This window comes from Nonomuraea sp. K271 (assembly GCF_009908215.1).
GTDB lineage: Bacteria > Actinomycetota > Actinomycetes > Streptosporangiales > Streptosporangiaceae > Nonomuraea > Nonomuraea longispora.
This window is the reverse complement of sequence record NZ_JAAAHR010000007.1, coordinates 1-105,155: the sequence shown is the minus strand read 5'-3', so window position 1 is coordinate 105,155 and position 105,155 is coordinate 1. Positions and strand designations below refer to the sequence as shown.

Below are 105,155 nucleotides of genomic sequence, written 5' to 3'. Positions count from 1 at the left end.
GAGGGCGGGTTCGGCGGGCCGGACGGGCTGGCCGACTGGCTGGCCGCCGAGCGGATCGATGCCGTGGTGGATGCGACGCATCCGTTCGCGGCGCGGATGTCGGCCTCCGCGGCCGAGGCTTCGGCGCGGAACGGCGTGCCGCTGCTCCTCCTGCGCAGGCCGGGCTGGCATGAGGGCCCGGGTGACGCCTGGCAGCGGGTCCCCTCCCTGGAAGAGGCGGCTGCCAGGCTGGCCGGCATGCCTGTGGAGCGGGTGTTCCTCACGACCGGCCGCCGGAGCCTGCCGGTCTTCACCGGGCTGTCCGGGGTGTGGCTGCTGGCCAGGTCGGTCGACCCGCCCGACGCGCCCGTCCCGGCCAACATGCACGTGCTGCTCGATCGCGGCCCGTACACGGTCGAGGGGGAGCGGGCCCTCATCCGGGAGCACCGGCTGGACGTGCTGGTCACCAAGGACAGCGGCGGTGAGATGACGGCCGCCAAGCTGGCGGCGGCGCGCGAGCTCGGGCTGCCAGTGATCATGGTGGACCGGCCGCCTCCACCCCCGGGCGTCCGGGTGGTGGACGCCGTGGCCGTGGCGGCCGCCTGGGCTCAGGGGTAGCGGCGGGGGGTGTAGACGACGCCGCGATCCGTGACACGGGTCGTCGAGGAACCGATGATCAGCAGACAGCGCATGTCGACCTGAGAGGGATCGAACTCATCGAGCGTGGTGACGGTGACGCTCTCCTGCTCGCCGCCGACGTTGCGGCCGATCACCACCGGGGTGGCGGTGTCGCGGTGCTCCAGCAGCAGGTCACGGGCCGCGCCGAGCTGCCAGGTACGGCTGCGCGAGGCCGGATTGTAGATCGCCAGCACCAGATCCGCCCGAGCCGCGGCCGACAGCCGCTCGGCCACCACCTCCCACGGCTTGAGCAGGTCCGACAGCGACAGCACGCAGTAGTCATGGCCCAGGGGAGCGCCGACCCTGCTGGCCACCGCCTGCGCGGCGGTCAGCCCGGGGACGACCCGCACCGGCACGTCGGGGAAGTCGCCCGCCGCTTCCAGGACCGCGCTCGCCATGGCGAACACGCCGGGATCGCCAGAGGACACCACGGCCACCCGCGCCCCTTCGCGGGCCAGCTCCAACGCGTGCCTGGCCCGTTCGGCCTCCACCCGGTTGTCGGTACGGTGGCGGTGCTGGCGCGGGTTCGGCGCCACCCGGTCCACGTACGGGCCGTAGCCGACCAGGTCCGTCGCCACCGCCAGCGCCTCCTGCGCCTCCGGCGTGAGCCACGCCCGCCCGGCCGGGCCGAGGCCGACCACGGTCACCTCGCCCCGTCCCTCGGTCGCCGCCGGCTCGGGTACGAAGGTCCGCTCCGCCGGGCTGGCCAGCAACGCCAGCGAAAAGTACGGCACACCGTCCGCGTCGACGTCCTTGAGCGGCGCGACCCGCTCGTCGTCCATGGTGGCGCGCTCGACGTACCAGGCGTCGTCGAGACGCCCGGCCTCGGCCAGGGCGTCGCGGACCTTCGTGAACGTCCGGCCCAGCTTGAGCACCGCGGCGGAGTCGGTGCCGCGCAGCCGCTCCGCCAGCTCCCCGGCGGGCAGCGTGCCCGGCAGCACGGTGAGCACCTCGTCGCGCTCCACCAGCGGACGGCCCAGCACGGCGGAGGCCGCGCTGACGGACGTGACCCCGGGCACCACCTCCGTCGGGTAGCGGTGGGCGAGCCGCTTGTGCATGTGCATGTAGGAGCCGTAGAACAGCGGGTCGCCCTCCGCCAGCACGACCACTGTGCGGCCGGCCTCCAGGTGCGCGGCCAGCCGTTCGGCGCAGTCGGCGTAGAAGTCGTCGAGCGCGCCCTGGTAGCCGCCGGGATGGTCGGTCGTCTCCGTGGTCAGCGGGTAGAGCAGGAGTTCCTCGATCTGCCCTTCCTTCATGTACGGCAGCGCGATCGAGCGGGCGATGCTGCGTCCGTGCCGGGCCGCGTGGTAGGCGATCACGTCCGCCTCGCCGATCAGCCTGGCGGTCTTGACCGTTACCAGCTCAGGGTCGCCGGGACCGAGGCCGACCCCGTACAGCCGTCCCGTCATCGCACTCACTCCGTCCCGCTCGCGAGGGCGTTGAGCGCCGCCGCCGTCATCGCACTGCCGCCGCGACGGCCGCGCACCACCAGGTGGTCCAGGTCGCTTTCCACCAGCGCTCGCTTGGACTCGGCCGCTCCGATGAACCCCACGGGGATGCCGAGCACCGCCGCGGGCCTGCCCGCGCCCTCGGCGACCAGTTCCAGCAGGCGGAACAGGGCGGTGGGCGCGTTGCCGATCGCCACCACCGCGCCGTCGAGACGGTCGCGCCACAGTTCGAGGGCGGCGGCGCTTCGGGTGGTGCCGAGCCGTTCGGCCAGCTCGGGCACACCGGGCTCGCCGAGCGTGCAGAGCACCTCGTTGGCGGCGGGCAGCCTGCTCCTGGTCACGCCCGAAGCGACCATCATGGCGTCGCACAGCACGGGCGCGCCACGGCGCAGCGCCTCCCTGGCCCGGACGACCACGGCGGGTGACCAGTCGAGGTCGGCGACCAGGTCGGTCATCCCGCAGGCGTGGATCATCCGCACCGCCACCTGCGCGACATCGGGCGGCATGCGAGTGAGGTCGGTCTCGGCGCGGATGGTGGCGAACGACTGCCGGTAGATCTCGGCGCCGTCGCGGATGTAGTCGCTCACTGCTGCCTTTCCTGGTAACCGTCTTCGGTGGCGATCATCTGGATGACTTGGCCGCGTGGGAGTCCGCAGCGGCGCTCGCAGCCGGCCCAGTGCACGGGCGTGGGCGGAGCGGCGTCCAGGCTGTTCACCCAGCGCCGGGCGTCGGCCTGGACGTCGGCCAGCGATTTGGCGCAGCCCGGACGGCCGGTGCAGGCGGTGACGCCGGCCCATGGCGACGCCGGGTCGACGACGAGCCCGGCCTCCTCGATCGTGCTCGCCGCGCGATCCGCTTCCCCGGGGGACAGGTCCAGCAGTACGGCGGTCCGCCAGGGAGTGAGCCGCACCGCGGTTCCGCCGTCCGCGAGAGCCACAGCCTGGGCGGGCGTCAAGCGGCCGAGCGGAACCAGGGCTTCCAGCGCGATCCGGCCGTCCCGCTGGGAGATGTGTCCGGCGCGTGAATCGCGCACGTGAACCGGTGCGGCCTGACTGGTTGCCTCGTGCAAGCCGCCGGGGTCATGAGGCGGCTCAGCTGTGAGACCGTTCAGGCGAGTGGCGACCCGCTGGGGGCCGTCCTTCAGTTCGTGGATCCGCCATGCGGGGGCCCGGCCTTCGGCCTGCGAGGCCCGCTCGTCGAGGAACGCCCCGGCCGCGGCGAGCATCAGAGGAATCGCGGAGTCCGGACGCGCGGCGAGCCCGCAGCCCGAGCCCGCCAGCAGCAATCGCCCCTCGCGCGCGCTCACGGCTGCGAACGTGACGTCCCCGCCGAGCCCGGTCACGTCTCCCGTGCCGTCGTCCAGCGCGAACAAGAACCGTCCAGGCAACTCGGCAAGGCGCGCACGTGAGCACAGCGCCTGGTCGAGGGCATCCGCCATCGGTTGCGTGTCGAGCAACCCTCCGGAGCCCCGCCCGCTCAACGGCGATCCGACGATGTTGCGGACCCGTTCGTGCGCGGCGGACGGCAGCAGGCCCGCCGCCGCGATCCGCCCGGCGAAAGCGGACGCCGAGCGCAGACCACGTACCTGCACGTTAGCGCGCGAGGTGAGCTCGATCACCCCCGAGCCGAGTTCATCCGCGCAGGCCGCGATCTCACGGAGCTGGGCAGGGGTCACGGCGCCGCCGGGCAGGCGGACGCGGGCCAGCGGGCCGTCGGCGGCCTCGTGCACCTGTAGCGCTCCCGGACAGGCGTCAGGGCGTACCCGTCCGGAAAAGTCGGCTATGGACACGAAGAGGATGGTAACGCCACTTCTGGCGAGGGTGACTCCTGTCGTAGGCTCCCGGGTAGGCGATGGCAAAGGGAGGAAGCCGGTGCGAAACCGGCGCGGTCCCGCCACTGTGACCGGGGAGCGAACCCCACCACAGGCCACTACCCGGCGACGGGTGGGAAGGCCGGGGTGAGCGCCGATCCGGGAGCCAGGAGACTCCTGCCGTCGCGACACCGGCGACCGGGGCGAGGACCCCGAGGGAGGATGCGCCGTGCCTGGCGACAGCCATACCGTTCTGCTGCTCTCGACCTCCGACACAGACCTGCTGAGCGCCCGGGCCAGCGGCACGGCCTACCGATGGGGCAACCCCGCCAGGCTGGCGGCCGACGATCTGCCGGAGCTGCTGGAAGGCGTCGATCTGGTCATCGTCCGCCTGCTGGGCGGACGCAGGGCCTGGGAAGAGGGCCTGGACGCGCTGCTGGCGCAGCCGCGCCCGGTCGTGGTCCTCGGCGGGGAGCAAGCCCCGGACGCCGAGCTGATGGAGCTGTCCACGGTCACCGGCGGCGTCTGCGCCGAAGCACACGCCTACCTGGCCCAGGGCGGGCCGGCGAACCTGGCCGAGCTGCACGCGTTCCTGTCGGACACCGTCCTGCTGACGGGGCACGGGTTCGCGCCGCCCGCACCGGCGCCCTCCTGGGGACGGCTGGAACGCGAGACCGGTTCCCGGAGTGGACCGGTGGTGGGCGTGCTGTACTACCGCGCGCACCACGTGGCCGGCAACACCGCCTTCGTCGAGACGCTCTGCGCGGCCATCGAGGCAGCGGGCGGCCAGGCGCTGCCGGTCTACTGCTCCTCGCTGCGCACGGCGGAGCCCGAGCTGCTCGCCACGCTGGACGCGGCCGACGCGCTGGTGGTGACCGTGCTCGCGGCGGGCGGCTCCCGCCCGGCCACGGCGGGCGCCGGGGGTGACGACGAAGCGTGGGACGTCGGCGCGCTCGCCGCGCTGGACGTGCCGATCCTGCAGGGTCTCTGCCTGACCGCCTCGAAGCAGGCGTGGGAGGACAACGACGACGGGCTTTCGCCGCTCGACGCGGCCTCGCAGGTGGCGATCCCGGAGTTCGACGGGCGGATCATCACGGTGCCGTTCTCGTTCAAGGAGATCGACCAGGACGGGCTCACCGTCTACGCCGCCGACGCCGAGCGGGCCGCCCGGGTGGCGGGCATCGCCGTACGGCACGGCCTGCTTCGGCACACCCCTCCCGCCGAGCGCCGTCTGGTCGTGATGCTGTCGGCGTACCCCACCAAGCACTCCCGGGTGGGCAATGCCGTGGGCCTGGACACCCCGGTCAGCACCGTGCGGCTGCTGGCCCGGCTGGCCGAGGCGGGCTACGACCTGGGCGACGGCTTTCCCGGGGTGGCCGAGCAGGACGGCGACGCGCTCGTCCACGCGCTCATCGCCGCCGGCGGCCAGGACCAGGACTGGCTGACCGAGAAGCACCTCGCGGGCAACCCGGTACGCATCTCCGCCGCCTCCTACGAGCGCTGGTACCGGACCCTGCCCGAGGAGTTGCGGGCCGGCATGGAACGGCACTGGGGGCCGCCGCCGGGCGAGTTGTTCGTGCACGAAGGCGACATCGTGCTGGCCGCGCTGCGCGCCGGGAACATGGTGGTGATGGTGCAGCCGCCGCGCGGATTCGGCGAGAACCCGATCGCCATCTACCACGACCCCGATCTGCCTCCGAGCCACCACTACCTGGCCGCCTACCGCTGGCTCTCAGCCGAGTTCGGCGCGCACGCGATGGTGCACGTGGGCAAGCACGGCAACCTGGAATGGCTGCCGGGCAAGTCGGCCGGCATGTCGGCCGCCTGCGGCACCGACGCCGCCATCGGCGACCTGCCGCTGATCTACCCGTTCCTGGTCAACGACCCGGGTGAGGGCACCCAGGCCAAGCGGCGGGCGCACGCGGTGCTGGTCGACCACATGGTGCCGCCGATGGCCCGCGCCGACACCTACGGCGACATCGCCCGGCTGGAACAGCTCCTCGACGAGCACGCCACCATCGCCGCCATGGACCCGGCCAAGCTGCCCGCCATCCGGGCGCAGATCTGGACGCTGATCCAGGCCGCCCGGCTCGACCACGACCTCGGACTGGCCGACCGGCCGCACGACAGCGAGTTCGACGACTTCATCCTGCACGTGGACGGGTGGCTGTGCGAGGTGAAGGACGCGCAGATCCGCGACGGCCTGCACGTGCTCGGGCAGGCGCCGACCGGCCAGGTCCGGGTGGATCTGGTGCTGGCCATGTTGCGCGCCCGACAGATGTGGTCGGGCCGGGAGACGCTGCCCGGCCTGCGCGAGGCGCTCGGGCTGGCCGAGGACGGCACGGCCGCGCTGGGCGGCGTGGACCGGGCCGAGGCCGTCGCCCGCGCGCTGATCGAGCAGATGGAGGAGCGGGGCTGGGCGCCGGACGCCGCGCCGGAGGTCGCCCGTGCGGTGCCGGCCAACAGGATGGAGCTGGTCACCAGCATCCTGACGTTCGCCGCCACCGAGGTGGTGCCGCGCCTAGCCCGTACCACCGACGAACTCGACCACCTCCTGCACGCTCTGGACGGCGGCTACGTGCCCGCCGGGCCGAGCGGTTCGCCGATGCGCGGCCTGATCAACGTGCTGCCGACCGGCCGCAACTTCTACTCCGTCGATCCCCGGGCGGTCCCGAGCAGGCTGGCCTGGGAGACCGGGCAGGCGATGGCGGGCTCGCTGCTGGAGCGCTATCACGCCGACACGGGGGAGTGGCCGCGCTCCGTCGGCCTGTCCGTCTGGGGCACCAGCGCCATGCGCACGGCGGGTGACGACGTGGCCGAGGTGCTGGCCCTGCTCGGCATCCGCCCCGAATGGGACGAGGCGTCGCGCCGCGTCACGAGCCTGGAGCCCATCCCGCTCGCCGAGCTCGGCCGCCCCAGGATCGACGTGACCGTCCGTATCAGCGGTTTCTTCCGCGACGCCTTCCCGCACGTGGTGGGCATGCTCGACGACGCCGTACGGCTGGCCGCCGGGTTGGACGAGCCGGACGAGGAGAACTACGTGCGCGCCCACGCCCGCCAGAGCGGCGGCGACGAGCGTCAGGCGACGATGCGCATCTTCGGCTCGGCGCCCGGCGCGTACGGGGCCGGGCTGCTACCGCTCATCGACAGCCGCAACTGGCGCGACGACGCCGACCTGGCCGAGGTGTACGCGGCGTGGGGCGGCTTCGCCTACGGTCGCGACCTCGACGGCGTCGCCGCCCGCCGGCAGATGGAGGACGCCTACCGCCGGATCGCCGTGGCCGCCAAGAACGTCGACACCCGCGAGCACGACATCGCCGACTCCGACGACTACTTCCAGTACCACGGTGGCATGATCGCCACCGTCCGCGCGCTCACCGGCAAGGCTCCCGCCGCATACGTGGGCGACAGCACCCGCCCCGACGCCGTACGCACCCGCACCCTGTCGGAGGAGACCTCACGCATCTTCCGCGCCAGGGTCGTCAACCCCCGATGGCTGGCCGCGATGCGGCGGCACGGCTACAAGGGCGCCTTCGAGCTGGCCGCGACCGTCGACTACCTGTTCGGCTACGACGCCACCGCCGGCGTGATGGCCGACTGGATGTACGACAAGCTCACCGAGACGTACGTGCTGGACCGGGAGAACCGGGCGTTCATGGCCGAGTCGAACCCGTGGGCGCTGCACGGCATCGCCGAGCGGCTGCTCGAAGCCGCCGAGCGCGGCATGTGGGAGCACCCCGACCCGGACCTCCTGCGCGGCCTGCAGGAGGTCTACCTCAAGACCGAGGGCGACCTGGAGGACGACACAAGCCGCTGAGCCAGGCCGGGGGCTCCGGCCCAGTGCAGGTGCAGGTAGGACGCGGTCACGAGGGCGTCGCCGAACCCGTCGGCGCCGCCCTTCCAGCGGAACAGCGGCTCGCCCGGGAGGCCGACGACCGTGCGGTGGAACTCGTGGCCTCGGAAGCGCTCGCCCGCCCTCGTCAGCGGCGATCGCCTAAGCGCGACCGCGTCCCGATAGCCGAGCGTCAGCCGAGGCGTCATCCGTGCCCGCCCCGGCACCCGCCCGCACATGCGCTGCCCGTCCAGCTCCTCGCACAGGTAGAGCAGCCCGGCGCACTCGGCCGCGATCGGCCCGCGGAAGGCCGCCACCTGCTCGCGCAGCGGCGCGTTGGCGGCCAGCTCGGCGGCGTACATCTCGGGGAACCCGCCGCCGACGACCAGTGCAGCGGTCCCGTCAGGCAGCTTCTCGTCACGCAACGGGTCGAACACCGCGACCTCCGCGCCGGCCGCCCGCAGCAGCTCAACATGCTCGGCGTAGCCGAAGGTGAACGCCGCTCCGCCCGCCACGGCCACCACCGGCCCGGGCCCGGCGGCACCCGGCTCAGGCTCCCATGGCGCCGCGTCCAGCGGCGGGGCCGATCGCGCCAGCCGTACCAGCGCATCGAGGTCGCACGAGCGGGCCACCTGCGCGCCCAGCCGGTCCACCGCGGCCACCGCCGCCGCTTCGCGCTCGGCCGCGGGCACCAGTCCCAGATGCCTGGACGGCGTCGAGACGGCGTCGTCACGGCGGATCGCGCCCAGCACCGGCACCCCCGCCGACGCGAGCGCGGCGCGGCACAGCACTTCGTGCCGGTCGGAGCCCACCTGATTCAGCACCACGCCGGCGACCCGCACCCGAGGGTCGAACGTGACGAATCCATGCACCACGGCCGCCACCGACCGGCTCTGCCGGGCCGCGTCCACGACCAGGACCACCGGGGCGTCCAGCAGCCTGACGACGTGCGCGGTCGAGGCGAAGTCCGTGTCACCCCTGCCGTCGAACAGCCCCATCACACCCTCGACCACAGCCACGTCGCACCCTGCCGCCCCGTGCAGGAACAGCGGCGCGACGCGTCCCTCGCCCACCAGCCACGGATCCAGGTTGCGGCCAGGACGCCCAGTGGCCAGCGCGTGATAGCCGGGATCGATGTAGTCGGGCCCCACTTTGTGCGGCGAGACCTTGAGGCCGCGGGCCCGCAGTGCCGCCATCAGCCCGGTGGCCACCGTGGTCTTGCCGCTGCCCGACGACGGCGCCGCGACGACCAGCCGAGGCACTACCACTCGATGCCCTTCTGGCCCTTCTGCCCGGCGTCCATGGGATGACGTACCTTGCCCATCTCCGTCACCAGATCGGCGACCTCGATCAGCCGGTCGGGGGCGTCCCTGCCCGTGACCACCACATGCTGGCCGCCCGGCCTGCCGGTGAGCGTCTCCAGCACGTCGTCCAGGTCCAGCCAGCCCCACTTCAGCGGGTACGTGAACTCGTCCAGCACGTAGAAGCGGTACGTCTCGACCGCGAGATCGCGCTTGATCTGCTCCCACCCCTCCCGGGCGTCGGCCGCATGATCCTCCTCCGAGCCGGGGCGCTGGATCCACGACCAGCCCTCACCCATCTTGTGCCAGGTCACCAAGCCGCCCTCGCCGCTGTCGCCGAGCACCTTGAGGGCCCGCTCCTCGCCGATGCGCCACTTGGCCGACTTCACGAACTGGAACACCCCGACCGGCCAGCCCTGGTTCCAGGCCCGCAACGCCATCCCGAAGGCGGCCGTCGACTTGCCCTTGCCGGGGCCGGTGTGGACGATCAGCAGCGGCCTGGTACGCCGCTGCCGGGTGGTCAGACCGTCGTCGGGGACGACCGAGGGCTTTCCCTGCGGCATCTCAGACCGCCTTCCTGTAGTCACGAACGAGGCCGCCGAGATCGGCCAGCGCATCGAGGGAGACGAGCCGTGCCCGCAACCGGGACGCCAGCCTGACCGCCAGACCGAGCCGGACCGGCCCGCTCTCGCAGTCCACGACCACGCAGGCCGTGCCCTCCAGCAGGGAGGCCGCCCGGTCCACGTCTCCACCCGCCGTGACGCGCCCGTCGGTCACCAGCACCAGCAGCGGACGCCTGGCCGGGTCACGCAGCCGCTCCACGCGCAACACGTCCGCCGCGCGCAGCAGTCCCGCCGCCAGCGGGGTGCGCCCGCCGGTCGGCAGCGAACGCAACCGCGCCGCGCCCGCGTCCACCGACGAGGTCGGGGGCAGCGCCACCTCCGCGCCCGCACCCCGGAACGTGATCAGGCCGACCTTGTCGCGCCGCTGATAGGCGTCCAGCAGCAGGCTCAGCACAGCAGTCTTGACCGCGCTCATCCGCTTGCGCGCCGCCATCGAGCCGCTCGCGTCCACCACGAACAGCACGAGGTTGCCCTCCCGGCCTTCGCGTACCACTTCGCGCAGATCGTCCGCACGCAGCACCAGTCCGGGGCCGGTGCGCCCGCGCCCGCGCTGGTGCGGCGCCGCGGCCAGCATCGTCGCAGTCACGTGCAGGTCGCGCAGCCGGCCGGAGGGACGGCGGGCCCCGGTGCCCCGACCGTGCCGGGTCCGTGAGCGCGACCGCCGACCGGCCGCTCCCTCGCCGATCCCCGGCACCTCCAGCAGCGGCACCCGGTGCGGAGCCCCTACGCCGGCCACCCGCACGCCGATGCCGGACGTCGTCCCTCCCGCGTCCTCGTCTCCCGGGTCCGGGAAGCTGCTGTCCTGTCGCCCCTCGCCGGCGGGTGTCTCCGGTGCCCGCCCGGCGTCCTCGGGGCTCCCCGAGAGCGGTCCCTCGTTCCCACTCGACGGCGGCGGTGGCTCGCTCCCGTCCGGCGGCGGCCCATCGCTTCCCTCCGACGGCGGGCCGTCGGTCCCGCCTGACGGCGGCCCATCGCTTCCGTCCGGCGGGGGCCCGGCGGGACCTTCGCCGTCGGGGCCGCCGTCGCCTGGCCCGGCGTCCTGCGACGTACGCTCCAGCAGCTCGTCGAGCAGAGCCTCATCCAGCCCCGGCGCGTCGAACGGGTCGCGCCGCCGCCGGTGCGGCAGCGACAGGCGGGCCGCCGCCCGCACGTCCTCGGTGGTCACCGTGTCCCGCCCCTGCCAGGCGGCGTGGGCAAGGGCGGCGTTGGCCGTGACTAGGTCGGCCCGCAGCCCGTCGACCTCGAACGCCGCGCACACCGTCGCGATCTGCCTCAGCCGGGCGTCCGGCAACCGCACGCCCGGCACCCGGGCCCGCGCGCCCGCGATCCGGTCCGCCAGCGCCGACTCCTCCTCCGCCCAGCGTGCCGCGAACGCCTCCGCGTCGGTGTCGAAAGCCAGCCGCCGGCGGATGACCTCCGCGCGTTCCTCAGGGTCGCGGGACGCCTTCACCTCGACCGTCAGCCCGAACCTGTCCAGGAGCTGCGGACGCAGCTCGCCTTCCTCCGGGTTCATGGTGCCGACCAGCAGGAACCGGGCGGCGTGCCGGACCGACACCGACTCGCGCTCCACGTAGCACCTGCCCAGGGCGGCCGCGTCGAGGAGGAGGTCGACGAGGTGGTCGTGCAGCAGGTTCACCTCGTCGACGTACAGCACGCCGCGATGCGCGGCTGCCAGCAGGCCCGGCTCGAACGCCTTCACCCCCTCCGTCAGCGCCCGTTCCACGTCGAGCGAGCCGGCCAGGCGGTCCTCCGACGCCCCTACCGGCAGCTCCACCAGCACGGCCGGGCGGCTCACGCCACCGGCGCCGGGCTCGTGGGGTCCGTCCGGGCATTCGGAGTCGGGCGCGCCCGGATCGCAGGCGAACCGGCAGCCGGGCACCACGTCCACGGCGGGCAGCTGGGCCGCCAGCGCACGCACGATCGTGGACTTCGCGGTGCCCTTCTCACCGCGTACGAGCACCCCGCCCACCCGGGGCGAGACCGCGTTGAGCACCAGCGCCAGCTTCAGGTCAGCAAGCCCGACGACGGCGCTGAACGGGTAGGTGACGATCAAAACAGAACCTTCCGGTTGACATGAGCCACCCGCCAGCCCTCCCGCGTGACGGCCAGCTCAGTGGTGGACAGAGGAGCCAGATCGAAGCGGCCGGCACTCGACGGGTCCAGCCCCAGGGCGTGCCCGAGCACGGCCCGAATGGCGCCCGCGTCGCACACGACGACCCCGCCGGGTTCCTCCCGGACGGAGTCGAGCCAGGCCGCCACCCTGACCGCGCGTGCGGCCCGGCTCTCGCCGCCGTGCGGAGCCGCGTGCGGGTCGGCGAGCCAGCTCGCCAGCTCGTCCGGCTCCTCCCGCGCGACTCGCTCGTACGGCAGGCCGCGCCATCGGCCGCAGTCCGCCTCCGCGAGCGCCGGGGCGACCCGCGCGTCCAGCCCGAGGGCGGCGGCGGTCTGCAGTGCCGCGGGGGCAGGAGCGGCCCACGCCACCACTCCGGCGACCGCCGGGCTGAGTGTGGCGGCTCTGGCCAGATCCGCCGTGTCGGCGTCCTCGTCGGCCGGAAAGCGCGCGGCGCGCATGCCGGGCGTCGTGGCGTGCCGGACGAACAGCACCCCGCTCAGCTCGGCGCGGCGGCGCTCATCGGAACGCCGTTCGTACGCTGCGCCGCCCGCTCGCTCGCCCAGCCGAACAGCACGCCGAAGGCCGCCCAGAAGACGAGCTGGGTGCCGATCGAGGCGAGCCTGAACTCCCACAACAGCGTGGCGGGGAAGCCGTCGGCCACCTCGTCGACCGTCGGCAGCAGCGCCCAGGCCCCACCCACGGGGACGAGAAAGCCGATGACCGCCGCCACCCAGCGGGCCCACGGATCCGCGGTGACCCGGCGGGCGGTGGACACGGCGATCGCCGTCGCCGCCAGCCCGACGAGGATCATCACGAGGTAGAGCACCGTACGGCTGTTGATCGTCTCGGGGTCACCCACTGCCGGCGGGTTGGCCGGATACTTCACGAAGGGCACGAGGATGACCGCGACGAAGGCCGTTCCGGCCGCGGCGAGCGCCAGCAGCCCGTCGGAGCGCGGTCCCACCCGTCCTCGCAGGCCCGTGAACACGAGCGCGAACACGCCGCCCACGGCCAGCCCGTAGAGTCCGGTGGCGAGGAAGAGCCCGGCCTTCTGCGCCGGCCTGCTGACCTCGGCCTCGTCGCCGTGGCTGTGCCCGGCTTCCTCAGCGGCGGCGGGCTCCGGCGCCTCGGCCTGGGCCGCGGCCTCCTCCAGGGCGATCGCCGCGTCGACGCGCGGCCCCCCGAAGGCGAAGGCGAATCCGCCCGCGACCAGTCCGGCCAGTAGTCCCACGAGCAGACCTCTGACCAGGAAAGTGCGTACCATCCCGACCCCTAGTGACAGGGCACGCCGAGCAGATGCCGCCCGTCGTGCATCAGCTCGTGCAGGAAGGCGCCCGTCTGGGAGACCGCGCCATTGTCCATCAGGACCAGGTAAGCGACGAGCAGCAGCACAGGCACCGCCAGCAGCCAGGGGCGCAGGCGTGGAAAGGGAATGGTGGACGGAGTGGTCAAACCACTCATACGAGCCTCCTCGGGTGACGCGTCCCATACGAGGTCACGGTTGCCAAGCGACCTGGCTCCCGGGATCCACGTCCCGGATACAGTGGCGCGTCCGCACCGGCATCTCACCGGATTTCCCTTGGACAACCGTGAAATCTACCGGAACGTATCCTTTCCTCCCGTTCGCGTCAATGCACCCCAGCAGCTACCGGGCAAGGTGCGCATATGAGTCGATGTCCGACGTAGGCGACGGCGGAACGAGGAAGCCGGTGTGAATCCGGCGCGGTCCCGCCACCGTGATCGGTGAGCGATCCGGTGCTCGGCATACCGCGCAACGAACTGCGGAGCGGCCACCACGTACGAGCGGGCTCCGCAGCGGGCGGTCACGATGAACCAGCACGTTACCGAGACCATGGCGTCAGGTCGGGCGCCCAAAGCCGGACTGGGCTCATCGGGCCGTTCTCGCGGCGCTGGCCCGGTGGTTGCCGGCGGTGCTGCGCGCTCATCGTCTGGTCACCCCGGCGACGTTGCTGGCGTGGGATCGTCGCCCATTGCGACGGGCCTGGACCTACCCGGTGCATGTTCATTCGGATGGAGCCGCCGCCGGCTCGATGTGCTCGGGGAAGAGGCTGGCGAGGTTGCGGATGCACAGTTCGCGTATCTCGTCCCGCGACAGCGGCGAGCCCTCCAGCCATTCGACGCATACGGCTCGGACGAACGCCAGCCAGCCATGCAGCGCGATCGACGTTACGTGCCTGTTGCGGCCATGGCCACCCAGCGCATCGAGAAGGCGGGCGCGGAGAGTGGCGAGTTCGTCGGAGACGATCTCCTGGACGGTCGGGTCACCGGCCAGTGCGCCGCGGTTGGCTGTGAGGATGTTGTTGCGGTGTGTGGTGAAGTAGTCCAGGTGGGCGTCGAGCCCCGCCTTCACCTGCTCTGCCATTGGCAACGCGGGATCGATCGGGCTGGAGGCCAGCAGTCGCTCGCTGTCGCGCTCGAAGATCGCTGCGAACAGGTCGCGCTTGGTGGAGAAGTAGCGGTATAGGAGCCCACGGGATACGCCGGCACGTGCCGCGATGCCCTCCATGTGCACATCCTCGTAAGAGTGACGAGCGAACATCTCGGCGCCGACGTCGAGCAGTTGGCTGCGCCGCTCGTGCGGGGTCAGCCGTCGTCTTCCCTCGCTCATGGTCGCCAGCTTACTTGACGCGTGTTCAATAACGCTTCTAATGTACACGTGTTCAGCAAGGAGGGGATGTGCGAAAGCGGTATCGAGTGCGGCGAATCCCCGCGACAGGGGCAGCCGATTATGAGGACGCCTTCGAAGTCACCATCAGCGAGACGCGATCACCCGAGCAGTGGGCCCGGGCGGTCTTACAGGACGCGCCACCGCCGGTCCGTTGGTTCCTGCTTTTCGGCGTACCTTCGCAGGGCAGGGTGGCTGGTCTGGGTGCTCGTCGCACCGGTGCACAGGCGGATGATCCCCTACCTGCTGATGCGGGCCACAGCCGACCGACTCGTGTGACCGACCTTCCGGCGACGGGCAACGTACTCGCATACCAAGCAAGACAGCTTGGTCGAGTGAGCTGGTCCGGCCCATGGTGCGCAGCGCAGGCCACAGGGTCGGTCGGCCACCTTCCTGGCCTGGCCGCTGGGGATGGCCGTGACCTCGGGCCTGGCAGTGCGGCTCGCCGCGACGGCCGGGCCGGCTGGCGGCCTTCGGCGCGTCGGCGCTGACCGCCGCCATGGTGGCGCTGATCGGCACGGTCGTCCTGGCGGGGGACGCGCTGAACGGCTGGTACCTGGTGCCGGGACTGCTGCTCGGCGGCATCGGCTTGGGGCTGGTCGCGCCGATCCTGGTCGACATCGTGCTGTCGGCCGTGCCCCATCAGGACGCCGGTGCGGCCTCGGCGTGAGCTTAACCCGGCCGTGCCGTGTGCGCTGGACGTCCACGGTGGCGCCGCGCACCTGGACGCCCAGCTGGCGCCCTCCCAGCGGGACCCGGAGGGCCGCAAGCGCGGATCGAAGAGGCGGGGGCAGGTGGTACGCGCCGTCCAGGGGAGCTCGATGGCGCCCTCAGTCATATCGCACTCCTAAAAGCGTGGTTGGGGTGTCTTGTCGTGGATCTTTTCGAGGGCCTCGCGCAGCGAGGCGGCCATCTCCGGAGTGAGCACCGGGTGGGAGTGGATGTCGAGGAGGACCAGCGCGAGTAGGTGCGCGCCCTCCGGGGTGGCCAGGTCGACGCCCAGCCCGCGGGAGACGTGCTGGTACAGTATCGGCACGACCAGACTCATCGCGGTAGCGACGGTCGCGCGGGCCTTGCGACTGGCGTACGGGGGATCAGGGCGAGACTTGTCGACCTCCGCCAGCCATTCCTCGTACACCTGGACCATTTCGTCGAACAGCGGCGCCGCCCACCCCTCGGCCAGGGCCCGCGCGAGATACCGCTGGTACGGCCCGAACGCGGCCAGCGCGGAGCCGACCGGGTTCACGTCGGCAGGTGTGGAGTCGGCGCGTGTCTCGTCGCCCAGCCGGCGCATCTCCTTGAGGAGATAGTCGTCGCACGCCTCCCGCAGCGCCTGTTTGGAGCCGAAGTGGTGGCGCACCAGCCCCGAGGAGACCCCCGCAGCGTCGGCGATGCCGCGGATCGTCGCCCTTTCGAACCCGTGCTCACCGATCTGCCGCAGCGCGGCGTCCCTGATGCGGGCGCGAGCCGTCAGATCTTCCAGGTCTGCCTCGATCCTGGCCATCATCACACTCCTACACAATCGGATATTTCACTATACACGTGTGTAGTAGCCCTCGCCACGACGGCATCGGGGTCGGCGCGCTGGCGCCGGTGCCGTGATCCGTCCCGCCGCGGCCGAGGCGCTGACCGTGCCGCACGACGTCACCCCCGAGCGGCTCCGGCGCCCTGAACGTCGCGCCGCGCCTGACCGTGGACACCGCCCTGGACTTCCACGAAACCTTGAGGGCGAAGGTCAAACAGGCCCGCCTGTTCTTCCTGCGCGACCGCTGGGTGCGGCAGGCGCAGCCGACGTGGGACCGGCTGGCGGCCGCCCTGAAGGACATCTGCGGACGAACCCGGTTCCGGTGAGCCGAGGGCGCTCTTGACAGGCGCTCCCCGCCGGCCATTATCTTGCCCATATGAATAGATCTTCAAATGAAAGTGTGTTGATCGTGGACGGCTGCACCGTCAAGGTGGTCGACGCCGACCGCGTGACCGCCGTACGCGAACGGATGCCCGCCGCCGAGGACCTGACCGACACGGCCGATGTCTTCAGCCTGCTGTCGGACCCCAGCCGGCTGCGGCTCCTGGTGGCGCTGCTGGACGGCGAGCTGTGCGTCTGCGATCTCGCAGCGGTGACGGGACAGAGCGAGTCCGCCGTCTCGCACGCCCTGCGGCTGCTACGCGCGCACCGCATCGTGGCCGCCCGCCGCTCCGGCCGGATGGCCTACTACCGGCTGGAGGACCCGCACGTACGGATGCTGCTCGACCTGGCACTCGCCCACACCGAGCACACCGACGCCATCCACCCCGAGCGCGACGGAACCCCGTAATGGGCGCCGGACACGGACACGGGCACGCGGGAAGCCGCCACCGATGGCGGCTGGCGGCCTCCTTCGCCCTGATCGGCGCCTACTTCGTCGTCGAGCTGGCCTACGGTCTCATCTCGGGTTCCCTGGCCCTGCTGTCGGACGCCGGGCACATGGCCGCCGACGTCGTCACCCTCGGCGCCGCCCTGGTCGCCACAAGGATCGCCACCCGCCCGGACACCACCGGCCGGCGCAGTTACGGCTCCTACCGGGCCGAGGTGTTCGCCTCCCTGCTGGCCGTGATCATGATGTTCGGCGTCGCGCTCTACGTCGTCATCGAGGCCATCGGCCGCATCGGCGGCGGTGCCGAGGTCTCCTCCGGCCCCATGCTCGTCGTCGGCGCCATCGGCCTGGCCGTCAACCTCGTGGCCCTGCTGCTGCTGCGCTCGGGAGCCGGCGAAAGCCTTAACATCAAGGGCGCGTACCTCGAGGTCGTGGCCGACACCGCCGGTTCGCTCGGCGTCATCGCGGCCGGCTGGCTGGTCTCCACCACCGGCCAGCCGTTCTGGGACACCTTCGTCGCGCTGGCCATCGGCGTCTTCGTCGCCGTGCGCGCCATCTCACTCGGACGGCAGGTCTTCGCTGTGCTGGGCCAGCACGTACCCGAGGGCATCGACGCCGGTGCCGTGGCCAAGGACCTGGCCGCCATCGTCGGCGTCCGCGACGTGCACGACCTGCACCTGTGGACACTGACCTCCGGTATGAACGTGGCCACCGCCCACCTGGTCACCGCGGACCTCAGCGACAACCACGCCGTCTTGGACCAGGCCCGCGACCTGCTGCGCCACCGCCACGGGGTGGCCCACGCCACGCTGCAAGTGGAGCCGGCCGACCACCGCGGCTGCGACGAACTGGACTGGTGACCCGCCGCAGGCTCCGGCGATGCATCGCTTCACATCGACGCCCCTCCCGCCTACCGGAGACGACCATGGCATCCCCTCTCACCACCCCCGCCCCCGTTCGGGCCGGGCCCGCCACACCCGGCGCCCGGCCCTTCCTGCCGCCCTTCGGGTCTACGTCCCGCACACACTGGAAGAACTGCAAGGCTTCGCCGCCTGGGCCAGCCGCCACTTCGGTCCCAGACCACCGGCACGTTCGCCGCCTACCACATCCCGCTGATGTTGCTGGTCCGGCTGTGCTCCTGGCAGGCCTCGGCATCCGGGCGGCACAGCACCTGGGTGGTGCTGGGCACCGCCTTCCAGCGGCAGTCCAGCGTCAACGTCCTGTTCCACCTGAGCACCTGGATCTTCCTGGGCGAACACTCACCCGGCGCCGTCACCGCAGCCGTCGTCTCCATCCCGTCCACCGCCTACTGCCTGGCCTGGCTCCGCCGCGAGCATCGCGCCAGCACCCGGGAGATCGCGTCGGCCATCGCGCTGGGCACCCTGATCGCCGTCCCGGCCATCGGCCTTCTTCCTGTGAGGACAGCGCCGGCGGCAGGACGTCCGTCGCCTGGAGGCTTCCAAGGCCTGGCGTCAGCCTTCGCCGTCCCCGTCCAGAACGCGATAGACCCTGGACAGGGAGGGGTGGCGGCCCTTGTTCTTACCGGTGGGGATGACCAGCTTGGCCGCGATCTGCGGCACGGGCAGCCCGCGAGCGCGCAGGCTGCGGGCATAGGCGATCATGTCGTCATCGAAAACCTTCGGGCGGCCGCCGTGCCGACCCCGCTCGCGCGCCGCGGCCTGGCCTCCTGGTGCCGCGTCAGGCGACGTTTGCCCTGTTCGACGCTGGCGCCTTCGAGCGGGTGACGGGTGCATGGTCATGCAGCGGCCGTGCACGGCGAAGCCCTGGCTGATGTAGGGTCGCGCCATGCCACGTACGGACGGAGCGTCGCGGGTGATCGCTGCGCCACCCGATCGCGTCTGGGCTGCCCTCGTCGATCGCGAGGCGCTCATGGCATGGCTCCCTCCAGCCGGTATGACTGGCAGGTTCACGCGATTCGATGCCCGGCCGGGCGGGTCGTACCGGTTGGTGCTGACCTATTCCGACGCGTCTGGTGCGCCCGGCAAGGCGACCGTGGATTCCGACGTCGTCGAGGCTCGCTTCGTCGATATCGTCCCCGGCGTGCAGGTCGTGCAGGCGGTGGACTTCGTCTCCGATGATCCTGCCTTTGCCGGCACGATGACCATGACCTGGGAGGTCACCGCGGTCGAGGAGGGGGCGCGCGTCGACATCGTTGCCGAGGACGTCCCGGACGGCATCTCCGCGGAGGACCACGCCGCGGGGCTCGCCTCTTCCCTGACGAATCTCGCCGCCTACGTGGAGCAGTAGCCCGCGCTGATGCCGCACTAGCGCATCCGCGCGCGCCTCACGCACCCACAGGCGCAGCGTCTCGGGGTCCACGCCCAGGTCGCGGCCGACCGACGCGTATGTCCGGCTCGGTCAGACAGGTACAACGCGACGGCGTCCGCCTTGAACTCCGGCGGATACGACTTCATCGCCACGTGGAGCTCCTTGCCTCCGGATGTCCATCATCCGGCACTCAAGGTGTCCACACTTCGGGGGAGGGCCCGTCACGGAGACTGGCTCGGTAGACGGCTTGACAACGCCTGGGTCGGCGAGCAGCGCAACCCGGTCCAAGGTGCCCGCCCAATTGACCAGCCGTGTCGCGCACCGTTGTCGCGATCGCGCGGATGACCAGGCGCCTCACATGGAAAAGCGCGCAGTCATGGAACCGCAAGCAAGCTTCTGCACCGCGCGCTGCCTGAGGCGACGCCCGCTCGGCCGCCGTCCACCGAGCAGTGCTGGCGAACGGCTGAGGTTCGGAGGTGTGCGGAACGCGATCTAGCTTGGGCGGACCGCGCCGCCTGCTGAGCCGGACCCGACGACGGCCGACGGCTTCTGTCGGCCGAGGCCGAGGATGAATCTGGTGAGGCCCCAGCGTCGCATGATCTCGTACGTGATCAAGCTCAGCGCGAACGATACGATCATGATCAGCACGTACGACAAGGGCCCGGCCTCGGCGTGCTGTAGAACGTAGAAGCCTGCGGCGACCAGGAACGTCTGGTGCAGGACGTACATGGGGAAGGCCGCCTCGTTGCAGTACGTCACGGCCTTGGACCCGCCGTTGAGGTGTCGCCTGCCGTACCCGAGCATGGACAGCAACGCCGTCCAGCAGGCAAGGTCGCGTACGGCCGTGGCCGTCAGGGTCTCCTGGCCGCCGAGCAGAAGAACCCCCGCAGCCCCGCACACTGCCAGGGCCAGGAACATCGGCCGCCACCGCTCGACCATGTCCATGATCGAGTCGTCGGTGGCGATAAGGAAGCCCAGCATGAAGTAGGTCGCGAAGACGAAGATGTTCTTCCCGCTCACCTCCGGCAGGTACGACAGCGCGGTCAGCAGCGCGACGGGCAACAGGGCGGGCAGGGGCCGCCGCAACCACCTCGGCGTGTATCCCCGCCTGGCCAGAGCCAACATCGGCTGAACGAGGGCGGCCGAGATGAGGAAGAGGAACAGGATGAACCACAGGTGCGCCGGTGAGACCCCGCCCTCGTACTCTGACCAGTCGGAGAAGTCGGTGAAGTACCTCCACAGAAAGGCGGCGTAGGAGTCCTCGTAGCCGCGGTGGAACCGCAGGGCGTAGTACGCCTGCGGCGGAACGATGACCAGCACGCCGAACAGCAGCGGCACCAGCAGCCTGGACGCTCGCTCGCTGACGTAGCGCCCCGCCGACCTGCGTTTGAGCGCGTAGAAGCTGGCTGAGCCGGCCAGCAGGAACAGCAGCGGCATGAACCAGTAGGACAACTGCACCAGCACGGTGGAAAAGGTGTTCACCTCGCCCTTGACGTAGAACGAGGCATCGTCGTTGAACACCCGCGCCGTGTGGTAAGGGAAAAGGAATAGGATGCCCAGGTTACGCAACCAGTCGATGTAGTTCTGGCGCCCGCCGCCTCGCCTGGACGTCGTCGTCGCTGTCGTCAAAGAGTCCTCCGCAACCGAAAGGTGATCAAGTCACGACGTACGATACCGGAAGTATTGAGTACTTTCGGTATGCTAGGTGTCGTGAACAGCGATCAGCAGAGGAACCCGAGCCGGCGCCTGCCGCGTGAGGAGGTACGCCGTCGGCTGCTGGCCGAGGCGGCGCGGGTGTTCACCGAACGCGGCTACGCCGACGCCCGCATCGAGGACATCGCAGCAGGCGCCGGCTTCACCAAGGGTGCCGTCTACTCGAACTTCGGCGGCAAGCAGGAACTGTTCGGCGCCATCCTCGGCGACGGCGCCGCGACCGAACTGGCCACCGTGCGGGAGGAGATCCGCGACCTACACGACCTGTCCGCGGTGATCGCCCGAGTGGCGTCGCTGGTCGCCCGGCACATTGTGCAAGACAGCGGCCACGGCCACCTCGGGCTCGAATTCGCTGCCCGCGCGGCCCGCGACGAGCAGATTAGGGAGGTTCTCACTCCGATGCGCCGGGCGCAGCGCGAAGGAGCCGCCCGCTCGATCGCCGAAGTCGCTGAGCGTACCGGCGTCCGCCCCGCCATCGATCTGGACCAGGCCGCGCTCATTCTGCACTGTCTGACCAACGGTTTGGTCAACGAGCACATCGCCGATCCCGAGGCGGTTGACGCCGAGACGGTCGAACGAGCGTTGACCACCGTACTGACCTGCCTGCTGCCACTTCCGCCGAGCGACGACCCTCCATACTCCTGATCGCGAACGTGACCATACCGGGCAAGAAAGCCTTTGGGATTTCCTCGGTGATCATGTTCTGAGGATCTGAGGCACCCTCTAAGACCGTGATGTTCCTCGGCCTTTGCTCAGGACGCTGCCGGCAGGGCTTCCTCAAGCCAAGGCAAAGGCCTCGGCAAGCCAAGACGGAGCCGGCGCTCTTCCTCAGCGACCGATGACGCATCCGGCGCGGCTCTCGCCCGAGGAATCCCGCCGGGTGCTCGAGGTGCTCAAGTCCGAAGGGTTCTGGGGGAAGGCGCCGGCCCAGGTGTGGGCGACGCTCTTGGACGGTCGGTCGTGTCTGAGCCTCGGCCGGTCTGCGGCAGTTCGCCCGCAAGGACAATGCCCCGATCAACGTCTGCTTCGACGGGCGCGCGCGTGGGGACCGCGTACAAAGAGATGAGCTGCAGATTCGCGGTGGCGAGTCCGCCGCGTGGCGCGCAAGCCGGTTCTTACCGGTGGTTCAGGGGGCGGCCCCCGGTCCGGGCATCCGGCCTCTTCCGGGCGTGCGGCCACCTCCCTGCGATCGCCGGGGCACCTCACATTTCCCGAAGCTGCGTTGTCGGATCAGTGAAACCAAAGACCGTCGCCGGACGAGCCGGCCAAGGTCGAATTCTTGAGCGGAAGATGCACAATGACCTCGAACGAGTCCGAGATCAGGACCCTTCTGGAGAACCGGATCGCAGCCTGCGAGAACAAGGACATCGATCGGCTGATGCCCCTCTATTCGCCCGGAATCGTCTATTACGACGCCGTTCCTCCGCTTCGGTTCCGGGGCGCCGAAGCAGTGCGCGACAATTTCTTGCGCTGGTTCGACGGTTACGAGGGCCTGATCAGCCTGGAGACGCACGAACTGACCGTGGTCACGAGCGGCGACGCCGCATTCGCTCATATGCTGCTCCTGGACACCGGAAAACGTAAGGGCGGCGAACAGCCATCGATATGGGTACGCGCGACCACGTGCCTGCGGCGATCCCACGGCAAGTGGCTGATCACCCACGAGCACGTGTCGGTTCCGTTCGACCCGGGCACCCTGCAGATCTGGCTCCCGTCGGACAAGGACCAGCCCGCCTGACCGTTCACCCCTACTTGTACCGGTACAGGGTCAGGCGGGCCGCGACTGCGACCCGGCCTGAGTATGGCAGCCGGCGACCGGGTCAAGCGCATCTGGGCGGTACGCAACCGACAAGCTCCGGCCGTGGACGGCCGAGCCACAACCCTGATCACCCACGTACCCAGAAATGGGCGGAAAGCCGATGACGCAAGCTCTGGAACTGCCGTTGCACCTGGCGCCGACGAGCCGCTCCCGAGCCGCAGGGCGACCAGAAGGCGGGCCCTGCTTTCCTTCGCCCTCCACCGGTCGGGGAGTACGGGCCGTCAGGTTGATGTCCAGGAACGGTCGGCGGCCGTGAGCTGCGGAAGTGCGCAGTCCCTTGACCACGTCGGCTCCTTCGCCGCCACCGAAAGCGTGATCGATGATTGACGCAGTGCGCACTTTCGATAGGTCGGAGCAAATGTCCTGGACACCAGCGCCCGCCGATGCTGGGCCAGACATCGCGACCGTCTCACTTGGCGAACGCCGCTTCGTTGAGGCATCGCCGATTGACAAGCCACAGGCACCACAAGCAAGTAAGGGGTGAGCGATTTGCCGTCACATGGAACCGAACGCGGCCCTGATTCCGACCCGAGCCCTCACGTTTCTTTTAGCGTTTGTCCGTCTTCCGACTTGAAAATAGTTTCTCTTCCGATCGCCACGCTATTGCCTCGTGAGGCCCTTCGCCTTCACGGGCAGGATCAGGAGCACGTGGCCGTGCTGGCCGAGACCGACGGGCCACTTCCTCCTATTCTCGTCCGACGCTCCGACCTGCGGGTCATCGACGGGATGCACCGTCTCATCGCCGCTCGAGTCCGCGGCCAGCAGAACATCGACGTCGAGTTCTTCGAGGGCACTGCCGAGGACGCTTTTCTCCGCGCCGTGCAGGCGAACGTCACCCACGGCCTGCCGCTCACACAGGCCGACCGACGTGCCGCCGCCACCCGGATCATCATCTCGCACCCACGCATGTCAGATCGTGCCATCGCGCAGGTGTCGGGTCTCGGAGCCAAGACCGTGGCCGCCCTTCGCCGACGTTCAACCGAGTCCACGCCGCGGTTGAACGCTCGCGTCGGACGTGATGGAAAGGTCCGACCGCTGAACAGTGACAGTGGTCGGCTCCGCGCTGCCGAGGTCATCGCGCGTAACCCGGACGCCTCGCTGCGGGAGGTGGCCAGGCTCGCCGGTATCTCTCCTGCCACGGCCGGTGATGTCCGCAAACGCGTGCAGGCGAACCAATCGCCGACCACGACGCGCTCCGAGTCCGCCGACGCCATCACCCGCACCTCGGCCGAAATCTTTCACAACGGTGTGCCGTCCGTACAGGCCGCAGGACATCCCAAACCGGGCGTGCCCCAGCCGTCCGAGCCGTCCGAGCCGGTGGTGATGCTGGACAAGCTGTTGCGCGACCCGTCGCTGAGGCTGAACGACGAGAGCCGCCAATTGCTGCGGGTCCTGCAGCACAACGCGATCGCCATGCAGGGCTGGCCAAAACTGATCGCAGCGGTCCCCCCACGCTGGGAAGCTCTGGTGGTCAGGCTGGCGCGCCAGTACGCCGCCACCTGGCAGCGGTTGGCACAGGACCTCGACCAGCGGCCAATGATGCCGAAGCGGAAGGCGGCCGGCCGGTAAGGCACACGCCACTCACCATCAGGTTTCTACGGACCACGAAAATGGGCATCCGGTCGGCAGAGCAAACATGTCGAGCCTGGCGCGTTCTCGCGCCTCATCCTCTTACACCTCTCCGGTACTCCAGGGACCCTGCCGGTCCCGACGACCGGGCGCTGATTGCCGTCGTGACAGGAGGCTGGACGGCGGCTCGGATGGGAACGACATCGGGGGACGATCGTTATCGGTGGATCAAGCAGCTACACAGGACGGGTGATTCAAGGTGGGAATCAGCCGCTAACACGAGCGCAACTGGGCGTTGCTTGCCCATTCACCCTGGTGAGGTCACGCTCATCCACGGCGTGACGGGCCTGGCCGGGCTGTCGGGTGGCGACAGCCCGGCCAGATCCGCGCCAACTGTGGTGGACCACTCTCCGCGCGAACTCCTCGACGGCGGACTGTCCTTGACGCCACCAGCCCTTCGAACGGCACAGCCCTTACGCTGACCGCAAGCGTAGAACCGTGACGCTAGCTGCTCTGGGTGATGTACGCCGCCGCGGCGATTTCTCCCAACGCCTGCTTGGTCACCTTGGACATCTCCCTGGCCGCCTCCGCCGACGTGGTCTGAATGCCCACGAAGGCCGCGAAGGTCAGCCGGCGCCCACTAGGCAGCTCGATGTACCCCGCCAGAGCCTGGCGGTTCATCCACTTGCCGTCCTCGTTTCCCAGGCTGGTGCCGGTCTTGGCGTAGACGTGGCCCGCTGCGGGTGAGTCGGGCTGGACGTCCTTCAGGGTCCCGTCCCGGCCGAGGATCGGCAGCGCGTCGCGGTAAGGCCGGAAGTGTGGGTGCCGGGCCATGTAGGCCAGGAATTCCACGAAATACTGCGGCGTGTAGCGGTTCTGCGCCGACCCGGGCGGTTCCGGGTCGAACCCGGCCCTCTCGAACAGCTCGCGCCGCACCTGCTGTCCCGCAGCTTTCGGGTCATCCGGGTCCTCCCCGGCGATGGCCCCGATCAGATACGGGAACACCTCCGTATGCAGGTTGCTGCTGACCTTGAGCATCGGCTTCAGCTGGTCAGGCAGGCCCGGCGAGAGATGTTCGGCGACCAGGTGCCGGGGGCCGGACACGGTCCTGACCCCCGGCCGCGAGCCGACGTCCACGCCTTCGTCGTGCAGCGCCCGCACGAAAAGCGCCTGGGCGAAGGCGGCCGGTTCCGGGACGAAGTACGCGCGGAATAGGCCGGGGCTGTCCTCAGTGATGTCTCCGGTCAAGCTCACCGTGCGGGTGCCATCGGGATGGCGTACATCGTCGGCGAACGCGAGCGGACGCGCGGAGGCCGCCTCGGAGGCGGCGATCGTCCGTACGTCGTTGACGATGCGGACGTAGTCCGATTGCGGGGAGATGCCCAGGGCGGCGGGCATCCCCGGACGGCTGCCGGGTCCGACGGTGACGTCCACGAGATTGTCGTTGACCATGACTGGGGAAATGGTGGCTGTCACGCCGTTCGCCAGGCTCTCCGTGCCTTCGCGATAGAGCGTGCCGTCCACCAGCATGCATCCCTCGACCCGTTCGATCCGGGCCGCCACTTGGGTCGCGAGCAGCCGAAGCTCCCGCAGCGGGTCGCCGCCGATGGGTCCCGCACCGGGGGTGGTGTGGTAGGTGTGGTCCGGGTCGGGCAGGGCCAGACTCCCGTCATGGTGCAGACGTCCCGACAGCAGCAGGTCGCCGCCCGCCGCGAGCACCAGGTCGCCGTGGAGCACGCCGCCGCGTACGGGCCCGGTCCGGTAGACGCGGGTGGGGAAGCGGCGGTTGTGCCCCAGTGCGAGGAACGCCGTTCCCCCGACGAACACCTTCGAGGATGACCCGGCGACGAACGGCTCGCTGGTGTTGAGCGCGTAGATCGACTGTCCGGTGTCCGGCGCGTAGAACTGCGCCCCCCAACGGGCGCCGTCGAAGGCGGGACGCGCCATGATCTCCTCGATCTTATGGGCCAATTCGGCGTCAGGAGCGGCCTGGACGGTAGGCGGGGCGGCGAGGGCGCCGGCCAGCGGAACGGCGCCCAGCAGGCCGAGGACGGATCGCCGTGACGGCTTCCAGATATGTGAATGCTTCGAATTTGTGTCCACCAGCTTCTCCTCGATCGTCGGGAAATCTCGGTGTGAAAGACCACTCGAGGTGGTTGTGCGGCATTGAAACGCGACGACTTGTTTCCCGGCTGTTTCGTTCGGCAGCCGGGGCTGGAAACGGAGAGGAAACAGCGGATCGGTCATACAGAACTCCGAAACTTCCGCACTGACGCGGAACCCTCGAGGAAGGACCTGTCGATGAAACGAAGGACGGCGATCGGAGTGGCGTGCACAATCCTGGCTCTGGGCATGGCCGCTCCGGCAACGGCCGCTGTCCAGCCGCGGATCGGTGACGTCCAGCAGGCGATGGACGCCCTGGCGAAGACCTCGGGGGTTGTAGGGGCGATCGGGGAGGCGTACTACGACGGCAGGCGCATCGATGGCGGCACGGCCGGATCGCGCCTGATCGATGGCAAGGGCGGCAGAATCCCCATCGGCGCCCGCTACCGCGCCTGGTCCCTGACCAAACAGTTCACCGCCACCGTGCTGCTGCAACTGGTCCAGGAGGGCAGGCTCGGAGTGGCGGACAGGTTGAGTGCGGTGCTGCCGGTGACGGCCGAGCAGGACCTGGTCGAGCGGGCTGACGAGATCACCGTGCGGCAGCTGCTCCAGCACACGTCCGGCATCCCCGACTACACTGGGCACCCGGATCTGAGGCCGTTCGACGACCTCACCACCAGCCACTCCCCGCTCAGCCTGGCGAAGATGTCCCGCGACCGATCCAGGGAACAGGAGCCGGGTGAACGGTTCAGCTACTCCAACACCAACTACATCCTGCTCGGGGCCATCATCGAGAGGCTGACCGGCCGTACGCTGGCTGCGGAGTTCCGGCGGCGACTGCTCGTCCCGCTCAAGATGAGCCGCACCTATCTGCCCGTCGAGCCGGGGCAGGGCATCGATGGGCCGCACGGGCACGGCTACCACCCCGGTCCTGACGGCACGCCGCGCGACGTCGACCGGATGAACTCCACTGGTCTGTGGGCGGCGGCCGGACTGGTTTCGACCTCACGCGACCTGACCACCTTCTACCGTGCGCTCGACCAGGGCCGGCTGCTGCCCGCCGGGCTCCGGGACGTGATGACGTACCCGGTGGAGGAGCAGCGCGTGTGCGGCGGCTCGGTCGGCTTGTACCGGGGTTCCGGACCCGGTGGGCTGGCCATGACCTTCATCTCCGCCGACGGCCGCCTGCAGTTCGCGGTGTCGGCGACTACCAGTGTCGCGTCCCAGGGCCAGGTGCGTCCGGCTTTGCAGAAGGCCGCTGAAGCGGTGCTCTGCCCCGGCAAGTGACCATTCAGGGAGAGTACGTGCGTACACGTTCAGGCAAAGGCGCGTTCTGGCCGCAGGTAGCGGCAGCGTGCACGCTGCTGCTGGCCGGCACCGCGGCAGTTGGCGCAGCCGACGCCACGAGCACCGAGCAGGGCCCACCGCCCTGCGTCAAGAACTCCGGCCAACTTCCATCCGGCCCAGCACAGCCTTCGACATCGGCGGCGAGGCGAACCGCGGCCCCGGCGGCCACACAGGTCAGCACCATCGGGCAGGCGTACACCTGCATCCTCGATCACTATTTCGCCCGCGACCGGCTGGACCATCGTGGCCTGCTCGCCGCCGCTTTCGGCGGGCTGACCGTCGAACTCGGCCGGCACGGCCTCGACCGGTCCGACGCCGTGATGCCGCCGCTTTCGGGCGACCGCGCCGCCGACTGGAATGCCTTCGCCGCCGCCTACGAGCGCATCGCCGCCACATTGCCCGCCGACGCAACGCGACGCCAGGCGGTGGCCGCGGCGACGATCAACGCGATGGTGGGCAACCTGCACGACAACCACGTGCGCTGGTCCCGCATCGCGCCTCCACCCGGCGAGCCCCGTGAGATGTACGGGCTCGGCATCGCCACGTCCTACACCCCGTATCATGGCGCTCACGCACCCCAAAGAGCCCAGGCCCCGTTACACATCACCGCTGTGACAGGCGGACCGGCCGCTGAACGCCGCCTGCGACCCGGCGACATCATCGAGTCGGTCAACGGCGCGCCCCCATTCGCCGGAGGGGTCCTGTCCATCGGCGCGCTCGGCATGCTTCACCCGAATTCCGCCGACGACAACCCCGTACGCCTGACCCTGCGCCGTCCTGCCAGCGGCCGTACCTGGACCGTCAGCCTGAGGCCCGAGCGGTTCACCCCGACGGCTCGTAACGTGACGCCTGTCCTGCTCGACGGCGACATCGCCGCCATCCGCATGGGCGCCTTCACCCCCGGAGTCGCCGACCAGGTGCTGGCGGCCCTCACTGACCTGGGCGAACGCGCCGACCTGCGCGGCATCGTCCTGGACCTGCGCGGCAACACCGGTGGCTCGCCGGCAGAGGTCGCGCGCCTGCTCGGCGCCTTCACCCACGGCAAGGTCACCGGCTACACCTGCGACTCCCACGGTGCCTGCACCCCGCATCGCACCGACGACACCGTGCCTCTGCTGAAGCTGCCTCTGGCCGTACTCACCGACGGCATCTGCGCCTCCGCCTGTGACCATTTCGTCGGCGCGGTCAAGCATCACCGGCTCGGGCCGGTGATCGGCACGCGTACGTCGGGGATGGTGTCGGGGGTTGCCTACCCGTACGTTCTCGACGACGGCAGCACCCTCCACCTGCCCACACACTATGGGCTCGGCCCGGCCCGAGAGATCGTCAACGGCATCGGAGTGCCACCCGACCACGTCGTCCCGCGAACCGCCAAGGACCTGTCCACCGGTCGCGACCCGGCCATGACCAAGGCACTCGCCCGGATCGGCAAGCCCTCCTGACACGAGCAGACCTCACCCGACCCCTGCAGGTGGTCCGGCCCAAGTCCTCCCGTTCCTGGTGGTTGGACCATCTGTTCGACGTGACGTCCCATCGGCTGGTGAAAACTTGGGCCTGAACGGCGCGCGTCGCCTTCATCACTGTTCTGCCCGGCACCGGCCAAAGCCGCGCCGCACCGGTTGTGGAGTCAGCACAGAGAGGGTACGTGCAGCAGCGGCAGGCCGACGAGCACCTGGCCTATGTCGGTGGGGTGGACACGCATAAGGACCACCACGTAGCTGCCGTTGTCGATCAGGTCGGCAGACTGGTGGCCACCGAGTCGTTCCGCGATGGGCCCTGCCCCCGATGTGTGGACACCTTGAGTGCCGGATGATGGACATCCGGAGGCAAGGAGTTCCACGTGGCGATGAAGTCGTATCCGCCGGAGTTCAAGGCGGACGCCGTCGCGTTGTATTTGTCCCATCCGGGCCGGACGCTGGCCTCGGTGGCCGGGGACCTGGGGATCAGCACATCTCCTTTGGGGTGCGGAAACTCAGCCGTAGTGGTTGACCTGGGGGTTCGTGACATGATGAGGGCTCGGGCATCCTGCTGACGGTGTCGTGGTCCTTGCTTCACCTCATCGTTGGGCGTGTCTTTCAGTTCCTGGTCCTGCTGGGTCGCGCGCCGGTGGACCTACCCTTCCCAACGCCCGGGCCGTCCCTCCACCCGCGCGGACATCCGGGAGGCGGTGTTGCGCCTGGCCCGGGAAAATCCCACCTGGGGCTACCAGCGCATCAGCGGCGAACTAGCCGGCGTCGGCCTTCGGGTACCGCCCAGCACCGTACGCGACATCCTTAAAAGAGCCGGGCTCGGTCCGGCTCCACGCCGCACTGGACCGAACTGGAGTCAGTTCCTCAAAGCGCAGGCGGAGGGCGTGCGATCTGTTCCACGTCGACACCGTCTTCCCCAAGCGGCTCTACGTTCTGTTCTTCATCGAGCACGCTACCCGGGCGGTCCACGTCACCGGCGTCACGGCGCATCCGACCGGAGCCTGGGTGGCTCAGCAGGCCCGCAATCTGGTCAGAACCTGGGGGATCGGGCCGAGGGCGTCAGATTTTCGCAGAGTCCTGCGAGCATACCAACGGCATTGCAACCGGTACCGTCCCCATAGCTCACGAGGCCGTCGGCCACCTCAACCACCACATGCCCTTGCTCCGCCCGAAGACCTCGATCAGATCCGCCTGCAACGCCGACAGATACTCGACGGCCTGATCAACCAGTACCAGCGGGCCGCATAGACGTAGTGGGGATAACCGCAGGTCAGAGGCCGTATCCGGGTTTCCGCACCCCACACGCGATGCCGACGCGCTCGCCGACGGGAGGGAGATGAGACCTTGCCCACAGGGAGAACATGCAAGACAAAGCTCGGATATGCAAACCTACGGCTCGACTCGCCCAGGACTCGTACACGCCCGGGCCCGTCCCAGTGGACGCCGAGCGGGTCAGCCAGGGCCCGTGGCGCTGACCGCTATCCCGTGCCGGCGAGCCAGGAGGTCTCGCCCTTGTGGAACGCGTCGAGCTCGGCCGGCCGGTCGTCGCCGAGCAGGTCCTGGCTCACCGTCACGCCGCGGGTCGACTGGATCCAGGTGAGGAACCGGTAGGACGGCCGAAGCCCAGCGAGCTGGGCCGCGTCCACCGGGAGCGCCTCACCCGCGTGGACGGGACGCAGCTCGTCGCGCTCCATCAGGACCTCGAAGCTCATCAGCCTCCACCGTCCTTCGTCCCGGACGGCACGGGAGAAGAACCGACAGTAGGCGTGGAAGTCGACCTCCACTCCCTCCACCGTGGTCCGGTTGAAGATCTTGGCCGGGCTCTCGACGGTCGCCCGGTCGCCATCGACCCGCGCGTAGGCGGGGAAGACCCAGTGCTTGCTGTTCCCCGTCCGCTCCATCCACGTCTTCGTCGCCTCGACGTAGGCCTCGCCGCCGCGTCCGTCGTACCACGTGGTCCGGACGTAGGCGTCGTCGTGGAAGCAGTCCCGCATCACGTCGAAGAGCCGCTGGTCGCGGGCGAAGCGTTCCCGCCTCACCAGGTCGAAGAGCTCCTCGCGGTCCAGGAGGGCGGCCAGCCGGTCAGCGTTCACCTGACGTCCTCTCGTAGCCGAGTACGGCCTTCACCTCGAGGTACTCCTCGAAGCCGAACCGTCCGAACTCTCGTCCGTTCCCGGACTGCTTGTAGCCGCCGAACGGGAGGCTGCGGTCGAACGGAGCGCCGTTGAGGTAGACGCGGCCCGCACGGATGCGATTGGCGACCCTGCGGGCGCGCTCGGGGTCCTTCGACTGCACGAAGCCCGCCAGCCCGAACGGCGTGTCGTTCGCTATCTCGACGGCCTCGTCGTCGGTCTCGTAGAGCAGGATCGAGAGCACGGGGCCGAAGATCTCCTCGCGCGCGATCCGCATCCGCGGCGTGACGTCGCCGAACACGGTCGGGCGGACGTAGAACCCCTTGTCGAGCCCGTCCGGGCGCCCCGGGCCGCCGGCCACGAGCGTCGCGCCCTCGTCGATCCCCGACTGCACGAGCGCGGTGATCTTCTTCAGCTGAGCCTGGCTCACCACGGGCCCCATCGTGGTCGACGGATCGAACGGGTCCCCGAGACGGACCTCCTCGACCGCCCGTCGCGCGGCGGCGTACGCCTCGTCGCGCTGCGAGCGGTGCACGAGCATCCGCGTAGGCGACTGACAGTTCTGGCCGCCGTTGGTGTAACACGAGTGCACCCCCGCGACGACCGCGGACTCCAGGTCCGCGTCGGGCAGGATGATGTTGGCCGACTTGCCGCCGAGCTCGAGCGCGACGCGCTTCACCGTGTCGGCCGCGAGCTTGGAGACCCTGATGCCGGCACCGGTCGAGCCGGTGAGCGAGACCATGTCGATGCCGGGGTGCGCCGCGATGGCCTCACCGACCGTGGGACCGTCACCGTTGACGACGTTGAACACGCCGGGCGGCAGCCCGGCGTCGTGGATGACCTCGGCGAGCACCATGGCGCTGAGCGGCGCGATCTCGCTCGGCTTGAGCACCACGGTGCATCCCGTGGCGAGGGCCGGGGCCACCTTCGACGCGACCTGGTTCAGCGGCCAGTTCCACGGCGTGATGAGACCGCACACGCCGATCGGCTCGCGCCGTACGATCCCGGCTCCCATCTCCTCCTCGAAGCGGTAGTCCGCGAGCACGCGGGCCGCCTCCTCGAAGTGGAACAGCGCCACCGTGGCCTGGCGTTCCGTCGAGAACGTGATCGGCGCCCCCATCTCGCGCGTCATCGTCCGGGCGATCTCGGGCAGCCGAGCCCGGAAGCCGGCGATGATCCGTTCGAGGTACTCCAGCCGCTGCTCCACGCTGACCTGGGAGTACGTGGCGAAGGCCGCGCGCGCCGCCGCCACCGCGCGGTCGACGTCCTCGGCCGTCCCGAGGCTGATCTCCGCGAACGTCTCCTCGGTCGCGGGGTCGAGGACGCCCAAGGTGCGTGGCGCGGCCGGATCGACCCACGCGCCCCCGATGTAGAACTGGTGCCTGGTGGACACTCTCCAACCTCCTCATGGTGTCGCCGCAGCGAGCGGGACGTCGACGCGCGAGCGGAGCTCGTCGAACGGGATCCCCCACGTCTCCCGGACGAGGACCTCGTCCCCTCCGGTGATCTCGAACGTGGCGACGTCGGTATAGACCCGGTCCACGCACCGCAGCGCGGTGAGCGGATACGTGCATTCCCTGACGAGCTTCGGCTCGCCGGTCCTGGTGAACAGCGACATCAGCACGAAGACCTGCTTGGCGCCCACGGCGAGATCCATCGCCCCGCCGACCGCCGGGATCGCGTCGGGCTCGCCGGTGTGCCAGTTGGCGAGATCCCCCGATGCCGAGACCTGGTAGGCGCCGAGGACGCACAGGTCGAGGTGGCCGCCTCGCATCATGGCGAACGAGTCGGCGTGGTGGAAGTACGAGGCGCCGGGCAGCTCGGTCACCGGGAACTTGCCGGCATTGATCAGGTCGGGATCGATCGCGTCGCCCGTCGCCGCCGGCCCCATGCCGAGCATGCCGTTCTCGGTGTGGAGGATGACCCCCGACTCCGGGGGGAGGTGGTCGCCGACGGTGGTGGGCTGACCTATGCCGAGGTTGACGTACGCCCTGCGGGGAATGTCGCGCGCGAGCGCCCGGGCGATCTCCTCCCGTCGGAGCGGGCCACGGTCGGTGTGCTCGACGATGCTCGGAGACACCATGCTCATGAGGACACCTGCACGATCCGGTCGACGTAGATGCCTGGGGTGACCACGGCCTCAGGATCCAGCACTCCCGGCTCGACGACGTGCTGCACCTGCACGACGGTAGTCGTCGCGGCCGTTGCCATGACGGGAGCGAAGTTGCGTGCCGTCTTGCGGTAGACGAGGTTCCCGAGGGTGTCCGCGGTGTGGGCGCTGATGAGCGCGACGTCGGCGGCGATGGGCAACTCGAGGACGTACGTCCGGCCGTCGATCTCGCGGGTCTCCTTTCCCTCCGCGAGGAGGGTCCCGACTCCGGTGCGGGTGTAGAACCCGCCGATCCCGGCTCCGGCGGCGCGCATGCGCTCGGCCAGGTTCCCCTGCGGCGCGACCTCGAGCTCGATCTTCCCGCTGCGGTACAGCTCGTCGAAGACCCAGGAGTCCGTCTGCCGGGGGAACGAGCACACGATCTTGCTCACCCGCCCGGCCGCGAGCAGCGCCGCGAGCCCGGTATCCGCGTTGCCCGCGTTGTTCGACACGACGGTGAGGTCTCGTGCTCCCTGCCGGATCAACGCGTCGATCAGGTCGAACGGCATGCCGGCCGTGCCGAAGCCGCCGACCAGCACCGTCGAGCGGTCGGCGATGCCGCTGACCGCCTCGTCGGCAGAGGTGCAGAGCAGCGTCATGCGACGTTCTCCAGCACGACCGCCAAGCCTTGGCCCACACCGATGCAGATGGCCGCCACGCCCCATCGTTCACCGGACTCCACGAGCCGTGCCGCGAGGGTCCCGAGAACGCGCCCGCCCGAGGCGCCCAGTGGGTGCCCGATGGCGATCGCCCCGCCCTTGGCGTTGACGACCTCGGCGTCCCGCAGCCCGAGCTCGAGCCAGGCGTCGACACAGGCGATCGACTGGACGGCGAACGCCTCGTTCAGCTCGACGGCGCCGATGTCGCCCCAGGTGATGCCCGCCCGCGCGATCGCGCCGTTGGCGGCCTCGACCGGGGCGTAGCCGAACTGCTGCGGCTCCAGCGCCGCCCAGCCCCGACCGGCGATCCGCGCGACCGGGTCACGACCGATGGTCGCGGCCGCGCTCGCCGAGCCCAGCAGGACCGCGCTCGCGCCGTCGTTCAACGGTGAGCAGTTCCCGGCGGTGATCGTCCCGTCGGGCCTGAACGCCGGCTTCAACCCTGCCAGCGTCTCGAGCGAGGTGTCGGTACGGATGCTCTCGTCCTGGACCAGGTCCGTGCCGGGGACGGGCACCACGAGGTCGGCGTAGAAGCCCTTCTTCCACGCCTCCGCCGCGAGGCGGTGCGAGCGAGCGCCGAAATCGTCCTGCCGCTCGCGCGAGATCGAGAACTTCTCCCGCAGCTGCTCGTTGCACTCGCCCAGCGAGGCCGTCCACTCGGCGGGCATCCGCTCGTTCACCAGCCGCCAGCCGAGCGTCGTGGAGACGGCGGTGACGTCGCCTGCCGGGAACCGGCGCGACGGCTTCGGCAGGACCCACGGCGCCCGCGTCATCGACTCCACGCCTCCGGCGATCGCGATCTCCGCGTCGCCGACCTCGATCATGCGTGAGGCCATCATGGCGGCGTCCAGCGACGAGCCGCAGAGCCGGTTCACCGTGGTGGCGGTCACCGAGACGGGCATGCCCGCCAGCAGCACGGCCATCCGGCCGACGTTGCGATTGTCCTCGCCGGCGCCGTTGGCGTTGCCCCAGAACACGTCGTCGACCAGGCCGGGATCCAGGCCCGGCGAGCGGTCGAGAAGTCCCTTCAGCGCGGTCGCGGCCAGATCGTCGGTCCTCGTGTCGGCCAGGGCTCCGTTGCACCGGCCGAACGGGGTCCGGACCGACGCGTACACGAATGAGCTGCTCATTCGGGTCGTCTCCACTTCCTGCCCCATCTCAGGAGGCGTCCTTCGCTTGCTTGCGGATGTCGTCGTAGGAGAAGTCGTTGATGGCGTCGAGAAGGTCGGTCGTGTAGATCTCCGTGGCCGGGAATGCCTTGTCCACGAGCCCGGCGGACGTCATGAACTCGACCATCCCGGTTGCCGCCTTGGGCTCGATCCGGCCCCAGTCGTCGTCCTCGATCCCCTGGTCGGCCAGCCGGACCTCGAGGATCTTGACCTGGGACGCCATCGCGTCCTTCTCCGGTCCGGTGCCCCTGGTCTCCGGGTGGAGCTTCCACAGGTCGCGGATCGCGGCCTCAGGGTTGGCCTGGGCGAATGCGAAGCCCTTCGCGATGGCGCGGCCGAACCGTTCCAGGACGTCCTTCCGCTCGTCGATCGTCTTCCGCGTCGCCGCGAACCCGCCGCCCCAGATGCCGGCGGTCTGGGGCACCGGCAACGGGGTGAGCTCGATCCCGGAGTCCTCGACGATCGCGTACTGGGTGTCCCAGAGGGCCAGCGCGTCGACCTGGCCGCTCTTGATGGCGTTGATCTGCTGGGCGCCGGCACCGATCGGCACCAGGCCGGCAGCGTTCTGGCTCATCCCGTTGAGCTCCATCGCGGTCCGGGCGAACGTCCCGCCCGAGCTGGCCACCGCGGTCACCCCGACCTTCTTGCCCTCCAGGTCCGCGATGCTCCTCACATCCGAGCCCTGGGGCAGCTGCAGGCTGTAGATCCAGTGCGGGTAGTACGACGCGAAGTAGACCAGGTCCAGGTTCTTGGCGTGACCGATCGCGACCGGCTCACCGGTCATCAGTCCGATGTCGGCGCCGCCGGCGGCCAGTTGCTGCGCCGACTGCGTGCCGGAGGGGAACAGCTGGACCTTGACGTCGAGCCCCTCGTCCTTGAAGTAGCCCTCGGCCTCGGGGACCGCCAAGGTGGTGTAGCCGGCGTTCCAGCTGGGCGCGCTCAGGGCGAACGTGACGGTGTCGAGGTCGCCGCCGCCCGCCGAGTCGCCTCCCTCCGAACCGCATGCGCTCAGCGTGGTCACCATGAGGATGCCCGTGAACAGGGCGGTCAAGCTCTTGAGTGGTCTCGTCATCGTCGGTCATTCCCCATCGGAGCTCGTGATCGCGTCGAAAGTCGTCGTGTCGTGCCAGTGCGGGAGGACGTGCCGCCCGACCAGGTCGAGCGTGTGGCGGGCGACCTCCGGCGGCGTGCCGTGCGGGGCGACCCGCAGCTGGACGGACGTGACCCCCGCCCGGACGTACCGGGCGATCGTCGCGTCGATCTCGTCGGGTGTGCCCACCATGGGGAGCTCGAGCTCGGCAGGGCCGTCCGCACCCATCCATGCGCCCCGCTCGGTGTAGTAGCCGGTCGCGGCCTTCAGGTGGCGCGCGGCGAGCTCGCGGGCGGTGGCGGCGTCCTCGTGGACGACGCAGAACCTGGTGGTGGCGACCGCTCCGCCCGTCCCACCGCGATATGACCAGTAGGCGGCCGACTGCTTGATCAACAGGTCGTCGCAGTAGTTCGTCGCGCCGTAGAATCCGTCGGCGAGCGTCGCGGCACGACGGGCCGAGGCAGCCACCTTGCCGCCCACCAGGATCCGCGGCCCGCCGCACTGCACCGGGGGTGGGATCGCCACCGGCGCATCGGCACTCGCGTCGGCGGACCAGGCGTCGCGCAGCAGCTTCAGCGTGGCGTCGAAGGCCGCGCCGGCCGGACCTGACGCGGGCAGCCCGACCCGTTGGGCGACCTCCGGGCTGCCGAGCCCGAGGCCGAGGGTGAGCTTCCCGCCGCACAGCTGGTCGAGCAGCGCGGCCTCGAAGGCCAGCTTCTCCGGACTGTACGCGCGCAGGAGCAGCACCGCTGATCCCAGCGCCAGGGACGTCCGTCCGGCCAGATGTCCCAGGACCATCAGGGCGGACGGAAGGTGGAACGGCTGAGCGGCCGCGTGATAGCTCTCGCCCACCCACGCGGAGTCGAAACCGTGCTGCTCCGCGTGGGCGAGCATCGTGACCGTGCGACCCACCTGTGGGCGGACCGGCTCCTGGGAGCTCAAGTCGAGCGCGATCCCCAGCCGCATTCAGCCGGCGCTCTCTGCTTGGTTGACGACGTCGTCGTAGGAGAAGTCGTTGAACGCCTTGAACATCTCGTCGGTGTAGATCTCCTTCGCGGGGAACTTCTTGATCAGTCCGGCCGAGGCCATGAAGTCGAGCGAACGGGTGAACGCCGCCTCGTCGATCCTGCCCAGGGTCTTGTCGTCGAAGCCCTGTCCGTCCAGGCGGACCTCGAGGACCTTGACCCCGTCAGCCAGCGCCTTCTCCTCCGGGTCGGACCCGCGGGTCTCCGGGTGGAGCTTCCACAGGTCGCGGATCGCGGCCTCGGGGTTGGCCTTGGAGAAGACGAACGCCTTCGCCACCGCACGACCGAACCGTTCGAGGACGTCCTTCTTGGCCTCGAGGTTCTTCCGGGTCGTCGCGAAGCCGCCGCCCCACGCCTCCGCCGTCTCCTTGACGGGAAGCGGCGTCAGGGTGACGCCGGCGTTCTTGACGATCTGGTACTGGATGTCCCAGAGCGCCAGCGCGTCGGCCTGGCCGCTCTTGATGGCGTTGATCTGCTGGGCGCCGGCACCGATCGGCACCAGGCCGGCAGCGTTCTGGCTCATCCCGTTGAGCTCCATCGCGGTCCGGGCGAACGTCGCGCCGGAGCTCGCGACCGCGGAGACGCCGATCTTCTTGCCCTGCAGGTCGGCGATGCTCTTCACGCCGGAACCGGCCGGCACCTGCAGGCTGTAGATCCACTTCGCCCAGTAGGAGCTGAAGTAGGCCAGGTCCAGGTCCTTGTCGTGCCCGATGGCCACGGGCTCGACCGTCATGAGGCCGAGGTCGGCCCCGCCGCCGGCGACCTGCTGCGCTGCCTGGGTGGCCGACGGGAACAGGTTGGTCGTGACCTTCAGACCCTCCTCCTCGTAGAAGCCCTCGGCCTCCACGACGGCCATGACCGCGTAGCCGGCATTCCAGCTCGGGGACGCCATCGCGAACGTCACCGGCGTCAGCCCGCCGGACTTGGCCGAGGCCTCGGGTTCGCTGTCGGAACCGCACGCACTCAGCATTGCGGTCGCGCACAGGACGGTGAGCGCACCACTCACGACTCTCATGGCTCGTCTGGTCTTCACGACGGAACCGCCCTCTTACTGGTTGGGGAGTGGGTAGGTGTCCTCGTTGAGCACCCGGCCCGGCGTCAGGGAGAAGTCCAGACGCGGCGGACAGAAGATGTCGATCAGCTGGTTGGTCCCCGAGCCCACGGCCTCGCTGGTGTGGATCATGGGCGGAGGGATCACGGCCACCGAAGGACTGCCGCACCGCAGGTGCCGGTCCTCGCGCCACTCGCTGCGGCGCCTGGACCACGGGGTCCGCAGGTGGTGGACGTACTCCCCTTCCACGGCGAGCGAGCACTGCTCGAAGTCGTCGTGGTCGTGCGGCGAGAGGGTGTTCGGATCGCGCGGACCGATCCTGGGCGCCAGGAAGTTGATCATGAAGGTGCTGCACCGCACGATCTGGCCCGGGCGGATGGCGTCCTGCGTCACCTCGAGGTCGGCCAGTCGGTAGGGCCGGATGCGATACCCTTCCGGCGGGTCCGGCCACGGCTCGAACGGCTTGGTGTTCGGGTGCGGATCTGCGTACGAATCCCGGTTGCGCGCCTTGTCCAGCAGGTCGGTGGACCGAGAGCTGAACAGCTGCACGACGGTGCAGTCGTCGACGCCGACGATCGCGCTGCTGCCCGGCGGGACCATCACCACCGCCTTGCCCGAGACCGACGCGACCTCCCACGACGCACGGACCTCGACGCCGCACTCCTCGTAGGGGAGGATCACGACGTACTCGTCCGGCTGATCATCCCGCTCCAGCACGTCGCCGGCGACCAGCGTCGTGTAGGCGAGCACGAAGTTGTGTCCGCGGAAGTACCACGTCGACGATCCGGCAGGGGTCGTCCCGTCGGGATCGCCCGTACCGAGGTCGGAGAACTCCACGTCGGGTGGGGTGGCCAAGGTGGTCATCGTCTGTCCTCATCAGTCGTAGGGGGTGTGGTCGTTCAGTCGTCCAGGCCGAGCAGGAAGGCCGGGTTGTCGCAGAAGATCTGCCGCAGCGACCTCTCGTCCAGGCCGAGGTCCAGCAGCGCGGTCGCGACGCGGATGTAGGAGTCCACCGGCAGCGGCCGATCCTCTTGGCCGAGGTCGGAGGCCATCACGGTGTGCTCCGGGCCGATCTTCTCGATCCAGTCCAGGAGCAGCCTCGGGTCCCACTTCTTGGTCCCCTCGGGGTCGTAGAAGCCGGTCTCGTGCTCGATGAACGCTCCGTAGCCGACCAGCTCACGGCACTTCGCCTCGTCCGCGCCGATGACGTAGTCGGGATGGTTGAGCAGCATCCGGGTGACGCCCTTGTCCTTGGCCGCGGCGAACAGCTGGGTGATCGACTCGGTCTCCATGTGCCCGCCGGTCACCATCGCGCCGGTCTCCTTCACCAGGTCGAGCACCTCGTGGACCTGAGGGATGAGCTCACCGTCCTCCTGGTGGATGTCGACCCGGGACGACGGCACCTCGACGCTCGCCGTGGGGAAGCCGACGCCCTCCGGATGGCAGTCGATGTGCCGGCCGGCCGAGAACGTCGGAAACCACACGGCCCTGCCCCCCATGCGCAGTGACATGGCCACCGCGTGCGGGTTGATGCCGCCGACCATGCTGTTCAGGGTGATGCCGCCGAAGACCGGGGTGCCGATCTTCGCCAGCCGGTCGCTCATCGCGAGCAGGTCCATGACGGTGTTGTGGTGGTGGGATTTCACCAGCACGCCCCGCATGCCGAGCCGCTCGCCGTCCTTGCCGGCCTCGGCATGGTCGATGCGTCGAGGGAACGGGTTCGGGCCGGAATGGCAGTGCAGGTCAACGCAGCCGTTCAGCAGCTTGATGATGGCGGGTGTGTCAGTCATGCAGCCTCCAGGCGTCGGCACTGTTCGCATCACAGACTGTGAGTTCGCTATCCGGTCTGTCAATAGGGCACATTCGGAAAACGCTGCTGCGAATCACCAGCAAAACCTTGCAGGGAGACGCAGGGCACACTTACTCTCTGTCCGAACTACGAACTATGAGAACTCTTTGTGGACACTCAATGAGACGGGGGGCCGATGACGGAGCACGAGGTCGACAAGCCGGTGACTGCTCGGGAGCAGGACATCCAGGCGGTGAGCCGGACCGCGCAGATCCTCGGACTGTTCGGTCCGGAGACTCCGGAGCTCTCCGTCGCGGAGACCACCCGCCGGCTCGGTCTGAACCGGACCACGGTGCACCGCTACTTCAGCTCGATGATCAGCTCCGGCCTGCTCGAGCGCGTGGAGGACTCCGCACTCGTCCGTCCCGGACGGTCGATCCTGCAGCTCGGCAGCTTCATGCTGGGACAGCAGCGCATCGTGCAGATGGCGCCGGCCTATATGCGCGAGCTCGCCCTCGAGATCAAGGTCAGCACCGTGCTGTCGCTGTGGGGCACCTCCGGCCCGGTGGTCTCGCTGGTGGAGGAGGCCGACCATCCCACCCTGGTGACGGTGCGCGTGGGCTCGCAGCTCGCCCTGGACTCCTCGCAGGCCAAGGTCTTCCTGGCCTTCCTCCCCGACCAGTTCCACGCCGACCGGCTCACCGGCAGCCTCCCCGAGCCCCAGCGCACCGACACTCGCCGTCGTATCGAGGCGATCCGACAGGCCGGCATGAGCAGCCACGTCAACCACCGCGGCATCTGCATCGTCGCGGCGCCGGTGTTCGCGGCGACCGGGATCTGCGCCACGATCGCGGCCGTCGGCACCGAGCGGATGCTGCCGGAGGCGCTGGACTCCCGAGAGGCCACGGCGTTGAAGGCCGCATGCAAGCGACTGACCAAGGAGATGGGCGGCACGTGGCCCGAGGCGGCCGACTGATTGCTGCCAGCACGACAACCGGGGCGCGGGCAGCGCGCTCGAATCAGGTGAGGAATGACGAACATGCCGACCAGCACCGACACCGACTGCGCGATCCGCTTGGACTCGCTGTCCATGCTCTACCCGACGAAGTCCGGCGGGACCGTCCAGGCTCTCGACGACGTCTCCCTCAGCGTCCGAGCCGGTGAGTTGATCTCCATCGTCGGCCCCAGCGGCTGCGGCAAGAGCACGCTGCTGCGGATCATCATGGGCCTGTCCCGCCAGACCTCCGGACAGGTCACCTTCGGGCCGTCGGAGGACACCCACCGCAACCAGCTCGGGATGGTCTTCCAGCAGCCGCTGCTGCTGCCATGGCGCACCGTGCGGAAGAACCTGCTGACGTCGCCGGACCTTCACCACGCCCGGGACGCCGCGACCCACGCGAAGGCCGACGAGCTGCTGGTGATGCTCGGCCTGGAGGAGTTCGGCGACCGGTACCCCAACGAGCTGTCCGGCGGGATGCAGCAGCGGGTCGGGATCGGCCGCGCCCTGATGCACGACCCGCGCATCCTGCTCATGGACGAGCCGTTCGGCGCCCTCGACGCGATGACCCGCGACCAGATGGGACTGGACCTGCTGAAGATCTGGGACCAGGACCGCAAGACCGTGCTGTTCGTGACGCACAGCATCCCCGAGGCGGTGCTCCTCGCCGACCGCGTCGTGGTCATGACACCGCGACCCGGCCGGTTGGCGGACGTCGTCGAGGTCGCGCTCCCTCGACCGCGGCGGCTCGAGAACATCAACACGCCCGAGTTCGGCGAGATCGTCCTGAAGATCCGCAAGCTGCTCGACTCCGAGCACAGCGCCCACTAGGCCTAGGAGACCTGATGTCCACCAACACCAAGCGCCACGCAGCCGACCGAGAGGCACTCGCCGTCCCGGACGGCGAGACCGTGCCGGTGGAGGCGCCCACGAACTCGGACACCCCGGCCCGACGTCGACGCCGCCGAGTACCGGAGATCACCTACAGCGTGCTGGTGTTCATCGGGTTGTTGGTGGTCTGGCAGGTCGTCGTGGAGATGTTCGACGTCTCCAACATCCTCGTCCCCGCGCCCACGGCCGTCGCCGCCTCCCTGGTCGACGGCTTCCAGGACGGCAGCCTGATGACCCACTCGATCGTCACTTTGAAGGAGATTCTGATCGGGTTCGGCATCGCGGTCGGCTCGGCACTGGTCTCCGCGGTGCTCATCACCCAGTTCCGGACGGTGGAGCGCGTGCTCTTCCCGCTGCTCATCCTGACGCAGACCATCCCGAAGGTCGCGATGGCGCCTCTGCTGATCGTCTGGTTCGGCATCGGGATCAGCTCGAAGGTGCTGACCGTGGCCCTGATCGCGTTTTTCCCCCTCCTCATCAACGCCGTCCTGGGATTCCGGTCCGCCGCCTACGAGCAGGTCGAGATGCTCCGGTCCTTCGGCGCGTCCCGCATGCAGGTCATGCGGCACCTGCAGATCCCGTCGGCGCTTCCGCACATCTTCGCGGGACTGGAGGTCGCCGTCATCCTGTCCGTGACCGGCGCCGTGGTCGCGGAGTTCGTGGGCAGCTCCGAAGGTCTGGGCTACCTGATCCAGGCGAGCAACTTCACCCTGGACGTGGCCAGGACCTTCGCGGTGATCGTCGTGCTGTCGGCCGTCGGCATCGCACTGCACGCGGTCGTCGTACAGCTCGGCAAGTGGCTGGTCTTCTGGACCACCACCCCCACCGACACCGCCGGCGAGGTCTGAGCCATGACACGGGTACGCGACGGCATCAACGGCGGCACGCTCGGGACCTGGATCAAGCTCTCCAGCCCCGAGAGTGTCGAAATCATGGCCCACGCGGGCTTCGACTTCGTGGTCATCGACCTCGAGCACACGACACTGGACCTGGGCACCGCCTCGACCCACATCGCGATGGCCCGCGCCCTCGGGGTGGACCCGCTCGTCAGGGTGCCTGACCACGGCCTCAGCGTGATCCAGCGGGTCCTGGACGCGGGCGCGGCCGGTGTGGTCGTGCCACACGTCGACACGGTTGAGCAGGCCCGGTCGGTCGTGCGGGCCACCCGCTTCCCGCCGCGCGGCGACCGCGGGTCCGGCGGCACCAGCCGAGCGGGTCGCTGGGGGCTGCTGCCACGGGCGGACTACCTCGCGTACGGTAACGAGCAGGCCCTGTGCGTCATCCAGCTCGAGAGCGAGGTGGCGATCAGGAACACGAGGGAGATCCTGGCCCTCGACGGCATCGGTGCCGCGTTCGTCGGGACGGCCGACCTCGCGATGTCGATGGGCGTCACGGCGGGAAGCGACGAGGTGGACCGGCTCGCCACGTCCGCGCTGGAGGCCGCCGCCGCGGCAGGTGTTCCCATCGGCACCGCGTCCGCCACGAGTGACCAGGCCCGGGCCGCGCTGGCCAGGGGCTACGACTATGTGGTGGTCAGCAACGACACCTCGATCCTCGCCGGCGGAAGCCGGGCGATCGTGAACGCGCTGAGAGCGCCCGTCGCCGAGGGAGCCGCCCGGTGAGCGCATCACGTGTCGCCATCGTGACGGGCTCGAGCTCCGGGATCGGAGAGGGGATCGCCCGCGCGCTCGCGGCCGACGGCTTCACCGTCGTGGTGAACTCGGCCACCTCGGTCGACGCCGGTGAGCGGCTCGCGGCCCAGCTCGCGGAGGCGAGCTACGTCCAGGCCGACATCGCCGATCCCTCCGACGCCGTGCGCCTGGTGGAGACGACCGTGGAGCGGCACGGCCGACTCGACCTCCTGGTGAACAACGCCGGGGTGTCGCGACCCGTCCCCCACGCCGAGCTGGATGCGATCACCGCTGACGACTGGCACCGGATCCTCGGCGTCAACGTCGTCGGGACGTGGCAGGTCTCCGTCGCCGCCGTGAAGGTCATGGAGCCCGGCGGGCAGATCATCAACATCACCTCGGTGGGCGGCTCGCGCCCCCTCGGCAGCTCGATCCCCTACTCCGTCAGCAAGGCCGCGCTCGACCACCTGACGAGGCTGCTGGCCAAGGCCGTGGGTCCGGACGTCCGGGTGAACGCGATCGCCCCGGGGCCGCTCCAGACCCGGCTGACCTCGGACAGCCTCGCCACGCGGGCGGCGCGCACCGTGGCGATGACACCGCTGGGCCGGCTCGGGCAACCATCCGACGTCGCAGCGATGGTCCTGGCGCTCATCAAGGCCCCCTTCGTCACCGGTGAGGTGATCAACGTTGACGGCGGCATCAACCTCGTCACCCACATGGACGCGCCCCGCAACGACGACGCGTGATCCGCCCCGGCCCTTGAGGTCAACCGGGGCGCTGCGATGCGCCGATGGCACGCGCGACACCTTCCAGCCGGCCGGAATCCTCCAAGCGCTCGGCGCAGCCTGGCGAGGGCAGAACTCGCTCGGACTTCGCGCCCTGCTGACCGCGACGGATCACCGCGGCGCGCAATGTGCGGCACCTCGGCGTCGGAGTGAGCAGCCGTCGGGGCCGCGGGCGTCCGCACCGCCCACCACGTCGAGCCGCGGGTGCGACTCGGCCCAGGCCCGCTCGAGCACCTGGGTGAACACCTCGCTCGGCTGGGCGCCGGGGACGCCGTACTTGCGCGGTCACGCACAGCCGGTCGGCAGGCGCGGCGTGGCCGGGTGAGTCAGGGGCAGGCCCGCCTGCTTCCACGCCCGGAAGCCGCCGATCACGTCGGTGGCCCTGGCCAGGCCGATCGTGCGCAGTGAGGCAGCTGCCAGGGACGAGGAGTATCCCTCGTCGCAGATCACGATCCAGGCGATGTCGTGGCCGGTTGCTTCGGGGCTTCTGGCCGGGCTGATGGGGTCGAGACGCCGCTCCAGACGGTTGCGTTCGATGACGATCGCGCCGGGGATCTGGACTACGTATAGTGCACACCCGATCAGAATGATGCACCAGGCAGGTAGTGGTCGGCGATGGGCGCGACAATGTGGCGTCCGCGTGTTGACAGGGCCGCGATCTGCCGGTGGTGGGTAATGGTCTGCTGGTCGCCCCGGGCGCTGATGACGGTCACGGGCAGCGAATTCCACGATTTTGCGGTTCGGGGCAGTTCGCGGACGTCCCGGGTGCTGGCGTCGTAAGCGCGCATCTCCGCGGCGGCGGCCTCCCAGGTGGCGGGGCCGAACACCACGGGGACGTTGTCGCGGGTGAGCCGGGGTTCGCGCGGGTCGACCATCCAGTCGCCCGTGCGCAGCAAGCCTACGGCGGCCACCGCGGACCACACCTTGGCCTGGATCGTGGCCGGGGCAGCGAGATCGTTCGTGGCTTGTTCGTCGGCGGGGTCGAGCAGCACCATACCGGCGACGCGATCGGGCCATCTGGCGTGAAACAGGCGCGCGACGTGCCCACCCCATGAGTGCCCGACGAGCACGAACGGTCCGGGTTCGCCCGCTCGGGACAGCACCGCGGCCAGGTCGCCGGCCTGCGTGGTGACGTCCTGATCGCCTGGTGCTTGGCTGCTCCAGGCGTAGCCGGCGCGGTCGTAGGCGCAGGAGCGCCGTCCGGAGGTGGCGAGCGTGTCTTGAAGATCCGCCCAGGTCGTGGCGGAGTCGCCCCATCCGGAGGCGAAGACGATCGTCGGGCCCTGGGAGCCCAGGCAGCGTAGACGGAGTTGGTGCGTGTCCAGGTTGACCAGGCGTCCGGGGGCTGCATGGCGCTGGGGGTCAGTGAGTGCGAGTGACTGCTCGACGGCCGCGCCGGTCAAGCCGGCCACCAGCACGACGCTGAGGACGCCCGCCTGGATGCGCCGCAGCCGTCCGACGCGCCCTGTGACACGGGCCGGCACCGGCTCGCGCGCGGCCGCGCGGCGGAACGCACCGCTGCCCGCGAGGGCGGCGATGACCGCGATCATGACCAGCCAGCCCGGCCACCCGCTGAGTCCGATGGTCCAGGGATTGCTCAGCGCCTCGGGGTCGTCGGGAGAGAACAGGACGTTGACGAAGCCGGTGATCAGCGTGTTGTTGACGGCGTGGGCGATCACGCAGGGCCAGATAAGCCCGGAGGCCAGGCGTAGCCAGCCGAGCAGCACGTTGAACAGCATGGCGGTGACCAGGAAGGGGACCAGCCGGTGGGCAGTGCCGGTGCCCACGTATCCGGGCAGGTGCCACAGACCCCAGATCAGGCCGCCCAGCAGCAGTGCGGGCCACAGTCCAAGCGGCCGCAGCCGGGGCAGCAGGAAGCCTCGCCAGGCCCATTCCTCGCAGAAGAACAGCGGCAGCATCAGGGCCGACAGGCCGAGGTTGACGGTCAAGGCGGACAGGATCGGTCCGACGGGCACGCCGTCCTGTCCGGCCGTGTCCGGCGCGTAAATCTCGCGCAGCCCGGAAAAGCCCGCCAGGTCGACCGGATACACCCCTGCCAGCGCGCCGATCGCCACGGCCAGGAACGCTAGCACCAGCGGGGCGGCCAGCCCGATCACGCAATAGCGCACCAGCGGCCCCTTCGGGCGCAGCGGCGCCATCGCCGTCTCGCGCGAGATGTTCCCGGGCCGGCGGATCCAGCGCACGACCACGAACGTGGCCAGACCGGCACCGAGCATGCCGCCGCCGGCGACGAGGTCGACGCCGGTGAGCGTCCGCAACAGCCACAGCAGCCACGGGATCGTGAAGGCCAGGAGCAGGAAGACCGTCAGTTCACGCCGGCGAAAGAGGCCCTCGCGCGCGTCAGTTGACCGCACGGTGATGATCCTTTCTGGGGAGTTCGGGGTCATCGCCGGGCCCGCAAGACGGCCTCCGCCACTACGGCGGCATCAGGGGTGCTGATGAGCAGTTCGTCGTACCTGAGCGTTGATGGGCCGGGGTCGAGGACGATGCGCAGGGCGTGCACGCCGCTGCCGCCTGGGCACTGCCGGTGCTGGCCCGTCCCACACTGCCCTTCGGCGTACGGGTGCCTGCCGGCCGCGTGGCCGACCCGGCCATCACCGCGCAACGCCGCCGCTACTCCCGCGCGGTGGTGACCCTCGGCGTACTGGCCGCCCTCGGGTCGGCTCCCGCCGTCGTCCTGCGCGGCACCCGCGCTGGCCCACCGGGGTTGCTTTCATTACATCGCTGCAGGCCAGGGCCGCAACGAAGGTCCCACCGTGCGGCGCACCCGCAGCCGGTATGCGGCCGTGCACGCCCTGCAGGGCCAGGGCCTGGCGAACAACGAGATCGCCCGCCGGCTCAACCTCGCCTTGAACACCGTCAAGAAGTCCTTCAAGATCGCCAAGTGTCACTGGAGTATTAGGCGTGCTCATCGGCCGGGCGCAGGATGCGCCTGATCCCGTCAAGCTGCTGTTCGGTGCAAGCGGTCCTGGCTTCCGCCCGGAGTCAGAAGCGGGCCCCGGTGCCGCCCGTCCTGTCATTGGGATGCCCGCGAGGTGTCAATGCAGGACAAGATCACGGCCGGAAGGCCCGCGCGGCCGTGTTGAGGGCGTCGGTGACAGCCTGTTGGATGCCCTGGCAGTCCATGTCCGCCTCCACGGCCGCGATGGCCGCGCCAACCACGGCGCCGCTGATCAGTCCCACCATGGTCGCTGCGCCGACCGGGTCGAGGATGTCCGGATAGGTGGTCTGCAACTCGGCGGCCACCTGGCGTTGCGCATCCATGATCACTAGCAGGGCGCGGGCCCGCAGCGCCGGTACGGACAGCAGCAGGCTCACCCGAAGCCGCCCCGATTCGCTGGCGATGTTCAGCAATTCCCGCTCCGAGGCCGCCACGCGGTTGATCGCGCGCACCAGGACATCGAGCGGAGGCTCACCGGCCGTCCGGTCCCTGATGGCGAGCAGGGGCAGGTCGATGCGATCGCGATGCTCGGCGAAGACCACGTCGTCCTTCGAGCTGAAGTGCAGGAAGAAGGTGCTCGGCGACAGCTCGGCCGCCTCAGCGATCTGGTTGATCGTGGTCTGCTCGTAGCCCTGGTCCTTAAACAGGCGCAGAGCGGCGTCGATGAGCTGCCGCCTGGTCCTTTCCTTCTTGCGCTGACGCAGTCCGGTCGCTTCCGTCATTCTCCCGACTTTACAGTGGTCGCTACAGTAATACAGTAACTCTATCGATAGAGCGAATGTATTAATGAAGACGATGCACTTACCTGACGAAGGAGGATCCGGATGGACTCGTTGAGCGGGCAGACCGTCTTCATCACCGGCGGCGCCCAGGGCATCGGCCTCGGCATGGCGCGTGCCTTTGCCCGCGAGGGCGCGAACGTGGCGATCGCCGACATCGATCGCAACGCTCTGGATCAGGCGGGCGCGCAAGTATCGGTGCTGTCCGGCGCGGGCGCAGTAGGCGTGTTCGAGCTGGACGTGCGCGACCGCACCGGCTTCGATCGCACCGCGGAGGAGGTCGAACGGTGCATGGGACCCGTATCCGTGGTGTGCAACAATGCGGGCATCCGGCTGCCCGACAGCCTGCCCAAGCTCGGATACCGGCTGTGGGACCTGGTCCTGGGCGTCAACCTCGGCGGCGTCGTCAACGGCGTGCAGACGTTCCTGCCGCGCATGATCAAACGCGGTGCGGCCGGACACATCGTCAACGTCTCCTCGGCCGCCGGGCTCGCCACCCACCCCCACTCCACCCAGGCCGGCTCGTCCGGTATCACCTACCGGACGTCCAAAAGCGCGGTGATAGCCCTGTCCGAGGCGCTCCACTTCGACCTGCGGGCTGCGGGCCATCCAATCGGCGTCACGGTCCTGTGCCCCGGCCTGGTCAGCACAAAGATCAGCACGAACAGCGCGGTCCGCGGCGACCTGCCCTCGGAAGAACACCAGCTCGCCGGACAAGGCGACGCCACACTCGCCCGGCTCGGCCTACACGCTGACACCGTGGGCACGATCGTGATCGCAGCCATCCAGGCGAATCAGCTATATGCACACACCGACCGCTCCATGATCGAGGCGGTGACCGCCAGGAACGCCGACATCCTTGACGCCATGCCCTCCTCCCAACTCGGGTTCGGGTCTGTCTAGTGTCATCCGCCTGAAATTCGCCGGCAATATTTGGCGAGGGATTCGAGGATCTCTTCGGCGGTTTTGGTCCAGGCGAAGGGCTTGGGGTCGGCGTTCCAGCGATCCATCCAGGCGCGGATGTCGTCCTCCAGCGCCTGGACGCTCTTGTGCACTCCTCGGCGGATCAGCTGGTCGGTCAGGTAGCCGAACCAGCGCTCGACCTGGTTGATCCAGGAGGAGCCGGTCGGAGTGAAGTGCATGTGGAAGCGGGGATGCCGGGCCAGCCACGCCCTGATCGCCGGTGTCTTGTGGGTGCCGTAGTTGTCGCAGACCAGGTGGATGTCCAGCTCGGCCGGCACGGTCTTGTCGATGGTGACGAGAAACTTCTTGAACTCGGCGGCGCGGTGCTGGCGGTGCAGTTCGCCGATGACGCTTCCGTCGGCGATGTTGAAGGCGGCGAACAGGCTGGTGATGCCATGACGAACGTAGTCGTGGGTGCGCCGTTCGGGCATGCCCGGCATCGTCGGCAGCACCGGCTGCGACCGATCCAGTGCCTGGATCTGCGACTTCTCATCGACGCACAGCACCACCGCGCGTTCGGGCGGGTCGTGATAGAGGCCCACCACGTCGACGACCTTCTCTACGAACAGCGGATCGGTCGACAGCTTGAACGTTGTCGTGCGGTGCGGCTTGAGGTCGAAGGCCCGCCAGATCCGGCCGATGGCCGACGCCGACAGTCCGCTGCGCCGTGACGATGCGGTCTCAGACACCCAGTGCCCGGCGGCGCGGACCGGCTCATTTCGATTACGCCATCGGCTCGCCGACGTGCCGGGCGCGTGGCGAAGAGCATGTGACAAGCATGAACTCGGCCATCTCCGCCTCACAGCGAGACGGCTGCCTACCTCAAGTTCAACACCTCGCCTCGTTGATGCCGCACGAGACCGTGCGCGGTGCATGACCGTGACGTGGTGGACGTGCTCTTCCCGCACTTGACAGCGGCGGGAATCGAGCGGGCAGAGCGCCCGAAGCCGTCAGGCGCACCGGGTCCGGGCGGTCGGCCCACGTCCCTGCGGCGTTTCGACGAATGCTTCTACGTACACGCAGCCGTGCGTGGTCATGAGCATGTTGCCGTAACTCGACGAGTACTTGCCGCGGTACACACTCGGCGCGGAGACGGCGTCGGACGGGCGGTAGGCGACAATATGGACGGCCCGTTGCGGGCTGTGCGGGCCGAGGACGAGTGCCCAGCTCGCGGTGCAAGCCGGCTGGTGGCGTAGCCGTAGTCGGCCGAAGTCCGCCCCGTCCGGAAGCCTGACCGCCACGTCGTCCAGTGTGATGACCCGGTCGACGACGTCGGGCGAGCCGCAGCCCGACCGGATCGGATCCATGGCGTCGGCCGGCACCCCGGGCACGGGATGCGTCTCGCTCAGCGCACGCCACTTCGTCGGCGTCGCGACCGGCTGGGACGCACTGGACATCGCGGCCGACTGGGGCTTGTCCGTCTGGGGCCTGTTCGCAGAGGGTGGCACGCCGCGTGTGGTGGAGACGGACCACGCGACGGTCCCGGCGACGGAGAGCAGCACCACCGCGGTCAGCAGGGCGAGCGCCCACCTGGCCCGGGGCGTGAGCCGCGCCAGGAGAGCCCGGCGGGCGGGCGGATCGTCCGGCGCCGGCTCCGGCTGCTCGTCCGGCGGGACGCTCGCCGCGGCCCACGCCGAGCGCCACGCGGCCGGATCGTCGTCACAGGCCTGCACGAAGGACTCCACAACCTCCCAGGACGGCAACTCCCGCCCCGCTTCGGCCTTTGACAAGGTGCTGTGGGCGTAGCCCGCGCGACCGGCCAGTTGCCTAATGGTCATGCCGCGCTGCGCGCGTAAACCACGCAGACGCATGGCGAAACGCTCGATTTCGGTGGCGCCGGTCAACGGCTGCTGCTTGCGTCCCATGGTCCCGCCCTCGCTCGGGGTGTGCGCTTGGACGATTGTCCTCCAGCGGCTCCGCGCCCACCAGTCTTCCGGCCGTGGTTCGCCCAGGTCACGACGTCCGCCGCGATTGGTCGATTGTTCATCGTTGTTCACGCCGCATGTTCCGCACTTTCACCGGGACGGGCCGCTGCGCAAAATCGTGGTTGCGAGAACGGCGACCACAAAAAGTGGCCCGCCCATCAGGAAAGGACGTGAAGAATTGCGGCGCATCACCTCGGTATTACTCGCCGCCGGTTTGACGTCGGGTTTTCTCGCCGTCACGCCGACGCCGGCGAACGCTAAAGGCCCGGGAATGGCGTGCATGTTCTACTACCCGTTCCAGTGGCTGAAGATTCAGTGGGGTCACACCGGATGGGCCTTCAAGGTTCCCGGTGACGACCGGTGGGTCATGGGATCGGCCGACAACACTGACCACGGCGGCCCGGAGTACACGTTCAACTCCCGGCCCAAGGAGCGGAACGTCTGGGTGATCAGGGTGGCGAACTTCGACGTGGTCAAGCACCGGTTCCGCGAGCTGACCTACACCTCGTACCGGTGCGCCAAGACGAAGAACAGTGCCGTCGGCGCGGCACAGCAGCACGCGTTCAAGGAACGCGGGTACGACTTCGTCTCCAACAACTGCGCGCACCACACCTACAACACGCTCAGGGTCTATGGCGTGCCCACCGGCGGCCCGCCGCCCAGCATGATGACCCCGCCCAAGACGATGACCCAGCCGGGATACAACGTCCTGGCCTGGTACAACAGCATGCCGACGAGCCTGTTCCACCCGGCGATCAAGCTGTAGACCATGGAAGCGAAGGAATCGGCCATGTCGATCAACACCCTCGCACGGACGTGCGGCGTCGTAGCCCTGGCCGTCCTGGCGGCCGCCGGTGTGGGCGTGAACCCGGCGCAGGCGGCGACCCACCGCGCGACCTACCGCGTGACCGGCGCGGACTCGCGCGGGCTGGCGGTGCAGAGCGAGCCGCGCGCCGGCCACGTCATCCGATATGTCGCCAACGGAACCGCGCTCAACGTGGTCTGCCAGATCAACGACGGCGGCCAGGTCGACGGCAAGGCGCACCGCGGAAGGCCCTTCACCACCTGGGACCGGCTGTCGGACGGCACCTGGGTCTACGACTGGTACATGACCACGCCCACCGTCGGCGCCGACGGCTACTCTCCCGGGATCAAGCGCTGCGGCACCAAGTCGGCGCTGCCCTCGCCGGCGTCCGGTTGCGTCGATTGGCCTGCCTCCAAGTTCCTGCAGACCCCTCTGACGCGAGCGGCCAACAGCGGCGCCGGCTACGCCTGGCAGAACGGAAGTTACTACGACGAGGGCTTCCACAAAGGTTGCGGATCAGCGACCACGATGAACCAGCACTACGCGTTGGACCTAGGCATGAAGCTGGGCGACCCGGTACTGGCACCAGGCGGCGCCGGCACCGTCAAGTACGCGGGCTGGGCTCCCAAGGGCTGGCAGACCTGCGGTCAGTACGTGGTGGTCGACCACGGCGGCGGCTGGTGGAGCGTGGTATGCCACCTCGAAAGAATCGCCGTCAGAACCGGACAGAAAATCACCGAGAACACCATTGTGGGAACCGTCGGCGGCACCGGCGGATTCGCACCGCACCTGCACTTCTCCTTGATGCGCAACGCCAAAATCACCTCGGACGGCGGAGTATACGGCGGGCAGAGCGCCCGTCCGCGCCACGTTCACCACCTGGGGTGTATCGCGGGCCATTACGACCACATCGTCAAGGGCCAGAAGATCTGCTACTGACCAACGGCTACATCCGATAAGCGCGACCTGGCGGCGAGCAACGGGAGAATCCATTCCCCTTTCATCGCCAGGTCGCGTTTTCGGCGCCATACAGCCGCTACATCGGCCTAATCCAAGACTCATCCCGGGCACCTCTTCACCGCCACCGCCCTCAAAGCCTCGGCGTACGGGATCCTCATGGTTCTCGTCGTCATCGTCCTTACGCAGCTCTACCTGCGCTACTTGAACAAGCTCAAGGAGGACTGACGGCAGTCTCCGTCGACGAGGCCGTGTCCACACGTCCTGCCCGGGGTAGCACGTCCCCGCGCGCCGCTTCGGCGGCCGGGGCCGCTCCGCGCTGGAGGTCGCGCTGCTGACCGTGCTGGCCGTCGTGATGCTCTTCCCGGTGCTGAGACGTCCATCAAGGAGAACCGGGACGTCTACGCCATCCCGGCCAAGTTCTTCGACTTCAAGGTCACCATGGACCATTTCAAGGACGTGTTCGTCGCCTCCGGCGGCGGCCGTTCGACCCGGTCCGTCTCGTTTCTCAACTCCGTCGTGGTCGCCGGGGCCTCCACGGCGCTGGCCACCGTGCTGGGGGTGCCGGCGGCCTGGGCCTACTCACGCTTCGCCATGAAGGCCAAGAAGGACCAACTGTTCTTCATCCTGTCCACGCGCTTCATGCCGCCCGTGGTGGTCGTGATCCCGATCTTCCTCATGTACCGCCAAGTCGGACTCATCGACACCAAGCTCGGCCTGATCCTCATCTACGCCGCGTTCAACGTCCCGTTCACGATCTGGATGATGAAGGGGTTCGTCGACGAGGTGCCCGCGGAGTACGAGGATGCAGCCATGCTCGACGGCTACACCCGTTTGCAGGCGTTCTGGCGATTCACCCTCCCCCTGCTCCTGCCCGGCATCGCCGCGACGGCGGTCTTCGCACTCATCTTCTCGTGGAACGAGTTCGTGTTCGCCATCTTCCTGACCTCCAGCGACAACGTGCGGACGGCCCCGCCTGCCATCGCCGGCCTCATCGGTGGAACCACCGTGGACTGGGGTCTCGTGGCCGCCGCCTCCGTGGTGTTCGCCCTACCGGTGCTCGTCTTCGCCTACCTGGTGCGCAAGCACCTCGTCGCCGGTGTGACGCTCGGGGCGGTGCGACGCTGATGGCGGGGATCGAGGTGACCGCCCTGCACAAGCGCTACCCGGACGGGACGGTCGCAGTCGATCACGTGGACCTGTCCATCGGCGACGGCGAGCTGTTCGTGATGCTCGGCCCGTCGGGCTGCGGCAAGACGACCACGCTGCGGGCCATGGCCGGCCTGGAGAGGCAGACGACGGGCGACATCCGCATCGGCGACACGCTGGTCAACGACCTGCCGCCCGCCGAGCGCGACATCGCCATGGTGTTCCATTTCTACGCTCTCTACCCGCATCTGAGAACCCGCGACAACCTGGCGTTCCCCCTGCGGGCCGAGGGACTGCCCAAGGCGGAGGTGCGCGAGCGGGTCGACGAGGCCGCCCGGCTGATGCGGCTCGTCCGCTCCTGGACCGGCGGCCGCGCCGGCTGTCCGGCGGGGAGCAGCAGCGCGTCGCGCTTGCTCGCGCCCTGGTACGACGACCGCGCGCATTCCTCATGGACGAACCTCTCACCAATCTGGACGCGGAGCTGAGGGCGGACATGCGCACGGAGGTCAAGCACCTGCAGGGGGAGCTGGGGACGACGATGGTCTACGTCACCCACGACCAGGTCGAGGCCATGTCGCTCGGTCACAGAATCGCCATCCTCAACGAGGGCCGCGTCGAGCAGATCGGCACGCCGCTGGAGGTCTGCGACCGTCCGGCGAGTCTCTTCTGCGCCGCATTCATCGGCTCCCCGCCGATGAACCTGATCGAGGTGGAGGTGGCCGACGGGAAGCTGCGCAGTCAGGGAGGACTGGCTTTCACGCCACCGCCAGGCCTGCCGCGCGACCGTCGCCTGGTCGCAGGCGTCCGGCCGGAGGCGCTGGACGTCACAGAACCAGGGGCGGAACGTTCGGTCCCGGCCCACTCAGGCATCGACGCGTTCTGTCACGCGGTGGAGAGCTACGCCGCGCGACCCCGGGCCCACGGACCGCGCGATCCGGTGCAGCAGGTCTTCCTCGGCCGCAACCCGATCACCGATCACTACGCGCTCCTGGCCGCGGGGCGGATCGCCCGCAGCTTGCCCCATGTCGTCAGGGACGGAGGCGATAAGGACGCGCGCGCGGACATGTCCTATGGGTCCATGCTGGCCGGGCTCGCATTTTCCCACGCAGGCAACGCGGCTCCGCACGCCCTCCAGTACCCCATCGGCGCAGCCACCCACACACCGCACGGCCTGGGCGTCGGGCTGCTGCTGCCCCACGCGCTGGACGCGGCCAGGGATGCCATCGGTGACCGGTTGGCCATCCTCGCCGGGGTGTGCGGGCTCGACGTGACCGACGCCTCGGATGCCGAGGCCGCGGATGCGTCGATGCGACCTCCGGTCGGCAACTCGGTCGGCGCTGCGTGCGCTTGGACAAGGAGGAGCACGGCAGTTGGTACTTCGCGGGGCAAGTGCGCGGCCCGGCCGGACGCCGCGAGCGGCTCCGGCGCGGCGGGTTCGCTACCGCCGAGCAGGCCCACTACGCGGGCGGCGACGCGATCGTCGCCGATCCGGACAGTGGGCCGGGTGCCGGGATACACGGTGGCTGCGCTGCTGGTTGGAGATGCAGCAGGGACTGCGGCCCAGCACCCGCGAAGGCTACGCCGATCACATACGGCTGCATCTGATCCCGTATCCGGGACGGATCGAGCTGGCCCAGCTGACCGCCCGGACGGGGGCTCGCCGGGCAGGGCCCGGCGTCGGCGCGGCCTGGACCGTGTCAGCCTCTGACCTGTTGGCAGTCACACCACGGCGCATCATCCATCCCTCGCGTACTTACTCCCGCAAGAGGGACAGGGCTCGAGACGGGCACAGGGTGACGGCGTAGCGCGTTTCGGCCGCGGTCTCGTCGTCGGGGTGGTCGGTCAGCAGGAGCATAGTACCGTCGTCGTCTTGGCCGAAAACGGCCGGTTCGGTCAGAACGCACTGGCCGGAGCCGACGCAGAGGGGGGCGTCGGCTTTGAACCGCATCATGTCCTCCTCACCAGGTGACCGGGAGTTCGTAGGCGCCGTAGATGATGGCGTCCGTCTTGAACGGCACTTCCTCGACCGGTGCGGCGAGCCGCAGGGTGGGGATGCGGCGGAACAGCGTGTCGAAGACGATCTGGAGTTCCATCCTGGCGAGGTTCTGGCCGAGGCACTGGTGCGGGCCGAAGCCGAAGGCGAGGTGGTGGCGGGCCCCGCGCTGGACATCCAGTTCGGCCGGATCGATGAACACCGCCGGGTCCCAGTCGGCCGCCAGGCTGGAGATGACGACACCTTCGCCGGCCTTGATGTCCGCCCCGCCGATCCGCACGTCCTCGATGGCCACCCGCGAGGTTACCGTGTCGGTGATGGTGAAGTAGCGCAGCAGCTCCTCCACGGCCATGGGTGTCCTGGCCGGATCGGCTCTGATCAGGTCCAGCTGTTGTGGGTGGGTGAGCAGCCCGATCACGCCGAGCGAGATCATGTTCGCAGTGGTCTCGTGCCCGGCGGTCAGCAGCAGGAAGGCCAAGCTGATCAGGCCCGCGTGGTCGAGGGTGCCCTCCTGGCGTTGCCGGGCGATCTGCCGGCTGAGCAGGTCGTCGCCGGGCTCGGACTCTTTGCGCGTGATCAGATCGCCGATGTACGCGCGGAGTTCGGCGAGGGCTCGTTGGCGGTCCTCCGGCGACGCAGTCCGCCGCATCCCCACGGCGGCTCGGCTCTGGAAGTAGTCATGGTCGGCGTAGGGCGCGCCCAGCAGTTCGCAGATCACCAGGGACGGCACCGGCAGGGACAGTGCCTGCACAAGGTCGACCGGGCGCTGCTCGGTGGCCAGCATGTCGTCGATGAAGCGGTCGACGATGTCCTGGATCCGCGGGCGCAGCGCGGCCAGCCGCCTCACGGTGAACTCGCTGATCAACGGGCGCCGGGCCGCGGCGTGTTCCGCGCCGTCCATGCCGACCATCAACGGCGGCTGACTGCGGACCTGCCGCAGGGTCGCCGCATCGACGTTCAGGATCGGGAAGCCGTCCTTGCGCCGATCTGAAGAGAAGCGCCGATCGGCGAGGATGGCACGGCCTTCCTCATGCCCGGCCACCCACCACGCCTCGGTGCCGCCGGTCAGGCGGACCTTGCTGATCGGCGCCTGCTCGCGCAGTCGCTCGTACTCGGGGGGCGGGGCGAACGGGCAGCCACGCTCGACCGACAGCTCCCGTCCGGCGCGTTCGTCGGCAACGCTCTTCGTCATGAATGACCTCCCAGTAATAGTTGTGGCTGTCTTTGTTCTGTTGTCGGCGACCTCAGGAAGCGTGATCGGCATCGCCACCACCGGGTTCCCGAACCGCCGGACCGACTTGCGAAGCGCTACCGCGTCGCGCCATGGCCTGCCGGCCAGCGGTACGCGGACGTCATGGACATGCCCACCCTGTTAGGGCGGGTGGACGAGCACCTTTTGTCGTGCCGCTGTCAGAATCAGGCTGCTCCGAGACTGCCTGGTCGGCCGCAACGCTTCGCAGCCGAAGTTCACCGCAGGGTGAGTGGGGTCTCGGCTCCGACGCGGGTCAGTTTTTCCGGATTGCGGACGTAGTAGACGCCAGTGATGCGGGTGTCCTCGACACGGATTGCTATGACGCCGTCGAACGCGCCGTCCACGCGCAGGACGAGTGCTGGGTTGCCGTTGACAACGGTGGAGTCGCCGGTGAGCGCTACCTCGGCCTTGCCGAGACCGCCGACGATGTAACGGGCCACCTTCTCGGCACCGGTGATCGGCCGCAGCGCGGCCTGCTTGACGCCGCCGCCGTCGGTCATGAGGACGACCTCAGGGGCGAGCACGTCAAGCAGGCCTTGCAGGTCCCTGGTTTCGATCGCGCGCCGGAACGACTCCAGAGCCGCCCGGGCTTCGCCAGGTGAGACCACCTCGCGAGGGCGGCGGGCATCTACGTGCCGGCGGGCGCGATGCGCGATCTGGCGGACGGCCGCAGGGCTTTTGCCGATGGCGGCAGCGATCTCCTCATAACTGACGTCGAAGGCCTCGCGCAGCACGAAAACGGCGCGCTCCGTCGGCGACAGCGTCTCCAGGACGAGCATCAGTGCCATCGACACGCTCTCGGCGAGTTCGATGTCCTGGGCCACGTCCGGCGTGGTGAGCAGCGGCTCGGGCAGCCAAGGGCCGACGTAGGCCTCTTTGAGGCGTTTCAAGCTGCGCAGCCGGTTGAGCGCCTGCCGGGTCGTGATCCGGACCAGGTAGGCCCGCTGGTCGCGTACCTGCCTCAAGTCGACCTTTACCCACCGCAACCAGGTCTCCTGGAGGGCGTCCTCGGCGTCGGCCGCCGATCCGAGCAGCTCGTATGCGACGGTGAAGAGCAGGCTGCGGTAAGCGACGAAAGTCTTGGTTGCCGCTTTGGTGGCGTCGTCGCTCATAAAACGCCTTTCTCCTCTGCGGCTGACCCCGGTCGCCGACGGCCATTCAGCGTGCATCCACAGCAAGGTCCTCTCTCGCTGGTAGCCACTGGGAAACCACCCGGCACACGGCGGGACCCCCAAACCGCTGAGCGCCGCCTCACGCATGCAGTCCAGGTCCTTCCACCATCGACCGGAATGGGCCATCGACGCGTGGCCCAGGTTGTTCGTTCAGCGGGTAGCCGAAACGTCGCCGCATTCGGCCTGGAGCAGCTGCCGGCGCTTATCATTCTTGAACCTCCAGGTGTATGAACCCGGCTTGCGCGCCTCGTTCGCCAGTTCCTCGGTGAGACCCTTGGAAGCGCCTTCCTTGATCATCGCGGCAAGACGGCCACCGATGTAGAACCTGTTCGCGGTGTCGTCCTTGGAGGCAAACTGTGCGGTAGCGGCGCGACGCCCCAGGCTGATGCACAGGCCGGCGGATCCCACATTGATGGGTGCGGGTTGTTCACCAGCGATCCGGCTGAGTACCGTATCGGCGGCGTGCGCACCAAGCGGGCGCGCGGCCTGGCAGCTCATCCGCAGCGGCAGGTCCGACGGTGCCGCCGAATCCCCGGCCGCGACGATGCGCACGTCGTCCACGCTGGTCAACGTCTCGTCCGTACGCAGCCGGCCCAAAGCGTCGGTGCTCAACCCGCTGCGGACGGCCAGGTCCGGCACGCCGAAGCCGGCGGTCCATATGGTCACCGTGCTCGGCAGCTCGCGGCCGTCACCGAGCTGCACGACATCGCGCGTCACAGCCGTCACTGCCGCGCCGGGACCGTCGAGCACGGTTACACCGAGTTTGGTCAGCTGCTTGGCGACCGAGCGTCGACCCCGCGCGTGCAGGTTCGGGCCCAGCACCTCACCGCAGACCAGGGTCACCGCGCGGCCGGCCTCCGCCAGCTCAGCGGCAGTCTCGATGCCGAGCGGACCTGCTCCGACAACCGTCACCGCGGCCGTGGCGAGCGTGGCATCGACGACCTGCCGCAACCGCTCCGCTTCCTCCAAGGTGGCGATCGAGTAGGCGAACTCGGCCGCTCCGGGCACACCCAGATCGGCGCTGTTACTTCCCACCGCGTAGATCAGGTAGTCGTAGCCGACCGGGTCGCCCGTCGCCAACATCACGCGGCGCTCGGAGGCGTTGATCCGTATCACGGTGTCAACGACCAGCCGAATGCTCTCGGCCAGGACGTTTCCGTAGTCGACGACCGCGCTGTGCGACCCGCCCACGAGTTGATGCAGGCGGATCCGCTCGACGAAGGCCGCGCGCGGGTTGATCAGAGTCACTGTCACGTCATCACGCTGCGTCAGGCGATTGGCCGCCATGACGCCGGCGTATCCGCCACCGATCACGACCACATCGGCGTTCACGGTCATGGTGTCTCCTTCGTTTCCAAGGGCTCGGCCTCAAGACACCGGATGACCGATCGTTGTGACAGGGTGTGAGGCAGATCACTCCACGGAATAGGTTCGCCTATGCAGGTCTTGCTCAGCGTGGAGAGTCGGTGCATGTCCTTGCTGATCGATAGGTTCACGTTGGGGATCCCCACCTTGCCGGTCAGTTCGACCTTCGTCATGCCGCGTTCTTCGAGCAGTCGATCCCACGTGTGCTTGGAATTTGGCGGCGACATCAGAGAAGTTTGTCGAGATTCTTCGCGCGTGTGCGAGCCGACGCGGACGACCTTCGGCATCACTACGAGCCTGCTCGACAAGCAGGTTTCGGTGGTCGCCGCGCGCCGCGAACCAGAAGGTGGCCGAGGCATTCGAGTCGGAGCGTGCCGACGAACCGCTCTGTGAACGCGCTCGGGCGTGGTCACCCGGTGAGGGCTCGCCGTCAGGCTAGGGTGATCATGAGGCCGTGCACAGCCAAACGTCGCTCGGCACGCAACGTCAATGTCAGAGAGAGCACAATTTCATAGCCTAGAGGCTAGTTCTTGACCAGATGGTTAGAAACATCGGTGAACACATATAACTCCCCGTGGGCGTCTGTACGATCGCGATTATGAACAAGACAAGCTCCGGGTGCTCTCGCGTCGGCTGTCGCTATCGCCGTCGTCTCCCTTACCCCGGTCGCCGCGCATGCTGATCCGCCGCTGACTGACTGCCATCACGGGTTCGGCTGGCAGAATGACTTCACGCGGGGCCGCTACGACGCAGGCTCGGGTTGCGTGCGAGCCGTCGCCACGTGCTCCAACGGCAGAACCACTCGGCCCCTGGGAGGCAATTGGCGTGCAGTCGGACGCCTGCTGCAAGAGCACACACCCCCGAAGGCTGTGGGCCATAACTACGACATCAAGACGTATTGACCCTCGCGGCTCGGCCACACCAGCGAGCGCGACTCCTATTCTGGGGCCGACATCCATGAGGCCTTCCGCAAAACTCGCCTGCGCACTCATTGCTGGCGGCGCCTCACTTCATTGCGTTAGCCGCTCCTAGTGGGACGTAGCCGATCGGGTTGGCGCGGAGCCTTCGTCGTTGTCGAGAATGGTGTTGAGAAGTAGCTGGAGCTGCTCGCGGTCGGTGGCGCCGTAGGCCTGGCGGATGTAAGCGAGTTTGTCGAAGCGGTCCTCGAAGGTGAGTCCCTCGAGTGCGTGGGCCAGTTCCTCCACCGTCCAGCCGGCGTTCTCTTTGCTGACCTGCTCGCCGAGCGACCAGTTGCGGTTGGCTGTGACCGCGCTCCCGCGCACCGTCAATATCTGGCCGGTCAGCGGGCAGCCGGCGCCGGCGAGGTAGGCGGCGACCACGGCCTGATGGACAGGGTGCCAGGGGTCGTATGTCGCGTGGTCAGGTGTGTCTCCGGTCAGAGATTTCAGTCCGGCGGGCAGATCGCGAGAGGTCCTGGTGCGCGCTCCGGGTGAGAGGCAGTTCACTCGTACGTTGTAACGGCCCAGCTCCAGGCTGTGAACGATGGTCATCGCCCCGACTCCGGCGTTGGCGGCGGCGTAATTGGTGTTGAGCGGATAAGGCGAGTCCAGGCCCGAGGTGGAGGAGGTGTTGACGATCACGCGGTCGGCGCGCGGCCCGGACTCGTACTGCTCGCGCCAGTATCGGGCCGCCCATCGGCTGACGGCGAAGGTTCCCTTCAACTTCACGGCGATGACATCGTCGAACTCGTCCTCGGTCATGTTCACCAGGGCGCGAGGTCTGCTGATGGCGGCGTTGTTGACGACGATGTGCAGGTCGCCGAAGGCATCGAGGGCGGTCTCGACGATGCGCTCGGCCCCCCGCCAGTCGGCGGCGCTGTCGATGTTGGCGACGGCGGTGCCGCCCGCTGCGACGATCTCGTCGACTACCGCGTCGGCGACGGAGGCGTCACCGCCGCGGCCGTCGATGGCGACGCCGGGGTCGTTGACCACGACCTTGGCGCCTTCTGCGGCGAAGAAGAGGGCTTCTTCGCGACCGATCCCGCGGCCGGCGCCGGTGATGAGGGCGACTCGTCCGTCCAGGCTTCCCATGGTGAGACCTCCAGGTGCACATTCACTACATTTGACTGCATTAATACATCATAGTGCATGAGTTCGTTTGCTGTATTATCGGTGTGCGATGACCGAGGAACCAGGACGACGAGAACGCAAGAAGCAGCGCACCCGCCAGGCACTCATCCAGGCGGCGCTGAGGTTGTTCGAGAAGCAGGGATATGAGGAGACCACGGTCGCCCAGATCGCCGAGGCGGCCGACCTGTCGACCCGGACCTTCTTCCTGCACTTCCCCACCAAGGAGGACGTGCTGCTGGCCAACGCTCAGGTCCGCGTGGACATCGGGCTGAACGTCATCGCCGAGCGGCGCCCCGGCGAACCGGCGGCCGGCGTTCTGGCGCGAGCGGTCGAGCGGATGATCGAAAACACCTTGAACAGCGATCTGTCAGATGGGGTCGCCGGATGGCGGGCCATACTCGTCGCCTCATCGTCGACAGTACGAGCCCGGCTGGTGCAGCAGCTGCTCTCCGCGCACGCCGACCTGTCCGAGGCACTGCTGCAGACCTACTCGGACGAGCTGGACGAGGTGGACACCGCCGGGCTGATCGGCGGGCTGATCGGCGCGATTGGCGCAGCCGGGCTGACCAGTGTGCGGAGGGGCGACACGCCCGATCAGGTACGCGTAGCGATGTCCCGCGCGGCCGACCTCATCGTCGCCGCCGCCGAACACGCCCGCCCTCCGGCAGGAACGCCAGCCGCTCAGGCCGACAGCACCGAGGGCCACCTGACGTGACCGACCACGAACCGCGAATACTGCGTGAGACCCGGACCGACTCCGTCCGGATCGGCGCTCTCGTTCCGTTGAGCAGACCCGGCTGGATCGAGGCGGGCCGACACCTGCTCGCTGGACTCGAGCTGGCCGCTCGCGAGGTCAATGACGCCGGCGGGATCGACGGAGGACCACTCGAGCTGGTGGTCCGCGACACGGCGGCAGATCCGCAGAGGGCCGCGGCGGCCGTGGACGAGGTGGCTCGCCTGGGCGTGGCCGCCTTGGCGGGGGAGTATCACAGCGTCGTCGCCCGCGCCGCCGCCACCAGAGCCGACGCCCTCGGCCTGCCGTTCCTGTGCTCGTCAGCGGTTCTCGACGCGCTCACCGAACAGCCGACGGAATGGGTCGCGCGCCTCGCCCCGGCGCAGTCCCACAGCTGGCGGATCTACGCGGACTTCCTCCTCGGCGCGGGCCACCGCCGAATCGCCGTAGCGGCCCAGCCGAGTGTCTACTGGGCGTCCGGAGCCCGCATTCTGCGGGACCACCTCGCTCCACGCGGCGGCACCGTCACCGAACTCGACATGCGCGCGCTCGCCCCCACGGTGGTGTGCGACGCACTCGTCGAGTGTCGCGCGACAGCCCTCCTTCTCCTGGTCGGCCACCCGGAGCCAGCAGTGTCGATCGTCAAGTCCGTCCGCCACGACCGGCGTCTCGCCGAGATCATGATCGGCGCTCCGGCCGGGCAACCGGAGTTCGCCGAATGGGCGAGGTTGCTGGGCGACGACGGCGCCGCGATCCCGTTCCTGCGCTACCTGCCCGAGCACCTCGGCCCACTCGGTGCACGAGTCGGGACAGCCCTGCGCGAGCGGCTGGGCGAAGCGCCTTCTTTCGTCGCCTTCGAGGGCTACGACACGGTGACCGTCCTTGCCGATGTGCTGCGCTCGCACGGTACGGGTCGGGCGCGCGCTGCCGGCGCTTGGCCCGGCGTTGCCGTCGAAGGCACCCGCGGGCTGATCCAGTTCTCTCGTGTGCCAGGCATCAGCGTCTGGCAATCGGCGTGGCCGCCCATCCATGTGGTCGAGCGAGATCCGGCGGCACCCGATCGCTTCCGGACCCTCCACACCGGTTGATCTCCTACGGCGCCCAGCTGCCCGGCAGGCGCCAGGATGAGGTCTGCTGCGCTGAATCGGCCCCACAGCGCGGGGTGCGGGGCATCTGCTGGTCAGTCACAGAGGTGTTGCATGGCTGCATGGTAGATCATCGGCACTGCACTACGCGTCGAGGGGGTTCGATGCAGTAGTGCACCGCATTTTCGCGCAGGCGGCTTGGCGATAAGGATCTTGCGCTCGGCAGTTACTGACGGTGCCTGCCAAATTACAGTGTGGAGTTGTTGGGCTGCATGGCGTGGATGCGGCAGGCGGGTACGGCGGCTTCTCCTGTGGGAGGCGATGGTGGCGTCACTGTTGGAACGCGTGGCCCAGGCCGAGACGGCTGAGCTACGGCAGGCCGAGGACTTGCGGGCACAACTGGCCGCGGTACAACTGGCCGCGGTCGAGGAACGACTGCAGCGCCTGGCCATCACGCGCGAGACGCTGACAGAGTTCACCGGCGATCACCTCAGCCACGCCGACATGGCTGAAGGTGACGGCGTGGTCGTTGAGGAGGAACCGCCCGCCCCGGCTCGCCTCGACCCTGAAGCCGAGCACGCACAACTACCGCCGCTGCGGGGGTTCAGGCAGCAGGTGGTGGCGCTGCTGGCTACGGCCGATGAGCCGATGCGGGCACGGGAGATCGTTCAGGCGATCGGCAAGCCGGACACCCGCTCCCAGGTCGAGGGGATGCGTTCGCGGTTGCAGCGGTTGGTGACTGATGGGTGGCTTTGCTGGGAAGCCGATGGGCTTTACGCGATCGCCGCCGGGTCAACGGCTACGCACCGGCCGGGGAGGCCGATTGACCATCCATCCCTGATCACGGCCATGCCGTGCATGAGCAGGGTGCCGCCGAGGCTGCGTCTCGGCGGCACCCGAGCCAGGTCGTGTTTTAGAACTGGGGCCTGCGAGCAAGGGCAGCGTCCGTTATCACTGCTGGTCACGGCCGGGCAGCGTGGAGACAGCCCTCAGTTCAGGGCTGTCTTGGTTGAGACGCTCGTTCAGCTCAGCCTCCCCGAAGGCCGATCACGACATTGCCAGCGATGTCCTCCCCCTGCCGAGGGTGTTTGCGTGAGCCCCTAGACGGCCTCCTGCTCATGAGCAGGCCCATTCGTCCGCCGCTCGTAGACGCTGACGTGGCGCCAGCTGGTGGCCGTGTACGGCTCGCCCTCCCAGCCTCCCCACCGTTCGCGCAGGCGAAGGCCCGCGATACGGGCCATGAGGTCGAATTCGGGAGGATGGGCTAGTCGGAGAGCAGGGCAGGCGTGGCCGGGCCGAGGTTCAGTCCACCGGTCCGCCGGCTACGTAGACGACCTGTCCCGAGACGAACCCCGCTCCTGGGCTGACCAGGTGGGAAGCGGTATGCGCGATGTCCTCCGGCTGCCCGACCCGGCCTACCGGAATGGATGCCGCTGCGTTGCGCTGGAACTCCTCGAACTCCAGGCCGAGCCGCCGGGCCGAGGTCCTGGTCATATCGCTCACGACGAACCCGGGAGCGATGGCGTTGGCCGTGACGCCGTGCCGTCCAAGCTGGAGGGCCAGCGACTTGGCGAAGCCGATCAGCCCCGCCTTCGCGCTGGCGGAGTCGACCCGGGCGGCGTCTCCCACGGCGGAGATGCTCGACATAGTGACGATGCGCCCCCACCCCGCCTCAATCATGTACGGGGCGACAGCGCGGGTGAGGAAGAACGGGCCACGCAGATTGACCCCCAAGACCATGTCCCACTGCTCGGTGGTCATCTCCACCAGATCGGCACGCGGACCCACACCGGCGTTGTTGACGAGCACCGTCGGCGGCCGCAACTCGGCGGCCACCCTCGCGACGGCCTCACCGACCAGGCCCTCGTCGGCGACGTCGGCCGCCATCGCCAGTGCGTCCCCGCCCTCGCTCCTGATCGCCTCGACGGCTCCGGCGCAGTCCGCCTCGTCCAGGTCGATGACCGCCACCGCCAGGCCGTCCCGCGCCAGCCGCTTGGCTACCGCGGCGCCGATGCCACGGGCCGCCCCGGTCACCATCGCCGTTCTCTTCGCGGGGAGAGAAGCCATATGTGTCACGTGGTGAATTCCATGCCCTTCAAGCCCGGCGGACAATTGATGTAGCGTCTGACTTAATGATCAGTTTCGAGCTGGGTGTCGAGGACCTCGCAGACACCCACTTCGCCCTTTCGCCGTTGGAAGAAACGGTTCTGAGCCTGCGCGTGCTGCGGGAGCCCGGCCTATACGCATTGCATCTGCCGTGGCGCAGATCCGCGCTCGCCCGCCTCGACGCGCGAGACACCCGCCTGCTGACGTCCCTGGTCGGAAGCAAACTCGCCCTTCCTGACTTCCTGACGCCACGGCCCACGACCTTCGCGCCGACATTCGAGGAACAACTGTCCCTCGTACGGCGGACACCTCCGAAGGTCGTCCGCAGGGACGTGCCGGCCGCGCTCGTCGCAGAACCGGTCCCCGACAACGCGGCGGCAGCCAGGTTCCGCGATACCGCCTGCGACGTGCTGCGACGCTACTGGGAGCTGACTATCGAGCCGATGTGGCCGCAGATGCAGCTGGTGCTGGAGGCCGACATGACCTACCGGGCGCGACAACTGGCCGTGGGCGGCGCGCGCATGCTGTTCGCTGACATGCACCCGAACCTGCGCTGGCATGACGGAGTGCTGTCCATCGACCAGATGATCGGCCGGCATCACGTGGCGGTGTCCGGGCGCGGACTGCTGCTCATGCCGTCGGTGTTCGCCCACAAGCCCACCCCGCCGGTTCACCCCGAGGAACCGCCGCGCCTGACCTATCCCTGCCGCGGAGTGGCCACCTTGTGGCATCCGGCGCCTGCGCCGGATGCCACCGCTCTCGTGTCGCTGCTCGGCGCGCCGCGCGCCGCGCTGCTCGGCCTCCTGGACGAGCCGCTGCCGACGGTGGAACTCGCCCGCCGCCTGAAAGTGACTCCCAGCGCCGTCTCCCAGCACCTGCGCGTGCTGTACACCACTGGTCTGCTCACCCGGGCCCGCGACGGACGGCATGTCCTGTACCGCCGCAGCGACCTCGGCGATCAACTCGCGGCCCCGCCCGCGCCCCCGCGAACCGAGCTGTGACAATATAACGACGAATAAGGCGAGGGCGGCGAGAAACGCTATATGCCCGATCGTCCAGGCCTGCCCGGGCCCTCGGCTTCCGTCCGACCCGTCCATGATGCGGATCACTCCGTAGTCCATGACGAGCAGCGGAGCGGTGGCTGTAGGCGGTGCGGGTGTTCGTCGCAGGCTCTCCTCGGGGTTGTTGTATGCCCTAGCCTGCGGTTTCCCTGGCCGGATGTGATCGCCTGGCCGGGTGATCCCCAATCTCCCTCTCAAGAGCGAGCTACTCGCTCCCGCGACTCGTCGGCGACATGACGCCACCCCGTCGGCGAGCTTGGCGACGGCGTCGGCGACGCTACTTGGGGCTGGTCGTGCGAACCCGAGCGGCTATTTCACAAGCGTTGGGCTGCTGCTGTGGGGCCGCCCCATGCGGTGACGAGCTTGTCGGTCGTCTTGATGAAGATTTTGACCCGGGTGGTTTGCGCGCTGGTGCGCCAGGCCAGGCCGAATTCGAAGGGTGGCGCGTCGGCGAGGGGGACGAAGGTGATGTCGGGGCGTGGGTGGTAGCGGCTGTTGTGGGCGGCCACCGGGCAGATGCCTTGGCCGGCCGCGATGAGCGCCAGCAGTTCTTGGAAGGTGGCTACGGCCGGCCCGCGTTCGATGGGTCGGCCTGCTGGTGTCGACCAGGGCAGGTAGCTGTCCAGCCAGTCCGGTGAGGGGTTGCCTGCCGGGCGGAACGTGCAGTCGCGGGACAGATCCTCCAGGCTGACGGATTCGCGTCGGGCGTACGGGTGGCGGGTGGACACGGCGAGGACGCGTGGCTCGGACACGACGACGGGACCGGTGGTGATGCCCGGTTCGTTGACGGGAAGCTGGGTCAGCACCAGGTCCACCTCCTCGTCGCGCAGCGGGCGGCACGGGTCGGCGATCTGGGTCTCGCACAGCTGGATGTCCAGGTCGGGGTGGTCGGCGCGGACGGTGGTCATCACCTCCAGCACGACCCGTCCGGCGACCGGCCCGAGGAAGGCGACGCGCAGAACCCCGGCGATGCCGCGCCCGGCCGCCTGCGCTCGGCCGAGTGCGTCCAGTACGGCCTGATGGGCCGGGCGCAGCTCGTCCAGCAGGCGCCGTCCGATCGGGGTGAGGCTGACGCGGCGGGTCGTGCGGTCGAACAGCGGACTGCCGATCCGGCGTTCCAGTCTTTGGATCGTCTGGCTGACCCTGGCCTGGGACAGGTGCAGGCGTCGCGCCGCGCGACCGAAATGCAGCTCGTCGGCGACGGCGAGGAACGCTTCGATCTCCTGCCAGTCCACCACACCATATTATTCAGCCCCGCTTATCAATCGTATCGTGGTCCGCGGTTGCTGACCCGTCCCGGTCCAGAGATCGTGAGGACATGTCCCCTTGAGAACTCATGCGGATCGACCGCCAGGCGGACCTGGGTGTGCGGAGGTTCGGGCGCGGTCAGTGATCCGGCCGTCCTGCTCATCGGCGGCGCGAGCCGCTTGGTGGAACATGCGCCTCGCGCGGCTGGCGGCTGCCGGCACCGCGGCGTTGATTCTGCGTGCAGGCGTGAGGGGTACGGCGGGCGGTGCACCCCCTCCGCCGGCCGGAAGGGTGATGGCTTTCGCGCGGTCGGGAAAGTGACGAGGGTAGCGATGAGTGAGATACAGGAACAGATCCAGCGCCATATCGATACGCTGGTCGGTACCGGCGTGGAGACCGGTGTGCAGGTCGCCGTCTATCAGGATGGCGCGCTGATCGTCGACGCAGTGGCCGGCACGGCTGACACGGCCACCGGGCGAGCAATCACCTCCGGCACACCGATCTTCAGTTTCTCCACCGGCAAGAACGTTGCGGCCACGCTCGCGCACCTGCTCGTCGCGCGTGGTTTCCTCGATTACGACAGCCCGGTCACGGACCTGTGGCCCGAGTTCGGCGTGCGCGGCAAGGCCACGGCGACGCTGCGGCACGTGCTGACCCACACGGCCGGTCTTCCGGCCATGCCGCGCGAGATCACTCCGAGCGAGCTTCCCGACTGGTCCCGGGTATGCGCGTCGCTGGCCGCCGCCGAGCCGCGCTGGCAGCCCGGCGCCGCCATGGGCTATCACAGCTACACCTTCGGCTATCTCGTCGGCGAGCTGGCCCGCCGCGCGACAGGGCAGCCCATGCGCGAGCTCCTGCGTGAGTGGATCACCGCGCCGCTCGGTATCGAGGGGCAGCTCTACTTCGCCGCTCCGAAGGAGTCGCTGCCGGCGCTGGCATGCCTGGAGCAGCAGGCGCGGCAATGGCCTGCCGGCCCGGACGACGGTGATGCGATCCTCGCGCCGTGGGAAAACCTGCCGAGTGCCGACTTCGGCAATGACAGCGAGATCCTGCGTGCCGACATACCGTCGGTGGGCATCGCCACCGCGCACGGCCTTGCCGCGATGTACAACGCCGTCCTGCAGGGCAAGCTCATGGACTCTGCGCGGCTCGCGGAACTGTCCGCGCTCGCGTTCGAGGGCGCGGACCGGGTTTTCGGCACTCCGGCGCGGATGGCTCTGGGCTTCCCGATCGGCAGGATGGGCGCCCCTGCCGAGGAGAACTCTGTGGCATTCGGATGGCCGGGCGGCGGCGGAAGCTACGCCTACGCGGACCCCGCGCGAGGTGTCGCCTTCGCGCTGACGAAAAACCGGCTCGTCCCGAACTTCGACACCGTGCTATCGGTCATCACGATCGTGGCCGACTATCTGGCCAGGACCCGCTGAGCTCTCCCCGCCGATGCGCCGGGGCGGAAATCGCGACGATCACAAGGAGAACATCATGTCCACTCGTAGGGCCGACGACTCGAGCGCGCCGGAGACCAGCCTCGGTCCGTTCTCCTCGCCAGGCGCCCGCCCGACGCCGTGGGAGGCGACGGAGTGGGCACTGCGCCGGATCCAGAAATTCCAGCTGTGCACGGTGCGCCGGGATGGCCGCCCCCACGTGACACCGTTGCTGGCGATCTGGGCGCTCGGCGCCATGTGGTTCACCACCGGCCACAACGAGCAGAAGGCCAAGAACCTCAGCGCCAACCAGCAGTGCGTGCTGACCACCGGAACCGGCACCCTGACCGGCGTGGACTACGTCATCGAGGGCACCGCGAGCCTGGTCACCGACCAGGCCACCAGGGAGGCCGTGGCGACCGCGTTCGAACAGGCCTACGGCTGGCAGCTCACCCGCGAGGACGGAACCTGGTATCAACTGGACGACGCCCTTCGGACCGGAAATGTTCAGCTCTACCGGGTCCAGCCGGACAAGGGGTTCGCCTTCGCCACCGGTAGCGAGTCGTCCCAGACGCGCTACCGGTGGAGCTGAGGGCACAGTGCCTGGCTGCTCACGCCACCCGCAGCGGCCGGTTTCACCTCCGACCCCGAGCACGCTGGACGTCGTCGGCGTAGCAGGGCGAACAGGTCGCGGGCGAACGTGGTGGAGTCGGGCGTCCGCTCGACGTACCGCCGCCCGTCGCGCACCCAGCGCACCTCGTCCTCGCCGGCGATACGCCGTGCCAGCTCGGCGGCGGTGCCGTCGGCGACGATCCGGCCGCCGTTCAGCACGAGGATGCGGTCGGCCAGCTTCTCGGCCTCGTCCAGGTCTGCTTGAGCTGCCCGAGACTCGTTGAGCGCGCCGTCGTAGGCGAACCCGACGGCGCCGACGGCTTGGGGAAGGGCAGGACGGCGATGGCGTACCGATGGGTCTCGATCAGCCCCTGCGTCGTCGCAGCACCGGCGAACTGATCTACGACCGGATCTGATCGCCAACTGCGCCGGCAACCGTTATGACGTTCAGCAGGATGTTGTCGCGGAATGTCCGAAGGGGCTCAAGCGGTCGGTCAGGAAGTCGATGATCTCGTCCCTGGCCTTCAGCGTGGGATGTCCGCCCTCGTCGACGAGGTGGGCGGTGACAACGCTGTGGGGGACCCGACCACGTCGCCGAAGAAGGGTGGCGGGCTGGTGTTCGCGGAACCGCCCGGAAGAACACGGCCGTCGAAGGCGTCGCCGAGAAGTGCCTGGTAGGCGGCGAAGCGCTGGCCGGTGCACCACCGGTCGTCGTCGAAGCGGTAGGCAAGAACCTTCAGTCCGTCGCGCGCGATGCGGTCTCGGACCGCGCGCGCGTCCTCGTCGCCGATCTCGAGTCCGGCAGGGTCGTCCAGCGGCAGCGACGGGTGGTTGACCACCGGCGCGATGACAGCTGGCTCAAGCGCCATGGTGAGAGCGAAGTCGCCGGTGAAGCACAGTCCGATCGCGCCGACTCCCGGACCGCCGCATTCGGCATGGGCTTGGCGCGCGAGCCCACGTAGCCATGCCGTGACCGGGCTGGTGCCGCCCCCGGCGAACGCGCGGAACTCGGCACTGACACACGCGCGGCGGACAACCTCCGTACCACCCTCGACCGTGGGATAGGCACCGTCGATCCCGAGAAGTGAAGGGACATAGACGGTGAAGCCGGCATCCCGCACCCACCGCGCCAGTCGAAGAACGTCAGGACTGATGCCGGGCACCTCCGGCATCAACACGACGGCCGGCCCGGAGCCCGCGGCGTACACCGTCTTCACCACCCCCTCCACGTCCACGAGTCGGCGGGAGAAGTCTGTGATCATGTCGTCAGGTCGTCCGCTGGCAGCGCTCATGGTGACAGCCTGGACCGATGCCCCCGCACAGGCTGGGGGTGAGGAGGCGAGCGTGAGCGCGCTGCGGGTTGGTGTCCTGGCCTATCCAGGCTGCTTCGCGTCCGAGGTGTTCGGCGTACCCGATCTCTTGACGATGGCCACGCACGTTGCCGGACCGGACAGCTCCGGATACGAGGTGTCGATCGTTTCGCCTCGTCGTCGTGTCGCCGCATCGGGTGGTGCGGCGTTGGACGTCTCACCACTGCGCGAGGTGGATGTCCTCGTCGTGCCAGGGTTCGAGCTCGTGCCGGGCCTCGACGTAGACGCGAAGCTCGCACCCCTCGCCAGCCTCGCTTTCGTGCGCCCAGCAGGACGGAGGTGAAGCCGTGACGTAGCGGCTGATCGTCTGTTCGTAAGCTCGTCGTCGCTTGCCGGTGGGAGTCCGGTCCGGGTAGCTGCCAGTCAGGCGGGTGTGGACGTGGTTGCGTTCGGCGGTGCTGAGCTGCCCGTGCAGGAGCGTCGCGGCCACGCCCCGGTCTGCCAGGGCCGTGGCCAGGCATTGGAGGCGTTCCATTCGAATGGTCAAGATCAGGCTGCTCCTGCCCCGGCTTGCCGCGTCCGCGACGTCGGCGGCGATTTGGACGGTCCGGGTCTCGTCTGCGGCCAGTTCGCCGTAGATCGCTTGGAAGGAGGTGCCATCGTTTCCGATTTCCTCGGTGTTGAAGTCGGTCGGGTGGACGATGAGTCGCTGGGCAACGACACCTCGGCGGTGATCTCGTGCCGGATGGGTCCGCACTGCATCGTGATGAGCGCGTCCATCTGGTCGGCCCGGTACGGTGTCGCCGATAGCCCGATCCAACGTTTCACGGCTACCTGACGGATGGCGGCCTCGGCGGCCGGAGCGCCAACCGCATGGCATTCGTCGACGATGACCATGCCGTACTCGTGGAGCAGTGACGGGTCGGCGTCGCGGTGGGCCACGGACTGCGGCATGATCACATCGACGACCCCGTGCCGCTTGTCCCTCCCCTCGGCTCCGGAGCGTTTTGCCAGCTCGGGGAGAGAGCCGGGTGAGGTCGGGCAGACGCGACTGGATGCCGTCCTGCTCCGTCGTCGTGTCGGCGGTCGTTGGGGCGGACATGGCGAGGTCTTCCTTCGTGCGCTGGATGGTGTCTCACTGCTTCGACAACACAACCTGGCCGAATGCGAAGTGACGCGCCAACCTCACACTTCACCGCGCTGTCTTGTCGAACAGGTGAAGGTGGATGCGACCAGGGGAGTCAGTGACACGATGACCAGGAGACCATGACCACTCGATCTGAGCCAGGGCACGGCCGGCCCGATCCGCGCCTGAGCGCGATCACGAACGAACGGCACCGGCTGATCAATTTCGCCTACCGGCTCCTCGGCTCTCTGGTCGACGCAGAAGATGTCGTCCAGGAGACCGTCGCCTTCGTCCTGCACGACGTCTTCCGGTACCCCTTCGCCGAGGTCGTCGGCCGGTCCCCGGCGGCTTGCCGGCAGCTGGCCTCCTCCGCGCGCCGCCCATTCGAAGGCCCCGAGCGGCTCGCGCGCGTCCTCGTCGATCTCGCTGGCAGGCTGGGCAATCTGACGATCCTGGAGCGTACCGTCAACGGTCAGCCCGGTCTGGTGGCGCAGCGAGATGGCGTCACCGTGACGGTGTACGCGTTCGAGATCGCAGGCGACCGGATCACACACATTTGGGCTGTACGCAACCCCGGCAAGCTCCGGCCCTGGTCGGTGAGTCCACAGCATTGCAACGTCGACACTGCAGATGTGGTGGGACGGTTCGACCCGGTTGAGGAGCTGGCCCGGGCACGGGATGGCAAGGGTGTGGCGGGGCTGGTGACACCTCCGGTGGCGATCGCCGGACGCGTCCCTCCGATGTGCGTGTTGACCAATGTGACTGAACGATGATCAAGGAGTTGACCATGACCGACACGCAGGTAGTGATCGCTGGGGCGGGGCCGACGGGGTTGATGCTCGCGTGCGAGCTGGGGCTCGCCGGGGTCGATGTGCTCGTGCTCGAGCGCCTGGCAGGGCCTCAAACGGTGGAATCGCGAGGCAGCGGTCTCCACATCCGCACGATGGAGGCGCTCGATCAGCGGGGCCTGCTCGACCGGTTTCTCGAGCGAGGACGGCCAAGGCAGGGCGTGCACTTCTCCGGACTCCGGCTCGACCTATCTGGTGTGACGACGCGGCATCCGTACGTTCTGGTCATCTCGCAGTCCGAGGTGGAACGGCTGCTGGCGGAGCGCGCGGCGGAGCTCGGGGTACGGCTGCGGCGCGGCGCCGAGGTGGTGGGGTTCACCCAGGACGAAACGGGTGTCACGGTGGAGCTCGCGGACAGCTCGCGCGTCAGGGCCGGCTACCTCGTCGGCTGCGACGGGGGCCGCAGCACCGTGCGCAGGCTCGCAGGCATCCAGTTCCCCGGTACCCCGGCCACGATGACCGCGATGCTCGGCGACGTCGAGCTCGCCGAGCCGCCCGCGGACAACATCTTCCAGGAACGGCGCAAGCACGGCGTCTTCTCGGTGCTGTCGTTCGGCCCGGACTGGTACCGAGTGCTGACCAACGAGTTCGATCACGTCGCCGACCGCGACGAACCGGTGAATCTGGAGACCCTCCGCAAGGCCTTGATCAAGATCGCTGGAACGGATTACGGCATGCACTCGCCTCGCTGGCTCTCCCGGCATGGCGATGCGGCGCGCCAGGCCGACCGTTACCGCGAGGGCCGGGTTCTCATCGCCGGCGACGCCGCGCACATCCACTTCCCGGCGGGCGGTCAGGGCCTGAACACCGGCGTGCAGGACGCGGTCAACCTCGGCTGGAAGCTCGCCGCCGTCGTCCGTGGGCAGGCTTCGGACCACTTGCTCGACACCTACCACGCCGAACGCCACCCGGTCGCCGCCCGCGTGCTGCAGAACACCCGCGCCCAGACTGCCCTCTGGCGGGTGGACGATCACACCTCCGCCCTCCGCGAGGTGCTGGGCGATCTCATCGGCATCGATGAGGTACGGCTGCGTCTGGCCGGTGAGATCACGGCCACCGACATCACGTATCCGATGAACGGGACGGACGATCTCCTCGGCAGGCGCATTCCGGATCTCGACATCGGACACGGCCGCGTCTACAAGCTTCTGCACCGCGCCCGCGCGATTCTGCTGGATTGTGGTGGTCTCCCGCCGCTCGACACCGTCGTGACCGGCTGGGCGGACCGAGTCGATCTCGTCCGCACCCGTCCTGCCGAAGGCTCCGATCTCGGCGTGGACGCCGTACTCATCCGTCCCGACGGACATGTCGCCTGGCTCACCCGTTGCGGCGAGCGGCCAGACCTGGACGCTCTCCAGACCGCCCTCACGACGTGGCTCGGCCCAGCCGGCCTTCGAGGTGCGCACGTACGCCACCGGCCCGCCCTGCGGCTGACCTCAACCCCGGATCTCCAGCCTAGAAGCGTCAGTCCGCCGACGGCTTGACACATGGCTCGGCGGGACAGGCGTGGTGCCCGAACCGGCACCGGGAAGGCCGGACCGTCCGTCTAGGGGCTGGTTCTCGGATCGGCCGACTAGTTGTGGTGATCGTGTCACGATGAGTGTATGGGTCGTGGTGGCTTAACGAACGCCGAGTGGGAGCGGCTGAGGCCGCTGTGGTGTAGCGTGCGTTCACGGCTTACGCACAGCCTGCTCCGAGCTCTCTCGCCCACGCCGGGAGCGCGCTACGAGGAGCGAGGGTCCCGCCATAGATCGCGTTTCGACCTGACACGTAGATCGCCATCACGGGCTGCGGGCGTGGGACGACAGCCGGAAGACGATCTGCTGTGACCCACAAAGGCAAGCTCAAGCATCCAGCCGGGCCGTGGGTTGCGCAGCAGGCCAGGAACCTGATGATCGAGTTGAGGGACAGGGCGGAAGAGTTCAGGCTCCTCATCCGCGATCGGGATACCAAGTTCACCGCGACGTTCGACGAGATCTTCACGGCCGGGGGCATCCGCATCCTCAAGACGCCACCTCGCGCTCCGCGGGCCAACGCTTTCGCCGAACGCTGGATCGGCAGCCTGCGCCGAGAACTCCTCGACCGGATCACCATCGTCAACGCCCACCACTTACGACGTGTGCTGGCCACCTACGAGATTCACTTCAGCGAGCATCGCCCACATCGCTCCCTGGGCCAGGCCGCTCCGCTGCGAGCCCTTCCCGACCCGGTCGAGGACGACATCAAGGTCATCCGACGTGACCGCCTCGGCGGGCTGATCCACGAGTACGCGCAGGTCGCATAGGGGCGGCCCAGTTCTTGGCACCCACACGGCCGTGATCAGTTCATCAACGAGTGATGAACAGCCCCGCTTGATCCTTCGCTACGTCACGGCTTCACCTCCTGCTCTGCTGGGCACACGAAAGCCGGAGGCTACTCGAGCCCAGTCATCCGACTGATGAACCGCCCCCGCCGGACCTCCAAGCTTGGAAGGCGAAGGGCCAACGCCCATGCCCCAGTGGCCGATGGCCACCTGCACCCGATTCGATGCGACAAGCAGGAGAGCGATGAGCGACTTTCAGACGATCGCCGACCGCGTTGAGATCGAAGCACTGCGCGGCGAGTTCACCGACGGAACGATGATGCGCGATTACGACCACATCGCATCCTTGTTCACCCCGGACGGTGCACTGCGGATGCCCAACATCCCGGCCGAACTGATCGGTCAGGAGGCGATCCGCGCCTATGGCCGGAACGTGCCGGAGTTCGTGGAATTCCTCGTACAGAACACCCACCCAGGCACCATCCAGATCAACGGCGACACCGCTACCGGCCGGGCATACATGTCAGAGATCGGACGCGCCTTCGACGGCCGCTCCTCAATGATGTACGCCATCTACCACGACCGCTACCAGCGCACCCCGGATGGCTGGAAATTCGCCGAACGCCTCTACGAAGTCCGCTACGAGGACACCTCACCACTGACCGGCTCGGGTTCCTCACCCCGACCACCCAAAGCACCGACCGACTCGCCGCCCGGCGACAACCCCCGACCGAAGACGACGGTGACCCCGGCCACACCACAACACTCCGACACCTGAAATCCGGTTGAGATCCGGCAGGGATCCGGTCCACCGCGCCCCGGCATTCACCTGCCCGCGGTCGCTCCCGCAAACAGGATCATCAACGGCCGGAACAGACATCACGGACTGTGCCGACATCGATGCCGATCACCTCCGCGGCTTCCACGCCAACGACGCTCACAACCCGGCGAGGGGACACCGAAATGAACATCGCTCTTTGGGTGGTTGCGGGACTGCTCGCCGCAGTCTCCCTGGCCAGCGGCGCCAGGAAGCTGATCCAGTCTGCGGAGAAGCTGGCTGCCTCCGGCTATGGATGGATCGAAGACTTCAGCGGCAACACGGTCAAGGCCATCGGCATCCTCGAGATCCTGGGTGCGGTGGGCCTGATTCTGCCCGCCGTGCTTGGCATCGCACCGGTTTTGGCGCCACTGGCTGCGGTCGGCCTGGCGTTGCTCATGGTCGGCGCGATCATCACGCACCTCCGCCGTCACGAGAGCCAGGCAATCGTACTGCCCATGATCCTGCTCGCTCTGTACGTCTTTGTGGCGTCGGGCCGCTTCGGCCTCGAGCCTTTCACCGGGTGACCCCGCGTGACCTCTGGCCCGGAACGCGGTCAGGATGCCCACTGGTTCACATTCGGACGGTGCGGGCGGTGGAGGTCAGTGGTGGCGGGTTTTCCTGGCGTCGGTCCCTGCACAGTGATCAGATCGCACACTCCGATCCAGCGGCCGGGGCCGTGCGGCCAATCCTCCAGAGCCGCACCAGTTGCAGCATCGTGACAGCCACACCCGGCACCCTGGGCGATTACAAGCCTACGAACGCCGCGATCAACCCATGAAGGAAGGTAGGAAGTCGTGACCGACGCCGTACGGCTCGCCCGGGAACACACCGCTCGGCTGGATTTGTCGATCAACAAGCTCCGCCCGGCCATACTGGCGCGATCTGATGCCGGGCATCGGACGGGGCCCATTGGGTGGGTGCTGCGTGCCGTTGTGAGCGTGCACACGGTGGCGGTCGTCGGTCAGCCGGTGTTCGCCGGTGTGTTTTTGAGTGGTGATTTTGATGGTCTGCTGTGGCATGCGGTCGGTGCGGATGTGGTCACGTCTGCCGGTTATCTGCAGGTGATCGTGGCGGTGGTGGTCTGGGTTCGGCTGCGCCGGGCCTGGCCGTTCGTGGTCACCGGGGCGGTGGTGGCCGCCGAGACGGTGCAGTACGTGGCGGGGCTGGACGGCGCGTTGTGGTTGCACCTTCCGCTGGGGGTGATGATCGTCGCCGGGCTCGTGGTGTTGTTCATCGCGGTGTGGCGCCGGCCCCTGCGGCGGCGAGCGCCCCCACCGCGCGCGGGCGCAGACCGTGGAGGAGCCGAAGCTGGAGGAGGCCGGTGATGGGTGAGGAACTCGACGGCCGATCCGGCCGGGGCGGTCGGGTGGGTGGCCTGGCCAGGCGCCGGGTGCTGGGCATCGGCGGGGCGCTCGGGCTGATGGCGGCCGGCGGGTTGTCGGGCGCGGCCGCGCTGTCGCGCCGCCCGTCGTTCACCGGTGCCGAGTTGCGCAGCGCGGTGCCGCTGCCGCCGGCGTTCGAGGTGCCGTTGCCGATCCCGGCCGTGCTGGCCCCGGCCGGCGGCTCGGGCGGGGCCGACCGTTACGAGATCACCCAGCGCGAGGCGGCGGTGGAGGTCTTGCCCGGCATCCGGACGCGGCTGTGGACCTATGGGGGCACGTTCCCGGGGCCGACGATCGAGTCGCGCCGCGGCCGGCCGATCATCGTGACCCATCGCAACGAGCTGCCCGTGCCGACCGTGGTGCACCTGCACGGCGGACACAGCCCGGCGGCCTCCGACGGATACCCCACCGACCTGGTCTTGCCCCAGGGCTGGCCGGACGCCGCCCACGACGGCCACGACGGGCACGGCCGCGGCGGGCCCGGTCCCGGGCACGGCGGGCGCGACCCGCGGGCGGTGCCGGCCAGGCTGAGGCGGGACTACGCCTACCCGATGGACCAGCGGCCGGCGCTGTTGTGGTATCACGACCACCGGATGGACTTCACCGGCCCGGCGATCTGGCGGGGCCTGGCCGGGCTGCAGATCGTCCGCGACGACGCCGAGGAGGCTCTCGGCCTGCCCGCCGGGCCGCGCGAGCTCCCGCTCGTGCTCGCCGACCGGGCGTTCGCCGCCGACGGGAGCCTCGACTACCCCGCCCTCGACCCCGCCCCCGGGTCTGCGCTCGGGCCTGCGCTCGGGTCTGTGCTGCGGGAGCGGCCGGGCGTTCGCGAGCCCTATCTCGCCGGCGTCCTGGGGGACGTGATCTTGGTGAACGGCGCGCCGTGGCCGGTGCACGAGGTCGACGCGGCCCGCTACCGGCTGCGGCTGCTGAACGCCTCCAACGCCCGCCACTACGCGCTCCAAGCGGTCGGCGACGACGGACGCCGGCTGGACCTGGTCCAGATCGGCGCCGACCAAGGGCTGCTCGCCGCGCCGGTCACGCACCGGCTGCTGCCGATCGCGCCGGCCGAACGCCACGACGTGATCATCGACTTCTCGCGCGTCCCGGTCGGCGGCCGCGTCCGGATCGTCAACCGGCTGGGCTCCGGGCGCACCCGCGACGTCATGGCCTTCCGCATCGCCCGCACCGCCACCGACGACAGCCGCATCCCGCCCACCCTGGCGACCGACCTGCCGGACTGGCGCCGGTCGGACGCCGCCCGGGTGCGCGACTTCGCCTTCCGCACCGGGCGCCTGCCCGGCGGGCACGGATGGCTGATCGGCGGCCTGCCGTTCGACCCCGCCCGCACCGATGTCACCGTCCGGCTCGGCCAGGTCGAGGTCTGGCGGCTGATCGCCGACGTGCACCACCCCGTCCACCTGCACCTGGCCGCCTTCCGGATACTCTCACGCGGCGGCCGCCCGCCGCTGCCGCACGACGCGGGCCTCAAGGACACCATCTCACTGCGCCCGGGCGAATCAGCAGAGATCATCACCCGCTTCGACGGCTACCGCGGCCGCTATCTCTTCCACTGCCACAACATCGAACACGAGGACATGGGAATGATGGCCAACCTCGAAATCACCTGACACCTGGGAGCTGCGCTATCCCTGGCGCGCCACGGCTTCAAGGCAAGGGTCGACTTGACCGAGGCCGTGGAACCTGCGTCAGTTGTTCGCCGCTCACGTTCAGGTCATCGCGGGCGGCGGGGCCAAGCCCCGCAGTGGGGCAGGGGCATCATCGACGCCGAAAGCGTGGCCACGGTGCTCACCTCGACCTCCTCCAGCTCTTTCGCCGGTTCGGGTTCGAATCCCAGCGCCTGCAAATGATCAAGTGACGATCCCAGCCGTAGGTCCGATACTGACTAGTAGAACCAAATTGGTCAGTATGTGCTACGGTGGCAGTGAACACGGCAAGGAAGGGAGTCATCATGAAGGAATCAGCGAGGCGCCCCCGTGCACTGGTGGTCGGACTCGGGATCGCGGGCATCGCCACCGCACTCCGGTTACACCAGGTGGGGTGGGAGCCGGTGATCGTGGAGCGGGCTCCCGCGCGGCGCTCGAACGGATACTTCATCTTGCTGTGGGGTACCGGGGTCGCTTCCGCGCGACGGCTGGGAGTGCTGGACGCAATCGGCGACCGGAACGCCGAGCGGATGGCCGTCTACGAGGTGAATCGGGCCGGGCGCCGCACCCCCGGCATGAACCTGACGGAACTCCCGGGCGTGGTCACGCCGCCCCGGAGGGTCCTGCGCGGCGACGTGGAAGAGGCGCTATTCGCCGCACTGCCGGACGATGTGGAGATCCGCTACTCCACCGTGCCCACCCACATCACCCAGAGCGACTCCGCAGCCGAGGTCACCCTGCACAGCGTCGCCTCCGGTGACACCGTTTCCGAGTGCTTCGACCTGGTGGTGGGCGCCGACGGGATGCGCTCAACCGTGCGCAGGCTTGCCTTCGGCCCCCAGCAGGACCTGCATCCGCTGCACTACATGATCGGCGTTACCACCCTCGATGCGCCGATCGAGGGCCTCGGCCTGCACGAGGGCTTGGTCCTGGCCGAGCCGGGCCGCTCGGCATGGACCTTCCCGTTCGCCGACCACGCGCCGAGCCTACTGTTCTCCTACCACACTGACGACATCGACGCCGAGTTCACCCGCCCGGCGATCGAATCCATCCGCGCCGCCTTCGGCCCTGAGCCTCCCGGAGCCCTACTGGAAGACCTCTTCGCGCGGTTCGAACGAGCCCCGGAGCACCTGTTCGACTCGGTGCACCAGGTCAAGTTGCCGCACTGGCATCACGGCCGAGTCGTCCTGGTCGGCGACTCCGCTTGGTGCGTAACCCTCTACGCCGGCATGGGCGCCTCCAGCGCCATCGCCGGAAGCGAACTGCTCGGCACCATGCTGCGGCGCCACACCGACGATCTGCCCGGCGCGCTGCGCGCGTGGGAGGGCCGGATGCGGCCGTTCATCCAGACTGAGCAGGACGGCGCGCTGTCCATGCGGAGGATCTTCACACCCGGCGACCGCAAGGAGCAGATCATGCGCACCGCGATGATCCGCCTCAGGCGGCGGCCGCTGCTGAGGCAGGCCATGGGCAAGATAATGAAGGGCCCAGATCTCGCGAACAAGCAGTTCGACGTCGCCGCCGCATGACCAAGCCACAAGCACTAGTGAGCACGAGGAACACGAGAAAGAGGGACATCGCCGTGAGCCAGCTGATCGAGCACCACTCGCGCAAGGCCGCCCGCATTCTGGACAGCACGCGCGAGCTGGTGCTCGACCACGGGGTGCGTAAAGTCACCGTCAGCGAGATCGCTCGCGCGGCAGGGGTCGGCAAGGGCACCGTCTATCTGTATTGGCCGACCAAGGAAGACCTCATCCTCGGGTTGCTCGCCCGCGAACTGCTGACCCTCTTGGACGAGGCCATCGGCCACATCGCCGCCGACTCCGCCGCCGTGCGGCCGCGCCGCCTGGCTCCGCTGCTGCTCCGTACCGGGCGAAATCTTCCGCTGGCGCGTCGCCTCTTCAGCGGCGACACAGACCTGGTTCGGCTGCTCACCCAGCAGGCCGGCGACCGTGATCTGTTCGACCGCACCCGGCCCAGCGCCCTATCCGAAGCGGTTCTGCCGATCCTGCACCGGCACGGGTTGATCCGCTCCGACTGGCCGCTGCCCGACCAGGCATACGCCGCGCACGCAGTCGTGACCGGATTCGGCATCGTCATGTCCGACCCAGCAGCCACCCCGGCCGCCCATGCCCCCGACGAGGTCCTCGCCGACACTATGGCCCTGCTGGTCGAGCCACCCGTCGCACCCAGCGACGCAGCGGTCGCCGCAGCCGCCGAGGACGCCCTCGCCATTTTCCGCGAAACGAGGGACGCCGTACTGGAACTCATCGAGCGCAGTCAGGCCACCGCGAAATGACCGATGCCCCTTCCTGTGCCGGGCATCATCTTTTCCGGAACCAGCCCCGCACAGAAGTTCGCCTGGCACACCGGAATCGCCGGTGAACGCGTCAGCCTGGAACGAGCTGTCCGCCGGCCAGGAGTTCGTCGCAGTCGCCGACAACACCGGGCAAGCCCGTTGGACAAGAGATCATCACGGGCCCGGCAATGCCTGGGCGCAGAATAATCACATTCCCGTGCCGCAGGGTGTTGTTGCCTTTCCGAGAGCTACCCAGTCACGCGGCAGATGCCGGATTGACCCAAAAGGATCATAGCGTCCATCGAACAAAGCAATGCTGATCCTGCAACGAAGAGGAGGCTGATCATGGCGAGGTGCCCTGCCCGATCCGCTCGGAGGTGGAAGCAGTGACACAGGCGGATCGCGATGATTTCGTGACCTATGACGAGTTCAAAGGGCCGGACCTGGACCCCGCTCTGTGGAGGACGGTCAGCCTGCCGGTCCCAACGGGCGGCGAGCATACCGCGCAGGATCCGAACACAGAGGTGGCCGTCGGTGGTGGTGTGGTGCGGGTGAGGATCCCCCGCTTTTCGGTGTCGAGCGACACGTTCCAACCCGCCGACAGTGCCAAGTACTTCAAGCTCACGACGCGGCAGTTCGAGCTGCCGCCAGATCGCCCGGTCACGTTCGCTACCGACTTGGCGGTCAAGAACATCGGCGGGGACCCTGGCGACTATCGGCTGGGCATGGCCGACTTCCAGGTCACCGACCTCAGGTCCGTGTTCAGCATCGCGGGGACCGCTACCCGCGTGTTCGCGATGCACGAGCACCTCATGGGAACGGACGATCCGTTCGTGCACGTAGCCGAGTCGCCGTATGAGGACTTCGACGAAGACTTCACCCGGCTGCGGGAGTGCGAGATCACATTCGATCGGGCCGGCTCGACCGTGGTATGGCGGGTGGATGGTCACCAGGTGTACAAGATCTACGGCACCGCCATCCCCGAGCGCATGGCCGTCGCGATCGGGATCTGGACGCAGCTGCCGATCCGGGACGGTCGCAGCCGTTCGCTCCGTGGGCAGGGCCTCGAGGCACGCTGGGGCCGATTCCGGGTACGCGGGGCCGATGCCTGAGACACCCCGCCTAGAACCCGAGAAAGAACACAACGGCGGCGACCGGAAGCCCGGGTTCGATCAGGCCGGCTACCGCCTTCACGCCCTGACCTTCCTAATCCCTGGGCAGAAGCATGCGGATGAGTTCGGTCCGGGAGGCCACGCCGAGCTTGGGATACGCGTTGTAGAGGTGATAGCCGACGGTCCGCGGGCTGACGAACAACCGGGCGCCGATGTCCCGGTTGGACAGCCCCTTCGCGGCCAGCCGCACGACGTTGAGCTCCTGCGGGGTGAGGCGGTCGAGGAGATCCGGGGCGGCAGCTTGGGCCTGGCGCGCCTCGCCCGCCGCCCGTAGCTCTGCGCCGGCCCGCTCGGCCCATGGTTTGGCCCGGAGCCGTTCAAAGATTTCCAGGGCCGAGTGCAGTGGCTCACGCGCGTCGTTGCGGCGCCGGTCCCGTCGCAGCCACGTCCCATAAAGCAACTCGGTGCGCGCCCGCTCGAACGGCTGCGCCCGGTCCTCTCGATGTAGTTGTACGGCTCGCGCGTACAAACGTCCGGCCTCGGCACCATCGGCCAGAAGAGCCCGGCAGCGCAGCTCCATGGCCTCCGCACAGGGGCGGCCGGCGACCTCGGCCCAGGTGCCGAAGCGGGCGGCGGCATTTTTCGCCAGGTCCCGCCGACCGGCATGCACCGCCGCTTCGACCTGGTTGACCAGCGTATTCGTCAGATACATGGCGGGATCGTGCAGTGTCTCCGCCATCCGATGCACCACGGCCTCGTATCGGCCGAGTCCCAGGTCGAGCAGGTCCATCGCGTATCGGGACTCAATACCGCGCTCGGTCGGCTCGCCGACGAGCACATCACCGATCGCCTCCCGGCAGCCGGCCTCGTCCCCTTCGATCGCCGCCACGCATGCCAGCAGCCCCGACAGATGTGCCGCGAAGTGTGGCCGATCGGTATCCTCAGCGATCTTGAGGCCTTCTTCGGATGTGGCCCGCGCATCGCGGTGCCGCCCAAGCAAGAGGTGACCTCGGCCAAGGTGCAGACAAACCCGTGGCAGCAGCCCGATCACCCCAGTCGACCGGCAATGATCGAGGAGTTGTGTCAGCCCCGCCACCGCGTTCTCGAGGTCGCAAGCCCAAAGCGTCCAGTACAGCGTGCTCTGCCGTTGCCAGATCGGACGATCGCTACTGTCGCCGATCTCATGGAGCAGGATGCGCACGGGGTTCTGCGGTTCCTCGGCACCGATGCCACTCACGGCCTCCGTGACCCGGCCGAAATGCCCATCAGCGATCGGTGAGGAACAGTTGATGACATCGCGTACCTCGCGATCCCTATCAGTGGTCCACGCCGTCGCCATCGCCTCCAGAAGCATGAAGACACTGTCATGGGGCGATTGCTTGCCCAGCTCCATCGCCGCTTCGGCCAGCTCGACAACGGGAGGAGGCCTTTCCTGCTCGTGGGCGATGAATACCCGCAGCCACGCGAGCTCCGCCCGGGCCCGTGGGTCTGAAACGTGCGGACCCGCCTGCTCGGCGAGGTCGGTGGCGAGCGCGCCCTGACCGGCGAAGCCCGCAGTCTGCGCGGCGGCGACCAGCCGCATGGCGCGTCTTCCCGGGTCTGGGGTGAGCTGGGCGGCGCGCTGATAGGCGGCGGCGACCTCGGCGTAGCCGCCGCGCGACCGCGCGGCCTCGGCCATTCGCTCCAGTTCCGCGGCCACAGTCTCGTCGGCCTCGGTCGTCGCGGCGGCCAGATGCCAGGCGCGGCGAGCCAGATCTTCTCCGAGTAGGTCGGCGAGCGTCCGATGCGCGGCGAGTTGTTGCGAGAACGTCGCCACCCGATAGGCGGCCGCCCGAATCAAGGGATGGGTGAAAACCAGACGCCCCGCATTCACCCGTACCAGCCGATCGCGTTCGGCCGCCTCCAGGTCAGCCACGCCGGCACCGAGCCGCTCGCCGGCACGCAACACCAGCCCCAGGTCACCGCCTTCGTCCGCAGCGGCGATCAGCAACAATTGCCGAGTCCTTTCCGGAAGGACCCGAATGCGGTCGCCGAAGGACTCCTCTACGCGGCTCGCCACCGACTGGGTGCCAGTGGCGAACGAGACCGCCGGCGCCTCACCCGCCCGTTGCTCCGGCGTCATCGCGGCGGGCAGCTCACGCAACGCCAGCGGATTCCCCTGAGCCTCCGCAAGAACACGATCCCGCACATGCGGAGCAAGGTCCCTGGCGTGCTCCGCCAGCACGGCCGCGCCAGCCGTACGATCAAGGGCGGAAAGCCGCAGCTCCGGCAGGCCCGGCGTAGTGAACCGATGCCCATCCCGGGCCGTCAGCACCACCGCGATCGGCTCGGCCTCCAACCGGCGCGCGGCGAACAACAACGCATCCACCGAGGCACGATCCAGCCAATGCGCATCATCTACAGCGACCAGCATCGGCCGCTCCTCGGCCACCTCACTCAACAACGACAGCGCGGCCAGCCCTGCCAGAAACCGATCCCCCGCCGGGGCGACCGCCAGCCCAAACGCCCCCCGCAACACCGCCGCCTGCGGACCCGGCAACACCCCCAACCGATCAACAAAACCACCCAGCAACATATGTAGCCCGGCGAACGCCAACGCCGCCTCCGCCTCGACGCCCACGCTGCGCAACACCCGCATGTCGGCCGCTTGGTCGACCGCATACTCCAGCAGCGCCGACTTACCGATTCCAGCCTCACCACGCACCACCAGCACGCCGCTACAGCCGGAACGGGCACCTGACAGAAGATCATCTATGGCGGCCTGCTCTGCCGACCTTCCATGCATCACGTGCCGATTCTCCCGCAAAGCCCCCATCCAGGACGACCCGGTCATGCGACGGATGCCTTGGCGGCCCGGACAGGGGCTTCGCCTTCCACGGCAGGCCCTCCCAGATCCATCCGGCCTCATACACGGTTCGTGTCCCTCGGTACAGGTTTCGGCTCGGGCTTCCTCCAGACCCCGCCTCGCGACGACGCCCTCCCCCTTGGAGTAGAGGACGAGGGCGCGCTACGCCCGCACCCGCAAACCCGAGACGCTGCGCCGAGCTCCGCGCTACCGGCCCACGCTCGTCGATCCTTACCGCGATCACCTGCGAGAACGGCGCGCCACCGACCCGGCCGTCCCCGTGCAGCAACTGTTCCGCGAGATCAAAGAGCTCGGCTACACCGGCAGTCTCAACCTGCTCTACCGCTACATCACCCAGGGCCGGGCCGAAGGAGAACGCCCCGTCACCACCCCGCGCCGCCTGGCACGCCTCCTGCTCACCCACCCCGACCGGCTCCGCGACAGCGACACCCGGTTGATGCAGGAACTCACCGGCGCCTGCCCCGAACTGACCGCACTGGCCCACCATGTCCGCAGCTTCGCCGAACTCCTCATCCCAGCCGCGGGCAACGACACCGAACTCACCGCCTGGATCACCACCGTCCGCGCCGCTGACCTGCCCCACCTGCACAGTTTCGCCAACGGCCTCGAACTCGACCGCGACGCTGTGAACGCTGCCCCCACCCTCCCGCACCACAACGGCCGGACCGAAGGCGTCAACACCCGCACCAAGAGGATCATGCGCCAGATGCACGGCCGCGCCGGCTTCGACCTTCTACGCCACCGCATCCTGCTGCAATGAAGATCACCTGGCAGATGGGCACCTCGCGCTGCTTCTTGCCTTTCGGATAGGGCCTGAGCTGCCATTGCTTGCGGCCGGTCGTCTCGTTCAGCAGGTAGGCGTAGGTCTGGGTCACGTGGATCAGGCCGCCGACCGGATCCAGGCCGGAGACATGAAGTCCGGCGATCTCGCCCCAGCGCAGGCCGGTGACCGTTTCGGTTAGGACGAACAAGGCGGTCTCGGGTCGAGGTCGTGGACCGCCCGAAGGTAGACGCCCAGCTCGGGCCCGTACAAGATGGGCCGGGCGGCAGGCGAAGGCCCTCGCAGGGAGAGGGGGCCAGCAACGGTGATTCACCGTCCTCGCCCTGTTGCGTGGCGGCTCGGAGGACCGGCTTGATCGCGCCTCGGTAGATCCGTTCCACGGTGGCCGGCGAGAGCGTCCTCGGGCTTGGTGGTGCGGGTTTGGGTGAGCCTGCCTCCCGCCACTGCCGCAGCACGCCGGGTGGTACGCGTCCGGTCTTCTTGACCGTGATGTCGCGGCCCTGTGCCCATCGGCGTGCCGCCTGCTCATCCGAAAGGGGCCGGCTCGGCTGGTGCTCGTTGCGTGCGGATGGTTTGGTGAGCATCCATTCCACCCATTCCCGCAGCACACGACGAGTGACCCGATCCAATGGCAGGTGCCCGAAGAATGGAAAAACGTGTCGCTCCGCCTCGGCCAGATAGTCCAGGCGCTGGGTGGGGGCGGCGCCGAGCCCGGGTGGCGTAGTTGTGGCGGGCGTACTGCGCGAAGGTCGGCATGTCCGCATCTATGATGCCGTCGAAGTGCGGGTCCCTGATGCCATGACAGCCCTTGGGGTAGCCGTGCGGCCGGTTCTCTCCGCTGAGCTCGACCAAGGCCGCGAAGTCTTCGGCGATCTGCCGTTCATAGCACGTCTCGGAGTCTTCCTTGCTGCTCCTGCCCCCGCCGATGCGCCACTTCACCAGCCATGATGTCGCGCCGTTCTTAGCCTTACGCTCGATGATCCGCGCCATGTTGCTCCTCCCCGCGGTCCCGCGGACGCATGGTGGCGGAGAGCACAGGAGGGGAGCGGCTATGGCGCGCGTCGACAAGCGGACTTTCACCAGCGCATGGTGAGATGCGGGAACATAGGGGGAACATGATCTTCGAGGCGGTCTCACCAGGCCGTGGCGCTATGCCGAGAAAGCGCTTTCGGCCTGCGATGCTATGTGGTAGGGCGCCCGGGGCTCGAACCCGGAACCTACGGATTGAGAGTCAGTGGCTCTTGTGTCGGATGCTAACGCAATGTGCCCAACGCATCGCTCGGTGTAGAGATGCCCGTGCCCAAGAACATCCAAAAAATGTCGCTTGGTGTTTCAGGGTGCCGTTAGCCGAAGAGCAACCATCGAGCAACCGACGGCGTGATTGCGTGGCCTTGACCATTCCGATTTGATCGGATCTGAAGTATCGGTCTCGCCTGACTAGGCGCAGCCCTTCCTGATCTCGGGGCTCTGGACCCCGTATTTCCCACGTCAGCGTCTGCTCCCGGTGCAGCCGCCTCTGGTTGACCGCCATCTCCACCCCGGCATCCGCGCCAGCCGCCGGCACGGGGCGCCGATACGCCGTCGCCTGGTCTTCGTACTCGTACGTGATGAGCCCTGGGACCCGCTTGATGGCGGCGACGATCGCCTGCTTCTCCTTTACCGTCACCGCCGATGTGTTCGCCTTGCCCCGCCCGCGCCGACAGGCGGGTATGTCCGAGGCCTTGTTGCAGAGAAGTACCGACATATCGGGGGCTTGGGATGCCGTCGCAGCATCGGCGTGGAGTTCCGCCTGGGCGAAGGCGAACCCCACCCCTGGCTGCGGGTTCGTCAAGCCCCTGATCCGGACTCGGTCGGCCACTCCTGACAGCCGCACCCGGCACGACTCCGGCAGGTCTTTGGCACGTACACCCGCCAGCACCCTCTTCTGACCGGCGAACTCCCGGCGGAAACTCGCGTACGCGCGGCCCGGCTCACGAAACGCACCTCGGTCACCTCGGGCGAGGTCTTCAGTAACGTCTCGACGTCCCGCCACTGCTTCGCCGTGGCGTACCGCTTGTGGCACCCGTACGCGGACGGCGTACACAGGAAGACCACGATCTCCCCTTCGTCGCCGGCCGCCGAGGCGTCAGCTCGTCAAAAGCCGGTGGACGTCGTCGGCCTCGGGGGCGTCGAGTCGGACGAAGACCCTGTGGGCCTCTTCGAAATGGGCGCGGCCCTGCCCGTGTTCACTCTGGGCGGTATGGGACCGGCCGAGTACGGTCAGCGCGCGCCCTGTGTTGTAGTTGTCGCTGATGTCTCGGGCGAGTTCGAGGCATTGCGCGGCGAAATTGATGGCCTGCCGGTGCTGGCCGGCCCGGCGGTGGGTTTCCGCGAGATGGTAAAGGGCGTTGCCTTCTGCCGCACGGTTTCCCGCCTGGCGGAGGAGGCCGAGTGCTTCGGTGAGCGCGGTGATGGCCATGTCGCATTGGCCGGTGTCGCGCTGGTTGATGCCGCGCGCGTACTGAACGGCGGCCAGCGCGATCGGGTTGTCGGCCTGGCGGGCGGCGTCTGCGGCGCGGTCCAGCGTGTCGCGGGCCTGGTCGGGGCGGCCCGCCTCCTGATAGCAGCGTGCGAGATTACTGCGCGCGAATGCCTCATCCTTGAGATTGCCGCACGCGCGATAAAGGTCCGCCGCCTCCTGACCGGTGCTGATGGCGTCGAAAAGACGGCCTTGCGCGAGGTTGAGCACGGCTTCGATGTGGCGGATCTCGGCCAAGAGATAACGGTCGTCGCCCGCACGGGCGAGTTCGGCGGCGCGGCGGAGTTCGGTCGTGGCCTCGGACGGGCGGGACAGGGTGTAGTAGAGGGTGCCCAGGTGGTAGCGGGCGATGGCTTCACTGCGCTGGTCGCCATGGTGTACGGCGGCGTGGGCGATATCGCGCACGATGTGATCGAGCCCGGCCCAGTCCAGCCCGTAATACTTCAGCCATTCCAGCGCGTAGAGCTGATCGGCGGCCAGGGCGAGCGATTCGGGGCGGCGAATGGCCTCTTCCACCGAATCGACGAGGTGCGGGCTGTGGTGCTGGAGCCATTCCTGGGCCGCGCGGGGGTCGGTGAAGGTACGACCCGAGCTCCGCAGCGGCAGGAACGAGCTCGGGAGCACCTGGTTGCGTTCTGCGCTCTGCCTGGCCATGCGCGCGGTGGCGGTGTACCAGGCGAGCAGGCGGTGCAGCGCCTCGTCCTGTTCGGCGGGCGGGTCGTGGTACGCGGCCTGTTCGTGGGCGTACAGGCGGATCAGGTCGTGGTAGCGGTAGCGGCCGGGCGCGAGGCCTTCGAGCAGGCCGACGTCGATGAGGTCGTCCAGGAGGTCTTCGGCGTCCGGCTCTGCCAGGTCGAGGAGTGCGGCGGCGGCGTCGCTTTCGAGGTCGGGACCGCCAGGCAGAGCACAGAGCCGGAACGCGCGGGCATGCGGGTAATCCAGGTGACTGTAGCTGACCTCCAGGCACGCCCTGACCGCCCGGTCGCCCTGTTCAAGCTCCGAAAGTCGCCGTTCTTCCACCATGAGCCGGTCTGCCAGCTTGGCGAGGTTCCAGGTTTTCCGGGAGTTGAGACGGGCGGCGGCGATGCTGATCGCCAGCGGCAGGTAGCCGCAGAGACGCACGATGTCCTTGGCCGCCTCTGGGTCGGTGCCGGTGCACCCTATCCCGGCGATAAGTAGAGCTCTTGCCTCATCCGGGGTGAGGAGACCGAGGGCGAGGTGATGCACGGCGTCGAGCGATAGGGCGCGGCGGCTGGTGATGACCACCGCGCAGGTCCCGCTGCCCGGCAGCAGAGGGCGGATCTGGCCGGTGTCACAGGCGTTGTCCAGGATGATGAGCAGTCGGCGGCCGTGAGTACAGGTCCGCAACAGCGCCGCCGCTTCATCGACATCGGGCGGGACCGCTTCGGGCGCAACGCCCAGCGAGCGCAGCAACCGCCCCAGCGCGTCGATGGGATCGAGAGGTTTGACCTTCGGGGTGGAACCCTGCAGATTCACATACAACTGGCCGTCGGGGAACTGGTCGATGAGCTGATGGCCGAGGTGGATCGCCAGGGCGGACTTGCCGACTCCTCCGGCTCCGCTGATCGCCGAGATCGCCACCGGCCGCCGCCCGTCGAGCAGCCGGTCGTGTAGTTGCAGGAGTTCGTTGGTGCGGCCGGTGAAGCCGGCCAGATCGGCCGGGAGCTCGGCCGGGACGGCCATGGGGCGGTCAGGCGACTCGACGGCGACCTCAGGGTAGGCGGGGTCGGACCGCAGGATGGCCTGCTGCAAATCCTGGAGCGCGGGGCCAGGTTCGAGTCCGAGTTCGTCGGCCAGGAGTTGCCGGGCTCTCTGGTATACCTCCAGCGCCTCTGCTTGGCGACCGGACCGGTACAGCGCGAGCATCAGCTGGGTGTGGAGCCCTTCCCGCAGCGGATGTGATGCCACCCACCCACCCAGCTCGGCGGTGAGGGCGGCGTGCTCGCCCAGCACCAGCCGTACCTCGGCGAGCTCTTCCACTGCGGCCAGCCGCAACTCTTCCAGAGCTTGCGCGGCGTGCGTGATGGCCGGATGCTCGGCCATGGAGCCAAAGGCTGAGCCTCGCCACAGAGCCATCGCTTGCTCGTACTGGTCCTTTTTCTCCTTCGGGTCCCGCGATACACGAGCCTGAGTCAGGAACTCCTCGAAGACGGCGGCGTCCAACTGCCCAGGCTTCGGGACGACAACGTAGCCGCCATCCTTCCGCTGCAACACATCGTCGCCGACGATCTTCCGCAGTCCGGTCACGTACACCCGCAGGTTCGCTACCGCCGACCGTGGCGGCACCTCACCCCACAATGCATCGATCAGGTGGTCGTCTGAAACGACCCGGCCGACGCGACACAGCAGTGTGGCCCAGACCAATCGCTGCTTGGGCGGGCCGAGACCTGCACCGTCCACCCCAACGGCGCCCAGCACCCTGTACCGCACCCGAGAATCCCCTGACATCGCAGGTGGCATTCTAAACCGGACATCAACCTCCTGAGAACATCATCGCCTTCCTCATCGATGACAGTATCGATGACAGTATTGTCCGGCAGAGTTGCCAGATCCGGGTGGCGGCCCGCACGCGAGGCGATCCGGTGTGCTGCCCCTCGTGCGGAACGGCCACGGGCAAGGTGCACGGCTATCACCGGCGGCGTCTGGCTGATCGCCCTGTGGACGGGCTGCCCATAGTGATCGAGCTGAGGTTACGACGCTTGGTGTGCCTCAACCTGGAGTGCACACGGCAGACCTGCCACAAGCAGGTGCCGGGCCTGGCCGGCCGCTACCGGCGTCGACGACTTCGCGATCAAACGAGGCCAGCGCTATGCCACCATCATCATCGATGCCATCACGCATCGCTGCGTGGACGTGCTGCCCGATCGGCTCGGCGTCACCTTCGCCCACTGGCTGCAACAGCATCCCGGGGTGCAGCTTATCTGCCGGGACCGCTCGACCGCGTACGCGGCCGGCGCCCGGGACGGCGCGCCGCAGGCGGTGCAGTGTGCCGACCGCTGGCACCTGCTCAACAATCTGAGCGATGTCATCGAGAAACTCGCCCTGGCCCACCGTGGCTGTTTTCGCGACATCCGGTAGCTATCGCAGCGTCCTGCAACACATCCAAGTCCCCGAGAGAACGTGGATCTTCCGCTGTTCCCGCTCATCGGACCTGCCGTCAGCGCCCTGACCACCTCGCATGCCCCGCCTGGCCGGCCGCACCTGCGGGCTATCACCGATCACAACTACACCTGGCTCTGAGCGCGCTCCAACTACCCGGCTGAGCCGCCCACATCCCGCGCCGTCCGTGCCGTCTGGAAAGACGATCTCCCCGCCGAGCGCGACGCCTGAGCTGAGCGCGCTCGACGCGCCTCCAACTGCTCATGCTGGGTGGCGCTGCGCGGTGGGTGTCCGGCTCAGGCTGTGATCGATGGCCGATCCCCGGGGAGTATGAGGGGCTGGGAAGCCCCTCGCCCGGGCGCGCAACTGATGTGCATTGCCCTGGCTCCTCGGATCGGCTGGTACGACACAAGCGAGGACGACGAGAACTCGCTGCTGCTGTACGAGCTGGACGGAACGGCAGGGGCCTGCCGCCTCCCATTCGTCATCGACGGGTAGAGAGCACCGCCGACCTCCTCGCTCCGGGCCGTCTCCGGCGATGAGCTGGATCGCCGCATCATCCGGTTGATGAATCGGGCCGCCCGCTCGGACAGGTGGTGAAGCCATGCTCGTCCGCTTGGCGTAGAAGGCGTGCGACGGCCTCTACCGGAAACCTGAGGCGGTCGGCGACAGCCTCGGTGCCCCAGCCCTCGTCATAGGCCACGAGGACATCACGTATCGGACCAGATATCCGTGTGGAGCCGTAGGCGGTGGGCGTCTCGTACAGGACGTAGTGACTTGTTTCTGGAGACAACCTGTAATCCTGACGAGAAAGGAGAAGCTGCCTGGCCTTGGCGACCGGATATCCGAATGTCGCGATCATGGCACTCGACCTGAGCCGCACGAGCCCTACGGATGAGGGGGCGGTGCTCACGGCTCGCGCCAGCAAAAGGTCGAAGGCGATGAGTTGGGCTTCTATCCCGTCGAGCCGATCCGCGAGGTCGAACAGTCGCCGCGCGAGCTCTGCTGGCTCCTGCGCATGGAGTACGCCGGCGTCGCGAACATGCCTGTGCTCGGTTCCGAGTTGCCGGCAGAGTGCTTCTGCGGCCGGGAGCACGCGCCAGGCCAGTGTGCGTTGGGTTTGAGCAGTGGCCCAGGACGTCAATCTGATCCGGTCGGCGTCGACTTCGGTCAACATCCGCACCGCTTCCGGGTCGCCCCGCTGACGTTCGATGAATCCCGCGGGGTCATCGTGAAGTTGTGTGAGCAGGTCCGGGTCCCGGAGAATTCTGGCAAGCAACTCCTGGAAGCCGACCACGCTCACGTGCTGGCTCCTTCGACGATCTGCCTGGCCGTCCTCAGGTCCGCGAGAATTTCCTCGAAATCGTCGGGGAAGCGGTCATCCCGCTCGATCATGGTGCCGCTCGGGAGGTGGTGCCGGACCAACAGCCTGAGCAGGTCGAAGACGTCTTTCCCCACAGGCGCGTCGTGGCTGTCGAAGCTGACTCCTTCGGACCGGGAGTCCGGCGCCGTGTCGGCGAGGTGCACGTGGACCACACGTTCGAGCGGCAGGGACGCGAGGAACGTCTCGGCGTCGAAACCGTGATTGCGTGCGTTGAGCGAGACATTGGCGAGGTCCAGAAGAAGACCGCAGTCGCACCCTTCCAACACTTCCGTGATGAACTGCGCCTCCGTGAGGTCGCCGGGCAACTCCATGTAGTAGGCGATGTTCTCCAGGATGAAAGGGCGGCCCAGACGGTCCTGTACGGCCTGCGCCCGTGCCGCGACAGTCCTGGCTTTCTGCCGGGTCCGCAGCATGGGTGTCAGATTTCCGATGTCTGTCTCTCCTTCTTTGGTGTAGCAAAGATGGTCGCTGACCCAGGGAGCGTCCACGAAGTCGGCCAGACGTGCCACTGCCTCGACATAGGCGAGATCAAGGGGAGAGTCCGAACCGATCGACATTTTCACTCCATGCGGCACAAGGACGAACTTCTCCTTGAGCTGATCGAGCTCGCCCTTGTCCTGGAGATAGTCATCCGTGAAGATCTCCAGCCAGTCGATTTCTGCCGCGGAGGCGAGAATGGGGCCGTGCATGGATCGCCGGTACCCCAGTCCGATTCCGAGTGCGGGTGTTCTCATCGGTCATCCTTTCATCCTGCGGCGTTCTGAGCGGCGAGCAGGGTGGTGTACAGCTCTCCGTTGCTGTTGAGCTGCGCATGCGAGCCGTATTCGACGACCCGTCCGTGATCCATGACGACGATGCGATCCTCCGGCGCCATGGGCGGGATTCGATGGGCGATGACCACTAGGGATCTGTCACGACAGTGCTCCCTCAACACCTGGTGCACCCGCAGGGCCATGATGTTGTCGAGGGCACTCGTGGCTTCGTCGAGAATGAGGATCGGGCTGGTCGCGAGCATGGCTCGGGCAATGGCAAGGCGCTGTCGTTCTCCGCCGGACATCTGGTAGCCGTCCGGGCCGATGGGGGTGTGGTAGCCGTCCGGCAGCGACGAGATCACCTCTTCGAGGTGGACGGCTCGGCAGACTTCTCGGATCTCCTCGTCGGTCACGTCGTCCCTGACGAACGTCAGGTTGCTGTGGATGCTGCCGTCGTGGTACGTGCCATGCTGCGGGACAAGCGTTGCCAGGGCTCGGAGGTGGCCGGGGCCGGCCGATGCGTTCCACGGCAGCGTCACGCTGCCTTCGGTCGGCGCCATGAGCCCGGCCAGGACCAGCGCCAATGTGGTCTTTCCTGAGCCGCTGCCTCCCACGATCACGGTGACGGATCCGGCGGGCAGATCCAGAGTCACATCTCGCACCGCTGGGCGTGCGGCTTCGCGATAACGGACGCCGACGCTCCGCAGCCGGATCGGTGGCGGATCCGAGCGCGGGGGCTCCTGGGCAACCACGAGCCCCTTGGCCACCGGCAGGTCCAGATACTCGGTGATCCTTTCGAACATGGCCAGGGAAGCCTGGACGCTGGCGCTGAGACGCAGCATCCCCTGAATCGGGCCGGACAGCCTCATCTGCATGATGACGAGGACCACCACCGTCCCCACGGTGAGGGAAGGAAACAGCGCCCCGGCCACGAAATAGATGGCCGGAGGAATGGCGGCGAAGACCACGCCTATGACGGTCAGCGCGGTGGCTCCGGCCATGCGCTGACGAAAGGTCAGCCGGCTGATCGTGCGGCATGCTTCGACGAAACCCGCCCGGCGATGCTCCGTGCGGCGCAGCGTACGGCCCAGAATGATGCCGGGCAGCGACATGTCCTCGGCCACCAGCTTGATCATCTCGGTGATGTGGAGCTGGCGCTCACCTGCCAGGATCCGGCGCCGTCCGGCGTAAACGTTGTTGATCAGGTTGAGGACTATCGCCAGCGCCAACGTACCCAGGGCGAGCGGCCAGCTCAGGACCAGCATGGCGGCCACCGCTGTGATCAGAGTCGTCAGCGAGCTGAGCGTGACCTGGGCGGTACTTGTGAGGAACCGATCGATGCCCTCCACATCACTGACGAGGCGAGCTTGGATCTCCGATTCCCCGTGCTCGCTGTAGAACTCCAAGGGCTGGGCATGCGCGCGTTCGTAGAGTTCCGCGCGAAGATCGGCGATCACCCGTTGCCCGGTCCAGTTGGTGAGGGCGAACTCGGCCATCCCGGCCACACCACCCAGTGCTCCCGCTACGAGCATGGCTCCGCAAAGAAACGCGAGCAGCGGAATATCCCCGTCAGGCAGAGCCTCGTCAATGATCCGCGCCAGCAGGAGCGGAGCGGTGACATTGAGTACCACCCCGATCACGACCAACGCCAGCGATCCTGCGACCTGCCGCCGGTACGGGGCGAACCGCTGCGCCATGCGCCACGCGGTGGCGGGGACGGTCGATGGCTGGTGGGCGTGCCTGGGGCTCGAGTATTTCATGCCCTCATCCGTCCATCGCGTAGCCCAGTGCCACGGTGAACAGGTGCCGCTGGCCGGGAGCGACCTTGTTGATCACGGATGAGGCTCTGAGGTTGGTGGCGCCGTAGACGCACGCCTCCAGCCCGTAGGAGCGAGCCGCCAACCAGATGGCGTATCCGATGGCTCCCGCACGGACCAGGACGTCACCGTAGTCCGCGGTCGTTCCGACCGAATCACCGATGAGAATGATCGCGGGGGCATTCGCATAGTCCACGCGCAGCTCGTGCACGAACTCCACGCCACAGACTGGCCGCAGATTGCGATCATGCAGGCCACGGCTCAAGCCGGCGACTCCGAGGGCGACGACGAACAGGGTCGCACTCGTCCGGCCGGCCCACTGCCGAGCCTGCGTGCTCTCCGCGAGTTCCATGATGGCCGTGAGAGTCTCGGCGTACGGCTCGCGATCACTGTACTCCCGTACCGATCGCCGCCCGCCGAGAGCTTCCCACAAGCGCGCCGTAGGCACCGGCGGCCTGCCTGAAGCCGGTACCGGCTCCGGTTTCGTGCGGTGACGCAGCATGGCGACGATGGGTTCGGTGAGTTCATCCGTCGAGATCAGCGGCATGCGGAAGCTCCTCGGACGTGGGTCGATGAATGCCCGCCACCGCGGTGACGAACTGATCGGGAACGAGACAGAGCACGTCGGCGAGATCTTCCGTCCAGGCGGTGGCATGGTCGATGCCCAGCCTGTGATGGCCGGCGACCACCGATAGCTGGGTGGTCGCGCAGCCCGCGTCGAGCAGGGCGAGGCGATGGGAGGCTGTCTGGTACTTCTTCTCCAGCCGCGATGAAGCGGCCACGAACACCAGCAGCGCGGAAACCTCGTCGGTCGGCAGCTCCACCTGTCGCAGAACGGTTGCCAGCGGGACCCGATCGGGACGAATCGCGATGTACCGATCGTTGAGATCGTCATAGCGAAACACCGTTCCCGGCAGATCATGAAGGCCGGCGTCGGAGATCACGTACATCTCCACGGACCCGAGGTTGCCGCCGCTGGGCACCCACCGATCGTCACGGTCCGGGCGAAGCCCTGCCGTACGGCGAAGGAGATCACCGAGGAGGGCTGCTTGGCCCTGTGCTCCCTCAACGGGCAGTGGACTGCTCGGGTGGGAGGGAAAATCGGGCCGCTCGGTCATCAGCGAGTCGATCTGTTTGATGCGGCCGGGAGTGACACTCGCACGTCGTCGAAATGCTGGAGAGTCTGACGCGATGGTCCACTCATATGAGTCCGCGGCGCTGTGGGTGGTTCCGCAGTCTTCGCAGTCCGGGTACGGCAGAGCCAAGCGGCGATCCTTCGTCCAACCGGACAGCGCGATTCTTGTGACCAAGCGTGGCGCCCCGGTCTCCGGTAGCCCTAGGAGCAGGCCGAGAGCCTCTGTCGTGATCAAGCCACTCGCGACGTCCCTGGGCCCCGGACGCGTCGCCGTACCGGCTTCCCAGCCGGCGTCAGCCCTGCCCCGGCCCACGCAGGCAACGCAAGCGGTGTAAGGCAGGAGAAAGCACGGACCCAACTCGACGAACTCCAGTGAGGCAGCGGCACGCATGACGGGGATGCCCCGGGGGCCACACCACGCCGCCGCCTCCGCCAGAACATCCGGCTGAGCGGGTTGGTCGATGACGATGACGAACACCCGTCCTTCGGCCTCTGACGCGCTCAATTCGCTCCGGACCCGGCCCACGCCCAAGGCCCGCATGTCAGCCATGACCTCACCCGCTATGAGCGCGTCGCCCAGCACCACCACCGTGCAGCGGGCAAGGTGACGGGAGATGTTTTCGGAACTTGCGTAACCGCCGGTCTCGCTCAGGTTCCGCGAGAAATAGGTCGCCGCCTCCCTGTCCGGCCAGAGATCATCGCCCTCATCGGGGGACTCCAGCAAGCCACGCTCGCCGAGAAGGGCGAGCACCTGGTCAAGATGTCTCGCAGACAGTCCCGTCTCCCGCCGCAGTTCCTCAAGGGAGCGAGTGCCGTCAATGAGCGGCACCACGCGCGCAAGCACCTCTTTCGCGGCCTTTCCCCGGAACACGTGTCTCTCAGGAGCCCCCTCGACGACCACTGCCACGTCGCCCGCCGCCCAGGCCAGGCCACGGGCCAGGCGTGGACTCTCTTCAGTGCGCACTCGCGCCCACCTCCTGGGACAGCAGATCCGCAAGGCCGGGCAGGACAGCCGGTGGCGCACACCTGTCACAGCCGTGACACGCGGTCACGACATGTGCGGCGAGGTCGAGCCTGAGCAACGACATGGTGATCACCTGGCCGGTGGCGCCGTGCTCGCCGAGGAGACAAGCAGCGGCTCCGGCTGCGATTCTCGGATGCTGAGGCAGGAACCCCCCGGGCCCAGGTGACTCGCCACGGTCGTAGGCGTCATGCAGGATGCGCGAACTCGACCACCTGCGATCATGCTGCCGGCGCCGGCTCATGTAACACCGAAAGCAAGGTCCTTCTCCGGGATTGACAAGGGGACCGATACGGATCACGGGATGCTCCATGGTGATGGACAGCCATGGAACGCCTGCCTTGTACGCGAGTTCGTCGGCATGCTCATGAACGGAGGGAACCAGTTGCGACGACGCGACCACGACGAGGCGCGACGGCTCCCGGAAGGCGTCGTCCAGTTCCTCGGCGAACCGGCTTCCGGGAAAGTAGCCGCTCATGCACTTGGCGACGGCATCACCGAAGTTCCCGTTGCCCAGCAGGGACGGCCGGCCGTCTAAGCGAAGGGCTGCGGCCACGCGTTCAACTCCTGTTCTGCGAGTACGCGGTATCCCATCAGCGCGGGCGCCTCGTACAGCCGGGGATGCGCCTTGAACTGTGCGAAATGGTCCCCGGACATCGGTTGAAGATCAGGAATGATGACGTTGACGGCGTGGAAGCCGGCATCGGCCAGTTCGACGGTCGTGCGCTCGACCGCCACCGGCCGCATGCCGCTGCCGGACATCGTCGTGACCAGAAGGCGCAGAAGATCGCTTGAGGCGTCCGGAAGTGACTGCCTGGGCACGACCGGCCGCTCCGCGGCCCCTTCGGTGAGGAAGTCGAAAGCATGGGCACGCTCTCGCACGCCCATGTAACGGGCGGTGTCCTCAAGCGTGCGAAAATCCTCGGGCGACGCCGGAAGCCGATAACCGGTCCCGTGGAACTGGGTACGCATCAGCAAGGCCTCGGACAACGCTTTCTCCGCGGCCTGCGTCAGATCCCTTCCGGTGCCGGCGCCGATGAGCCTGTTCGCCCGGAGGTCATGCTCGGCGCTCAGCACACAATAAACGGTGGGAACACCCAGGTCGGAGGTGGCATCGAAGAGATAGGGATGCATGAAACGCTGCCTGGACCAGTCGAGCAGGGCGGTGAGCGGGTCGCTCGGTGCCGCCTCGATCAGCGGAAGGGGAAGCCGCTGGTGCCATACGATCGCGATGATGTCTCGCTCGATCACCTCGAACATGCCGCGGACCACGGCTTCGAGCGGATCGGTGTGCACCGCGTAGCCGGTGGATATCCGGTAGGCGAAGTTCTCATCCTCTGTCTGGTCTTGCGTCCCGTAGCAGGCCATCACCGCAGGAACCCAGACAGGCTCCAGCGTGATCAGGTCGATCCCGCGTTCCCAGCGGATGCGAGCGTGCGGGTCGAACGGCCGGACCGGGCACCGCGGATGCGCATACTCTTCAGCGGTGCATCGCGGATAACGTTCAGGCTCGAGACACTCGTCACCCAACTCGGCTGCCGTGGCCCAGATGCGCTCACCCCGAGGATGGTCCATCCCCGCGTAACGCTCCACCGCTTCCGCGACGGCGACGAGCCTGGACATCTCGGGGTCACGCCAGGCGCTACCGGTTCCGGACGTGTGCTCGCCGTCGGCGCCGACCCCAGGACTGCCTGACCCGATACAGGCGGCACTCATATGAAAGTCGGACGGCAGCCATCGAGAACTATGCGAATCGACACGGCACACGAGACCGAGCGGCGATATCGTCTTGTCAATAATTGCAGGAGGCAACACAATCTCCCATTCGGCCGGTGACCGCGCTGTGGGTGGCGGCCACCGGCCTGTCCAATCACTTACGGCGTTCAGTCGCCGTAAGGCATGGGTGACCTGGTCGTAGCGCACTTGAGGCAGGCACAGCTACACGGGTCCCTGCAGATCTTGGGCTCGATGAGTGCGTCGTCGGCCAAACTGTCTGCCGACAGGTCGAGATAATCCAGAAATTCCATGATGTCAACTCCTTCCGTGGCGAAAGTTCGGGAGAATTCGGCAAGCCCGACCATATAGTTACGTGCTTCAAATCTCATATAGATGGGATATATGGCGGCCCCGGCCGAAAGGCGCCCTGCCTTCAGAAGGTGATGACCGTGCGGGCTACTGTGCCTTGGCGGATGTGGGTTACCGCTTTGTTGATCTCGTCCAGAGGTAAGCGTTCGGAGATCAGGCCGGTCAGGTCCAGGCGGCCTCTCAAGTACTGGGCGGCCAGTATGGGGAGGTCGCGGTGGGGGCCGCGTCGCCGCCCTGGGTGCCCATCAGGCGGCGGGAGGCGAACAGGAGGCCCGTGTCCAGGTCCAGGGGGTGGCATGCCGGGGGTGCGGGTGTTGATCACCGTCGATCCACGGAACTGGGCCCAGCCGACAGGGACTTTGATGTATTTCCCGCTGGCGGCATCCCAAACCCTCGAGTAGTACGCGACGCCGTACCAATGGGTGTAACACCAGGTGAAGGGGAAGGGCACGTCCTTCCATATGTAAACGCCGCCAGGCCCTCTGTCGCTCTCGCAATCCTCCGCGGTCAGGTGGCCGACGGAGAACTCCGGCGGTTCGACCGCCGCCGCCGAAGTCGCTGCTCTGCGTGCCGCCATTCCTTGTGCGGAGTCGTCGATGACGAGGTTCTGCCAGGTGGACCAGACGCCATTTGTCCCGCCGGTGGTCATCCGGGCTCGCCATCTGACCTTGTCGCCGTTCCGTAACCTGCCCTCGGGAACCTGCAGGGACACCCGGCTCTCGCCGGGCTTGGCGGTGACCTCGGCCGACCAGATCAGCTGCCGGTCCGTGGTCACCTTGCCCGCCCTGATGGACTTGGTGGGCTTGCCGGCAAGCTCCACGTCCACTTTCGCCTCGCCGTCGCGCTCGGCGGTCAGCCAGGTGGTCAGGCGGGGGGTGAGGGTGGAGGCGACTGTGACCCCGTCTGCGGTGCGGCTGCCGTTCACCGTCAGTTTGTCGATCGCGGGAGCAACGTCTGTGGCGGCATTCGTGGTCCGTTGCCGCGCTGCCGCGTTCGTCGCGGCGGCGCCGACGGGGGCGTTCATGTCGGTCTGGATCTGGGCTGCTGTCTGGACGCGGTTGTAGATGCGTACCTCGTCGATCACGCCGCTGAAGTACTCGCCCCAGAAGCTGTTGCCGCCGATGCGCAAGTCACCGCCATCATCGTCGAGATCGCCGGAGAGTGGTTCCTGCTTTACCTGGGTGCCGTTGACGTACAGCGTGATCATGCTGCCGTTGTAAGTGACCGCCAGATGGCTCCACTGATTCAGCGGCAGCGCGGTGCTGCTTGATGCTTCGGCCTCACCCTGGACGGTTTGAAACCAGCCGGCCGGGCCGTTGGCGGCGGCGGCGTACAGGCCGTAGGAGCCGCCGTTGTCGTGATCCTTCATCACCACGCTGCGCCAGACGTCCTCCAGGTCCGAGGGCCGAGCCCACGCTGAAAGCGTTGCCGCATTCGTCAGGCGCAGCGAGTCGGCGTCGGCGGCGGTCACCCAACTGGAGGAGCCATTGAACGACAGGGCCTTGCCGTGCTTGCCGGTCGTCCAGGCGGTATCGGTGGCGACTCCGGTGTTGTCCTGCCCGGAGGAGTCGCCCACGGTCGTGCCCGTGCCCTCCTCCATGCCGTACGCGGCCACCAAACCCGGGTTCGTCGGCGGGACCGTGACGGCGGCCGAGACCTCGTTCGACGACGGGCCGAGATTGCCGGCCGCGTCGACGGCGCGGATTTGGTAGTAGTACGTCCCCGCCGCGAGGCCCGCGTCGGTGAACGTGGTGGTTGGCGACGTCCCAACCTGGTTCGTGGCCGACGGGGTGAGTCCCGGCGTCGTGGAGCGGTGAACCCGGTAGCCGGCCACGCCCACGTTGTCCGTCGAAGCCGTCCAGGTGAGCTGTGCGTTCCCGGCCCCGCCCGTCGCGGCGAGCGAACCGGGCGCGGTCGGCGCCTGAGTGTCCGGCTGTGCCGCCTCGCCGACCGGGGTGGTCATGTCGGTCCGGATCTCGGCCGCGCTCTGGGCACGGTTGTAGACGCGCACCTCGTCGATCAGACCTTTGAAGTACTCGCCGAAGACTTCGGTGCCGCCGATCCGCAGCGGGCCACCGTCGTCGTATAGGTTGCCGCTCATCTCGGTCTGGTCGACCTGCTGGCCGTCGACGAAGAGCCGCAGGGTGGCGCCGTCGTAGGTGAGCGCCAGGTGGCTCCACGTGTTGATCGGCAACGGTGCCAGGCCGTCAACATACGTGGAATCGGCGGCTGAGGTCTGCACCCAGCCGGATGGAGCTGATATGTCGGTGGAGGCGTACAGGCTGTAGGAGGCGCCGTTGGCTGCCAACTCCTTGGCCACCACGCTGCGCCAACTGGTCACACGTTCGCGGCATCTGGCGCCGGGACGGTCTCGGTCACGGTGGGAGGGCCGGAGTCGGGCTCGCTGCCCGCGGTGAACGACCACGAGTACGGCTCCATCACATTGCCCGATGCGTCCGTGGCTCCAGTGATGGCGACGTTGTACGTCGTTCCGGCGGTCAGAGGCGCGGTCGGCGCGAAGGTGAGCGCGAATGTGTCCTCGTCAACAGCTGGATTTCCCGCTACCACGTCGCCTTGGGCGTTCTTCACCTCGGTCGTGGCATTGCTGATTGCCTCAGTGAAGTACGCCGCTATCCGAACGTTTGTGGCAACCGCCGTCGCGTCGGCCGGCGGCGTGGTCATCCCCACTTCTGGAGCCGTCGTATCAGGCTCGGGGTTTTGCCACGGCCTGCTCATACGTGGGCTGTTGGGTCAGCTCTTCTCCCTCGTACGAGTAGTAGACGGCTTCTGTTGTCGCCGGCGCTGGGGTGTATTTCACGATGAGGGTGGGCGGGTGGCGGTAGCCCGGGTAGGGATGTGCTCTTAGGGGAGATCGTGTGATCTCACGCGTGTTGGTACGGAACTGGGGGTCTCAGCGAGAATCTGGAGCTGCTCATACGTCACTGAGGGTGCCGAGGTGGTCGGGTTGCGCTGGATCGATCTCGACACCGACCGGCGCGAACTCGCGATCGCTCGGCAGGTCGTCCACACCGACCATGGCCTGTTCCCATGCCCACCGAAAAGCGCCTCCAGCCAGCGTGGGATCGCTCTGGACCTCGACACCCTCCGGCTGCTGCACCACCAAGAACGAGCCCAGCGCGGCGAACTGGGCCACGATTGGCCGCCCTCGGCCGCGATGTTCACCCGAGAGAACGGCGAGGCGATCGATCCCAACTATCTCAGCTACCGCTTCCACAAGCTGGTCCTAGCCAGTGGCCTTCCCCCGGTGCGGCTGCACGACCTGAGGCATGGAGCGGCGACGCTGGCCCTGGCGGCAGGAGCGGACTTGCGTGTGGTGCAGGGCCTGCTTCGGGCATGCCAGCATCGTCCTCACCGCCGACACCTACACCTCGGTGCTGCCGCAGCTGTATCACGACAGCGCCCGGGCCACCGCCCGGCTGGTCCTCCAAGCGGCTCGCAAGACGGCGCGGAAGGTCAACAACGCTCGCCCTGGTACGTGACTCACATGTGTCTCACTGTGACTCACGATCGGACGACTCGACTACAGAATCACGGGAAACCCCAGGTCGGAGTGGTAGGGCGCCCGGGGCTCGAACCCGGAACCTACGGATTAAAAGTCCGTAGCATTTATGCCGGGCCATGTTTCAACGTATTCAATTGTATCGCTCTGCCGGATTTTGTCGCATTTAAAATGTCTGAAAATGTCAGCCAGTGTTCATTGGTGTCGATGGCCGAAGAGCACGCGACGAGCATGCGGCGCCGGGTCCGGCGCGTCATGGCGTACTCTTGACTGTTCTATTTGTCATGATCTCGGCATGTTGGTCTTCTGCTGGGCTGGACTCTCGCCGGGGCTGCCACTTGCCCCCGGGGGCTGGTGAGCCTCGACTATCAGTGCTCGAGTCTGGTGGAGGCGTCGGAACTGGGACCACGCGAGGACGTGGTCGATGGCGTTGGCGGGGGTGAACAGCCTCGCCAGGACGCGGTGGATTTCGCTGATGGACGGGCGGATCAGGGCGATGTGGGGGCCGGGGGCGCGGTGCGGTGCGCCTCGTCTTTTCCCTGATCGTTGTGCTGGCCGGGATGGTCGTCGTCGGGCAGGCGGGAGCGGGTGACGTCAGGAAGACCAGCGCGAGCATGACCGTGGTGACCATGCCGGTGCCATCCCTCCCAGGTGCGGACCTGATACTCGGTCAGACCGAGAAGATCCTTTCCGTGCTTGTTGTTCTCGACGTAGTTCAGGATCCAGGGCCGAAGCGTTCTCAGTTGGTGAAACCGAGTAGTTGAAGGCCGTTGGTTGGGTGGCTGCGGTAGTGGTCGGTGGCGGCGGCGATGTTGGTCCAGCCGATGAGGCGGGCCAGGCCGATGGCGAGGTTGCGCAGGCTGGCCATGATCCGGGGTGCGGTGCCGGTCCGGACGCGGGAGGTGTCCTCGCGGTAGGTGACGTCGCGGATGTGGTGCAGGGCTTCGATGCTCCAGTGGCCGCGGATCAGTGCGGCGAGCTGGGTGTGAGTGACTCGGCCCGGGGGGAGGCTGGTGACGGCGTAGACGGTGACGATGGTGGTCTTGCCGGTTTTGTGGGCGGTGCGGCGGCGTTTGACTTGGATGGCCTGGGCGGCGTGGGGGAAGGGCAGGCC

At 68.4% G+C, this 105,155-nt stretch carries 97 protein-coding genes, 11 pseudogenes and 2 riboswitches; of the genes and pseudogenes, 47 read left to right on the top strand and 61 right to left on the bottom strand.

The window, feature by feature from the left end:
- The coding region (locus tag GUY59_RS04165; RefSeq protein WP_161714390.1) for a cobalt-precorrin-6A reductase at positions 1-597 on the top strand (597 nt) is incomplete at its 5' end.
- Here GUY59_RS04165 and GUY59_RS04160 read toward each other — a convergent pair.
- Genes GUY59_RS04160 through cobG form a run of 3 tightly spaced genes read right to left on the bottom strand, consistent with a single transcriptional unit; the run spans position 588 to position 3,894 of the window.
- Positions 588-2,066, bottom strand: coding sequence for a precorrin-2 C(20)-methyltransferase (locus GUY59_RS04160; protein ID WP_138208359.1), 1,479 nt, complete (start codon positions 2,064-2,066; stop codon positions 588-590). The two genes, GUY59_RS04165 and GUY59_RS04160, sit on opposite strands and share 10 nt — an antisense overlap.
- A gap of 5 nt (positions 2,067-2,071) precedes the next feature.
- A complete protein-coding gene (locus tag GUY59_RS04155) occupies positions 2,072-2,692 on the bottom strand; it encodes a precorrin-8X methylmutase (RefSeq protein WP_138208358.1) in 621 nt (206 codons plus the stop codon).
- A complete protein-coding gene (gene cobG / locus GUY59_RS04150) occupies positions 2,689-3,894 on the bottom strand; it encodes a precorrin-3B synthase (RefSeq protein WP_212746353.1) in 1,206 nt (401 codons plus the stop codon). Before cobG ends, GUY59_RS04155 begins: the two co-directional genes overlap by 4 nt.
- 17 nt (positions 3,895-3,911) lie before the next feature.
- A riboswitch (cobalamin riboswitch) is annotated at positions 3,912-4,109 on the top strand.
- 35 nt (positions 4,110-4,144) lie between these two features.
- Here cobG and cobN point away from each other — a divergent pair.
- Positions 4,145-7,732, top strand: coding sequence for a cobaltochelatase subunit CobN (gene cobN, locus GUY59_RS04145; RefSeq protein ID WP_138208357.1), 3,588 nt, complete (start codon positions 4,145-4,147; stop codon positions 7,730-7,732).
- Here cobN and GUY59_RS04140 read toward each other — a convergent pair.
- From GUY59_RS04140 to GUY59_RS04110, 7 genes are all read right to left on the bottom strand, one after another.
- A complete protein-coding gene (locus GUY59_RS04140) occupies positions 7,687-9,000 on the bottom strand; it encodes a cobyrinate a,c-diamide synthase (RefSeq protein WP_161714391.1) in 1,314 nt (437 codons plus the stop codon). The two genes, cobN and GUY59_RS04140, sit on opposite strands and share 46 nt — an antisense overlap.
- 8 nt (positions 9,001-9,008) lie before the next feature.
- Positions 9,009-9,611, bottom strand: coding sequence for a cob(I)yrinic acid a,c-diamide adenosyltransferase (cobO, locus tag GUY59_RS04135; RefSeq protein WP_138208156.1), 603 nt, complete (start codon positions 9,609-9,611; stop codon positions 9,009-9,011).
- A gap of 1 nt (position 9,612) precedes the next feature.
- Entirely contained in the window at positions 9,613-11,724 is a 2,112-nt protein-coding gene (locus GUY59_RS04130) for a magnesium chelatase subunit D family protein (protein WP_138208155.1), read from the bottom strand.
- Positions 11,721-12,275, bottom strand: coding sequence for a histidine phosphatase family protein (locus GUY59_RS04125; RefSeq protein WP_138208154.1), 555 nt, complete (start codon positions 12,273-12,275; stop codon positions 11,721-11,723). Before GUY59_RS04125 ends, GUY59_RS04130 begins: the two co-directional genes overlap by 4 nt.
- A 5-nt stretch (positions 12,276-12,280) precedes the next feature.
- A complete protein-coding gene (locus GUY59_RS04120) occupies positions 12,281-13,048 on the bottom strand; it encodes a CbtA family protein (protein WP_138208153.1) in 768 nt (255 codons plus the stop codon).
- Positions 13,049-13,056: 8 nt separating this feature from the next.
- A complete protein-coding gene (locus GUY59_RS04115) occupies positions 13,057-13,245 on the bottom strand; it encodes a CbtB domain-containing protein (RefSeq protein WP_138208152.1) in 189 nt (62 codons plus the stop codon).
- Between the two features lie 196 nt (positions 13,246-13,441).
- A riboswitch (cobalamin riboswitch) is annotated at positions 13,442-13,615 on the top strand.
- 192 nt (positions 13,616-13,807) lie between these two features.
- On the bottom strand, positions 13,808-14,413 hold the full coding sequence (locus GUY59_RS04110) for a TetR/AcrR family transcriptional regulator (protein WP_138208151.1): 606 nt from the start codon (positions 14,411-14,413) through the stop codon (positions 13,808-13,810).
- 556 nt (positions 14,414-14,969) lie between these two features.
- Between GUY59_RS04110 and GUY59_RS04105 the strand changes: the two genes are divergently transcribed.
- Positions 14,970-15,140 (top strand): hypothetical protein, encoded by a 171-nt coding sequence (locus GUY59_RS04105; protein WP_161714389.1) that lies wholly within the window; start codon positions 14,970-14,972, stop codon positions 15,138-15,140.
- A 177-nt stretch (positions 15,141-15,317) separates the two neighbouring features.
- Here GUY59_RS04105 and GUY59_RS04100 read toward each other — a convergent pair whose 3' ends face one another.
- Positions 15,318-15,974 carry a TetR/AcrR family transcriptional regulator gene (locus GUY59_RS04100; protein WP_138208157.1) on the bottom strand — a complete coding sequence of 219 codons (657 nt, stop codon included), beginning with the start codon at positions 15,972-15,974 and terminating at the stop codon, positions 15,318-15,320.
- A 188-nt stretch (positions 15,975-16,162) separates the two neighbouring features.
- On the opposite strand from GUY59_RS04100, the gene GUY59_RS04095 reads away from it, so the two are divergent.
- The 3 genes from GUY59_RS04095 to GUY59_RS04085 all read left to right on the top strand — a co-directional run bounded on the left by GUY59_RS04095 (position 16,163) and on the right by GUY59_RS04085 (position 17,684).
- On the top strand, positions 16,163-16,321 hold the full coding sequence (locus tag GUY59_RS04095; RefSeq protein WP_161714388.1) for a hypothetical protein: 159 nt from the start codon (positions 16,163-16,165) through the stop codon (positions 16,319-16,321).
- A gap of 74 nt (positions 16,322-16,395) precedes the next feature.
- Positions 16,396-16,785 (top strand): ArsR/SmtB family transcription factor, encoded by a 390-nt coding sequence (locus tag GUY59_RS04090; protein WP_289514353.1) that lies wholly within the window; start codon positions 16,396-16,398, stop codon positions 16,783-16,785.
- Positions 16,785-17,684: a cation diffusion facilitator family transporter gene (locus GUY59_RS04085; RefSeq protein ID WP_138208149.1), complete on the top strand. Its 900-nt coding sequence runs from the start codon at positions 16,785-16,787 to the stop codon at positions 17,682-17,684. The genes GUY59_RS04090 and GUY59_RS04085 overlap by 1 nt, the downstream gene beginning before the upstream one ends.
- Positions 17,685-17,923: 239 nt before the next feature.
- Here GUY59_RS04085 and GUY59_RS48300 read toward each other — a convergent pair whose 3' ends face one another.
- Both GUY59_RS48300 and GUY59_RS48295 read right to left on the bottom strand, forming a co-directional pair.
- Complete coding sequence (locus GUY59_RS48300) at positions 17,924-18,118, bottom strand: hypothetical protein (RefSeq protein WP_171055313.1); 195 nt, start codon at positions 18,116-18,118, stop codon at positions 17,924-17,926.
- Positions 18,119-18,296: 178 nt separating this feature from the next.
- On the bottom strand, positions 18,297-18,446 hold the full coding sequence (locus tag GUY59_RS48295) for a hypothetical protein (protein WP_236666812.1): 150 nt from the start codon (positions 18,444-18,446) through the stop codon (positions 18,297-18,299).
- Between the two features lie 211 nt (positions 18,447-18,657).
- On the opposite strand from GUY59_RS48295, the gene GUY59_RS04075 reads away from it, so the two are divergent.
- Positions 18,658-19,092 (top strand): SRPBCC family protein, encoded by a 435-nt coding sequence (locus GUY59_RS04075; protein ID WP_252374836.1) that lies wholly within the window; start codon positions 18,658-18,660, stop codon positions 19,090-19,092.
- Between the two features lie 30 nt (positions 19,093-19,122).
- Here GUY59_RS04075 and GUY59_RS51240 read toward each other — a convergent pair.
- Both GUY59_RS51240 and GUY59_RS04070 read right to left on the bottom strand, forming a co-directional pair.
- Positions 19,123-19,265 (bottom strand): annotated as a pseudogene (locus tag GUY59_RS51240) (transposase); the annotation flags it as partial.
- A gap of 340 nt (positions 19,266-19,605) precedes the next feature.
- On the bottom strand, positions 19,606-20,742 hold the full coding sequence (locus tag GUY59_RS04070) for an acyltransferase family protein (RefSeq protein ID WP_138199432.1): 1,137 nt from the start codon (positions 20,740-20,742) through the stop codon (positions 19,606-19,608).
- A gap of 21 nt (positions 20,743-20,763) precedes the next feature.
- On the opposite strand from GUY59_RS04070, the gene GUY59_RS04065 reads away from it, so the two are divergent.
- The 3 genes from GUY59_RS04065 (at position 20,764) to GUY59_RS04055 (ending at position 24,214) form a co-directional block, all read left to right on the top strand.
- Positions 20,764-21,471 (top strand): TetR/AcrR family transcriptional regulator, encoded by a 708-nt coding sequence (locus tag GUY59_RS04065; RefSeq protein WP_201760477.1) that lies wholly within the window; start codon positions 20,764-20,766, stop codon positions 21,469-21,471.
- Positions 21,472-22,123: 652 nt separating this feature from the next.
- Complete coding sequence (locus GUY59_RS04060) at positions 22,124-22,564, top strand: YybH family protein (RefSeq protein ID WP_138199433.1); 441 nt, start codon at positions 22,124-22,126, stop codon at positions 22,562-22,564.
- 729 nt (positions 22,565-23,293) lie between these two features.
- Positions 23,294-24,214: a ParB/RepB/Spo0J family partition protein gene (locus GUY59_RS04055; RefSeq protein ID WP_201760476.1), complete on the top strand. Its 921-nt coding sequence runs from the start codon at positions 23,294-23,296 to the stop codon at positions 24,212-24,214.
- A gap of 504 nt (positions 24,215-24,718) precedes the next feature.
- On the opposite strand, the gene dacB is transcribed toward GUY59_RS04055, so the two are convergent.
- Positions 24,719-26,461 (bottom strand): D-alanyl-D-alanine carboxypeptidase/D-alanyl-D-alanine endopeptidase, encoded by a 1,743-nt coding sequence (gene dacB, locus GUY59_RS04050; protein ID WP_138199435.1) that lies wholly within the window; start codon positions 26,459-26,461, stop codon positions 24,719-24,721.
- A gap of 54 nt (positions 26,462-26,515) precedes the next feature.
- On the opposite strand from dacB, the gene GUY59_RS04045 reads away from it, so the two are divergent.
- From GUY59_RS04045 to GUY59_RS48280, 3 genes and pseudogenes are all read left to right on the top strand, one after another.
- Positions 26,516-27,604 carry a serine hydrolase domain-containing protein gene (locus GUY59_RS04045; RefSeq protein WP_138199436.1) on the top strand — a complete coding sequence of 363 codons (1,089 nt, stop codon included), beginning with the start codon at positions 26,516-26,518 and terminating at the stop codon, positions 27,602-27,604.
- Between the two features lie 17 nt (positions 27,605-27,621).
- The gene (locus tag GUY59_RS50530; RefSeq protein ID WP_138199437.1) at positions 27,622-29,106 is read left to right on the top strand and encodes a S41 family peptidase; all 1,485 of its coding nucleotides are present in this window, start codon (positions 27,622-27,624) and stop codon (positions 29,104-29,106) included.
- A 398-nt stretch (positions 29,107-29,504) separates the two neighbouring features.
- Positions 29,505-29,624, top strand: a pseudogene (locus tag GUY59_RS48280) (transposase); the annotation flags it as partial.
- A 987-nt stretch (positions 29,625-30,611) separates the two neighbouring features.
- On the opposite strand, the gene GUY59_RS04030 reads toward GUY59_RS48280, so the two are convergent.
- Genes GUY59_RS04030 through GUY59_RS03985 form a run of 10 tightly spaced genes read right to left on the bottom strand, consistent with a single transcriptional unit; the run spans position 30,612 to position 40,198 of the window.
- Positions 30,612-31,226, bottom strand: a complete 615-nt coding sequence (locus GUY59_RS04030) for a nuclear transport factor 2 family protein (RefSeq protein WP_138199439.1) — start codon at positions 31,224-31,226, stop codon at positions 30,612-30,614.
- A complete protein-coding gene (locus GUY59_RS04025; protein ID WP_138199440.1) occupies positions 31,216-32,658 on the bottom strand; it encodes an aldehyde dehydrogenase family protein in 1,443 nt (480 codons plus the stop codon). The genes GUY59_RS04030 and GUY59_RS04025 overlap by 11 nt, the downstream gene beginning before the upstream one ends.
- Positions 32,659-32,670: 12 nt before the next feature.
- Positions 32,671-33,354, bottom strand: a complete 684-nt coding sequence (locus GUY59_RS04020) for a 3-oxoacid CoA-transferase subunit B (RefSeq protein WP_138199441.1) — start codon at positions 33,352-33,354, stop codon at positions 32,671-32,673.
- Entirely contained in the window at positions 33,351-34,013 is a 663-nt protein-coding gene (locus tag GUY59_RS04015) for a 3-oxoacid CoA-transferase subunit A (protein ID WP_138199442.1), read from the bottom strand. The genes GUY59_RS04020 and GUY59_RS04015 overlap by 4 nt, the downstream gene beginning before the upstream one ends.
- Entirely contained in the window at positions 34,010-35,203 is a 1,194-nt protein-coding gene (locus tag GUY59_RS04010) for a thiolase family protein (protein ID WP_138199443.1), read from the bottom strand. The genes GUY59_RS04015 and GUY59_RS04010 overlap by 4 nt, the downstream gene beginning before the upstream one ends.
- A gap of 28 nt (positions 35,204-35,231) precedes the next feature.
- On the bottom strand, positions 35,232-36,314 hold the full coding sequence (locus tag GUY59_RS04005) for an ABC transporter substrate-binding protein (protein WP_201760475.1): 1,083 nt from the start codon (positions 36,312-36,314) through the stop codon (positions 35,232-35,234).
- A 6-nt stretch (positions 36,315-36,320) separates the two neighbouring features.
- Positions 36,321-37,298 (bottom strand): LLM class flavin-dependent oxidoreductase, encoded by a 978-nt coding sequence (locus tag GUY59_RS04000; protein WP_138199444.1) that lies wholly within the window; start codon positions 37,296-37,298, stop codon positions 36,321-36,323.
- Positions 37,299-38,372 carry an ABC transporter substrate-binding protein gene (locus tag GUY59_RS03995; RefSeq protein WP_138199445.1) on the bottom strand — a complete coding sequence of 358 codons (1,074 nt, stop codon included), beginning with the start codon at positions 38,370-38,372 and terminating at the stop codon, positions 37,299-37,301.
- A 33-nt stretch (positions 38,373-38,405) separates the two neighbouring features.
- Positions 38,406-39,272: a hypothetical protein gene (locus tag GUY59_RS03990; protein ID WP_138199446.1), complete on the bottom strand. Its 867-nt coding sequence runs from the start codon at positions 39,270-39,272 to the stop codon at positions 38,406-38,408.
- 35 nt (positions 39,273-39,307) lie between these two features.
- Positions 39,308-40,198, bottom strand: coding sequence for a DUF6282 family protein (locus GUY59_RS03985; RefSeq protein ID WP_138199447.1), 891 nt, complete (start codon positions 40,196-40,198; stop codon positions 39,308-39,310).
- A 195-nt stretch (positions 40,199-40,393) separates the two neighbouring features.
- On the opposite strand from GUY59_RS03985, the gene GUY59_RS03980 reads away from it, so the two are divergent.
- From GUY59_RS03980 to GUY59_RS03960, 5 genes are all read left to right on the top strand, one after another.
- Entirely contained in the window at positions 40,394-41,173 is a 780-nt protein-coding gene (locus tag GUY59_RS03980; RefSeq protein ID WP_138199448.1) for an IclR family transcriptional regulator, read from the top strand.
- Between the two features lie 63 nt (positions 41,174-41,236).
- Positions 41,237-42,025, top strand: a complete 789-nt coding sequence (locus GUY59_RS03975; RefSeq protein ID WP_138199449.1) for an ABC transporter ATP-binding protein — start codon at positions 41,237-41,239, stop codon at positions 42,023-42,025.
- 14 nt (positions 42,026-42,039) lie between these two features.
- Positions 42,040-42,933 (top strand): ABC transporter permease, encoded by an 894-nt coding sequence (locus tag GUY59_RS03970; RefSeq protein ID WP_138199450.1) that lies wholly within the window; start codon positions 42,040-42,042, stop codon positions 42,931-42,933.
- A 3-nt stretch (positions 42,934-42,936) separates the two neighbouring features.
- The gene (locus GUY59_RS03965) at positions 42,937-43,707 is read left to right on the top strand and encodes an HpcH/HpaI aldolase family protein (protein WP_138199451.1); all 771 of its coding nucleotides are present in this window, start codon (positions 42,937-42,939) and stop codon (positions 43,705-43,707) included.
- Positions 43,704-44,462, top strand: coding sequence for an SDR family NAD(P)-dependent oxidoreductase (locus GUY59_RS03960; protein ID WP_201760474.1), 759 nt, complete (start codon positions 43,704-43,706; stop codon positions 44,460-44,462). Before GUY59_RS03965 ends, GUY59_RS03960 begins: the two co-directional genes overlap by 4 nt.
- A gap of 324 nt (positions 44,463-44,786) precedes the next feature.
- Here the strand turns inward: GUY59_RS03960 and GUY59_RS50520 are convergent, their stop codons facing one another.
- The 3 genes from GUY59_RS50520 to GUY59_RS03945 are packed head-to-tail and all read right to left on the bottom strand — an operon-like array spanning position 44,787 to position 47,127.
- On the bottom strand, positions 44,787-45,044 hold the full coding sequence (locus GUY59_RS50520; protein WP_330849132.1) for a rhodanese-like domain-containing protein: 258 nt from the start codon (positions 45,042-45,044) through the stop codon (positions 44,787-44,789).
- A 38-nt stretch (positions 45,045-45,082) separates the two neighbouring features.
- Entirely contained in the window at positions 45,083-46,876 is a 1,794-nt protein-coding gene (locus GUY59_RS03950; protein ID WP_161714387.1) for an alpha/beta fold hydrolase, read from the bottom strand.
- Positions 46,877-46,905: 29 nt separating this feature from the next.
- A complete protein-coding gene (locus GUY59_RS03945) occupies positions 46,906-47,127 on the bottom strand; it encodes a hypothetical protein (RefSeq protein ID WP_138199453.1) in 222 nt (73 codons plus the stop codon).
- A 151-nt stretch (positions 47,128-47,278) separates the two neighbouring features.
- On the opposite strand from GUY59_RS03945, the gene GUY59_RS03940 reads away from it, so the two are divergent.
- Positions 47,279-47,458 (top strand): response regulator transcription factor, encoded by a 180-nt coding sequence (locus GUY59_RS03940; RefSeq protein WP_138199454.1) that lies wholly within the window; start codon positions 47,279-47,281, stop codon positions 47,456-47,458.
- A 118-nt stretch (positions 47,459-47,576) separates the two neighbouring features.
- Here GUY59_RS03940 and GUY59_RS03935 read toward each other — a convergent pair whose 3' ends face one another.
- Positions 47,577-48,185 carry a TetR/AcrR family transcriptional regulator gene (locus tag GUY59_RS03935; RefSeq protein ID WP_138199455.1) on the bottom strand — a complete coding sequence of 203 codons (609 nt, stop codon included), beginning with the start codon at positions 48,183-48,185 and terminating at the stop codon, positions 47,577-47,579.
- Positions 48,186-48,287: 102 nt separating this feature from the next.
- Between GUY59_RS03935 and GUY59_RS03930 the strand changes: the two genes are divergently transcribed.
- Positions 48,288-49,145, top strand: coding sequence for an SDR family NAD(P)-dependent oxidoreductase (locus tag GUY59_RS03930; protein WP_138199456.1), 858 nt, complete (start codon positions 48,288-48,290; stop codon positions 49,143-49,145).
- A 2-nt stretch (positions 49,146-49,147) separates the two neighbouring features.
- Here the strand turns inward: GUY59_RS03930 and GUY59_RS03925 are convergent.
- The 3 genes and pseudogenes from GUY59_RS03925 to GUY59_RS03915 form a co-directional block, all read right to left on the bottom strand.
- A pseudogene (locus tag GUY59_RS03925) lies at positions 49,148-49,906 on the bottom strand (IS630 family transposase); the annotation flags it as partial.
- Between the two features lie 249 nt (positions 49,907-50,155).
- Positions 50,156-51,070: a helix-turn-helix domain-containing protein gene (locus tag GUY59_RS03920; protein WP_138199457.1), complete on the bottom strand. Its 915-nt coding sequence runs from the start codon at positions 51,068-51,070 to the stop codon at positions 50,156-50,158.
- 150 nt (positions 51,071-51,220) lie between these two features.
- Positions 51,221-51,412, bottom strand: a complete 192-nt coding sequence (locus GUY59_RS03915) for a hypothetical protein (RefSeq protein WP_138199458.1) — start codon at positions 51,410-51,412, stop codon at positions 51,221-51,223.
- On the opposite strand from GUY59_RS03915, the gene GUY59_RS03910 reads away from it, so the two are divergent.
- From GUY59_RS03910 to GUY59_RS51235, 6 genes and pseudogenes are all read left to right on the top strand, one after another.
- On the top strand, positions 51,411-51,896 hold the full coding sequence (locus tag GUY59_RS03910) for a hypothetical protein (protein WP_138199459.1): 486 nt from the start codon (positions 51,411-51,413) through the stop codon (positions 51,894-51,896). The genes GUY59_RS03915 and GUY59_RS03910 overlap by 2 nt on opposite strands.
- Before the next feature lie 24 nt (positions 51,897-51,920).
- Positions 51,921-52,874, top strand: coding sequence for a M23 family metallopeptidase (locus GUY59_RS03905; RefSeq protein WP_161714386.1), 954 nt, complete (start codon positions 51,921-51,923; stop codon positions 52,872-52,874).
- 459 nt (positions 52,875-53,333) lie between these two features.
- Entirely contained in the window at positions 53,334-54,020 is a 687-nt protein-coding gene (locus GUY59_RS03900) for a carbohydrate ABC transporter permease (protein WP_201760472.1), read from the top strand.
- The gene (locus GUY59_RS47295) at positions 54,020-54,526 is read left to right on the top strand and encodes an ATP-binding cassette domain-containing protein (RefSeq protein WP_171055314.1); all 507 of its coding nucleotides are present in this window, start codon (positions 54,020-54,022) and stop codon (positions 54,524-54,526) included. The genes GUY59_RS03900 and GUY59_RS47295 overlap by 1 nt, the downstream gene beginning before the upstream one ends.
- A pseudogene (locus GUY59_RS47290) lies at positions 54,421-55,326 on the top strand (ATP-binding cassette domain-containing protein); the annotation flags it as partial. The gene GUY59_RS47295 and the pseudogene GUY59_RS47290, both read left to right, overlap by 106 nt.
- Positions 55,325-55,846 carry a hypothetical protein gene (locus GUY59_RS51235; RefSeq protein ID WP_138199497.1) on the top strand — a complete coding sequence of 174 codons (522 nt, stop codon included), beginning with the start codon at positions 55,325-55,327 and terminating at the stop codon, positions 55,844-55,846. The pseudogene GUY59_RS47290 and the gene GUY59_RS51235, both read left to right, overlap by 2 nt.
- Here GUY59_RS51235 and GUY59_RS03890 read toward each other — a convergent pair.
- The 6 genes from GUY59_RS03890 to GUY59_RS03865 form a co-directional block, all read right to left on the bottom strand.
- Positions 55,795-55,989, bottom strand: coding sequence for a ferredoxin (locus tag GUY59_RS03890; protein ID WP_138199498.1), 195 nt, complete (start codon positions 55,987-55,989; stop codon positions 55,795-55,797). The two genes, GUY59_RS51235 and GUY59_RS03890, sit on opposite strands and share 52 nt — an antisense overlap.
- Before the next feature lie 10 nt (positions 55,990-55,999).
- A complete protein-coding gene (locus GUY59_RS03885; RefSeq protein WP_138199461.1) occupies positions 56,000-57,226 on the bottom strand; it encodes a cytochrome P450 in 1,227 nt (408 codons plus the stop codon).
- A 275-nt stretch (positions 57,227-57,501) separates the two neighbouring features.
- Positions 57,502-58,398, bottom strand: coding sequence for an RNA polymerase sigma-70 factor (locus GUY59_RS03880; protein WP_138199462.1), 897 nt, complete (start codon positions 58,396-58,398; stop codon positions 57,502-57,504).
- Between the two features lie 210 nt (positions 58,399-58,608).
- Positions 58,609-59,796, bottom strand: coding sequence for an NAD(P)/FAD-dependent oxidoreductase (locus GUY59_RS03875; protein WP_138199463.1), 1,188 nt, complete (start codon positions 59,794-59,796; stop codon positions 58,609-58,611).
- A complete protein-coding gene (locus GUY59_RS03870) occupies positions 59,793-60,110 on the bottom strand; it encodes a hypothetical protein (RefSeq protein WP_138199464.1) in 318 nt (105 codons plus the stop codon). Before GUY59_RS03870 ends, GUY59_RS03875 begins: the two co-directional genes overlap by 4 nt.
- A 741-nt stretch (positions 60,111-60,851) precedes the next feature.
- Positions 60,852-61,874 carry an SDR family NAD(P)-dependent oxidoreductase gene (locus tag GUY59_RS03865; RefSeq protein WP_138199465.1) on the bottom strand — a complete coding sequence of 341 codons (1,023 nt, stop codon included), beginning with the start codon at positions 61,872-61,874 and terminating at the stop codon, positions 60,852-60,854.
- An 88-nt stretch (positions 61,875-61,962) separates the two neighbouring features.
- On the opposite strand from GUY59_RS03865, the gene GUY59_RS03860 reads away from it, so the two are divergent.
- The 3 genes from GUY59_RS03860 (at position 61,963) to GUY59_RS47285 (ending at position 64,835) form a co-directional block, all read left to right on the top strand.
- Entirely contained in the window at positions 61,963-62,628 is a 666-nt protein-coding gene (locus GUY59_RS03860) for a TetR/AcrR family transcriptional regulator (RefSeq protein WP_138199466.1), read from the top strand.
- Complete coding sequence (locus GUY59_RS03855; protein ID WP_138199467.1) at positions 62,625-63,734, top strand: ABC transporter substrate-binding protein; 1,110 nt, start codon at positions 62,625-62,627, stop codon at positions 63,732-63,734. Before GUY59_RS03860 ends, GUY59_RS03855 begins: the two co-directional genes overlap by 4 nt.
- Positions 63,735-64,076: 342 nt before the next feature.
- Positions 64,077-64,835, top strand: a complete 759-nt coding sequence (locus GUY59_RS47285; protein WP_201760470.1) for a hypothetical protein — start codon at positions 64,077-64,079, stop codon at positions 64,833-64,835.
- On the opposite strand, the gene GUY59_RS03845 is transcribed toward GUY59_RS47285, so the two are convergent.
- Entirely contained in the window at positions 64,832-64,972 is a 141-nt protein-coding gene (locus GUY59_RS03845; RefSeq protein ID WP_161714385.1) for a hypothetical protein, read from the bottom strand. The two genes, GUY59_RS47285 and GUY59_RS03845, sit on opposite strands and share 4 nt — an antisense overlap.
- A gap of 61 nt (positions 64,973-65,033) precedes the next feature.
- Positions 65,034-65,798, bottom strand: coding sequence for an SDR family NAD(P)-dependent oxidoreductase (locus tag GUY59_RS03840; RefSeq protein WP_138199468.1), 765 nt, complete (start codon positions 65,796-65,798; stop codon positions 65,034-65,036).
- Between the two features lie 65 nt (positions 65,799-65,863).
- Between GUY59_RS03840 and GUY59_RS03835 the strand changes: the two genes are divergently transcribed.
- Positions 65,864-66,838: an ArsR/SmtB family transcription factor gene (locus tag GUY59_RS03835; protein ID WP_138199469.1), complete on the top strand. Its 975-nt coding sequence runs from the start codon at positions 65,864-65,866 to the stop codon at positions 66,836-66,838.
- Between the two features lie 374 nt (positions 66,839-67,212).
- On the opposite strand, the gene GUY59_RS03830 is transcribed toward GUY59_RS03835, so the two are convergent.
- Positions 67,213-68,133: a LysR family transcriptional regulator gene (locus GUY59_RS03830; protein ID WP_171055317.1), complete on the bottom strand. Its 921-nt coding sequence runs from the start codon at positions 68,131-68,133 to the stop codon at positions 67,213-67,215.
- A gap of 345 nt (positions 68,134-68,478) precedes the next feature.
- Between GUY59_RS03830 and GUY59_RS03825 the strand changes: the two genes are divergently transcribed.
- Entirely contained in the window at positions 68,479-69,570 is a 1,092-nt protein-coding gene (locus tag GUY59_RS03825) for a serine hydrolase domain-containing protein (RefSeq protein WP_138199470.1), read from the top strand.
- 55 nt (positions 69,571-69,625) lie between these two features.
- Positions 69,626-70,159: a pyridoxamine 5'-phosphate oxidase family protein gene (locus tag GUY59_RS03820; protein WP_138199471.1), complete on the top strand. Its 534-nt coding sequence runs from the start codon at positions 69,626-69,628 to the stop codon at positions 70,157-70,159.
- Here the strand turns inward: GUY59_RS03820 and GUY59_RS50515 are convergent.
- The 4 genes and pseudogenes from GUY59_RS50515 to GUY59_RS51230 all read right to left on the bottom strand — a co-directional run.
- Entirely contained in the window at positions 70,144-70,602 is a 459-nt protein-coding gene (locus tag GUY59_RS50515) for a hypothetical protein (RefSeq protein ID WP_201760469.1), read from the bottom strand. The genes GUY59_RS03820 and GUY59_RS50515 overlap by 16 nt on opposite strands.
- Before the next feature lie 101 nt (positions 70,603-70,703).
- Positions 70,704-71,471: a dienelactone hydrolase family protein gene (locus GUY59_RS03810; RefSeq protein ID WP_201760468.1), complete on the bottom strand. Its 768-nt coding sequence runs from the start codon at positions 71,469-71,471 to the stop codon at positions 70,704-70,706.
- A 235-nt stretch (positions 71,472-71,706) separates the two neighbouring features.
- A complete protein-coding gene (locus GUY59_RS48270) occupies positions 71,707-72,246 on the bottom strand; it encodes a hypothetical protein (protein WP_236666811.1) in 540 nt (179 codons plus the stop codon).
- 44 nt (positions 72,247-72,290) lie between these two features.
- Positions 72,291-72,644, bottom strand: a pseudogene (locus tag GUY59_RS51230) (DEAD/DEAH box helicase family protein); the annotation flags it as partial.
- A gap of 111 nt (positions 72,645-72,755) precedes the next feature.
- On the opposite strand from GUY59_RS51230, the gene GUY59_RS50510 reads away from it, so the two are divergent.
- The 10 genes from GUY59_RS50510 to GUY59_RS03750 all read left to right on the top strand — a co-directional run bounded on the left by GUY59_RS50510 (position 72,756) and on the right by GUY59_RS03750 (position 83,042).
- Positions 72,756-73,388, top strand: a complete 633-nt coding sequence (locus tag GUY59_RS50510) for a sigma factor (protein ID WP_138199473.1) — start codon at positions 72,756-72,758, stop codon at positions 73,386-73,388.
- Between the two features lie 14 nt (positions 73,389-73,402).
- Entirely contained in the window at positions 73,403-74,947 is a 1,545-nt protein-coding gene (locus GUY59_RS03790; RefSeq protein WP_138199474.1) for an FAD-dependent monooxygenase, read from the top strand.
- A 341-nt stretch (positions 74,948-75,288) separates the two neighbouring features.
- Entirely contained in the window at positions 75,289-75,747 is a 459-nt protein-coding gene (locus GUY59_RS03785; RefSeq protein ID WP_161714383.1) for an integrase core domain-containing protein, read from the top strand.
- A gap of 262 nt (positions 75,748-76,009) precedes the next feature.
- On the top strand, positions 76,010-76,543 hold the full coding sequence (locus GUY59_RS03780; protein WP_138199476.1) for a nuclear transport factor 2 family protein: 534 nt from the start codon (positions 76,010-76,012) through the stop codon (positions 76,541-76,543).
- Positions 76,544-76,728: 185 nt separating this feature from the next.
- On the top strand, positions 76,729-77,109 hold the full coding sequence (locus GUY59_RS03775; protein WP_138199477.1) for a DoxX family protein: 381 nt from the start codon (positions 76,729-76,731) through the stop codon (positions 77,107-77,109).
- 270 nt (positions 77,110-77,379) lie between these two features.
- Positions 77,380-77,910 (top strand): hypothetical protein, encoded by a 531-nt coding sequence (locus tag GUY59_RS03770; protein WP_201760467.1) that lies wholly within the window; start codon positions 77,380-77,382, stop codon positions 77,908-77,910.
- Positions 77,910-79,595, top strand: a complete 1,686-nt coding sequence (locus GUY59_RS03765; protein WP_138199478.1) for a multicopper oxidase family protein — start codon at positions 77,910-77,912, stop codon at positions 79,593-79,595. The genes GUY59_RS03770 and GUY59_RS03765 overlap by 1 nt, the downstream gene beginning before the upstream one ends.
- Before the next feature lie 341 nt (positions 79,596-79,936).
- Complete coding sequence (locus tag GUY59_RS03760; RefSeq protein WP_138199479.1) at positions 79,937-81,160, top strand: FAD-dependent monooxygenase; 1,224 nt, start codon at positions 79,937-79,939, stop codon at positions 81,158-81,160.
- A 53-nt stretch (positions 81,161-81,213) separates the two neighbouring features.
- Entirely contained in the window at positions 81,214-81,930 is a 717-nt protein-coding gene (locus GUY59_RS03755; protein ID WP_161714382.1) for a TetR/AcrR family transcriptional regulator, read from the top strand.
- Between the two features lie 386 nt (positions 81,931-82,316).
- Positions 82,317-83,042: a DUF6081 family protein gene (locus GUY59_RS03750; protein WP_138199481.1), complete on the top strand. Its 726-nt coding sequence runs from the start codon at positions 82,317-82,319 to the stop codon at positions 83,040-83,042.
- Between the two features lie 94 nt (positions 83,043-83,136).
- Here the strand turns inward: GUY59_RS03750 and GUY59_RS50505 are convergent, their stop codons facing one another.
- Positions 83,137-85,827, bottom strand: coding sequence for a helix-turn-helix transcriptional regulator (locus GUY59_RS50505; RefSeq protein WP_201760480.1), 2,691 nt, complete (start codon positions 85,825-85,827; stop codon positions 83,137-83,139).
- A gap of 211 nt (positions 85,828-86,038) precedes the next feature.
- Here GUY59_RS50505 and GUY59_RS03740 point away from each other — a divergent pair.
- Positions 86,039-86,668: pseudogene (locus GUY59_RS03740) on the top strand (transposase); the annotation flags it as partial.
- Here the strand turns inward: GUY59_RS03740 and GUY59_RS03735 are convergent.
- The 3 genes from GUY59_RS03735 to GUY59_RS03725 form a co-directional block, all read right to left on the bottom strand.
- Positions 86,604-86,879, bottom strand: coding sequence for a hypothetical protein (locus GUY59_RS03735; RefSeq protein ID WP_138199483.1), 276 nt, complete (start codon positions 86,877-86,879; stop codon positions 86,604-86,606). The pseudogene GUY59_RS03740 and the gene GUY59_RS03735 overlap by 65 nt on opposite strands.
- A 335-nt stretch (positions 86,880-87,214) precedes the next feature.
- Positions 87,215-87,679: a hypothetical protein gene (locus GUY59_RS03730; protein ID WP_138199484.1), complete on the bottom strand. Its 465-nt coding sequence runs from the start codon at positions 87,677-87,679 to the stop codon at positions 87,215-87,217.
- 1,135 nt (positions 87,680-88,814) lie between these two features.
- Positions 88,815-91,646: an AfsR/SARP family transcriptional regulator gene (locus GUY59_RS03725; protein WP_161714381.1), complete on the bottom strand. Its 2,832-nt coding sequence runs from the start codon at positions 91,644-91,646 to the stop codon at positions 88,815-88,817.
- Positions 91,647-91,783: 137 nt separating this feature from the next.
- On the opposite strand from GUY59_RS03725, the pseudogene GUY59_RS51225 reads away from it, so the two are divergent.
- Together GUY59_RS51225 and GUY59_RS48245 are read left to right on the top strand one after the other, a co-directional pair.
- Positions 91,784-91,927 (top strand): annotated as a pseudogene (locus GUY59_RS51225) (transposase family protein); the annotation flags it as partial.
- Between the two features lie 85 nt (positions 91,928-92,012).
- A pseudogene (locus GUY59_RS48245) lies at positions 92,013-92,306 on the top strand (ISL3 family transposase); the annotation flags it as partial.
- Positions 92,307-92,883: 577 nt separating this feature from the next.
- Here GUY59_RS48245 and GUY59_RS03715 read toward each other — a convergent pair.
- The 9 genes from GUY59_RS03715 to GUY59_RS03665 all read right to left on the bottom strand — a co-directional run bounded on the left by GUY59_RS03715 (position 92,884) and on the right by GUY59_RS03665 (position 103,257).
- Positions 92,884-93,630, bottom strand: coding sequence for a hypothetical protein (locus GUY59_RS03715; protein WP_138199487.1), 747 nt, complete (start codon positions 93,628-93,630; stop codon positions 92,884-92,886).
- The gene (locus GUY59_RS03710; protein ID WP_212746148.1) at positions 93,627-94,445 is read right to left on the bottom strand and encodes a DUF692 domain-containing protein; all 819 of its coding nucleotides are present in this window, start codon (positions 94,443-94,445) and stop codon (positions 93,627-93,629) included. Before GUY59_RS03710 ends, GUY59_RS03715 begins: the two co-directional genes overlap by 4 nt.
- 11 nt (positions 94,446-94,456) lie before the next feature.
- A complete protein-coding gene (locus GUY59_RS03705; RefSeq protein WP_138199488.1) occupies positions 94,457-96,223 on the bottom strand; it encodes an ABC transporter ATP-binding protein in 1,767 nt (588 codons plus the stop codon).
- Between the two features lie 4 nt (positions 96,224-96,227).
- Complete coding sequence (locus tag GUY59_RS03700; RefSeq protein WP_161714379.1) at positions 96,228-96,827, bottom strand: nitroreductase family protein; 600 nt, start codon at positions 96,825-96,827, stop codon at positions 96,228-96,230.
- Complete coding sequence (locus GUY59_RS03695) at positions 96,805-98,379, bottom strand: hypothetical protein (protein WP_161714378.1); 1,575 nt, start codon at positions 98,377-98,379, stop codon at positions 96,805-96,807. The genes GUY59_RS03700 and GUY59_RS03695 overlap by 23 nt, the downstream gene beginning before the upstream one ends.
- Positions 98,369-98,992 carry a TOMM precursor leader peptide-binding protein gene (locus GUY59_RS48240; protein WP_138199490.1) on the bottom strand — a complete coding sequence of 208 codons (624 nt, stop codon included), beginning with the start codon at positions 98,990-98,992 and terminating at the stop codon, positions 98,369-98,371. The genes GUY59_RS03695 and GUY59_RS48240 overlap by 11 nt, the downstream gene beginning before the upstream one ends.
- The gene (locus GUY59_RS03685) at positions 98,971-100,059 is read right to left on the bottom strand and encodes a YcaO-like family protein (RefSeq protein WP_201760464.1); all 1,089 of its coding nucleotides are present in this window, start codon (positions 100,057-100,059) and stop codon (positions 98,971-98,973) included. The genes GUY59_RS48240 and GUY59_RS03685 overlap by 22 nt, the downstream gene beginning before the upstream one ends.
- 526 nt (positions 100,060-100,585) lie before the next feature.
- A complete protein-coding gene (locus GUY59_RS47275) occupies positions 100,586-102,862 on the bottom strand; it encodes a LamG-like jellyroll fold domain-containing protein (protein WP_201760463.1) in 2,277 nt (758 codons plus the stop codon).
- The gene (locus GUY59_RS03665) at positions 102,859-103,257 is read right to left on the bottom strand and encodes an Ig-like domain-containing protein (protein ID WP_138199492.1); all 399 of its coding nucleotides are present in this window, start codon (positions 103,255-103,257) and stop codon (positions 102,859-102,861) included. Before GUY59_RS03665 ends, GUY59_RS47275 begins: the two co-directional genes overlap by 4 nt.
- Positions 103,258-103,477: 220 nt before the next feature.
- Between GUY59_RS03665 and GUY59_RS51220 the strand changes: the two are divergent.
- Both GUY59_RS51220 and GUY59_RS48230 read left to right on the top strand, forming a co-directional pair.
- Positions 103,478-103,810, top strand: a pseudogene (locus tag GUY59_RS51220) (site-specific integrase); the annotation flags it as partial.
- Positions 103,811-103,850: 40 nt separating this feature from the next.
- A complete protein-coding gene (locus tag GUY59_RS48230) occupies positions 103,851-104,021 on the top strand; it encodes a hypothetical protein (RefSeq protein ID WP_236666809.1) in 171 nt (56 codons plus the stop codon).
- 508 nt (positions 104,022-104,529) lie between these two features.
- Here the strand turns inward: GUY59_RS48230 and GUY59_RS51215 are convergent.
- Positions 104,530-104,748 (bottom strand): annotated as a pseudogene (locus GUY59_RS51215) (IS701 family transposase); the annotation flags it as partial.
- Positions 104,749-104,780: 32 nt separating this feature from the next.
- Positions 104,781-105,155 (bottom strand): annotated as a pseudogene (locus GUY59_RS03655) (ISAs1 family transposase); the annotation flags it as partial.

What these genes read in the sequence shown, in the direction of transcription:
- GUY59_RS04160 (WP_138208359.1), bottom strand. Translation starts at nt 2,066, where the DNA reads ATGACGGGACGGCTGTACGGGGTCGGCCTCGGTCCCGGCGACCCTGAG.
- cobO (WP_138208156.1), bottom strand. Translation starts at nt 9,611, where the DNA reads ATGCCGCAGGGAAAGCCCTCGGTCGTCCCCGACGACGGTCTGACCACC.
- GUY59_RS04120 (WP_138208153.1), bottom strand. Translation starts at nt 13,048, where the DNA reads ATGGTACGCACTTTCCTGGTCAGAGGTCTGCTCGTGGGACTACTGGCC.
- GUY59_RS04115 (WP_138208152.1), bottom strand. Translation starts at nt 13,245, where the DNA reads ATGAGTGGTTTGACCACTCCGTCCACCATTCCCTTTCCACGCCTGCGC.
- GUY59_RS04110 (WP_138208151.1), bottom strand. Translation starts at nt 14,413, where the DNA reads ATGAGCGAGGGAAGACGACGGCTGACCCCGCACGAGCGGCGCAGCCAA.
- GUY59_RS04105 (WP_161714389.1), top strand. Translation starts at nt 14,970, where the DNA reads ATGGTGGCGCTGATCGGCACGGTCGTCCTGGCGGGGGACGCGCTGAAC.
- GUY59_RS04100 (WP_138208157.1), bottom strand. Translation starts at nt 15,974, where the DNA reads ATGGCCAGGATCGAGGCAGACCTGGAAGATCTGACGGCTCGCGCCCGC.
- GUY59_RS04085 (WP_138208149.1), top strand. Translation starts at nt 16,785, where the DNA reads ATGGGCGCCGGACACGGACACGGGCACGCGGGAAGCCGCCACCGATGG.
- GUY59_RS48300 (WP_171055313.1), bottom strand. Translation starts at nt 18,118, where the DNA reads ATGGAGACGACGGCTGCGGTGACGGCGCCGGGTGAGTGTTCGCCCAGG.
- GUY59_RS48295 (WP_236666812.1), bottom strand. Translation starts at nt 18,446, where the DNA reads ATGATCGCCTATGCCCGCAGCCTGCGCGCTCGCGGGCTGCCCGTGCCG.
- GUY59_RS04060 (WP_138199433.1), top strand. Translation starts at nt 22,124, where the DNA reads ATGACCTCGAACGAGTCCGAGATCAGGACCCTTCTGGAGAACCGGATC.
- dacB (WP_138199435.1), bottom strand. Translation starts at nt 26,461, where the DNA reads ATGACCGATCCGCTGTTTCCTCTCCGTTTCCAGCCCCGGCTGCCGAAC.
- GUY59_RS04045 (WP_138199436.1), top strand. Translation starts at nt 26,516, where the DNA reads ATGAAACGAAGGACGGCGATCGGAGTGGCGTGCACAATCCTGGCTCTG.
- GUY59_RS04020 (WP_138199441.1), bottom strand. Translation starts at nt 33,354, where the DNA reads ATGAGCATGGTGTCTCCGAGCATCGTCGAGCACACCGACCGTGGCCCG.
- GUY59_RS04015 (WP_138199442.1), bottom strand. Translation starts at nt 34,013, where the DNA reads ATGACGCTGCTCTGCACCTCTGCCGACGAGGCGGTCAGCGGCATCGCC.
- GUY59_RS04010 (WP_138199443.1), bottom strand. Translation starts at nt 35,203, where the DNA reads ATGAGCAGCTCATTCGTGTACGCGTCGGTCCGGACCCCGTTCGGCCGG.
- GUY59_RS04005 (WP_201760475.1), bottom strand. Translation starts at nt 36,314, where the DNA reads ATGACGAGACCACTCAAGAGCTTGACCGCCCTGTTCACGGGCATCCTC.
- GUY59_RS04000 (WP_138199444.1), bottom strand. Translation starts at nt 37,298, where the DNA reads ATGCGGCTGGGGATCGCGCTCGACTTGAGCTCCCAGGAGCCGGTCCGC.
- GUY59_RS03995 (WP_138199445.1), bottom strand. Translation starts at nt 38,372, where the DNA reads ATGAGAGTCGTGAGTGGTGCGCTCACCGTCCTGTGCGCGACCGCAATG.
- GUY59_RS03990 (WP_138199446.1), bottom strand. Translation starts at nt 39,272, where the DNA reads ATGACCACCTTGGCCACCCCACCCGACGTGGAGTTCTCCGACCTCGGT.
- GUY59_RS03985 (WP_138199447.1), bottom strand. Translation starts at nt 40,198, where the DNA reads ATGACTGACACACCCGCCATCATCAAGCTGCTGAACGGCTGCGTTGAC.
- GUY59_RS03980 (WP_138199448.1), top strand. Translation starts at nt 40,394, where the DNA reads ATGACGGAGCACGAGGTCGACAAGCCGGTGACTGCTCGGGAGCAGGAC.
- GUY59_RS03975 (WP_138199449.1), top strand. Translation starts at nt 41,237, where the DNA reads ATGCCGACCAGCACCGACACCGACTGCGCGATCCGCTTGGACTCGCTG.
- GUY59_RS03970 (WP_138199450.1), top strand. Translation starts at nt 42,040, where the DNA reads ATGTCCACCAACACCAAGCGCCACGCAGCCGACCGAGAGGCACTCGCC.
- GUY59_RS03965 (WP_138199451.1), top strand. Translation starts at nt 42,937, where the DNA reads ATGACACGGGTACGCGACGGCATCAACGGCGGCACGCTCGGGACCTGG.
- GUY59_RS03935 (WP_138199455.1), bottom strand. Translation starts at nt 48,185, where the DNA reads ATGACGGAAGCGACCGGACTGCGTCAGCGCAAGAAGGAAAGGACCAGG.
- GUY59_RS03930 (WP_138199456.1), top strand. Translation starts at nt 48,288, where the DNA reads ATGGACTCGTTGAGCGGGCAGACCGTCTTCATCACCGGCGGCGCCCAG.
- GUY59_RS03920 (WP_138199457.1), bottom strand. Translation starts at nt 51,070, where the DNA reads ATGGGACGCAAGCAGCAGCCGTTGACCGGCGCCACCGAAATCGAGCGT.
- GUY59_RS03910 (WP_138199459.1), top strand. Translation starts at nt 51,411, where the DNA reads ATGTTCTACTACCCGTTCCAGTGGCTGAAGATTCAGTGGGGTCACACC.
- GUY59_RS03915 (WP_138199458.1), bottom strand. Translation starts at nt 51,412, where the DNA reads ATGCACGCCATTCCCGGGCCTTTAGCGTTCGCCGGCGTCGGCGTGACG.
- GUY59_RS03905 (WP_161714386.1), top strand. Translation starts at nt 51,921, where the DNA reads ATGTCGATCAACACCCTCGCACGGACGTGCGGCGTCGTAGCCCTGGCC.
- GUY59_RS03900 (WP_201760472.1), top strand. Translation starts at nt 53,334, where the DNA reads ATGGACCATTTCAAGGACGTGTTCGTCGCCTCCGGCGGCGGCCGTTCG.
- GUY59_RS47295 (WP_171055314.1), top strand. Translation starts at nt 54,020, where the DNA reads ATGGCGGGGATCGAGGTGACCGCCCTGCACAAGCGCTACCCGGACGGG.
- GUY59_RS51235 (WP_138199497.1), top strand. Translation starts at nt 55,325, where the DNA reads ATGCCGAGGCCGCGGATGCGTCGATGCGACCTCCGGTCGGCAACTCGG.
- GUY59_RS03890 (WP_138199498.1), bottom strand. Translation starts at nt 55,989, where the DNA reads ATGCGGTTCAAAGCCGACGCCCCCCTCTGCGTCGGCTCCGGCCAGTGC.
- GUY59_RS03885 (WP_138199461.1), bottom strand. Translation starts at nt 57,226, where the DNA reads ATGACGAAGAGCGTTGCCGACGAACGCGCCGGACGGGAGCTGTCGGTC.
- GUY59_RS03880 (WP_138199462.1), bottom strand. Translation starts at nt 58,398, where the DNA reads ATGAGCGACGACGCCACCAAAGCGGCAACCAAGACTTTCGTCGCTTAC.
- GUY59_RS03875 (WP_138199463.1), bottom strand. Translation starts at nt 59,796, where the DNA reads ATGACCGTGAACGCCGATGTGGTCGTGATCGGTGGCGGATACGCCGGC.
- GUY59_RS03870 (WP_138199464.1), bottom strand. Translation starts at nt 60,110, where the DNA reads ATGCCGAAGGTCGTCCGCGTCGGCTCGCACACGCGCGAAGAATCTCGA.
- GUY59_RS03865 (WP_138199465.1), bottom strand. Translation starts at nt 61,874, where the DNA reads ATGGGAAGCCTGGACGGACGAGTCGCCCTCATCACCGGCGCCGGCCGC.
- GUY59_RS03860 (WP_138199466.1), top strand. Translation starts at nt 61,963, where the DNA reads ATGACCGAGGAACCAGGACGACGAGAACGCAAGAAGCAGCGCACCCGC.
- GUY59_RS03845 (WP_161714385.1), bottom strand. Translation starts at nt 64,972, where the DNA reads ATGGCCCGTATCGCGGGCCTTCGCCTGCGCGAACGGTGGGGAGGCTGG.
- GUY59_RS03840 (WP_138199468.1), bottom strand. Translation starts at nt 65,798, where the DNA reads ATGGCTTCTCTCCCCGCGAAGAGAACGGCGATGGTGACCGGGGCGGCC.
- GUY59_RS03835 (WP_138199469.1), top strand. Translation starts at nt 65,864, where the DNA reads ATGATCAGTTTCGAGCTGGGTGTCGAGGACCTCGCAGACACCCACTTC.
- GUY59_RS03825 (WP_138199470.1), top strand. Translation starts at nt 68,479, where the DNA reads ATGAGTGAGATACAGGAACAGATCCAGCGCCATATCGATACGCTGGTC.
- GUY59_RS03820 (WP_138199471.1), top strand. Translation starts at nt 69,626, where the DNA reads ATGTCCACTCGTAGGGCCGACGACTCGAGCGCGCCGGAGACCAGCCTC.
- GUY59_RS03810 (WP_201760468.1), bottom strand. Translation starts at nt 71,471, where the DNA reads ATGAGCGCTGCCAGCGGACGACCTGACGACATGATCACAGACTTCTCC.
- GUY59_RS50510 (WP_138199473.1), top strand. Translation starts at nt 72,756, where the DNA reads ATGACCACTCGATCTGAGCCAGGGCACGGCCGGCCCGATCCGCGCCTG.
- GUY59_RS03790 (WP_138199474.1), top strand. Translation starts at nt 73,403, where the DNA reads ATGACCGACACGCAGGTAGTGATCGCTGGGGCGGGGCCGACGGGGTTG.
- GUY59_RS03780 (WP_138199476.1), top strand. Translation starts at nt 76,010, where the DNA reads ATGAGCGACTTTCAGACGATCGCCGACCGCGTTGAGATCGAAGCACTG.
- GUY59_RS03775 (WP_138199477.1), top strand. Translation starts at nt 76,729, where the DNA reads ATGAACATCGCTCTTTGGGTGGTTGCGGGACTGCTCGCCGCAGTCTCC.
- GUY59_RS03765 (WP_138199478.1), top strand. Translation starts at nt 77,910, where the DNA reads ATGGGTGAGGAACTCGACGGCCGATCCGGCCGGGGCGGTCGGGTGGGT.
- GUY59_RS03760 (WP_138199479.1), top strand. Translation starts at nt 79,937, where the DNA reads ATGAAGGAATCAGCGAGGCGCCCCCGTGCACTGGTGGTCGGACTCGGG.
- GUY59_RS50505 (WP_201760480.1), bottom strand. Translation starts at nt 85,827, where the DNA reads ATGCATGGAAGGTCGGCAGAGCAGGCCGCCATAGATGATCTTCTGTCA.
- GUY59_RS03730 (WP_138199484.1), bottom strand. Translation starts at nt 87,679, where the DNA reads ATGGCGCGGATCATCGAGCGTAAGGCTAAGAACGGCGCGACATCATGG.
- GUY59_RS03710 (WP_212746148.1), bottom strand. Translation starts at nt 94,445, where the DNA reads ATGAGAACACCCGCACTCGGAATCGGACTGGGGTACCGGCGATCCATG.
- GUY59_RS03705 (WP_138199488.1), bottom strand. Translation starts at nt 96,223, where the DNA reads ATGAAATACTCGAGCCCCAGGCACGCCCACCAGCCATCGACCGTCCCC.
- GUY59_RS03700 (WP_161714379.1), bottom strand. Translation starts at nt 96,827, where the DNA reads ATGCCGCTGATCTCGACGGATGAACTCACCGAACCCATCGTCGCCATG.
- GUY59_RS03685 (WP_201760464.1), bottom strand. Translation starts at nt 100,059, where the DNA reads ATGTCCAGGCTCGTCGCCGTCGCGGAAGCGGTGGAGCGTTACGCGGGG.
- GUY59_RS03665 (WP_138199492.1), bottom strand. Translation starts at nt 103,257, where the DNA reads ATGAGCAGGCCGTGGCAAAACCCCGAGCCTGATACGACGGCTCCAGAA.